Raw genomic sequence first — 115,343 nt, forward strand, 5'->3', positions numbered from 1 at the left:
TCGCCGCAGGGCGACCAGTACGTGGGCTGGCTCGTCAACCGGGGTGACGACCGCAGCCCCGACTTCCACCGCGCGGTGCAGTTCGAACGCCGGCTCTACCGGCCCGACCTCGTGCGCGCGGCGCTGCGGCCGGCCACGCTCTCGGCCATTGCCACGGCCGAGCAGCTTGCCGAGACGCTGCGGCAGATGGCCGCGCCGCGCGTGAGCATCGAGGCCATCACCGCGGGCGCCGAGCCGGGCACGGTGGCGGTGCGGCTGAGTGCCGAGTCCACCGGCCAGCCGATCCAGGAGCTCGGGGTGTATGTCGACGGCGTGCCGGTGCTGCGCCCGGCTGAGCGCCGGGTGGCGAGTGGCGATGCGCAGCGCCTCACGCGCACCGTCACCACGCGGCTGAACGGCGCAAGCTCGGTCATCCGCGTCGAGGCCGAGACCGAGCGTTCGCTGGGCCTGGACGAATCGGCGCCGCTGGCAGCGCCCGCCGCAGCCCGTGCCAGGCCGGGCCGGCTGTGGCTGGTGCTGACCGGCGTGTCGCGCTTCGACAGCGTGCTGGCGTGCGAGGCGCGTGGCGATTGCAAGGTGCGCGTGACCCAGCTGCCCAACACCACGCGCGATGCGCGCGAGCTGGCGGCCGTGCTCACGCGCCACACTGGCAAGCTCTTCAGCAGCGTGAGCACCGTGCTGCTGGCCGAAGACGCGCCCGACCAGCCGACCAAGGCCAACCTCGTCTCGCGCCTCAAGGAGCTGGAGCAGGTGAGCCCCGACGACACCGTGCTCGTCTTCGTGGCCTCGCACGGCTTCACGCCCGACCCGGCCTCCGGCGAGTACTACTTCCTCACCAAGGACTCGTCGCAGCAAGACCTGCTCGCGGTGACGAGCGCCAAACCCGGCCAGCCGCTCGACGTGCGTGCCGCCGCCAGCCTGATGAGCGGTACCGAGCTGCATGCGCTGCTCAAGCGTGTGCCCGGCAAGCGCATCCTGGTGCTCGACACCTGCCACTCGGGCAGCGCCGATGGGCGCAACGACCCGTATGCCTTGTCCAAGCGCAGCGCGGCGGCGCAGATCGCGGTGCTCTCGGCGTCGCAGGGCGACCAGCTTTCCTACGAGGTCCCCCCTGATCCTTCGGGCAACACGCCGCAGCATGGCGCCTTCACCTACGCCTTGATGGAGGCGCTGTCGGGCCGCGCCGCGGCGGCACCCGGTGCGCCGGTGACGCTGCAGGGCGCCTTCCGCTACGTCGGCCCGCGGGTCAACGAGCTGCTCAAGCGGGTGCCGCGTGCACCCTCGCAGCGTGCGCTGCAGACCCCGACCCTGAGCGCGAACCCGGCACTCGCGGGCACGGCACTTGCGGCGCCCTGAGATGCAGTAAGGTCGCGCCCTGATCTCACAACCGGAGCCTTCGCGTGCGTCATCTCTCCGTCATGTTGGTCACCCTGATGGCACTGCTGCTGCAGGCCTGTTCGTCGCAGCAGCTCTACGGCACGGGCCAGGAGATGCAGCGCAACGAGTGCCGCAAGATCGTCGACATGCAGGAGCAGAGGCGCTGCATCGCGAATGCCAACATGTCGCACGATGAGTACAAGCGCCAGGCCGAGGCGGCCAAGGGTGCGAAGTAAGGTGGCGATGCGGCTCGCGCTGCTGCTGTCGATGGCCTTGGCGTGGCTGGCGCCATCGCACGCTGCCGAAGGCACCATCAGCGGCCCGGGCGACCACACGTTCTCCATCGAGCACGGCGGCAAGCCCCGACAGTACCGCGTGCACGTGCCGCCGGGCTTTTCGGCCGACAAGCCGATGCCGGTGGTGTTTGCCCTGCACGGCGGTGGCGGCAACATGGACATCCAGTCCGACGACCGCTTCTACGGCCAGGTCGCCAAGGCCGACGCGGCGGGCTACGTGGTGGTGTTCCCCAACGGCTACAGCCGTTTCCGCGGCGGCAAGCTCGCCACCTGGAACGCCGGCAACTGCTGCGGCCTCGCCCGCGATGAAAACGCCGACGACGTGGGCTTCATCCGCGAGATCGTCAAACGCCTGAGCATGCAGCCGGGCATCGACGCGAAGCGCTTCTATGCGAGCGGCATGTCCAACGGCGCGATGATGAGCTACCGCCTGGCGTGCGAGATGCCGGAGACCTTCCGCGCCATCGCCGCGGTGGCCGGCACCGACAACACCCGCAGCTGCCAGCCCGCCTCGCCGGTGTCGGTGCTGCACATTCACGCGCGCGACGACGAGCTGGAGCTGTTCGAGGGCGGCGCCGGGCGCAAGTCGCGTGCGGTGACCGCCTTCGTGTCGGTGCCCGACTCGATCTCGAAATGGGTGCAGCTCAACGGCTGCCAGCGCACGCCGCAGCGTGTGTTCGAAGTGCCGGGTGCCTACTGCGAGGCCTACACGGGCTGCCGTGGCCAGGGCACCGAGGTCAAGCTCTGCGTCACCGAGACGGGCGGCCACTCCTGGCCCGGTGGCGCCAAGCCGCGTGGGCGCGGCCGGGGCTCGAGTGCGATCTCGGCCACCGACCTGATCTGGGACTTCTTCAGCACCCGATGAACGGCCGCGCCCTCGCTGTTGCGGCCAGTGCCGCACTCACGCTTGGCTTGGCCGGATGCGAGACCGTGCGCCCGTCGGTCGTGCCCTTGCGCACCCTCGAGCAGCCCGCGCCCTGCGGCCCGGTCGACACGCTGATCGTGATGCTGCCCGGCTCGTATTCCTTGCCCGAGGAGTTCCAGCGCGAAGGCTTCGTGCGCACCTTGCGCGCTCGGCAGGTGGCGGCCGATGTGCTGCTCGTCGATGCGCACCTGGGCTACTACCGCGACCGGACCATCATCGAGCGCCTCCATGCCGACGTGGTGCAGCCCGCGCGGGCGCGCGGTGTGCGCCAGATCTGGCTGGTCGGCATCTCGCTCGGGGCGGTGGGCGCGATGCTGTATGCCGACGAGCACCCGCAGGCGCTCGATGGCGTGGTGCTGCTGGCGCCCTTCCTCGGCACGCGGCTCACCGCGCTCGAGATCGAGAACGCCGGCGGGCTCGCGCAATGGCCAGCGCCGGAGCGCCGCGCTGACGAGGAGCTGGACGTGCGGCTGTGGCGCTGGCTGAAAAAACAATCGGCCCCCGGTGCCGCGCCGCTGCGCATCGTGCAGGGGTATGGCGTCGACGACCGCTTCGCCTACAACAACCGGCTCTTCAGCCAGTCGCTGCCGCCAGCCCAGGTGTTCACCGCGCCCGGTGGGCACGACTGGCCGGCGTGGAACGACCTCTGGCACCGCATGGCGCAGACGCTGCCGTTGCCGCGAAGCCCCGCCTGCCAGGTGGCCGGGGCGCCAGATCCCGTCACGCCGGCTGCGCCACCGCCTTGAAGAAGGTGTAGCAGAACACCCCGTCGGCCTGGGCGGTGCGGTGCAGGGCCTGCACCCCGGCGTCGAAGTCCGCGGGGGTCGACAGGCCCGCCGCGATGGCGTCGTCGCGCACGCCTTCGATCATGGCGGTGAAGGTCTTGCGGGTGAAGCCTTCGACCCACGCGGGCCGGCTCGCATCGGCATAGACGAAGCGTGGCGAGACCTGCACGTCTTGCCCGCCAGCCGCTTGAAGCAAGGGATAGAGCTTGCGACCGATGAGCGCGTTGCCACCGGCTCGCGCCTGCAGTTTCACCTGGCAGTCGATCGCATGGCGCGCGGCCGGGTGCTCCGGGTGGAACATCACCGAGCCGTGGTCGCCTTCGATGGCGGTCAGCGTGCCACCGGGTTTGATCAGGCGCAGCAGGGTGCGCAGGGTGTCGGTGGGGTCGGCCAGATGTTCGAGCACGAAGCACACGAACACGTGGTCGAACGAGCCGTCGGCGAAAGGCAGGGTGCGCAGGTCGGCCTGCTGGAACTCGACGTTGCGCAGCCCGGCATCGGCCGCGCGCCGGCTCGCCACGGCCAGAGAGGCGGCCGAGATGTCGATGCAGGTGAAGCGGGCTCCGGGGCTGCGAGTGGCGAGTTCGAGCGTCTGGGCGCCGGTGCCGCATCCGGCTTCAAGCACGGAGCAAGCTTCGGGGTAGTGGGTGTCGTGGTGCAGCAGGTCCGACAGCGTGCGGGCCTGGTCGTGCAGTCGTTCCTGTTCACGGTCGGCGTAGCCGTGGACGTAAGCGTGGTTCATCTGAAGCGGCAAGAGGTGGCGAGGGCCGCAGTCTCGGCCGCTGGACCGCCGCGGTCTTGAACGCTATTGCAGCGAGGCGTGTTGCCAGGCGCCGGGCGTGAAGCCGAACTGCTGCACGAAGCTGCGCGTCATGTGGCTCTGGTCGGCGAAGCCGCAGGCGGCCGCGGCCTCGGCCAGCCCGATGCCCGACGCGATGAGCGCCCGCGCGCGCAGCACCCGCTGCTGGCGCAGCCAGGCATGGGGCGGCATGCCGTAGGCGTCGGCGAAATGCCGTAGCACCTGGAAGCGGCTCAGGCCGGCGAGGGTGGCCAGCTCGGCGAGCGAGGGGGTGTGGGTCAGGTCGTCGGCCAGCTGATCGCGCACCTGGTGCAGGGCCGGCGAGGCCGCTGGGCGGCTGGCTGCGAGGCCCGCATGACGCGCCAGCAGCTGCCCGCAGATGGAGGCCCAGGCTTCGTCGAGGGCCAGCGCTTCCGCGTCCTGCGCCAGGGCGAAAAGGCGGCGCAGGGCGTGACGCAGCCGTGGGTCGTCGAACACCGGCTGCGTGAGGGCGAGGGCGGTGCTGGCGGTGTCGCCCGGCGCCAGCGTGCTGGCCTGCAGCGCGGCGGCGTCCATGTAGACCATGCGCCAGCGACGGGCCGGCGCGCCGTGCGGGCGGCCGTCGTGTACTTCGCCGGGGTTGGTGCTGATGAGGTCGCCTGCGTAGGCCTGCACCGCACCACGGCCGCTGGCCGAATGGTGGGCGCCGTCATCGATCAGGCCGATGCCGTAGGTGTCATGCCAGTGGCGCGGGAAGTGGCGCGCGCTTGCGATGTGGGTGAAGTGCACGCCGGGCCACGGGGCCGCCATCACGTCGCAGCGATGGAGTTCGGCCGCGCCCACGAGCGTTCCCCTTACGGCCGCACCTGGTCGATCACGACCTCGACCTTGTCGGCCCCGGGCTTGACCGTGGCGCTCGCGCCGGTGAGGTCGCCCGATTGCGGCGTGGCGTTGCCGCTGCGCGAGACACGCGCTTCGATGCGCACTTCGCTCGCGCCGGAGATCTTGGCCTCGGGGCTCATGGCCATGCTGTCGTCGAGCTTGAAGCTGAAGGGCAGGGCCGACACCTGGATGCGCTGCACGGCCAGCGGCAGGCGCGAGCCTTGCGGGTTGCGCGCGAAGATGAAGACGGTGTCGCCCGGCTGGACCTTGGCGGCCAATGCGGGCGCGAGGCTCACGCGCCCGCTGACGCTCGCCCCGGCGGCGGCGGTCGTGGGGCTGGGGGCCGGCGGTGTGGTGGCCGACGGGGCCGCGGGTGTCTTGGCCCCGGCACCGCCGACGCCCGCCAGGTGCTCGCGCGTCTTCGCGATGGCATCGGTGAGCCAGCGTGCGTCTTCGGAATCGGGCGGCACCACACGCTGAATCTGCTGCCAGCGGGCGATGGCCTGCGCGTAGTCGCCGCGGTTGTAGGCGGCCGTGGCGGCCAGCGAGAGCGCCATCGGGTTCTCCGGCTCGACCTTGAGCGCCTGGTTGACGAGCGCCATCGGCTTGCCTTCGAGGTTGCCCATCGCGCGCGACGCCAGCACGTCGGCGTATTCGGCCAGCAGCGTGGCGTTTTCCTGCAGGGCCGGGCCGATGCGTTCGAACGCCGCTTCGGCTTCGGGCAGGCGGCCCATGGCGCGGTAGCTGCGGGCGAGCACGACGAAGCCGCGCGGGTCGGGGTTCTTCTCCATGCGGGCGGCCAGGTCGGCCACCATCTTCTCGACGTTCTGCTGCGTGGGGGCGGCGCGTGCGAGCGGGTCGAGCGCGGCGGGCGTGCCGAGCCAGGCGTACAGCCCGGCTGCGGCCAGCGGCAGCGTGACGGCGAGCAGCAGCGCGGTGTGCTTCATACCCCCGGCAGCCGTGGTGGGCGCATCGGTGGCCGACACGTCATCGAGCAGGCGGCGCTGCAGTTCGGCGCGGGCCTGGGCGTGGTCTTCCGTGCTGAGCGTGCCGGCCGCGAGGTCGCGGTCGAGCTCGGCCAGCTGGTCGCGGTAGATGCCCGCGTTGATGTCGCTCGTGCTGCCCGCCGCGGGCTTGGGCTTGCGGTTCCACGGGCGCAGCAGTACCACCAGGGTGACCGCGACCAGAATGGCTGCGGCCAGGACGAATCCGCCCATCAGGAGTCTCCCTTAAGCGAGGCCTGCGCCTCGCGCTTGTCATTCAGCAGAGCTTCCGCTCTTCGTTGTTCTTCGGGTGTGAGGGCTGCCTCGGCGGGCTTGCGGCGGCGCAGGAAGGCGATGAGGGCGATCACCCCACCCACCATCAGCACGAAAGGCCCACCCCACAGCAGCCAGGTGGTCGGCTTGACGGGCGGGCGGTAGAGCACGAAATCGCCGTAGCGGTTGACGAGGAAATCGCGGATCTCCTGGTCGGTCTGCCCCTGCTTGATCATCGTGCGGATCTCGCGCTTGAGGTCGAGCGCCAGGTCGGCGCGCGAGCCGGCGAGCGATTCGTTCTGGCAGACCAGGCAGCGCAGCTCTTCGCTGATGTGCACGAGGCGGGCCTCGACAGCCGGGTCTTCGGCGAGCGGGGCGGCGTCCTTGGCGGGCGCAGCCGCGGCCATGAGCGCCAGCGACAGCGCCAGGAACACGTGCTTGGCGCTCATTTCTGCAGCTCCGCGATGAGCGGCAGGATCTTCTTGTCGAGCACCTCGGGCGTCACCGGGCCGATCTGCTTGAAGCGGATCACGCCGGCCTTGTCGATCACGTAGGTCTCGGGCACGCCATAGACGCCGTAGTCGATGCCCACGCGGCCGTCGGCGTCGACGGCCGAGAGGTCGTAGGGGTCGCCGTGGCGGGCCAGCCAGTTGAGGGCTTCGGGGCGCTGGTCTTTGTAGTCGAGGCCGACGATGGGGGCGACCTTGCGCTTGGCGAGGTCGACCAGCACCGGGTGCTCGACGCGGCACGACACGCACCACGAGGCCCACACGTTGAGCAGCCACACCTTGCCGGCCATGTCTTTCGGGCTGAAGCTGCCTTCCTTCTGAAGCTGGGGCAGGGTGAAGGCCGGTGCGGGCTTGCCGACGAGCGGCGAGGGCACTTCGCGCGGGTCGCGGTTCAGGCCGATGGCGAGAAAGACCGCCAGCACGATGAAGAGCACTAGCGGGATCAGCAGGTAGCGCTTCTTCATGCCGGGGCTCCCTGCACCGCCACCGCACTCTTCTGCTTCAGGCGGTAGCGCCGGTCGGCCGCGGCGATGCCGCCACCGAGCGCCATCAGCAGGCAGCCGCTCCAGATCCACATGACGAAGGGTTTGTAGTAGACGCGCACGCTCCACACGCGGCCTTCGGTGTCGAGCGCCTCACCGAGCGAGACGTAGAGGTCGCGGGTGAAGCCGGTGTCGATGGCGGTCTCGGTCATCGGCATCTGCGACGAGAAGTAGTTGCGCTTCTCGGGGTGCAGGTGGCGCAGCTCGACCTTGTCCTTGATCAGCGCCACGTCGCCACGGGCGGCGGTGTAGTTGGGGCCTTCCACCTGGCGCACGCCATCGAGGCGGAAGGTGTAGCCGCCCATCTCGACGGTGTCACCCACCGCCATGCGCACGTCTTTCTCGACCTCGTAGCCCTTGACCATGGTCACGCCGACCACGAAGACCGCCATGCCGATGTGCGCGATGTGCATGCCCCAGTAAGAGCGCGGCGGCCAGCCGGAGCGCAGGCGTTCGCGGATCTGGAAGGCGCTGCTGGCGAAGATCCACACCGCCAGCAGCAGGCCGAGCGCGACCAGCGGGCTCCAGTGATCGCCCACCAGGAAGGGCAGGCCGACGCCGGCCACCACGGCGATCACCGCGGCCAGGCGCAGGCGCCGTGCCATGTCGCGCGCATCGGCGTGCTTCCAGCGGGCGAGCGGCCCGACGGCCAGCAGGAAGAGCAGCGGCAGCATGATCGGCACGAAGACCGAGTTGAAGTAGGGCGGGCCGACCGAGAGTTTGCCCATGCCGAGCGCGTCGATCAGCAGCGGGTAGAGCGTGCCCAGCAGCACCGAGCCGCAGGCCACGGCCAGCAGCACGTTGTTGACCAGCAGCAGCGTCTCGCGCGAGAAGAGGGCGAAGGCGCCACCCATGCTCACCTTGGCGGCGCGCCAGGCAAAGAGCGTGAGCGAGCCGCCGATCACCACCACCAGGAAGGCGAGGATGAAGATGCCGCGGCGCGGGTCGGTGGCGAAGGCGTGCACCGAGGTCAAGACGCCCGAGCGCACGAGGAAGGTGCCCAGCAGCGAGAGCGAGAAGGCCGCGATGGCGAGCAGCACCGTCCAGTTCTTGAAGCTGCCGCGCTTTTCGGTCACGGCGAGCGAGTGGATCAGCGCGGTGCCGATGAGCCAGGGCATGAAGGAGGCGTTTTCCACCGGGTCCCAGAACCACCAGCCGCCCCAGCCCAGCTCGTAGTAGGCCCAGTACGAGCCGAGCGCGATGCCGAGGGTGAGGAAGACCCAGGCGACGTTGGTCCAGGGGCGCGACCAGCGGGCCCAGGCGGCGTCGAGCCGGCCGGCCAGCAGCGCCGCGATGGCGAACGCGAAGGCGACCGAGAAGCCCACGTAGCCCATGTAGAGCATCGGTGGGTGGACGACGAGGCCCGGGTCCTGCAGCAGCGGGTTGAGGTCGGCGCCGTCTTGTGCGCCGGGGAGCTGGCGGTCGAACGGGTTGGAGGTCAGCAGCATGAAGAGCAGGAAGCCCACCGCCACCAGGCCCAGCACGCCCAGCACCCGCGCCACCATCGCCTGCGGCAGCTGGCGCGACAAGAGGCTCACCGCGCACGACCATCCGGTCAGCATCAGCAGCCACAGCAGCAGCGAGCCTTCGTGGCCGCCCCACACCGCCGCGGCGCGGTAGGCGGTGGGCAGCTTGGAGTTGGAGTGCTGCGCCACGTACTGCACCGAGAAGTCGTTGGCGATGAAGGCGTGCATCAGGCAGCCGAAGGCGAAGGCCACCAGCAGGAACTGCGTCTGTGCGGCCGGCCGGGCGAGGGCCATCCAGCCGACGTGGCCACGCTGCGCGCCGACGATCGGCAGCACGCCTTGCACGAGCGCCACCAGCAGCGCAAGGATGAGGGCCAGGTGGCCGAGTTCTGGGGTCATGGGCGTTGTCTCGCTTCTTGTGTGGCCGGCCGTTATTTCTTGTTGACGGTCTTCGCGGCCTTGTGCGCCTCGTCGACCGCGTGCTGGGCCTCGGGCGGCATGTAGTTCTCGTCGTGCTTGGCCAGCACCTCGGTGGCATGGAACTCGCCGTCGGGGTTGAACTTGCCTTGCACCACGGCGCCTTTGCCTTCCTTGAAGAGGTCAGGAAGGATGCCGGTGTAGGTGACACGCACGTCTTTCGCGGTGTCGGTCACGACGAAGTGCACCGTCATCTGGTCACGCTTGACGCTGCCCTCGCGCACCATGCCGCCCACGCGGAAGGCCCGGTTCTTCGGCGCTTCGCCGGCGGCCACCTGGGTCGGTGTGAAGAAGAAGGCGACGTTGCTCTGGAGGGCGTTGAGCACGAGCGCGGTGGCAATGCCCAGGCCGGCGAGTGCGCCCACGATGATCGCGATGCGCTTGTGTCGAGGTTTCATGTGAGCAGAGGCTCGCGTTGAGGTTGAAGCCGGCCGTTGAAGCCAGTGGCCAGGGGCGGATTATCCGCGCAGCCTGAGTGCCGCTTCCGTTGCGCCAAGTTCCGTTCTTGTAGCAAGTGCGCATACACCAAAGGTCACCCCGTATCTTCTGCGACCGTATGTAAGCCTGCTCACGTTTGCCAACTATTGACGTTATTTTTTCGCTTCTGAGGGTCGATGATCCGGCCGACGACAAAGAGGGCTTCGATTGTGCGTGTCGCAACCAGAAGCCTGAGACAACACCACGGAGAGCGTCTTGATCCTCATCAGCAATCGTTCGGAGCGACTGGAATAGCCATGCTGTTCGGTTTCTCCAAGCCCCGTGTCCAGAGCGACACCCCAGCCGCGGCTCCGAGCCGCGCGTGGGGCCGTTCGCAGGCGCAGGGCGAGTGGATGAGCCGTGAGGAAGCCATCATGGGCACCGCGGTGCGCGTGGAGCTGTGGGCCCCCGAGCGCCAGCAGGGCGAGGCGGCACTCGACGCCGTGATGGCCGAGATGCACCGCATCGACCGCACCATGAGCCCGCACAAGCCGGACTCCGAACTCTCCGTCATCAACCGCGAAGCCGCACGCCACGCCGTGCCGCTGAGTGCCGAGATGGCTCGGCTGGTGTCGCGGGCGATCGACTTCTCGAAGCTGTCCGACGGCGCGTTCGACATCACCTACGCCGGCGTCGGCCAGCTGTATGACTACCGCGCCGGCATCAAGCCGAGCGACGAGGCCGTGGCCGCGGCAAAGCCGACCGTCGGCTGGCGCCACCTCATCCTCGACCGCGAGCAGCGCACCCTGCGCTTTGCCCGCGACGGTGTGCGCATCGACCTCGGCGGCTTCGCCAAGGGCCATGCGGTCGACAACAGCGTGGCCATCCTGCGCCGCATGGGCATCGCCAACGCGTCGGTGGCAGCCGGTGGCGACAGTTATGTGATGGGCGACCGCGGTGGCCGCCCCTGGAGCATCGGCATCCGCGACCCGCAACGCGACAGCGGCGTGGTGGCGGTGCTGCCGCTCGAAGACACGTCGATCTCGACCTCGGGTGACTACGAGCGCTTCTTCATCGAAGACGGCGTGCGCCATCACCACCTGCTCGACCCCCGCACCGGCCGTTCGCCGCGCGCTCTGCGCAGCGTGACGATCCTCGCGGCCGATGGGTTGACCAGCGAGGCACTGTCGAAGTGCCTCTTCGTGATGGGTTTGGAAGCTGGCATGCGGCTCGTCGAGTCGCAGCCGGGTGTGGATGCGGTGGTGGTCGACGCGCAAGGGGCGTTGCACTACTCGTCCGGGTTGCTGGATGGCGCGGCTGCGCCGTCGCAGTGACCGGCAGGTGTTGAAGACGAATCGGACTCAATAGGAGGTGAATATGAAAGAAGTCCTGACACATAAGCATGCGCTGGCATGCGTTGCCGTGTGTGCGAGCCTGGTGCTCGCCGGTTGCGGCAGCGGCAGCAGCAGCACGAGCTCGGACGACACCGTCACGGTCAACGGCGACGTGCCCGTGGCCTACGTGAAGCGCTCGACGACCCTCAGCATGAACCCCACCGACGGTGCCCCCACCGCGGCGGGCGGCGATCTGATCATCCGCGAGAAATCGTCGGCCAGCGCCCAGGAGCACAACGTCACCGCCGGCATCACGCAAGGCAACGGTGACGCCTCCGACCCCGAGGTCTCGTATGACGGCAAGAAGATCGTCTTCGCGCTGCGCTGCCCCACCTCCAACACCTCCACGATCAACGGCGTGGCCGCCTGTACCGGCCGCTGGAACATCTGGGAATACGACATGACCAACGGGCTGGCCAACGGCACGCTGCGTCGCATCACCAGCTCCAACCAGCACGACGACGCCGACCCGTACTACCTGCCGGGCGGCGCGGGCTTCGTGTTCTCGTCCAACCGCCAGGAAAAGGCCCGCTCCAACCAGGCGCTCGGCCAGGCCTACAAGGCGCTCGACGAATACGAGCGCGAGGCGGTGATGAACCTGCACACGATGGACGCCAACGGCGGCAACATCCAGCAGATCTCGTTCAACCAGAGCCACGACCGCAACCCGGTGGTGCGCCCGAACGGCGACATCATGTTCTCGCGCTGGGAGCACGTGGGCGATCGCAACCGCTTCGCCGTCTTCCGCGCCAAGCCCGACGGCACCGACATGTTCGTGCTCTACGGTGCGCAAAGCCCGGGCAACAGCTTCCTGCACCCGCGCGACATGGACCCGAACGGTCCCTACCGCGGCCACATTTCCAGCTCGCTGATGCCGCTGTCGCGCACCCAGGAAGGTGGCGCGCTGATGGTGATCGACGCGTTCAACTACTCGGAGAACAACACCCGCGCCTTCGTGACCGCTTCGGCCACGGGCGGCCAGCGCCAGGTGACGGCGCAGGCGCTGAACGACGGCATGGGCCTGTCGGCCTTCGGCCGCGTGACCACGCCGTACCCGCTGTGGGACGGCACCAACCGCATCCTCGTGGCCTATCGCCCCTGCGAAGTCACGCGCAACGGCCAGGTGGTGCCTTGCGCCACGCTGACCCAGGCCGAGCGCGACCGCCTGAGCGATCGCACCCGCCTCGCCGCCGACATCGCCCTCGACACCGTGCGCGACAACGCCCCGGCCGCCTACGGCATCTACATGTACAACCCGGCCAACCAGACCTGGCTGCCGGTGGCCGCGCCGCCGTCGGGCTTCATGTACACCGACCCGATCGCGATCCAAGCGCGTGCCGAGCCCAATGCCACCCCGCCGGTGGCTGTCGATGCCACGCTCGCCGCGCAGAACATGGCGCTGATCGAAGTGCGCAGCGTCTATGACACCGACGGTCTCGGCCGCATGAGCGAGATGATGCTGACCGACGCCGATCGCCCCACCGGCTGCGCCCGTGGCATCGCGATGACCACGCCGCCGGCCGAAGAGAGCGAGACCCGCAGCTCGGTGGCCGACATCGCCGCCATCAAGGACCCGGCCAACCCGGCCTACCACTGCACCCCGGTGCGCTTCGTGCGTGCCATGCGCGCCGTCGCCCCGCCGCAGGGCATGACCGGCCTGCGCAGCTCGATCGGCGAGACCGAATTCGAGCAGCAGCAGATCCTCGGCTATGCGCCGGTGGAGCCCGACGGTTCGTTCAAGCTGCACGTGCCGGCCGACACGCCGCTCGCGCTGTCGATCATCGACAGCAAGGGCCGCGCGATCCAGACGCACACCAACTGGATTCAAGTGCGCCCCGGCGAGCGCCGCACCTGCGACGGCTGCCACAGCCCGCGCCGTGGTGCCTCGCTGAACTCCGGCGTCGTGGTCAACACCATGCCGGCGGCGCTGGTCGCGGCCCTGGCGTCCGACCACCAGACGGGTGAAACGATGGCCTCGACCCGCACCCGCCAGACCCCGGCGGCGCTGGCCCTGCAGGCCAACCTGGAGTTCACCGACGTGTGGGCCGACACCGCCCAGAGCGGCATCGTCGCCCGTGCGCCGATCCAGATCCGCTACACCGGCAACGCCAACCCGGCCGACGACCTGCAGACCCCGGCCCCGGCCACGACCGGCACGCACCGCGGCATCATCAACTACCCCGAGCACATCGCCCCCCTGTGGACGCGTGCCCGTGGTCCGTCGGGTGCCCACACCTGCACCAACTGCCACGCCGACGCGGCCGTGCTCGACCTGCGCGACACCACCTCCGGCACGGGTCGCATGACCTCGTATGAAGAATTGGTGATGGGCGACCCGATCATCGACCAGGCCACCGGCCTGCCGCAGATCGTGGTGCGCGACGGCGAGCCGATGATCGAGCGTGGCGCGGCCCTGGTGGAAACCAGCTCCAGTGCGGCCAACTCGGCCGGTGGCACCCGCAAGAGCCGCCTCGGCGAGATCCTGTGGGGCGAGAACCTGCTGGCCGGGGCAGCTGCTCGCACGGCGCACCCGAACCCGCCCAACACCGCGCCGAACCACGCCGCGATGCTCAACAAGGCCGAGCTGCGCCTCGTGACCGAGTGGATGGACCTCGGTGGCCAGTACTACAACGATCCGTTCAACCCGAACGGCAGCGTGCGCGCCATCAACGGCCTGTCGGAGGCGAGCTTCGCCGCCACCGTGCAGCCGATCCTGCGCCGCAGCTGTGCCGCCTCGTGCCACCAGGCCGGCAACATCGACCCGGCCGTGCCGGGCGGGCTGACGTTCCGCGGCAACCGCTTCGTGTTGACGGGCAGCACCGAGGGCGATTTCGGTGTGACACTCTCGCTGATCTCCAACACCTGCAATGCGGCGTCGAACTACCTGCTGAGCCGGCCTTCGAGCAACCCGCATCCGATGGGTGGCACTGGGCCCGTGCTGCCGGTCGGTAGCCCCGACTACCAGACGATTGCGAACTGGATCTCTAGCGGATGCTGACCCGGGAAAAGCGTGTACCTTGCAAGCCTGCTGCCAGCCCCCGCCCCCTGCGGGCGGGGCTCGCCGCGGCGCTGATCGCCCTGGTGGCGGGTTGCGGCGGCGGGACGCCGCTGGGCAACCCGCCCGACATCCAGAACAGCGGGGGAGGCACGGGCGGGCGGTCGCTGTCCTTCGCCTACTACCAGCGCTGCATCAACCCGATTTTCCTTGCGTCGCTGCCGATCCTTGGCTCCAATCCCCCGGTCACCAACACCTGTGCGGGAGCGGGTTGCCATGACGATGCCAACGGCGCCGGCGGCGCCTTCCGTGTGCGGCCGGCGGCGGCTGTGGTGAACCTCGCCAGCACCGCCGATGTGATCCGCGCCAGCGACATGTACAAGAACTACTACTCCGCGCAAGGCGAAGTGACCTTCAATTCCGTGCTGCTGAGCCGGCTCATCACCAAGCCGCTGGTGCGCGGCGTGCTGCACGGCGGCGGCCAGATCTTCGCCAATGATCTCGACCCCAACGTGCAGAAGCTCCTGTACTGGATGACCAACCCCATCCCCGTGGGGCAGGACGAACTCACCACCGACTTGCCTGCCGGTCCTGCCTGTCCATGAAGGTGCCGCGTCTCGTCCGAAGCGTGGCCTGCGCGTGGATGCTGGGCGCCGCCGCGGTGGGCGCCGCCCAGGCGGCCGATGCCCCAGCCGAGCGGCTGACGGTCGCCGACCCCTACCTCGAAGTGCACACCGGCCCTGGGCGGGGCTACCCCGTCTTCCACGTGGTCGAGCGGGCCGACTGGGTCGAGATCGAGCTGCGCCGCACCGACTGGTTCAAGATCCGCACCTCCGACGGCAAGGTCGGCTGGGTCGTGCGCCAGCAGCTCGAGCGCACCCTCACCGAAGCCGGCGGGCAGAAGACCTTCCGCGACGTGGCCCTCGACGACTACCTCAAGCGCAAGCTCGAGATGGGCGCCGGCTATGGCCGCTTCAAGAAGGAGCCGATGCTCAAGCTGTGGATGGGCTACCGCGTCTCCGACACGCTCTCGCTCGAAGGCACGATCGGCCAGGTGCAGGGCGTCTTCTCGGGCACCGACCTGTGGCACTTCAACCTCAACGTCGAACCCTGGTCCGACAAGCGCTGGTCGCCGTACTTCGGCATCGGCATGGGCAAGTTCAAGAACATCCCCAACCAGAGCCTGGTGGGCGCACAGCTCACCAACGTGAACCTCGCCAACGGCACGATCGGCCTGCGCTACTACCTCACCGAGCGCTTCGTCGTGCGCACCGACTACACCTTCTACACGGCCTTCCTCGCTGACACCCGCTACGGTGAATACCGGTCGGTGACGGCCGGCCTGTCGTTCTTCTTCTGATTGGTCTCATCGTGCACACGCCCATGCCCAAGACCCCCAAGCTGCTCGTTGCCTCGCTCCTGGCCGCCGCCGCCCTGTGCACTGCACCGGGCGCCCGCGCCGCCGACGAGAAAGACAAGGACAACAAGCCCGCCAACGAGCAGGTGATCGTGCCGCAGGTCGACCGGCGCAACGTCAAGGTGCCGAAGTTCCCGTCGAGAGATTTCGAACTCGGTCTCTTCACCGGCACCTACGGCACCGAGAGCTTCGGCTCCAGCTCAGTGAGCGGCCTGCGCCTGGGCTACCACATCACCGAAGATTTCTTCGTCGAAGGCGTCTACGCGCGCACCAAGGTCAGCGACGAGAACTACCGGCAGATCCTGCCCGGGGGCATCTTCCCGAGCGGCTCCGAGACGCTCAGCTACTACAACGTCTCGGTGGGTTGGAACGCGCTGCCGGGCGAGATCTTCATCTGGCGCAACACCGCCAAGGCCTCGGCGCTGTACCTCATCGGCGGCATCGGCAACACCAAGTTCCTCGAGCAGCGCAAGCAGACCATCAACTATGGCGTGGGCTCGCGCGTGCTCTTCGCCGACTGGTTCGCGCTGCAGATCGACGTGCGCGACCACATGTTCACCTACGACCTGCTGGGCCGCCGCAAGAGCACGCACAACATCGAGTTCACCCTCGGTACGACCTTCTTTTTCTGACAGGTGCTTTTCATGACCTCGACTTTCGTTCGCTTCGCCCCTTCCGCTGTGCTGCGGCCGCTGCTGGGCGCACTGTTGCTGGCCGCTGCCACCTGGTCGAGTGCCGCGGTCCCCGTTGGCGCCAACGCGCCCGACTTCACGCTCAAGACCCTGAACGGCCCCAACATGCGCTTGCAAGAGCAGCGCGGCAAGGTGGTGCTCGTCAACTTCTGGGCCACCTGGTGCGGCCCGTGCCGCAAGGAGATGCCGCACCTGAACCGCATCGCCGACAAGTACAAGTCGTCGGGCCTGGTACTGCTAGGCGTCAACATCGACGAAGACGTGCGCAACGCCGCCGAGGTGGCCGGCAAGCTGAAGGTGAGCTTCCCGGTGCTGCTCGACACCGACAAGGCGGTGAGCAAGATGTACGACCTCAACAGCATGCCCTCGACGATGGTGATCGACCGCAGCGGGAAGGTCCGCTACGTGCACCGCGGCTATCAAGACGGCTACGAAGACACCTACGACCAGCAGATCCGTGAGCTGCTGAAGGAAAGATGATGAGACGCCTGATGTCGGTGGCGGTGCGTTGTGGGCTGATGGCCTCGGCTGCAAGCCTGCTGGGTGCGTGCGGCAGCATCGAGCCCTGGGTCAAGCCCTACGAGCGCGAGCGCCTGGCCTCGCCGCTGATGCAGTTCTCGCGCGACGGCCTGTCGGCCAAGCACTTCGAGCATGTGCGCGAAGTGCGCGAGGGTGGCCGTGGCGCGACCGGCGTGCAAGGAGGCGGCTGTGGCTGCAACTGACGGCGTGCGCATCGTCGCACGTGCCTTGGCCGCAGGCCTGCGACGCGTCGTCGCCGTGCTGCGCCGCCAGCCACGCTCGGCGGTGCAGGCGGCCGGCCTTCTCGGCGGTGCGCTTGCCAGCGGCGTGGCCGGTGCTGCGCCCAACCTCCCCGAAGACCGCGCCGACGCGATGCTCCACGTCTACGAAGGCGGTGGCCTGAAGGCCTACGGCCCGGCGTTCCTGGTGCGCAAGAAAGTCGGCGAGAACCTCTCGCTCTCGGCCAACTATTACGTCGACATCGTGAGCAACGCCTCCATCGACGTGGTGACGACCGCGAGCCCCTACAAGGAAACGCGCAACGAGTACATCTTCGGCGCCGACTACGTGGTGCGCGACGCGACCATCTCGCTCAGCACCTCGCACTCGAAGGAGCCCGACTACATCGCCGACGCCACCAGCGTCGACGTGGCGCAGGAAGTGTTCGGCGGCATGACCACGCTCTCGCTCGGCTTCACCCGCGCCGAAGACAAGGTCGGCCGCAAGGGCGAGGGCACCATCGACTACGCCATGCACTGGCGCTACCGCCTGGGCCTCACGCAGATCCTGAGCCCCACTTGGCTTGCGAGCGTCAACTGGGAAGCCGTGGCCGACGACGGCTATCTCGGCAGCCCTTACCGCGTGGCGCGCGCCTTCGGCGCCGCCGTGCCGGAGCGCAACCCGCGCACGCGCTCCAGCCGCGCCATCAAGTTCCGTGTGCTGGGGGAAGTGAACCCCGGCCATGCGGTGCGCGCCGAGTACCGCTACTTCTGGGACAACTGGGCCATCAAGGCCCACACCTTCGAGCTCGGCTACAGCCGCCAGATCGGCGACCTCTGGCTCGTCGACTGGTACGGCCGCTACTACACCCAGGGCAAGGCGCTTTTCTACAGCGACAACGCCACGGCCGCCACGACCTACCTGTCGCGCAACCGCCAACTGGCCACGTTCAAGAGCATGAGCCTGGGCGCCAAGATGACCTACACGCTGAAGCACGTGCCCGGCAGCTACGACCTCAAGCTCAATGCCGCCGTGGAGCGTGTGAGCTTCAAGTTCTCCGACTTCACCGACATCCGCACCGGCCAGGCCTACAAGCACGATGCCAACGTGGTGCAGCTGTTCCTGTCGGCCAATTTCTGATCGAGAGCCTGCCTTATGAACTTCATCTCCTGCTGCAAACGCCTGGCCGCGGTGCTGCTGCTGGCCGGCTCGGCCTCGTGGGCCCAGACGCCTGCGCCCACCGCCGCTGCCAGCGCTCCTGCCGCGGCCACCGCCGCACCGGCCGCTGCCTCGGCCGCGGCGGCACCTGCCTCAGCTGCATCGGCTGCAAGCCTCGACACCCGCGTGCAGGAAGCCAAGGCCGACGTCATCAAGCTCAACCGCGACCTCCTGGTGCTCGAAGAGGAGCTGCTCTTCCCGGCCAACACGCAGGTGGCGGTGTTCGTGTCGATGGACGTGGGCAAGCTCTTCGAGCTGGAGTCGGTGCAGATCAAGCTCGACGAGAAGGTCGTCGCCAACTACCTCTACACCCCGGCCGAAGTGAAGGCGCTTCACCGCGGCGGCGTGCAGCGCCTGTACCTCGGCAACCTGAAGGCGGGCGCGCACGAGATCGTGGCACTCTTCACCGGCGGCGGCCCGCACTTCCGCGACTACAAGCGCGGCGCCACCGTCAAGTTCGACAAGGGCACCGAGCCCAAGTACATCGAGCTGCAGATCAAGGACTCCCAAGGCAAGCTGCAGCCGGAGTTCCAGGTCAAGGTCTGGCAATAAGGCGCGCTGCTTCCTTGATCCGTCTCTCCGACCTCATGGCCTCTCGACTCACATCGGTGGTGAAGCTGAAGCACCTCGGCATGGCGATCGCCATGGCCATGGCCGCTTCGGGCTCGCTCGCGGCGGGCAAGAAGGTGGAGCACAAGGTGCAAGACCCGCACTACGGCGACACCTTGTTCCACTTCTACCAGGAGCACTACTTCACCTCGATCACCGGCCTGATGGTGTCCCAGCACTTCCAGCGCGTGCAGAAACACGCCGACGAGGCCGAGCTGCTGCGCGGCGGCATGCTGCTCTCCTACGGCATGCACCGCGAGGCCGGCGAGATCTTCACCCAGCTGATCGAGAAGGGCGCCGAGCCGGCCGTGCGCGACCGCGCCTGGTACTTCCTCGCCAAGATCCGCTACCAGCGAGGCTTTCATGCCGAGGCGGCCGACGCCCTCTCGCGTATCGAGAAGAACCTGCCGCCCGAGCTAGAAGAAGACCGCGTGCTGGTGAAGGCCAACGTGCTGATGGCGCTCGGCGACTACGCCGGTGCGAGCACGGCGCTCAATGCCGTGCCCGGCATCGAAAAAGAGATCTCCGAAGGCACCACCAGCGCCCACCTCTACGCCCGCTACAACCTCGGCGTCGCGCTGGTGCGCAACGGCGACAACGTAAAGGGTGCGGCCCTGCTCGACCAGATCGGCAAGGCGCCCACGCCAGCGCGCGCCACCGAAGAATTCCGCAGCCTGCGCGACAAGGCCAACGTGGCGCTTGGCCTCGCTTCTCTGCAGGCCGACAAGCCCGAAGCGGCCGGCCCCTTCCTCGAGCGTGTGCGCCTGAACGGCCCGCAGTCCAACAAGGCGCTGCTCGGCTTCGGCTGGGCCTATGCGTCGGTCAAGGACCACAAGCAGGCACTCGTGCCCTGGACGGAACTCGCCGACCGCGACGCCAGCGACTCCGCCGTGCTCGAGGCGAGCATCGCGCTGCCCTATGCCTACGGCCAGCTCGGCGCCTTCGGCCAGGCGCTCGACCGCTACAACGCCGCCATCGACCTCTTCGAGCGCGAGAACAAGGGCCTCGACGAATCGATCGCCGCCATCCGCTCCGGCAAGTTGGTCGAGGGCCTGCTCGAGCAGAACGCCGGCGACGAGATGGGCTGGTTCTGGACCATCCGCTCGCTGCCCCAGATGCCGCACGCCGGCCACCTGACGCAGGTGTTGTCGCAGCACGACTTCCAGGAAGCCTTCAAGAACTACCGCGACCTGCTGTTCCTCACGCGCAACCTGCAGGGCTGGAAAGACAAGCTCGGTGTCTTCAACGACATGCTCGACAACCGCCGCAAGGCCTATGCCGACCGGCTGCCGGGCATCCTGGAGAAGGCGCGCGACAGCGGCCTCAAAGAGTTGTCGCTGCGCGGCGCCGTGCTGGCCACCGAACTCGCCAACGCCGAGCTGCAGGCCGACGGCGAAGCCTTTGCCGACGAGAAGGAGCGCGAGCTGCGCGAGATCCTCCAGCGTGTGGAAGCCGAGCTCAAGCTGCTCGGCAACGACCCCGAGGCCGCCGCCGCCCGCGAGCGCTACCGCCTCGCGGCGGGTGCGCTGACGTGGCGGTTGGCACAGGCCTACCCGGTGCGGGTATACGAGGCCAAGCGTGCGCTCGAAACGCTCGACGCCGGACTCAGCGAAGCGAAGGCACGCGAGGCCGCGCTGGCCCAGGCGCAGCGTGACGAGCCGGCCAAGTTCGACCGATTCGCCGAGCGCATCACCGAGCTGGGCAAGCGCGTCGACGTGCTGATCCCGCAGGTCACCGCGCTGACCCAGGAGCAACAGGCCGCGCTGCAGGAGCTGGCCGTGGCCGAGCTCGTGCGCCAGAAGGAGCGCCTGGCCGCCTACAGCGTGCAGGCGCGCTTCGCAGTGGCGCAGTTGTACGACCGGGCCAGCAAGGCCAAGGAAGGCAGCGATGCAGCCAAATAAGCTCGCCGCCATCACCCTTGCGTGCCTGCTCGCCGGTTGTGCCGGCAAGCGCAGCAGCCGCGAGCCCGAGCCGCCCACGCTCAAGAGCCTGGCCGGCCGCCAGATCGACGTGCAGGCCGACCCGGTGGCCGCCGTGCCCGAAGAAAAGGCGATCACGGCCTACCGCAAGTTCCTCGAAGTCGCGCCCAACGCGCCGCAGCGCAACGAAGCGATGCGCCGCCTCGGCGACCTGGAAATGGACACCGCCGACAACAAGCTCGCCAGCGGCGACGGCACCGGCAACCCCGACTACAAGGCCGCGATCGCGCGCTACCAGGACTACCTGAAGGCCTTCCCGAACGACCCGGGCAACGACCGCGTCTACTACCAGATCGCCCGTGCCCAGGAGCAGAGCGGCGAGCTGGAGAACGCGCTCAAGACGCTCGACACGCTGGTTGCGCAGTACCCGAAGACGCCGTTCCTCGAAGAAGCGCAGTTCCGCCGCGGCGAGATGCTCTTCAGCCTGCGCGAGTACAACAAGGCCGAGAAGGCCTACGCCACAGTGCTCACCGGCAACCCGCAAGGCAACTTCCACGAGCGTGCGCTGTACATGCAGGGCTGGTCGCTCTTCAAGCAGAGCCAGGTGGAAGAGGCGCTCAAGTCCTTCTTCGGTGTGCTCGACCTCAAGGTGGCCAACCGCGCCGGCGGCGCCGAACTCGATAGCCTCGAAGGCCTGACCCGCGCCGACCGCGAGCTGGTGGAAGACACCTTCCGCGTGACAAGCCTCTCGCTCGCCAGCTTGAACGGCGCCGAGTCGATCCCGAGCTACGTGACGAGCGACGAACGCAAGTCCTACGAGTTCCGCGTCTACCAGCAGCTGGGCGAGCTCTACATCAAGCAGGAGCGCACGAAAGACGCCGCCGATGCCTTCGGCGCGTTTGCCAAGCGCCAGCCGTTGCATGCGCAGGCGCCGCAGCTGCAGGCGCGTGTGATCGACATCTACCAGAACGCCGGCTTTGCCACGCTCGCGATCGATGCGAAGAAAGACTACGTCTCGCGCTACGGCGGCGAGGGCGAGTTCCGCAAGGCCAACCCCGAGGGCTGGGAAGCGGCGCAGCCGCTCGTGAAGACGCACATGGCCGAGCTGGCGCGTCACCACCATGCGCTCGCGCAAAAGAGCAAGGCCTCGGCCGACTACCAGGAGGCGGTGCGCTGGTACCGCGCCTACCTCGGCGCCTTCCCCAACGACCCCGAGGCGGCGCAAAACAACTTCCTGCTGGCCGAGCTGCTGCGCGAAGACAGCCGCTTCCCGGAAGCTGCGGTCGAGTACGAGAAGACGGCCTACCAGTACCCGGAACATGCCCGCAGTGCCGATGCCGGCTACTCCGCGCTGCTGAGCTACGCCGCGCAAGAGAAGCGTGTGCAAGGCGCCGAACTGCAGGCGCTGCAGCGCACGGCGGTCGACAGCGCGCTGCGCTTCGCCAAGTCCTTCCCCGCCGACACCCGCACCCCCACCGTGCTGACCAACACCGCTGAGAAGCTCTTCGCCCTGCGCGACGAGCGCGCCGAGCCGGTGGCCGAGCAGGTGCTGGCGCTGCAGCCGGCGGCGCCGGCCACGCAGCGCCGCGTGGCGTGGACGGTGGTCGCGCACTCGGCCTTCGAGTCGAGCCGCTTCGACCGTGCCGAGAAGGCCTACCTCGAAGTGCTGGCCCTGACGCCCGAGAAGGAAGCCGGCCGCAACGAACTCGTCGAACGCGTGGCCGCCTCCGTCTACAAGCAAGGCGAGCAGGCGAGGGCCGCCGGCAAGCTGCGCGACGCCGTGAGCCACTTCAACCGCGTGGCCGTCGTCGCGCCGCAGTCGGCGGTGCGCGCCAACGCGCAGTACGACGCGGCCGCGGCGCTCATCGCCCTCAAAGACTGGGACCTCGCCGCCAGCACGCTCGAAGACTTCCGCACGCGCTTCCCCAAGCACCCGTTGCAGGCCGAGGTGGGCGGCAAGCTGGCCGTGGCCTACATGGAGAAGGGCCAGTGGAGCCGCGCCGCGGGCGAGTTCGAGCGCCTGGCGGCCAGCAGCACCGATGTGAAGGTCGCCCGCGCCGCGCTGTGGCAGGCCGCCGAGCTGCACGAGAAGGGTGGCGCCCGCTCGCTCGCCGCCAAGACCTACGAGCGTTACCTGAAGCAGTACCCCGACCCGCTGGAAACCAACCTCGAAGCCCGCTGGCGCCTCGCGCAGATGGCCAAGAAAGACGGCGACGCCAAGCGCGAGATGGCATTGATGAACGACATCTACCGCGCCGATGCGGCCGGCGGCAACGCGCGCACCAACCGCACCCGCTACCTGGGGGCGATGGCATCGCTGGCGCTGGTGGAGCCCACCTACGAGGCTTACAAGAAGATCCAGCTGGTGGAGCCGCTGGCGAAGTCGCTCAAGCTCAAGAAGGCCAAGATGGACGAGGTGCTCAAGGCCTACAGCGCTGCCGCCAACTCCGGCGTGGCCGACGCCACCACCGCCGCCACGTATCACATCGCCGCGATCTATGAAGACTTCGGCAAGGCGCTGCTGAGTTCGCAGCGGCCGAAGAAGCTGTCGAAGCTGGAACTGGAGCAGTACAACCTCATGCTCGAAGAGCAGGCCGACCCCTTCAACGAGAAGTCGACCGAGCTGCACGAGATCAACGCGAAGCGCACCGCCGACGGCATCTACGACGAGTGGGTGAAGAAGAGCTTCACTGCGCTGAAGGCGCTGCGCCCGGTGCGTTATGGCAAGACTGAAAAGAGCGAGGCGATCGTCGATGCCATCCGCTGATTACGCCCACCCCCGGAGCGCCTTCGGCGCACCCCCTCAAGGGGGCGACGCTGGTGGCCCGGCAAAGCCGGTTCCACGGCGTCCGCTCGATCGGGTCTGCTTGTCGTTGGTGCTGTGCTGCTTTTCGCTGATGGGTTGCGCGTCCTTGTTCGAATCGCGCGCCGACGAGGCACCTCCCGCGCCACCCAAGCCGGTGGCGCCCGCGCCGGCTCCTGCCACCCAGGCCAGGCTCGCCGCAGCGCCGGCTGCGTCGGCACCGGCTCCCAAGCCAGCCGAGCCGGAGGTCGCCATCACGCCGGCCGCCCAGCGTGCCTTCGACGACGCCCGCCGCGCCATGCGCGCCGGCCGCATGGACGACGCCGAGCGGGGCTTCAAGTCGCTGATCCAGTTCCACCCCGAACTCGGCGGCCCACATGCCAACCTGGGCGTCATCTACCGCCAGGCAGGCAAGCTGGCCGAATCGGCCGCGGCGCTGGAGCAGGCCACGAAGGCCAGCCCGCGCCAGCCGGTCTACTTCAACCAGCTGGGCATCACCTACCGCGCGCAAGGGCAGTTCGCCAAGGCGCGCGAGGCCTACGAGCGCGCCATCGACCTCGACGGCAACTACGCCGCGGCGGTGCTCAACCTCGGCATCCTCTACGACCTCTATCTTTGGGACCCGAAACGCGCCGCCGAGCACTACGATCGCTACCTCGCGCTGACGCCGGGCGGCGATGCCACCGTCACCAAGTGGGTGGCCGAGCTCAAGAACCGCAAGCCCGCCACGGCCGCGGCCACCGCGCCCGCCGCGCCGCGCAAGGAGAAGGAATGACGACCATGCGCATCCTGCTCGCCTCGATCGTTGTGCTGGCCGTGCAGGCCGCGCACGCGCAAGACCGCGCCGACATCGAAGGCACCAAGATCATCGGCAACCGCGAGCTGCCCAAGGTGCTCTACATCGTGCCGTGGAAGAAGCCGGTGCAGGCCGAACTCTCGGGCAAGCCCCCGGCCAGCGTGCTCGACGAGGCGCTCGCGCCGGTCGACCGCGATGTGTTCCGCCGACAAGTCCAGTACGACAACCAAGTCCAGGCAGCGAAAGCAGCTGCTGCTACTTCCAACGGGGCTGCGCCTGCGGCGAAGCCCTGACCCTTTCACCTTCTTGATCCGTTCCCACAGGAGACTTCCATGAGCGTCGTCGATTTTGCTGTCAAGTTCTTTCAGGACAGCGGTGTCGCCATCTACTTCAGCATCGCCATCATGGCGGTCGGCCTAGCGATCTCGATCGAGCGCTACGTGTTCCTGCAGCGCGCGCGCAGCGAGAACCGCAAGCTTTGGGCGAAGGTGCTTCCGATGCTGCAGAACGGCCGGTTCAAGGAGGTGCACAGTGCCGCCTCGGGGTCGGATGCCGCCATCGGCAAGATCGTCGCCAACGGCCTCGAGCGCATGCAGAGCCCGGCCCGCCGCGAAGACATCGACGCCGCGATGGAAGAGGGCATGATGGAGATCGTGCCGCGCCTGGAGAAGCGCACGCACTACATCGCGACGCTCGCCAACGTGATCACCCTCGTGGGCCTGCTCGGCACCATCATCGGCCTGATCAAGGGCTTCACTGCGGTGGCCGCAGTGAACCCGGCCGAGAAGGCGGAGCTGCTGTCGGCCTCGATCTCGATCGCGATGAACAACACCGCGTTTGCGCTGTCGGTCGCGATTCCCTTCCTGCTGGTGCACGCCTTCCTGCAGGCCCGCACCACCGAGATCGTCGACGGCCTGGAAGCCGCCAAGATCAGCTTCCTCAACGTGACGGGCCGCATCAAGGCCGAGCAGCAAGCCAACGCGCGCTGATCGAATCACCGAATCCAGTCTCTACCCAAGAGGCCTGACATGCCCATCCGACGCCCGCGCAAGCCCGTGGCGCACCTGGAGGTCACCGCGTTCATCAACGTGATCGTGGTGCTCGTGCCCTTCCTGCTGTCCACGGCCGTGTTCTCGCGCCTGGCGGTGCTCGAACTGTCGCTGCCCGCGAAGAATTCCGGTGGTCCGGAACAAGTGGAGAAGACTCTCAAGCTTGAGATCGTCATTCGTCCAGATGCCTTGGAGATCGGCGACCGCATCGGCGGTCTCAAGCAGCGCATACCCAACACTCCAGCTGGCTACGACTTGGCTGAGCTGTCCAAGGTCATGCAGGAACTCAAGGCTCAGTTCCCCGACACCAAGGCTGCCAGCGTGCTGGCGCAGCCCAACACCGCCTACGACGTGCTCGTGCAGGTGATGGACGCCGTGCGCGAAGCCAAACCCGCCAATGCCGGCCCGAAGACGCCGAACATCGAACTCTTCCCCGACATCTCCATCGGCGACGCGCCCATCAGCGCGCCCAAGAAGTAGGAAGGGCCGCTCATGAAAATGACCGGGATCGAAAAGCGCGCCGCCCGCATGGCGCGCAACCAGTCGGGCCTCGACATGAACCTGGTGGCCCTGATCGACATCTTCACCATCCTGATCTTCTTCCTGATGTCGAGCACCGGCATCGAGGTGCTGACCAACTCGAAGGCGGTGAAGCTGCCGAGTTCCATCGCCGAGAAGACGCCACGCCAGACCATCGTGGTGGCGGTGAGCGACACCGACATCGTGGTCGATGGCCGCCGGGTGGCGAGCGTGGCCGAGGCGAATGCCTTGCAGGACGACCTGATCCCCGGCCTGAAGGCCGAGCTCGACCTGCTCGCCAGCCGCCAAGTGATCGGCGCCGACAAGGACGCCAACGCCAAGGCCGTGACCATCATGGGCGACAAGAACATCCCCTACAGCCTCTTGCGCAAGGTGATGTACACCAGTGCCCGCGCGAACTTCACCGAGATCGCGTTTGCGGTCAACAGGAAGACCTGACCATGGCTGCGCTTGCAATCACCTTCCGACCGCACGTGCTGGCCTGGGCCGGCGTGCCCGAAGACGACCAGCGCTTCCGCCGCATCCTCAACGTGGTGCTGGCCGTCGCGGTGCTGATCTGCCTCTTCCTGCTGCTGATGCCCAAGCCCAAGGAAGACCGCGCGAAGCCCGCGGAGCTGCCGCCCCGCCTGGCCAAGCTCATGATCGAGCAGCGCGAGACGCCGCCGCCTCCGAAGCCGAAGGCGCCCGACATCGCGAACAAGGAGCAGCCCGAACTCAAGCCCGGCACGCCCGAGCCCGTGCGCCCCGAGCCGCAGAAGAAGGCGGCGCCGGTGCCCGAGGCTCGCAACCCGCAGCCGAACCGGCCGCCAGGCGAGGTCGAAGGCGCACGCCGCAAGGCCGCCGGTGTCGGCCTGCTCGCGATGAAGGACACGCTGAACCAGATGCACAGCGCGCCGACCGCCGTGCAGCTCAACCCCAACATCAAGCAAGGCCCCGGCGTGGGTGCGGGTGTCGGCGTGGGCGTCGGTGCCGGCACCGACCAGGGCACACCCGACCGCAACATGATCACGTCGAACGCGACCGGCGGCAGCGGTGGCATCAACACCGCCGCCTACAGCCGCAACACCGGCGGCGGCGGCCTCGCAGGCCGCGGCACCACGCTGGTGGAAGGTGTGGCAAGCGGCGGCGGTGGCGGTGGTTTCGGTGGCGGCGGCCGGGGTGGCACGGGCGCCGGCTCGGGCCAAGGCGGTGGCGGCGGCACCTTGCAAAAGGGTGGCAGTGGCAAGGCCTCGCGCTCGATCGAAGACGTGCGCCTCGTGCTCGAGCGCAACAAGGGGGCTATCTACGCCATCTACAACCGCGCACTGCGTGAAGACCCGACGCTGCACGGCAAGGTCGTCTTCAAGTTCACCATCTCGCCATCGGGCGAGGTCACCGATCTGAAGATCGAAGCGAGTGAGCTGAAGAACACCGACCTTGAGCGTAAGTTGGTCGCACGCCTGAGGCAGCTGGACTTCGGTGCCAAGCAGGTGGAGACGCTGGTCACGAGTTGGCCGGTGGATTTCCTGCCGTCCTGATTTCTTGCCTGTCGGCTTTCTGGCGCTTCAGCGACGCCAAGGGGATGGGGTGGGTGAATTCCTCCATGTCCCCCGCAGTTGATCGCTCCCGCGATCAACTGCTCCTCCTAATACTTGCGGGATTCACCCACCCCATCCCCTTGGCGTGACACTCCATGCCATGCGAACTGGTGGCATGCCTGTGCGCCTCGCGGCAAGGGCTTGGGGGCAGCGGATTCCGCAGGTATTAGGAGGAATTCCTGAACCCGGGAGGGTTCAGGAAGGGGGACACGGAGGAATCCGCTGCCCCCAAGTCCTTGTCGCTGCTCAAGCCTTCGCAGTAGACCGCGAGATGATCGCCGCGCAATCCACCCCGCTCGGCAACGTTCCGTATTGGGCGGCCCCTTGTTGCCCGAGGCGCGCCGCGCAGTACGCATCGGCCACGAAAGAAGGTGCGTGCTGCACCAGCAACGCCGCCTGCAGCGCGAGTGCCATGCGATCGACCAGCCCACGCGCGCGGTACTCCAGGTCGTCGAGCTTGCCGAGTTCACCTTTCAGCGCATCCACCCACTGATCGAGCAAGACGTTGCCGCCTTTTGCGCGCTGCACCTCGGCGAAGAAGGCTTGCACGACCGCGGGTGTCTTCTGCATCGCACGCAAGACGTCGAGGCATTGCACGTTGCCGCTGCCCTCCCAGATCGCGTTGACCGGCGACTCGCGGAAGAGGCGCGGGAAGGGGCTGTCCTCCATCACGCCGCTGCCACCGATGCATTCCATCGCTTCGTAGGCATGCTGGGGCGTGCGCTTGCAGATCCAGTATTTGCCCACGGCGGTGCACAGGCGCGCGAGCAGGTCTTCGTGGGTGTCATCGCGGTGGTCCATCGCGCGGGCCAGGCGCATGGTGAGGGCGAGCGACGCCTCCGATTCGAGCGCCAGGTCGGCCAGCACGTTTTGCATGAGTGGCTGTTGGTTGAGCAGGGTGCCAAAAGCGGATCGCTTCGAGCAGTGATGCAGCGCCTGCGACACCGCCATGCGTTGCCCGGCCGACGAGCCGATCATGCAGTCGAAGCGGGTCATCGACACCATCTCGATGATGGTGCGCACGCCGCGCCCCGGCTCACCCACCATCCACGCGAGCGCACCGCGCAGCTCGGTCTCGCTCGATGCGTTGGATACGTTGCCCATCTTGCGTTTCAGACGCAGCACCTGCAGCGCGTTCTTCGTGCCATCGGGCCGCCAGCGTGGCATGAGGAAGCAGGAGAGGCCGGCCGGTGTCTGCGCGAGCACGAGGAAGGCATCGCACATCGGCGCCGAGACGAAGTACTTGTGGCCGACGAGCTCATACGCCTTGCCCGGCCCTTCGACGCCGATGGGGTGGGCTTGCGTGGTGTTCGCGCGCACGTCGGAGCCGCCTTGCTTTTCGGTCATCGCCATGCCGATGGTCAGCCCGGCTTTCTCGGTGTGCACGATGTTGCGTGGGTCGTAGCAGCGCGAGGTGATGCGCGGCTCCCACCACTGCGCGAGGGCCGGCGTGGTGCGCAGCGAAGGGATGGAGGCAAACGTCATCGTGATCGGGCACCCGTGCCCCGCTTCCACCTGCGAGTGCAGGTAGAAGCGTGCGGCGCGGGCCACGTGGGCGCCTTCACGCGGGTCGGCCCAGGGCGAGGCATGCAGGCCGTGTTCGATCGAGGTCTTCATCAGCGCGTAGTACGCCGGGTGGAACTTCACCAGGTCGATGCGGTGGCCGAAGCGGTCGTGCGTGTCGAGCTCGGGCGGGTACTTGTTGGCGAGTGCGCCCAGTTCGAGGTGCTCGGCGGTGCCGATCAACTCACCGAAGACCGAGAGGTCTGGATGGGCCCAGGCCGCACCTTCGCGCGCCACGGCTTCGGTGAGCGCGCGGTCCTGCAGGTAGAGGTTGTAGTCGGCAAGTTCGCTCGACACATTGAACACCTCGTGGGTGTGGGCGAGGTGCAGCTCGGCAGGGGAGGGGTGGGGAGCGTTCATCGCGAGTCTCCGCATCGATGACCAGGGTGTTGTAGCACGCTCGTATTTCGGCGTCGAATAGGGGGCGGTGTATCGGAGTACGCTGCATGGGCGCACGCCAACGGCTGCTTCTGCCGTTTCAACTTTCAAAGGATTGACATGACACAGGACGCCTTCATCGTCGCCGCCACCCGCACCGCCGGCGGCCGCCGTGGCGGCCGGCTTTCGGGCTGGCACCCGGCCGACCTCGCCGCCCAGGTGCTGGATGCGCTCGTGGCCCGCACGAATGCCGACCCCGACCTCGTCGACGACGTGATCATGGGTTGCGTGGGCCAGGCGGGCGAGCAGGCCGCCAATGTGGCGCGCAATGCCATCCTCGCGTCGACGTTGCCCGAGTCGGTGCCTGGCACCACGGTCGACCGGCAGTGCGGCTCGTCGCAGCAAGCCTTGCACTTCGCTGCGCAGGCGGTGATGTCGGGCAGCATGGACGTCGTCATCGCCGCCGGCGTGGAGAGCATGACGCGCGTGCCGATGGGCATGCCGATGGTGCTGCCCGCGAAGAACGGCCTGGGCTTCTACGTGAGCCCGGGCATGCAGAAACGCTACCCCGGCGTGGAGTTCAGCCAGTTCACCGGCGCCGAGATGATCGCGAAGAAGTACGGCCTCTCACGAGCGCAGCTCGACGAATATGCGTACCAAAGCCACCAGCGTGCCATCGAGGCCGTGCGCGCCGGGCGCTTCAGCGACGAAGTGACGCCCGTGGCCGCACGCAGCGCCGACGCGGGCGATCTCGGCGAGCAGCACACGGTAGACGAAGGCATCCGCTTCGACGTCTCGCTGCAAGGCATTGCGGGCGTGAAGCTCGTGCAGGAGGGCGGCGTGGTCACCGCTGCTACCTCGTCGCAGATCTGCGATGGCGCGAGCGGCGTGATGGTGGTCAACGAGCGTGGCCTCAAGTCGCTGGGGGTGAAGCCGCTCGCGCGCATCCACCACATGAGCGTGATGGGCCACGACCCGGTGATCATGCTGGAGGCGCCCATTCCGGCCACGCAGCGCGCCTTGAAGAAGGCCGGCTTGTCGATCGACGACATCGACCTCTATGAAGTCAACGAGGCCTTTGCACCTGTGCCGCTGGCCTGGCTGCAGGTGACGGGCGCCGACGCCTCGCGTCTCAATGTGAACGGTGGCGCGATCTCGCTCGGCCACCCGCTCGGCGCTTCGGGCACCAAGCTGATGACGACGCTCGTGCACGCGCTGCACCAGCGCGGCGGCCGCTACGGCTTGCAAACCATGTGCGAAGGTGGCGGTCTTGCCAACGTCACCATCGTGGAGCGGCTCTGACGCTGACGCAGCGCGGAACAGCGCCAATGAAAAGGGCCGCTCCATCGCTGGGGCGGCCCTTGCATTTTCTGGCTCCTCGACCTGGGCTCGAACCAGGGACCTACGGATTAACAGTCCGGCGCTCTACCGACTGAGCTATCGAGGAATAGAGCCGCGCATTATAGCCATACTTTTTGGCCGCTTCACAGGCTCACGTCAAGCGAGGCGCGGAAGGTGCGCGCCGCCAAGGGGTACAGGTAGACGTGGCCGTACTGGTAAGGCGATTCGCGCCACGCGCGGCGATCGAAGACGTTGTCGACGCCGAGGCGCCAGGTGAGGGTGGTTGAGCCTCGCTGGACGTACTTCACCGAAAGGTCGGTCACCGCATAGCCAGGAATCTTGACGCTGTTGTCGGGGAGGGCTGCACGGTCGCCGACGGCCAGCATGTCGACTTGGGTGCTCAGGCCCGCGAGCTGCGGCACGTCGTAGCGCACCTGGATCTTCGCGGTGCGCAGCGGCACGTTGGTCGGCTGCTTGCCGTTGACGGCGGGGTTGGTGCTGCTGTCGTGGCGATGTGCCCGCAAGGCTTGCAGGCTGCCTTGGAAGTTCCAGGCCCCGTTTCGCCACGCGGCGTTGCCTTCCAGGCCTTCGTGATGCGCGAAGCCATCGAGCACCGTGGTGCAGCTGTCATCCGTGCCGTCACAGACGCCGGTGTCGGCCCACACAGGGCGCTTGATGTCGAACAGGGCAAAGCCCCAGGTCGCATTCGCCGTGCTGACCTTCAGCCCTGCTTCGAGTTGGCGGCTGCGTGCGGCTGGCAGGGCTTGGCCGTGGTTGGTGTACTCCAGTCGGCCAGGCGCCGCGTCGCTCTCGGTGCCGCGGCCCCAGCTGGCGTAGACCATCTGGTTGGGCGCGAAGGTGTAGCTCGTGGCCACGAAGGGCGAGTTGAAGGCTTGCTCGAAGTCTGTGGGGTCGTTGCCGTCGGTCGTGATCGACGAACGCTTCAGCCGGGTGTGGCGCAAGCCGAGCCACAGGCCGAGGTGATCGTTGAGCTTGACCATGTCGCGCACGAAGAGCTCGCTGCTGCGCTCGTCGCGGTCGGTGTTGGGGCTGCTGCGCGGATCGTTCGGCGGCGTGCCGAGGGTGCCGTCGACGTTGCCGGTGCCGGCGAAGTCGAAACTCTGTGCGCCGAAGCGGTTCTTCACCCGCGACTGCAACAGACCCACCGACCACTGGTGCTGCATGCCGGCGATCTTGAGTTCACCATGCGCTGCGGCTTCCAGCGAATCGGTGCGGCGACGTTCGTTCTCGCTGCGGTAGTCGTAGAGGTCGTAGGTGCCGTTGTTGCAAAAGCGGTCGCCGAGCGGATAGCAGCCGTAGGGGAAGGCGAGCCGGTCATCGGTGCGCAGGCGTTGTGTGACACCATGCAGGCTCATGCGCCAGCCGTCGAACTTGTGGGTGATGCGCAGTGACGCGGTGTTGGCGTCCATCACCACGGGCTGCGACCACGACTGGTTGTTGAGGTTGATGCGCGGGTCGCTGGGCGGCGGGAGTCGGTCGCCGAGCAGGCTGAAGCCGGGTTGGCTGGGCTGTGAGCGGCGGCTGGTTTCGCCCTCCACTTCGACGAGCGTGTCGGCCGTGATGCGCCAGTCCGTGGCCAGTGCCGCCAGATGGCGCTTGCCCTGCGCTCGGCGCAGTTGCGGGTCAAGATGTTCATAGGCCAGGTTGAGGCGCGCACCGAACGCACCGCCCCCGAAACGCTGGTTCAGGTCGGCAGCAGCCAGGGTCGAGTTGCGCTCGCGCCAGCCCAGGGTGGCGTTGTACGAGGCCTGCGCGAGTGGCCGCTTGACGACGTAGTTGGCGATGCCACCAGGCGCGCTGGTGCCGGCCTGCATGCCGCTCGTGCCCTTCAGGATTTCGATGCGTTCCTTGTTGTCGAGTGGGATCGAGGTCTCGGCGTTGATCGGCAGGCCGTCGCGGCGGTAGTTGAAGCGGTTGTCGAGGGTGAAGCCACGCACCGCGACGAAGTCCCAGTAGCCCTCGGAGTTGTAGGCATCGCTGACGCTGGCGTCTGCCTTCACCACATCGGCGAGGCGTTGCGTGCCGCGGTCTTTCATCTGTGCGCTGGTGAGCACGCTGGCTTGCAGCGGCGCTTCGGACAAGGGGGTGTCACCCCATCCCGAAACTGACACCACCGGGTCGGCGCGGCCGGTGACGGTGACGGGTGCCAGCGTGGGGGCCGGCGCCTGGGCCTGTGCCACGGCACACAGCAGTGAAGCAGCGGCTGCAGCGGGCGTGTGGAGAAATCGGTTGGAAGCCATCGTGTGTCCGGAAAAGCGATGGCAGGTCGGCGGGCACCGTCTTGTTCGGTGCTTGCTTCCCTGCGCGAGGATTACCTCAATCAGGTTCAAAGGGACTCTCTCAGTCGGGCACCACGGTCGTGATGCCCAACACCCCTAGCGAGTGCCGCGCACGAGGGCGCGGCGAGGCGAATTATGTCAGTCGTCCAACGTCGTCGATTCGACGCCGAGCAGCTTGTGCAGCTTCGGGCTGGCCGTCGTGTACTGCAGCTGGATGCGTTTGTCCGGGAAGACGTAGGGCGCTGCGCCAAACGCCGCAAGCGTTGCCTCGTGGAAGCCCGACAGGATGAGCTTCTTCTTGCCGGGGTAGGTGTTGACGTCGCCCACGGCAAAGATGCCGGGCACGCTGGTCTCGAACTTCTCGGTGTCGACGACGACCTGCTTGCGCTCGAGGTCGAGCCCCCAATCGGCGATGGGCCCGAGCTTCGGGCTCAGGCCGAAGAAGACCAGCAGTGCATCGAGCGGCACCACGCGCGTGACGGCATCGCCGCCGGTGACCTTCACGGCGGTGAGGCGGCCTTCGTGCTCTTCGAGGCCGGTGATCTGGCCGACGATGAACTGCATCTGCATCGCATCGCACAGGGCGCGCATCTTCGCGATGCTCGCGGGCGCCGCCTGGAAGCCGTCGCGCCGGTGCAGCAGGATCACGCTCTCGGCCTTGTCGGGCCCGTCTTGCGCGAAGTGCAGGGCCCAGTCGAGCGCCGAGTCTCCACCGCCGACGATCACGAGTTGTTTGCCGGCAAAGTCAGCCGGCGTCTTCACGTGGTGGAAGAGCTGACTACCTTCGTATTGGTCGAGTCCGTCGACCTTGAGCTTGCGCGGCTGGAACGAGCCCACGCCGCCCGCCACGAACACGGTCTTCGCCAGAAACTGCGTGCCCTTGCTCGTCTCGACGAGGAAGCGGCCGTCGGCTTGCTTGCGCACCGCCGTGACCTCCTGCCCGAGGTGGAAGGTCGCGCCGAAGGGCTCGATCTGCTTGAGCAGGCTGTCGACGAGCTCGCGGCCTGTGCTTCGGGGCACCGCCGGGATGTCGTAGATCGGCTTGTCGGGGTAGAGCTCGATGCACTGCCCACCGGGGACGGCGAGCGAGTCCACCACATGGGCCGTGATCTCGAGCAGGCCGAGTTCGAACACCTGGAACAGGCCCACCGGGCCGGCGCCGATGATCAGCGCATCGGTGTCGATCATCGGGAAGGCTTTACTTCTTCAGCTCCGACAGCTTGCCGGTCTTGTCTTTCCACTCGTCGGCATCGGGCAGCGCAGCCTTGCGCTTGGTGATGCTCGGCCAGCCCTTGGAGAGATCAGCGTTGATCTTGATCATGTGCTGCTGGTCGGCCGGCACGTCTTCTTCGGGGAGGATCGCGTTGACCGGGCACTCGGGGATGCACACGGCGCAGTCGATGCACTCGTCGGGGTCGATCGAGAGGAAGTTCGGGCCTTCGCGGAAGCAATCGACGGGACAGACATCCACGCAGTCGGTGTATTTGCAGCGGATGCAGGCTTCGGTGACAACGTGCGTCATGGCTCTTGCGGAAAGTTGGAAGGGGTGCGTGGATCGCCGCCGTGCGGCGAAACGGTGCATTTTACGGGTTTGAGGGTTTCCCCCGAAGCTGCACCGTTGTCGGAAATCAAGGGATTCAGTGGCGCAGCACCGGCTCCTACCGTCACGATGGTGGGGCGGCCGGCGTGCAGGACGCTGCCGCGCGCCAGTTCGCCGACGGGGTGCTCGGTGTGCAGCGCATCGGGCCAGCCGGCGCGGGAGACGACGCTCACCGGCGTGTCGGCCGGCCAGCCTGCGGCCATCAACTGGCGCGACAGCTCGGCGAGCTGCTTGCCCGCCATGTAGAAGACTTCGGTGTCGGCAGTGCGGGTGGCACTGAGGTCGCCGGTGCGCGTCATCGCGGTGGCAAAACTCACGCTGCGCCCCGAGCCACGACGGGTGAGGGGGCGTTGGCTGCTGGCGGCGGCTGCCAATGCAGACGTCACGCCAGGCACGACCTCGGTCTCGATGCCGTGCTCGGCCAGGGCCTGCAATTCTTCTTCCAGGCGCCCGAAGACGCTAGGGTCGCCGCCTTTCAGGCGCACCACTGTCTGCACTTCGTTCGCGTATTTCACGAGCAGGGCGTTGATCGTGGTTTGGCCCGTGCTGTCGGAGAACCCGCGCTTGCCGACGTGCAGCCAGCGGGCGTTCGGCGCGTGTGCGCGCAGGGCCGGGTCGGTGAGGGCGTCGTACAGCACGACCTCGGCCGAGGCGAGCAGGCGTGCGCCGCGCAAGGTGATCAGATCGGCGGCCCCGGGGCCTGCGCCGATGAAGATCACCCGCCCCATGTCAGGCGGCTCCCTTGACGAGCAGCGCGCCGCTCGTGCGGTTGCTGGCCGGGTCGACGATGATCAACGCGCCACCGACACGGTTGGACTCGTAAGACTCCACGGGCAGCGCCTGCTGCGTCTCGACGATCACATGGCCGATCTCGTTGACGGCGAGTTGGTGCGCTTCGGTGGCTTCGAGCGAGTGGATGTCGAGGCGGCTCTCGATGCTGGCGATGCGCGCCTGCACCCAGCGGTTGCCGTGGCGCACCCAGTACTTGCGGCCGACTTGCGCGGGCTCGGTGTCGAGCCAGGCGAGCGTGGCGCTGAAGCGGTTGGTCTCGTGGATGGTCTTGGGCGTGGCGATCCAGTCGCCGCGCGAGACGTCGAGCTGGCGGTCGAGCAGCACGCCGGCGGAGCGGCCGGCTTCGACCATGTCGACGGTTTCGCTGGCGAGGCGCAGCTCCGCCACGATGGCGGTCTGGCCGCTCGGGAAGATCTGCACTTCGTCGCCGGTCTTCACACGGCCGTGGGCCACGCGGCCGAAGAGCGTGCGCGGCTGGTTGCCGGTGCCTTCGCCTTCGCGGCTCACGTACTGCACGGGGATGAGCAGGTCGCCGTCCTTGCGCTCCTGCAGCGCGGGCAGGGACTCCAGCAGCTGCAGCAGCGAGGGGCCGTCGTACCAGTCGGCGTCGAGCGGTTGCGTCACGTTGTCGCCACGCAGGGCCGAGACGGGGATGATGCCGGCGACTTCGATGCCGGCTTGCTTGGCGAAGGCGGTCAAGGATTCGCTGACGGCCTTGAACGCGTGCGCCGGGTCGGCAGAGGCGTCGAGCTTGTTGACGGCGAACACGATGCTGGGCACACGCAGCAGGTGCGCGAGCAGTGCGTGGCGGCGCGTCTGCGGCAGCAGCGGCACGGGCTTTTGCGTCACATCCAGCTTGGTGATGTCGACCAGCACCACGGCGGCATCGCTGCCGGCGGCGGCCGTCACCATGTTGCGGGTGTACTGCTCGTGGCCGGGGGCGTCGGCAATGATGAACTTGCGCTGCTTGGTGGCGAAGTAGCGGTAGGCGACGTCGATCGTGATGCCCTGCTCGCGCTCGGCTTCGAGGCCGTCGGTCAGGAGCGACAGGTCGATCGGCTGGCCGGCGGCCTTCTTCTCCAGCGTGTCGAGCTGGTCGGCCAGGATGGCGCGGCTGTCGTACAGCAGGCGGCCGATGAGGGTGCTCTTGCCGTCGTCGACGCTGCCGGCGGTCAGGAAGCGCAGGGCGCGGTGGTCTTTGATGGCGGGTGCTGCGGTGCTCATGATCAGAAATAGCCTTCCTTCTTGCGGCGCTCCATCGAAGCATCCGAGGTGCGGTCGTCCATGCGGGTGGCGCCACGCTCGCTCACGGTGACCTTGAGCGTCTCGGCCACGATGTCGGTGGCGTTGGCGGCGGGGCTTTCCACCGGGCAGGTGCAGGTCATGTCGCCGACGGTGCGGAAGCGCACCTGCGCGGTCTCGATCTTCTCGTCGCCTTCGGGCGGAGTCACTTCAGTAAGCGGCACCAAGAGGCCCTTGCGACGGATGATCTGGCGGTCGTGCGCGTAGTACAGGCTCGGCAGCGGGATGTTCTCACGGGCGATGTACAGCCACACGTCGAGCTCGGTCCAGTTGCTGATCGGGAAGGCGCGCATGTGCTCGCCCGGCTTGATGCGGGTGTTGAAGAGCGTCCAGAGCTCGGGGCGCTGCTCCTTCGGCTGCCATTGGCCGAAGCTGTCGCGGTGGCTGAAGATGCGCTCTTTCGCGCGGGCCTTTTCTTCGTCGCGGCGGGCGCCGCCCATCAGCACGTCGAAGCGGTGCTCTTCGATGGCTTCGAGCAGGGCCACGGTCTGGTGGCCGTTGCGCGACTCCAGCGGGTGCGAGAGGCGCACCGTGCCGCGCTTGATCGAATCTTCAAGATGGCCGACGACCAGGCGCTCGCCCATCTCGGCCACGCGGCGGTCACGGAACTCGATCACTTCGGGGAAGTTGTGGCCGGTGTCCACGTGCAGCAGCGGGAAAGGCAGGCGGCCCTTGAACTCACCGTCCTTACCGCGTGTCTTGAAGGCCTTCTCGGCCAGACGCAGCACCACGCACGAATCCTTGCCGCCCGAGAACAGCAGGGCGGGGCGCTCGAAGGCGGCCACGGTTTCGCGCAGGATGAAGATGGCTTCTTCTTCGAGCCAGTCGAGGTGGGTGTGGTCCAGCTCGGGGAGCAGCTGCTCCACGGTCAGCGGGGCGTTCATTTACGGTCTCCGATCATCGAAACAGCGGCTTCTTCAGCGCCATGGACATGCAGGCCGCACTCCTTGGCTTTTTCGTCTTCCCACCACCAGCGGCCGGCGCGGAAGTCTTCGCCCACGGCGATGGCGCGCGTGCACGGTGCGCAGCCGATGCTGGGCATGAATTCGTCGTGCAGCGGGTTGTAGGGCACGTCGTTCGCGGCGATGTAGTGCCAGACGTCATTCCACGTCCAGTCGGCCAGCGGGTTGAACTTGATGCGGCCCTTGTCGTCGGGTTCGCTGAAGGGCACGTCGCCGCGGTTGTTGCTCTGCTCGCGGCGCAGGCCAGTGACCCAGGCGCTACGGCTGGCCAGCATGCGCGACAGCGGCTCGAGCTTGCGGATGCCGCAGCAACCCTTGCGCAGGTCGATGCTTTCGTACATCGCCTTCTCGCCGTGGTTCTTCACGAAATGGATCACGGCATCAGCTTCGGGGCGGTAGACCTCGACCTTGAGGCCGTAACGTTCCTCGATGCGCGGGATGAGCGCGACCGTCTCGGCGTGCAGCTTGCCGGTCTCCAGCGTGCCGACGGCGATGCCGATCTGGTGCTTGGCGATCAGATCGGTCAGCACCATGTCTTCGGCGCCGAGGCTCGTGGCCTGCACCACCTTGCCGGGGTGCTCGGCCGCGGCCTGCTTCAGCACGGCCACCGCGTGGGCCACGCGGCGGTCGAAGTCCGGTGTGAGCCGGTCGTAAAGGGCGATGGCGCTCATATCGACGAACCTGCCTGGTTGAACTCTTCGGTGGTGTACGCCTCGTCGGCCGGGCGGGCGAAGAGCGGCCGGCGCTCGTTCACGTCGCCCTGGTAATACCCGGGGAAGAAGCGCAGCGCGCGCTCGGCGGCTTCGATGGACTGGTCGGCGCGCAGGGCGACGGCGTCGAAGCCGGTGCGCTGCATCAGCGAGACCATGTCGACCAGCGCCTCGCCGGTGGCGCGGATCTCGCCGGTGTAGCGGAAGCGCGAACGCAGGATGTGCGCCTGGCTGTAGGCACGGCCATCGGTCCACTTCGGAAACTGCAGCGCCACGAGGCTCAGGCGCGGCAGGTCGGATTCGAGCTCTTCGATATCGGCATCGTTCGGATAGATCACGCCGACCGGCACGTCTTGCGGCCATTGGGCGCGCACGCCGTGCCACTGGCTCAGCGTGAGCAGGCTGTAGGGCGTGTGGGTGACGGTGACGAGCGGGCCGTCTTCGCCGGTGACGGTGTGCCAGCGGTCGTTGTGGGAGGTGATGAACTTCATGGCGATCACTCTTTAGGCCTGCTGTGCCGTGGCGCGGCGTTGCGCGTTGGCAGCGGTCTTGAACGGGTCGAGGCCGATGCGCTTGACGGTGTCGATGAAGCGCTCGGCCGCGCTGCTGCGCTGCTCGCGGTAGGTGTCGAGCACGGCTTCGATCACGTCGGCCACTTCTTCGGCGGCGAACGAGGGGCCGATCACCTTGCCGGGGGTGGAAGCGTGGCCGCCGATGGCCGAACCGTCGAGGCCGCCCAGCGAAACCTGGTACCACTCCTTGCCGTCTTTATCCACGCCGAGGATGCCGATGTGGCCGCTGTGGTGGTGGCCGCAGCTGTTAATGCATCCGCTGATGTGCAGGTCGATGTCGCCGATGTCGTAGAGCTCGTCGATGTCGTCGAAGCGCTCGGTGATGTCGGCGGCGATCGGGATGGAGCGGGCGTTGGCCAGCGCGCAGAAATCGCCGCCGGGGCAGGCGATCATGTCGGTGAGCAGGCCGATGTTGGGCGTGGCGAAGCTTGCAGCCTTGGCTTCCTGCCACAGGGCGAAGAGCTCGCTCTCCTTCACCCAGGGCAGCACCAGGTTCTGGTCGTGAGAGACGCGCAGTTCGCTGTGGCTGAACTTGTCGGCGAGGCCGGCGGCCAGTTCCATCTGCGCGTCGGTCGCGTCACCCGGGGCCTGGCCAGTGCGCTTGAGCGAGAGCGTGACGGCGCGGTAGCCGGGCACCTGGTGTGCGTGCACGTTGCGCTCGGTCCAGCGCTTGAAGGCCTCGGGCGCGTCGGCGGGCACGTGCAGTTTCGAGTTGGCAATCGGGGCCACGCCGGCGGGGCGCACGAAGCAGGCGTTGACGCGGTCGAACTCGGCCTGCGTGAGGATGTGCGAGGCGCCGTCGAGGTCGCGCTCCAAGATGTCTTTGTATTCCTTGGCGACGGCGTCGATGAACTTCTGGCCCTCGGCCTTCACCAGGATCTTGATGCGCGCCTTGTACATGTTGTCGCGGCGGCCGTAGCGGTTGTAGACGCGCACGATCGCCTCGATGAACACGAGGATGTTCTGCCAGGGCGTGAACTCGCTGATGACGGTGCCGATGACCGGCGTGCGGCCCATGCCGCCACCCACCAGCACCTTGAAGCCGACCTCACCCTGGTCGTTCTTCAGCAGTTGCAGGCCGATGTCGTGCCAGGCGATGGCGGCGCGGTCTTCCTTCGCGCCACTCACGGCGATCTTGAACTTGCGCGGCAGGTGCGCGAACTCGGGGTGCAGCGTGCTCCACTGGCGCAGGATTTCGCAGTAGGGGCGCGGGTCGACGATCTCGTCGGCGGCGACACCGGCGAAGCAGTCGCTCGTGATGTTGCGGATGCAGTTGCCGCTGGTCTGGATGCCGTGCATCGACACCGAGGCGAGCAGGTCCATCACGTCGGCCGCCTTGGGCAGCGGGATCCAGTTGTACTGGCAGTTCTGGCGCGTGGTGAAGTGCGCGTAGCCGCGATCGAACTCGCGGGCGATGCGCGCCAGCATGCGCAACTGCGTGCTGCTCAGCTCGCCATACGGCACGGCGATGCGGGCCATCGGCGCGTGGCGCTGGATGTACCAGCCGTTTTGCAGGCGCAGCGCGCGGAAGTCGTCGTCGGCCAGCTTGCCGGCGAGGTTGCGCTCGAGCTGGTCGCGGAACTGCGCGGCGCGTTGCTTGACGAACTGGGTATCGAAGGAGGTGTACTGGTACATCGTGGTGGTTCGAAGATCAGCGGATGACTTTGAGGCCGGCGGTCACGAGCGACACGCACAGGAGGGTCCGCACGAGGCGGTCGGGCATTTTCCGGGTGAGCTGGGCACCGATCCAGATGCCGGGGATGGAGCCCACGAGCAGCGCGGCCAGCAGGCCCCACTCCACATGGCCCAACGCGGCATGGCCGACGCCGGCCACGAGCGTCAGCGGCACCGCGTGGGCGATGTCGGTGCCGACGAGGCGGCGGGCTTCGAGGCGGGGGTAGAGCAGCAGGATGAGCGTGGCGCCGATGGCACCGGCGCCGATCGAGCTGAGCGTGACCAGCACCCCGAGGATGAGACCCGCCAGCACGGTGAGACCGGGCTTGCGCGACTCCGGCAGCCAGCGCTCCAGCTTCAGGCCGAGCGCGTGCCACGCCGACTTGTAGGCCACGGTGACGGCCGTGAGCAGCAGGGCGATGCCGAGCGAGAAGGTCAGCGCGCTGGCCCAGCCCTTGGTGATGCCGGTGAAGTGCATCAGCGACAGCGTGGCGATCGAGGCCGGAATGCTGCCGGCCAGCAGGCGCCAGAGGATCTTGTAGTCCACGTGACCGTGGCGGTGGTGGGCGATCGAGCCTGAGGTCTTGGTGATCGCGGCGAACCAGAGGTCGGTGCCGATGGCCACCGCCGGGTTTAGCTTGAAGACGGTCATGAGCAGCGGCGTCATCAGCGAGCCCCCGCCGACGCCGGTGAGGCCCACGATGGCGCCGACGCCAAAGCCGCTGAGGATTGCCAGAAAGTCCATGTGCTGCCCGGAAAGAGGGAGGCTGGACTGTACAAAGCGTCTATATATATAGAAAGAACAGTTTAGTAAGTTGTTTATGCGTGAGCAGGCATGAAGCCGTGCTGGGGAGAGGGCGGCTTTTAGAATCGCGCTCCATGCGTTTCCTCCGCGATTTCGTTCTCCGTGCCCGGTGGGCCACCCTGGTCCTGGCGATGATGGCCTTGAGCGCCTGCCAGACGGCGCCGACCGCCCCGCCCGTGGTCCTGCCGCCGGACCAGCCGGCCTCTGCCCCCGTGGTGACGCCCCCCCGGCCCTTGCGCGTCGGCCTCGCGCTCGGGGGCGGAGCGGCCCGCGGTTTCGCGCACATCGGTGTGATCCAGGTGCTCGAGGAAAACGGTGTCAAGGTCGACTACGTCGCCGGCACCTCGGCCGGCAGCCTGGTGGCGGCGCTCTACGCCTCGGGTCGCAACGGCGCGGCACTGGCGGCGATGGCCGACCAGATGGACGAATCGGCGTTTGCCGACTGGGCGTTCCCGGGCCGCGGGTTGATCCGCGGGGAGGCGCTGGCCCGCTACGTGCGCGAGAACACGGGCGGCCGGACGATCGAACAGATGGTGGTGCCGCTGGGCATCGTCGCGACCGATCTGGACAGCGGCCAGCCGATCCTCTTCCAGCGAGGCGATGCCGGCACCGCGGTGCGTGCATCGAGTTCGGTGCCGGCGGTGTTCACCCCGGTGAAGATCGGCACGCGTGAGTATGTGGATGGCGGACTGGTGTCGCCGGTGCCGGTGCGCTTTGCGCGGCAGATGGGCGCGGAGCTCGTCATCGCGGTCGACATCTCGGCCATTCCCGATGGCGCGCCGACCGGCGACCCGATGCGCATGCTGCTGCAGACCTTCGCCATCATGGGCAAAAGCATCAACACCTTCGAACTGCGGGAGGCAGACGTGGTGTTGAGGCCGAAGCTGGCGGGTGTGTCCAGCGCCGACTTCTCGAACCGGAAGCGCTCGATCCAGGCCGGGCGTGATGCCATGACGGCCGCGTTGCCCGAGCTGAAAGCCAAGCTCTTCGCCAAGCCTCGCTGAGGTGGGCCAGCGCCCCCAGCGGGCGCGCCGCGATTCGGTCAGGCAAATAAAAAGCCCGGTGTTGCCACCGGGCTGAAAGGTACCTTGAATGGAGAATTCGCGGGTACCGAGGAGACAACCTTTCAGGGAGACCACGAGCATGGCCCGTGGTGCTCATCAGATGGCGGGTGCGCCTGGAAGTTCAATCCCCGTTCGCAAATTTATGTTTCGCAGCCGTGAGGCTCAGGCAGCGCGCTTGGTCTTGGTGGCGGCCTGGGTCGCCTTGACGGCGGTCGAGGTCATCGCCTGGAAGTTGGCTTCGGCCACGTCGGCAGCCTGCTTGGCGGCCTTGTGCACCGACTCGTAGGCGTTGTTGGCAGCGGCCACGGCCGACTTCACCAGCGCCACGGCGTTTTCGGTGCCGGCGGGAGCGTTCTTCAGGTTGGTGTCGACCAGCGACATGAACTTCTTCTGAGCTTCGGTGGCCTGGGCTTCGGCGACCTTGCTGATGTCAGCGCTGGTGGCAGACGCGATGTCGTACACATAGCGGCCATAGGCAGCGGCCTTCTCGGCGGCCGGTTGCAGCAGGCCGGCTTGCAGGGCCAGCAGCTCTTGCGCGTCCTTGACCGACAGCACGGCCTTGGTGTTCTCGGTGGCTTCGCCCAGCGCGGTCTTGGCAACTTGCAGGTTCAACTCCACCAGCTTCTCGATGCCTTCGAACGCCTTGCCGGTCAGGCCGAAGAGGGTTTCAACGTTGGCCTTGTGAGCGGCGATGAGTTGTTCAGCGGTCAGCATGTTCATGATCTCCAATGGTTAGATTGAGGGGTCTGACACAGCAATGTTGCGCTGCACCATGAACAGAAGTATACGAACGCCGGCCGACTTTTCAAGCGCTATTTGTTGCAATGCAACAAATTAGAGGGTCATTCCTAAGTCATTGAACATGCAGGCTTTTTTTGCCGACCACGTGGGGCTTCAGTTGCCGCCGGGGCATCGCTTTCCCTTTCAGAAATACGGGCTTCTGCGCGAGCGGGTGGTGGTCGACCTCCCGAGCCTGGCGCTGCACCCGGCCCAGCCGGCCACCGAGGGCGAGGTGGCCCTGGCGCATGAGCCGCACTACATCGCGGCGGTGTTGCAGGGGCACCTGAGCGCCCAGGCGCAGCGCGAGATCGGTTTTCCGTGGTCGCCTCGCATGGCCGAGCGGGCATGCCGGTCGGTGGGCGCCACGATTGCCGCGGCGCGTGTCGCCCTGCGCGAGGGCATTGCGGCCAATCTCGCCGGGGGCACCCACCACGCGAGTGCCGACAGCGGCGGTGGCTACTGTGTGTTCAACGACGTGGCGGTGGCCGCCCGCCTGATGCAAGCCGAATGGCACCGCGCACATCGCCGCCTGCTGCGCGTGGCGGTGATCGACCTTGACGTGCACCAAGGCAACGGCACCGCCTCGATCTTTCGCGATGACCCGACCGTGTTCACGCTGTCGATGCACGGCGCGAAGAACTTCCCCTTCCGCAAGCAGCCGGGCGATCTCGACGTGGACCTGCCCGACGGCTGCGGCGATGCCGAGTACCTGCAGGCGCTCGACGCAGCACTCGACACGCTCTGGTCCCGCCACGGTGACCACCCGCCCGGCCTCGTCTTCTACCTCGCTGGCGCCGACCCGCACGAGGGTGACCGCCTCGGGCGCCTGAAGCTCACCACTGCAGGCCTCGCCGAGCGCGACCGCCGTGTGTTCGAGGCCTTGGGGCAGCGGCGCATTCCGGTTGCCGTCTCGATGGCCGGGGGTTACGGACGCGATCTCGCCGACACCGTGCAGGTGCAGGTCAACACACTCCGCCTCGCTGAGGGACATTGGCAGCGATGGAACAATCCATGTCCATGAGCACCCCCCGCCCACAGCCCGATGGCCGCGAGGCCTACCGCCACTTTGCGCCCATCGCCACCCGCTGGGAAGACAACGACGCCTACGGCCACCTCAACAACGTCGTCTACTACAGCCTCTTCGACACCGCGGTGAATCGCTACCTCATCGAGGCCGGTGCACTCGACATCCACAAGGGTCGCACCATCGGCCTCGTGGTCGAGACGCACTGCAACTACTTCGCCTCGGTCGAGTTCCCGCAGATGGTGGAGGCCGGGATCCGCGTCGCGCACATGGGCGCCTCCAGCGTGCGCTACGAGATCGGCATCTTCGCGGCGGGTGAAGCACTGTGCGCCGCTCGTGGGCACTTCGTCCACGTGTACGTGGACCGCGATACCCGCCGCCCGGTGCCGCTGCCCGACGCACTCCAGAAAGCGTTGCAGGAGCTCAAGGTTTGAAGCCCACGCCCGAACAGACCGCCGCCGTCGATGCCGCCATCACCTCGCGGCGTTCGCTGCGGGCTTTCCTGCGGACGCCGGTACCGCGCGAAACGCTGGTCGACATCCTCCAGGTCGCGGCACGGGCACCCTCGGGCACCAACACCCAGCCGTGGAAGGTCTACGTGCTGACCGGCGAGTCGCTGCGCTCGCTGTCGCAACAGGTGCGCGCCGCCTACGACGACCCCGCCGTCTCGGCCCAGCACCACGAGGACTACGCCTACTACCCCCGTCAATGGCAGTCGCCCTACATCGACCGCCGCCGCAAGGTGGGCTGGGACCTGTACTCGCTGCTCGGCATTGCGAAGGGCGACAAGGAACGCATGCACGCGCAGCACGGCCGCAACTACGCCTTCTTCGACGCCCCGGTCGGCCTCATGTTCACCATCGACCGCGTGATGGAGCAGGGCAGCTGGCTCGACTACGGCATGTTCCTGCAGAACATCATGGTTGCCGCCCGGGCCCGTGGGCTCGACACCTGCCCGCAAGCCGCGTGGACGCAGTTCCACCGCATCATCCTGCCGGCCATCGGGGCGTCGGCGGACGAAAAGCTCGTGTGCGGCATGTCGCTCGGCTACGCCGACCCCCACGCGATCGAGAACACGCTCCAGACCGAGCGCGAGCCGGTCGCCAACTTCGCGAGGTTCCTGGAATGAGTCGTCCTGCCGTCCTGGTCGCACGCGCCATCCAGCCCGAGGTCGTCGCACGTTTGCGCGAGCACTTCGAGGTGGAGGTCAACAGCGCCGACAACATCTATTCGCGCGACGAGCTGATCGCCCGCCTGCAAGGCAAACAGGGTGCGATGACCACCGGCAGCGAGCGCGTCGACGACGGCGTGCTGGCCGCCGCGCCCACCGTGCGCGCCGTGTGCAACATTGCCGTCGGCTTCAACAACCTCGACGTGCCGGCGGCCACCGCACGGGGTGTGCTCTGCACCAACACGCCCGACGTGCTCACCGAGACCACCGCCGACTTCGGCGTCGCGCTGATGATGGCGGCCGCCCGGCGCGTCACCGAATCCGAGCACTTCCTGCGCCGCGGCGAGTGGAAGAAGTGGTCGGTCGACATGTTCGTGGGCAGCGACATCCACGGCGCCACGCTCGGCATCCTCGGCATGGGCCGCATCGGCCAGGCCATCGCGCGCCGTGGCGCACACGGCTTCGGCATGAAGGTCCTGTACACCAACCGCTCCCGCCTGGCGCCCGAGATCGAAGCCGAGTGCAAGGCCACCTATGTGTCGAAGGAAGAGCTCCTCCGCCAGGCCGACCACCTGGTGATCGTCGTGCCGTACTCGGCTTCGTCGCACCACGCCATCGGCGCGGCCGAGCTGGCGCAGATGAAGCCCACCGCAACGCTCACCAACATCGCCCGCGGTGGCGTGGTCGACGACGCGGCGCTCGCCAAGGCCCTGGCCGCGAACCAGATCGCCGCGGCCGGCCTCGACGTTTTCGAAGGCGAGCCCGCCGTGCACCCGGCGCTGCTGCAGGTGCCCAACGTCGTGCTCACGCCGCACATCGCGAGCGCCACACGCGCCACCCGCCTGGCGATGGCCAACCTCGCGGCTGACAACCTCATCGCGGCGCTCGGCTTCGGCCCGCAAGCGGGCAGTCCGCCGACGCCGCTCAACCCCGAAGTGCTGAAACGCCCCTGAGACAATCGCGGGATGCAAACACCCTGGTGGATCATGGCGGCGCTGCTCGCCGTCAACCTCGCGCTGCTGCTCTGGCTGGCCTTCCGCCGCCCGCCGGCGGATGACAGCCTCAAGACCGACCTGCGCAACAGCACCGAGCGCCTGGAGCGCGAGCTGCGCGACGAACTCGGCCGCAGCGCCCAGGGCACCCGCCAGGAGCTGGGCAGCACGCTCGCCAACTTCCAGCAGACGCTGACCGGCGCGCAGGCCAACGTGGCGCGCCTGCAGAACGAGCAGATCGACAGCTTCCGCGTGCAGCTCGCCGCGATGCAGCAGGCGGTGAGCGACACGCTGCAAGCCGCCGCCAGCTCGCAGGCCGCGCAGGCGATGGCCTCGCGCGAAGCGCAAGACGCAGGCCTCAAGCGTTTCGCCGACACGCTCAACGAGCAGCTGCGCGCGCTCTCCGAGGCCAACGAACGCCGCCTCACCGAAGTGCGCACTGCCGTCGAACAGCGCCTCACCGTGCTGCAGCAAGGCAACGAGCAGAAGCTCGAGCAGATGCGCGCCACCGTTGACGAGAAGCTGCACGCCACGCTCGAGCAGCGCCTGGGCGAGAGCTTCAAGCAGGTGGCCGAACGGCTGGAGCAGGTGCACCGCGGCCTCGGCGAGATGCAGGGCCTCGCGCGCGACGTGGGCTCGCTCAACAAGGTGCTCAACAACGTGAAGACGCGCGGCACCTTCGGCGAGACGCAGCTCGCCGGCCTGCTCGAACAGGTCTTCACGCCCGAGCAGTACGGCACCAACGTCGAGACCGTGCCCAACACCGGCGCGCGCGTCGAGTTCGCGATCCGCCTGCCGGGGCAGCGCGCCGACGGCGTGCCGCTGTGGCTGCCCATCGACTGCAAGTTCCCGCGCGAAGACTACGAGCGGTTGGTGGACGCGCAGAACGACGCCGATGCCGCCGCCGCCGAGGCCGCCGCCAAGGCCATCGAGCTGCGTCTGCGCGCGGAGGCCAAGACCATCCGCGAGAAGTACGTCTCGCCACCGCACACCACCGACTTCGGCATCCTCTTCGTGCCCACCGAAGGCCTGTACGCCGAAGCCCTGCGCCGGCCCGGCCTGGTGGAGGCGCTGCAGCGCGAGCATCGCGTGATGCTCGCCGGCCCGACCACCTTGCTCGCCACCTTGAGCAGCCTGCAGATGGGCTTCCGCACCCTGGCGTTGGAGAAGCGCTCGGTCGAGGTGTGGGAGGTGCTGGGTGCGGTCAAGACGGAGTTCGGCAAGTTCGGCGACGTGCTGGCGAAGACGAAGAAGAAGCTCGACGAGGCCAGCAACAACATCCTGCAGGCCGAGGTGCGCGCGCGGGCCATGTCTCGCGAATTGCGCACGGTCGAAGCGCTGCCGGAAGCCCGCGCCAAGGTCGTGCTGCCACTGCCGGCGGAGGATGCGGGCCTCACGACCGGCGACCTGCTCGAACCCTGATGGCTTCGTTCTCGCGACCGCTCCTGGCCTTGATCATGGGCCAGGTGTGTTTGCATTCCTGCATGGCGGGCGTGCGGGTCGCGGGGCCGCTGCTGGCGCTGCGCAACGGGCAGCCGGCCTGGGCGGTGGGCGTGTTGCTCGGGCTCTTTGCCGCAGCGCCGGTGCTGTCGTCGCTGTACGCCGGGCGACTGGCCGACCGGCATGGTTACCACCGCCCGCTGCGCTTGGCGGTCGGCCTCACGGTGGTGGGCGGCGCGCTGGCGGTGGCCGCCACGTGGTGGGTCGATGCGCAATTTCTGCTGCTGTGCATTGCCGCCTGCCTGTGCGGCGTGGGAACCAACTTCGGCCTCATCGCCAACCAGCGCAGCGCCGGCAAGCTGGCCGATGGCGACCGGGCGGCCTTGACCCGCGTCTTCAGCTGGCTGGGCCTCGCGCCGGCGCTGTCGAACGTGGTCGGGCCGGTGACGGCCGGCGCGCTGATCGATCTGGCCGGCTTCCGTGGCGCGTTCGTGGCCCTGATGCTGCTGCCGTTCGCGGCGCTGTGGTGGTCGCGCCAGGTGCCGAAGGAGACGGTCGCCGCGGCCGCGCCAGTCGTGGGCAAGAAGCGCGCGGCGTGGGACATCTTCGCCATGCCCGGCGTGCGCCGCCTGCTGCTCGTCAACTTCCTGATGTCGTCGAGCTGGGACCTGCACTCCTTCATCGTGCCTGTGATCGGCCATGAGCGCGGCTTCAGCGCGTCGGCGATCGGGCTGATCCTCGGCGTGTTCGCGGCCGCGGTGGCGAGCGTGCGCATCGTGCTGCCGTTCCTGTCGCACCGCCTGCGCGAGCACCAGGTGCTGGCTGCCGCGATGCTGCTCACCGCCGGTGTCTTCTGCATCTACCCGCTGATGCACAACGCCTGGCTGATGGGCCTGTGCGCCGCGGCGCTGGGCCTGGCGCTGGGCGCGGTGAACCCGATGGTGATGACGAGCCTGCACCACCTCACGCCGGGCCACCGCCACGGCGAGGCGATCGCCCTGCGCTCGATGACCGTCAACGCGACGAGTGCCGTGATGCCACTGGTGTTCGGCGCGGCGGGGGCCGCCGTGGGGGCCTCGGCCTTGTTCTGGGCGATGGGGGCGGCGGTGGGCATGGGCAGCTGGCAGGCGCGGCGGATGGGTCAGGTGCTCGCCCTCGGGCCCGACACGAAACCCTGACCTCAGTCGCCGCCGTAGCGATTGGGCGGGTACTCCGCGGCCATGGCGTCCCAGGTGATGCTGTGCGTGAGCGTGTTGAGGTTGGGGTCGGCGAGCGGCAGCAGCGTGGGCTCCGTCGCTTCCAGCGTGCCGGCCGGCACCGAGAAGTCCGGCGCGAGCGTGCGGTTGATGCCGGGGCGCCCCGCCGGAAAGGGCGTGGGTGACAAGGCCAGCGGCAGGCCGATGTTGAAGGCCGACTCCAGGCGGGTGCTGCTGTCGGGCATCGTGATCACCTGGACGGTGGGCATCGCACCGAACGCGCCGCCCGAGATCGCCACGCGGAACTCGCCTTGCTGGCGGTCGACGATGCCGAACACACTGCAGTACTGCTGCAGCGGTGGGTTTGGCGTCTGCGGCAAGGGCAGCTCGAAGCGGTGGGTGCCGCTCCAGGTCACGGTGGTGGTCACCGGGCCCGGCTCGGTGTGCGTGTGCTGGCCAGACGCCGCCCAGGTCCAGGTGGACTCGACGGGCGTGGCCGTCCACGCGTTCAGCGCGTCCTGCAGTGGGCCGTCGGGCTCGTTGCGCCACAAGCCGATGTCGCAGCGGGCACTGAACTGCAGCGTGTGCTGCAGCACCAGCGTGCCTGGGCCTTGCGACCGCACGAGCACCTGCCCATTCCAGCGGGTCAGGGCGCGGGTGTTGCCCCAACGCCGGCCCACCTGCACGGCGATGTAGCCGGCCGAGCCGGGGCCGGTGCGGGGCAACTGGACCGTCACCTCGTCTGCCGTCCACTCGAGCACGGCCAGCTCGGTCACCGTGCCGGCAGGGCGCCACGGCAGGTAGTTGTCGAGGCCGGAGGGATCGGTGGCGAGGGACGTGCCGACGAACACTTTGCCCGGCACGAGCCCGAAGCTGCCATAGAGCGTGAGCCGGCTCTGGTTCTCCTCGACGCCCATGCGCACCATGCTCGGCAGCAGCGTTCCCGGGTTGTCGTTGAGTCGTGTGAAGCGGAACGACACCGGGCCGCCTTCGCTCGGGTCGTCGTAGAGCGTGAAGCCCGCCTCGTCGCCTACGCGTTTGATGGCGGCGTAGTCGTGTGCACGGTTGCGCGGGTTGGGGGTCGGCACGCTCAGGTTGCTGGCCACGAATTTGTCGAGCATCCAGTGCATGGCGTCGGCCGCGGCGTTCACGAAGACCGGGTGCGACCAGCCACCGTAGACCCCCGCGCCCGCGGCGCGGAAGGCCTCGCGAAAACCCACGAAGTCGCTCGCGCAGGCGTGGATGAGCACGATGCTGTTGGCGCTGAAGCGCCAGCGGTAGCGTTCGATGAAGGCCGGCGTGATGGCCAGGAAGTTGTCGACGGCCCACTTGCCTCGGCTGTAGAGGTACTGGCCGGTGTAGTAGACGAGGTTGCCGGCCTGCAGGTCGGTGAGGTGGCCGACGATGGCTTCGAGGTCGGCCACGGTGTCGGTCATCAGGGCATGGGTGATGCCGCCGCCCGTGTCCAGCATGCCGCCGTGTGTGAGCCAGCTGAAGAAGCCCAGCTCGGGTAGCGCCTTGAGGTTCGCGACGGTGGGGGCCCACGAGGGCAGCAGGTCGACCCCGGCGCTGCGCAGCCAGCTTTGATAGCGCTCGATGCTGGAGGCGGAGCCGTCCGGCTCGGCATAGCTCTGGAAAGTGCTGGCCGACACGCCCGCGGGCGATGAAGGCACGCCGGTGAGCGGCACGTCGCCATCGGCGGCGGGGTGGGCGTCGCGTGCGGCCAGGCCCGCGGCGCGCGGCGCGAGGGCCGCGGTCGTCGGGCTGGGCTGCGGTGTGACGCTGGGTCGCGGCGTGCCGGTGCGCTGGTTGTTGCCGATCACGTGGAGCTGGCCATCGCTGAATTCGCCGCAGACGCAGCCGTCGGGCATCACGGTGACGCGGCGGTACTCGGGCCGGGCACGCATGAATGCGGCCACCGTCTCGCTGGGGGCGCTGATGGCCCCGTCGCACAGGCGCTCGTACTCGGCCGCGACGGCGGCGAGGGCCTGCAGGCGCTGCTCGGGCGGAAGCGTGGGCCCCGGTGGTGGAGGAGGATCGCCCGACGACCCCTCGCCACCACCACCGCCCCCGCCGCAGGCGCTCAGCAGGGCACTGCTGCCGCCCCAGCCGAGCAGGGTTCGGCGGCTGATGCGGGAGGGGTCGGGTGGAAGGCGTCGGGTGCTCATGCGTGGAACGGCGGGTCGGCCCGCGGCGGATTCGTCGTGAAGGAATGCGCCAAACTTTAGGGAGCTTCCTGGCTCCACATTCGCGGAAATCTTGTCCAATGGCGCTTCAAAGCAGAGCTAAACGTCGCCATGGACAGAATCGACAACGAAATCCTCAGGCACCTGACGCGCGACGGCCGCCTCACCTTCCGCGAGCTGGGCGAAGCCGTGCACCTGAGCGCCAACGCGGTTGCCGAGCGCTTCCGGCGCTTGCAGGAGAGCGGGACCATCCGGCACATCCGCGCCGTGCTCGACCCTCAGGCGATGGGCCGCAGCCTGGAGGCGCAGATCGAGATCAAGCTGAGTGCGCAGACCTCGGCGCTCGAGTTCGAGAACGCGCTGCGCCACATGCCGCAGGTGATGGAAGCGGCCTTGATGACGGGCTCGTTCGACTACGCGATCCGCGTGGCCTGCGAGAACAGCCACGAGCTGATGCAGGTGACCGAGGCGCTGCGCAAGCACCCTGGCGTGAGCGACACCTACACGCGCCTGGTGCTGCGCGAGATCGAGCTGTCGGGGATGGTCTGAGCCGCCGCGGTGGCGGCCGGGTCAGAAGCGGATGGTGCCGGGGGCGGGGGCCGGGGCCGGTGCTGGTTGCGCAGCCGGTGCCGGCTGAGGCGCGGGGGCCGCAGGCGCCGGGGCGGCTGGGGCCGGGCGCGCTTCGGTCAGCGGCTCGGGCTTGCCCTGCGGGAAGTTGGCCGGCAGCTTCGAGTCTTTCGGGTAGCCGGCGGCGTCGATGTACGACTCCCACTGCTCGCGCTGCCAGCCGCGCACGATCTGCGCGCCCACCGTCATCACCGGCAGGGTGTTGCCGCCCGTGAGGCGCTGCAAGGCCTGCCCGTCTTCCGGGGTGGTGACGAGTTTTTCGGAGGCGGGGATGCCGCGCCCGCGCAGGAACTGGCGCGCTTCGTCGCAGGGCTGGCAGTCCGGTGCGACGTAGAGCACGACGGGGAAGCGCAGGGCGATCTGCCGAAGTTCGAAGGGAAGCGACGCGTCGTTGGCCGCGCCTCCACCGCGTGTGTTCACGCTCTGGACCCTCTTGTCGGTGCCGACGTCGGGCCGGTCGGTGTAGGTGATCTTGCCGTCGGGGCCGACCACCTTGTAGAGCGCGAAGGCCGGGGCTGCCGACAGCATCGAAACAGCGGCAACCGAGGCGGCCAGGGTGTGGATCGCGCGGTGGCGTGCGTTCATGTCGTGGAGTCTCCGTTGCTCGGCGAGGCGCTCAAATTCTAGGCATCAGGCCATGCCCTGGTGGCGCAAAAGTGCGTCAATTCGTGGCTCGCGGCCGCGGAAGGCCTTGAAGCTTTCCATCGCCGGGCGGCTGCCGCCGGCCTCGAGGATGGCCTCGCGGTAGCGGCGGCCGGTGTCGGGGTCGAGTGCGCTGGTTTCCTCGAACGCGCTCCACGCGTCGGCGCTCAGCACCTCGGCCCACTTGTAGCTGTAGTAGCCCGCCGAGTAGCCGCCCGCGAAGATGTGCGAGAAGGAATGCTGGAAGCGGTTGAACGCAGGCGGCGGCATCACCGACACCTCGCGGCGCACCTCGTCGACGAGGCCCTGAATGTCGTTCTCGCGGCCCGGCTCGCCGTGCAGGCGCATGTCGAAGAGCGCGAACTCGATCTGCCGCAGCGTCTGCAGGCCGCTCTGGAAGTTCTTGGCGGCGAGCATCTTGTCGTAGAGCGCGCGGGGCAGCGGCTCGCCGCTGTCGACGTGGGCGGTGAGGTGCTTGAGCACCTCCCACTCCCAGCAGAAGTTCTCCATGAACTGGCTGGGCAGCTCGACCGCGTCCCACTCGACGCCGGAGATGCCAGCCACGCCGATGTCGTTCACCTGCGTGAGCATGTGGTGCAGGCCGTGGCCGAACTCGTGGAAGAGGGTCGTCACCTCATCGTGCGTGAGCAGGGCAGGCTTGCCATCGGCGGGCGGGGTGAAGTTGCACACGAGGTGCGCCACGGGCGTCTGCGTGCTGCCTTCGGGGCGGGCCCAGCGGCCGCGCACGTCGTCCATCCAGGCGCCCGGGCGCTTGCCAGTCCGGGCGTAGGGGTCGAGGTAGAACTGGCCGACAAGTTGCGTGCCGCGCTCGATGCGGAAGAAGCGCACGTTCGGGTTCCACACCTCGGCCGTGTCTGGCCGAATGCTCACTTCGAAGAGCGTCTCGATGATGCGGAAGAGGCCGCTCAACACCTTGGGCTCCGTGAAGTACTGCTTCACCTCCTGGTCGCTGAAGGCGTAGCGCGCTTCCTTGAGCTTCTCGCTGGCGTAGGGCACGTCCCAGGATTGCAGGTTGGCGAGGCCGAGTTCGGTGCGGGCGAAGTCGCGCAGCTCGGCGAGGTCGCGCTCGGCGTAGGGGCGGGCGCGCTTGGCGAGGTCGCGCAGGAAATCGAGCACCTGCTGGGGCGAGTCGGCCATCTTGGGCACGAGCGAGACCTCGGCGAAGTTCTTGTAGCCAAGCAGCCCCGCCTCTTCCTGCCGCAGCTGCAGCAGCTCTTTCATGATGGCGCTGTTGTCGTGCTCGGGCTTGCCGAGCTCGCTGGCGCGGGTAGCGTAGGCGGTGTAGAGCTCTTCGCGCAGCGCGCGGTCGTCGCCGTACTGCATCACCGGGAAGTAGCTCGGGAAGTGCAGCGTGAGCTTGTGGCCCGGCTTGCCTTCCGCTTCGGCGGCGGCGCGTGCGGCCTGCCTCACGTCGTCGGGCACACCGGCGAGGCGGCTTTCGTCGACGTAGAGCGCGTAGCTGTCGGTGGCGTCCATCACGTGCTCGGAATACGCGGTCGTGAGTGCCGCGTGGCGCTCCTGGATCTGCGCGTAGCGCTCGCGGGCGGCGCCTTGCAACTCGGCGCCCGACAGCACGAAGTCGCGCATCGCGTTCGACAGCGCCTTCTTGCGCGCCGCATTCAGCTTCGCCGCGGCAGGGCTCGTGGCGATGGCCTTGTACTTGGCGTAGAGGCGTTCGTCGGCGCCGAGCCGGGTGTGGAACTCGGTGATCTTCGGGATGTTCTCGTTGTAGACGGCACGCAGCTCGGGGTTGTCGGCCACGTGGTTCAGGTGCGAGACCGCGCCCCAGGCGCTGTGCAGGCGCTCGGTGGCCACATCGAGCACGGCCGACATCGCGTCGTAGTCGGCCGGCACCTCGTCACCCGTGGCCTTTTCCAGCGCGGCATCGGCCGCTGCCAGCAGCTCGCTGATGGCGGGCGTGACGTGCTCGGGCCTGATCTGCGCGAAGTGGGGCAGGCCGGTGGTGTCGAGGAGTGGGTTGCTCATAGGCCCCTTGATTCAGTTGGATGCGGCGCGTTCCGCGGCTTCGATGGTATTCACGAGGAGCATCGCGCGGGTCATCGGCCCCACACCGCCCGGCACGGGGGTGATCCAGCCAGCGACCTTCGAGACGCCCTCGAAATCGACGTCGCCACAGAGCTTGCCTTCGTCGTTGCGGTTCATGCCGACGTCGATGATGACGGCACCCGGCTTGACCATGTCGGCGGTGACGGTGTTGCGCCGGCCCACCGCCGCCACGATCACGTCGGCCTGGCGGGTGTGCGCGCCCAGGTCGGCGGTGGCACTGTGGCAGATGGTGACGGTGGCGTTGGCTTGCAAGAGCAGCTGCGCCATCGGCTTGCCGACGGTGTTGCTGCGGCCGATGACGACGGCATGCTTGCCGCGCAGGTTGACGCCCGTGGTCTCGATCAGCTTCATGCAGCCATAGGGCGTGCACGACTTGAAGCCGGGCAGGCCACTCGCGAGCGCACCGGCGCTCTGGATGGAGAAGCCGTCGACGTCCTTGTGCGGGGCGATGGCGGCGATGACCTTTTGCGGGTCGATGTGCTTGGGCACGGGCATCTGCACCAGGATGCCGTGGATCTTCGGGTCGGCATTCAGCTCGGTGATGCGCTGGAGCAGCGCGGCCTCGCTCATGTCGGCCGGGTAGCGGTCGAGCAGGGAGTAGACGCCGCTGCCTTCGCAGTCCTTGACCTTGTGGCTCACGTAGACCTGGCTGGCGGGGTCGTCGCCGACCAGCACCACGGCGAGGCCGGGTTGGTGGCCTTTCTTCGTGAGTGCTGCGGCGCGCTCGGCCACTTCGCCACGGATCTTCTTCGCCAAAGCGTTGCCGTCGATGAGTTGTGCAGTCATGGGGTCCTCGATTCGAAGAGTTGAAACTAAAAAGGGCCGCTGAGACAGCGGCCCTTTGTGATGTGTTGCGCGTTATGCCTTGGTCTGCTGCGCGCCCAGTGCGATCTTCAGCAGATCGGCGACCGTGTTGGCGTTGAGCTTTTCCATGATGTTGGCGCGGTGCGCCTCCACCGTCTTGATGCTGATGCCGAGGTCGTCGGCGATCTGCTTGTTGAGGCGGCCGGCGACGATGCGCTCGAGCACCTGGGACTCACGCGTGGTCAGGCGCGACAGCAGGGCGTCGCGGCTGGCGGCTTCCTGGTGGTGCGAGAAGGCGCTGCGGGCCTGGTCGAGCATGCGCTCCACGAGGTTGAGCAGCTCTTCTTCCTTGAAGGGCTTCTCGATGAAGTCCATCGCGCCCTTCTTCATGGTGCTCACCGCCATCGGCACGTCGCCGTGGCCGGTGATGAAGACGACCGGCAGCGGCGACTTGCGCTCGAGCAGGCGGTCTTGCAGCTCCAGGCCGCTCATGCCGTCCATGCGGATGTCGGCGATCAGGCAGGCGACTTCGCGCGGGTCGAAGCGGGAGAGGAAGGATTCGGAAGAGTCGAAGCACTTGACGCGGTAGTCCTTGCCTTCAAGGAGCCACTGCAGCGAATCACGAACCGCCTCGTCGTCGTCGACCACGTAGACGGTGCCCTTCTTGGGAATCAGACTCATGTGTGCTGTCTCATGTCAGGGCCGCTTCGAGGCCCGTGGATTTGGCGGTTTCGACCGGCAGCGTAAAGGTAAAACGGCAGCCGACAGCGAGGTCGCCATTGTAGAGGTTCTGGGCCCGGATCCGGCCTCGGTGGCTCTCGATGATGGAGCGGCACAACGACAGGCCGATGCCCAGGCCTTCGACCTTGGTGGAGAAGAAGGCTTCGTAGAGCCGGTTGATGACTTCTTCCTTCAGGCCGGGGCCCGAATCGGTGACGCCGAACTCGATCACGCCGCCTTCTTCCGGCGTGTGCTTGGGCACCACGCGCAGCTCGATGTTGCGGCGGGCGGGCGGCAGGCCCGCCATGTCGATCGCCTCGGCCGAGTTCTTGAGCAAGTTCAAGATCACCTGCTCGATCAGGATGGGGTCGACCATCAACGTGGGCAGGCGCTGGGCCACGTAGACGTGCAGCGACACGTTGCGCCTGCGCAGCTCGATGCCGGCGAGGTCGACCGCGTCTTCGACGATGGTGCGGGCTTCGGCGGCCTGGCGTTGCGGCTCGCTGCGCTTCACGAAGGCACGGATGCGGCGAATGATCTGCGCGGCGCGGTCGGCCTGTTTGGCGGTCTTCTCGAGCGCGGCGACGAGGTCGTCCTTGCCGATGGCATCGCTCTTCACGCGCGACACCATGCCGTTGCAGTAGTTGGTGATGGCGGTGAGCGGCTGGTTGAGCTCGTGCGCGACCGATGACGCCATCTCGCCCATGGTCATCAGCCGGCTCGTGACCTGCGCCTTCTCGGCCTGCTGCTTCGACTGCTCTTCGGCGTGGCGGCGGCTCGTGATGTCTGTTGCGATCAGCATCTGCGCGAGGCGGCCGTCGGTCCATTGCAGGTAGCGCGCGCGCACGTCGAACCACTTCTGCAGCGAGTCGACGAAGACTTCGCGTGTCTCGGAGCCGGCTTCAGTGAGCTCCTGCGTAGGCAGGCCGCCGAAGCTGTCGACCGAGTCGCCCATGTCGGCAATCATCGGCAGGCCCGGCTCGCCACCGGCCAGCGTGCCGTGGCCCTGCGCGTCGGCACCGAACCAGAGGCGGTAGGAGCGGTTGGCGAAAAGCAGCTCGCCCTGCTGCACCGACAGCACCGACACGGCAGCGTCGAGCCCTTCCAGCACGGTGGTGAAGCGCTCGTGCGAGGCCGAGAGCTGGTCGCGCACCCGCTTGGCCTCGGTGATGTTGGTCATCGAGGTCATCCAGCCGGTCTGCATGCCCTTGGGGTCGATCAGCGGCGAGACGTACATGCGGGCGTCGAAGAGCGTGCCGTCCTTGCGCATCGCCTTCACCTCGATGCCGCCGGCGGGGCTGCGGCCTTGCAGCTCCTGCTGCAGCAGGCGCATGTTTTCCTCGTAGCGATCGGGCGGCCAGTGCGGGAAGGGCGGCATGCGGCCGATGAGTTCGTGTTCGCTGAAGCCCGTCATCGCGCAGAAGGCGGGGTTCACGTAGGTGATGCGGCCTTCCATGTCCATCGCGCGCATGCCGGTGAGCATGGAGTTTTCCATCGCGCGGCGGAAGTTCGTTTCCGACACCAGCGTGGCCTGCATCTGCACGCGCCGGCGCATGTGGCGCCAGGTGCCGAGCAGCATCCACACGGTCAGCACCGAGAGGGCCGACACCATCCAGAACAGCGTGTTGCTGATGAGGCCGATGGAGGTGCGGTAGCCCTGGCCGCGCAGCACGAGGCCATTGGCGGCGGGCGCGAGCGGCACCTCGTGCACGATGGACGCGGGCTTGGCGGTCTCGCCCGGCGTCATCGGCAGCGTGCTCGCCACCACCTTGCCCTGCGCATCGACGAGCGTCATCGTGTGCCGCTTCGACACCTCGGCCGGAATGAAATAGCGCACCAGCGAGTCGATGGAGTACTCGGCGATCAGCGTGCCCGAGAAGGCGCTGCGGTCGAGCAGCGGCACGTGCGCCTGGAACACCGCGTTGCCATTGGCATCGCCGAAGGGGCGTGAGTACACCGGCAGCCGCAACTCGCGCGTGGCGCGGAAGGCCTGGTCGGGCTCGCTGTTGCGCTGCTCGGGCAGCGAGCGCTGGTTGTCGATGTAGGGCAGGCCGAGTTCGGAAAAGAGCGTGGTCGTCGAGTAGCTGGCCTTGCGCGCGCGCGACTGGTTCACCCAGATGAGGTTGGTGATCTCCGGCCGCTCGCGCGTGAAGCTCGCGGCCTGGCTCTGGAACTCTTCTTCATCGATCTGGCGGGTGACGATCTCGCGCGCGATGCGCACGAGCTGCTCCTGGTTCTCGATCAGGCGCAGCCGCACCTGCTGCTGCGCGATCTCGGTGTCGCGCTTGACCGACTCCTGCTCGCGCTCGAACTCCTCATTGCGCAGGTACCAGAAGGCCGAAATGATCGCGGCGAGGAAGAGCAGCACCGAGACCAGCGGGCCCAGCGTCGCGTAGCGGTCCTGGCGGGCCGGCGACTGCCGCCGCCACCACCGGCCGACCAGGCGGCCGGCCCTCGCGGTGACAGGGCGACGGGGTGGCGAGGCTGGTGCAGGAGTGGACATAGGCGGATTATCGAGGGGCGTTTGCAACGCCTCAGTTGTTCCATTTTTGATCCGTAAAAGTTCGTATAGTGAAACGGCGTAGCGCTATTTGAAAAAATTCAGACTTATGGGACACTCCGCCGCAACCTGAATCCCAACAAGGAGACAAGCATGTCTGCGATGCCAGAAGCCTTCCTGGGCGCGGCGGCCAACGATGCCGACGCACAAGAGACCCGCGAGTGGCTGGACGCCCTGTCCGCCCTGATCGAGGCAGAGGGCCCAGACCGCGCCCACTTCCTCCTTGAAGAGCTCATCAACCATGCGCGCCAGGCTGGCATCGACCTGCCGTTCTCGGCCCGCACGGCCTACGTCAACACCATTCCGCCGGACCAGGAAGAGCGCATGCCCGGCAACATCGAGATCGAAGAGCGCCTGCGCGCCTACATGCGCTGGAACGCGATGGCGATGGTGGTCAAGGCCAACCGCCTGCACCCGGCCGACGGCGGCGACCTCGGCGGCCACATCTCCTCGTTTGCCTCGCTGGCCACCATGTTTGGCGCCGGCTTCAACCACTTCTGGCACGCCGAGCACGAAGGCCACGGCGGCGACCTGCTCTACATCCAAGGCCACAGCTCGCCCGGCATCTACGCCCGCGCCTTCCTTGAAGGCCGTATCACCGAAGAGCAGCTCACCAACTTCCGCCAGGAAGTCGAAGGCAAGGGCCTGTCGAGCTACCCGCACCCGAAGCTCATGCCCGAGTTCTGGCAGTTCCCGACGGTCAGCATGGGCCTCGGCCCGCTGATGGCGATCTACCAGGCGCGGTTCCTCAAGTACCTGCATGCCCGCGGCATCGCCAACACCGAGAACCGCAAGGTCTGGGCCTTCCTGGGCGACGGCGAGATGGACGAGCCCGAGAGCCTGGGCGCCATCGGCCTGGCCGCACGCGAGAAGCTCGACAACCTGATCTTCGTCGTCAACTGCAACCTGCAGCGCCTCGACGGCCCGGTGCGCGGCAACGGCAAGATCATCCAGGAGCTGGAAGGCGAATTCCGCGGCTCCGGCTGGAACGTCATCAAGCTGCTGTGGGGTTCGTACTGGGACCCGCTGCTCGCCCGCGACAAGGACGAGATCCTGCGCAAGGTGATGATGGACACGGTCGACGGTGACTACCAGGCCATGAAGGCCAACGACGGCGCCTTCGTCCGCAAGCATTTCTTCGGGCAGCACCCCAAGCTCCTGGAGATGGTGGCCAAGATGAGCGACGAAGACATCTGGCGCCTCAACCGCGGCGGCCACGATCCGCAGAAGGTGTATGCCGCGTACCACCGCGCCGTGAACACCAAGGGCCAGCCGACCGTGCTGCTCATCAAGACGGTGAAGGGCTTCGGCATGGGCAAGAGCGGGGAGGCTCGCAACACCGCCCACCAGACCAAGAAGCTCACCGACGACGACATCAAGAGCTTCCGCGATCGTTTCAACATTCCGGTGAGCGACGAGCAGATCGAGAAGGGCATCCCCTTCTACAAGCCCGCCGACGACACCGTCGAGATGCGCTACCTGCACGAGCGCCGCAAGGCCCTCGGTGGCTACCTGCCCAAGCGCCGCGTCAAGGCCGACGAGACGCTCAAGGTGCCCGAACTCGACACTTTCAAGGCCGTGCTCGAGCCCACCGCCGAAGGCCGCGAGATCAGCACCACGCAGGCCTACGTGCGCTTCCTCACCCAGCTGCTGCGCGACAAGGAACTCGGCCCGCGCGCCGTGCCCATCCTCGTGGACGAGGCGCGCACCTTCGGCATGGAAGGCCTCTTCCGCCAGATCGGCATCTACAACCCCGAGGGTCAGAAGTACACGCCGGTCGACAAGGACCAGGTCATGTACTACCGCGAAGACCAGGCCGGCCAGATCCTGCAGGAAGGCATCAACGAAGCCGGCGGCATGAGCAGCTGGATCGCCGCGGCCACGTCGTACTCGACGAACAACCGCATCATGGTGCCGTTCTACGTGTACTACTCGATGTTCGGCTTCCAGCGCGTGGGCGACCTCGCCTGGGCGGCGGGCGACATGCAGGCGCGAGGCTTCCTGCTCGGCGGCACCTCGGGCCGCACCACGCTCAACGGCGAAGGCCTGCAGCACGAAGACGGCCACAGCCACATCCTCGCGGGCACCATCCCCAACTGCATCAGCTACGACCCAACCTTCGCGCACGAAGTCGGCGTGATCCTGCACCACGGCCTCAAGCGCATGGTGGAGAAGCAGGAGAACGTGTTCTTCTACCTCACGCTGCTCAACGAGAACTACCCGATGCCGGGCCTCAAGGCCGGCACCGAGGAAGAGATCATCAAGGGCATGTACCTGCTCGAAGAAGGCCCGAAGAAGACCCCACGCGTCAACCTGCTGGGCAGCGGCACCATCCTGCGCGAATCGATCGCTGCGAAGCAGCTCTTGAAAGACGACTGGGGCGTCTCGGCCAACGTGTGGAGCTGCCCGAGCTTCAACGAGCTGGCCCGCGACGGCCAGGACGTGGAGCGCTGGAACCTGCTGCACCCGACACAGACGCCGCGCGTGCCCTTCGTCGCGCAGCAGCTCGACAAGCACACCGGCCCGGTGATCGCGTCGACCGACTACATGAAGGCCTACGCCGACCAGATCCGCGCCTTCATTCCCAAGGGCCGCACCTACAAGGTGCTGGGCACCGACGGGTTCGGCCGCAGCGACTTCCGTTCGCGCCTGCGTGAGCACTTCGAGGTCAACCGCCACTACATCGTGGTCGCGGCCCTGAAGGCACTCTCGGAAGAGGGCACCGTGCCCGCGGCTAAAGTCGCCGAGGCGATCCAGAAATACGGCATCAACGCCGACAAGATCAACCCGCTTTACGCATAAGGCCGGAGACACAACAACATGGCGCTGGTGGAAGTGAAAGTCCCCGACATCGGGGACTTCAAGGACGTCGAGATCATCGAGGTGCTCGTCAAGCCCGGTGACACGATCAAGGCCGAGCAGTCACTCGTGACCGTCGAGAGCGACAAGGCCTCGATGGAGATCCCGGCTTCGCATGCCGGGGTCGTGAAGGAAATGAAGGTCAAGCTCGGCGACAAGATCAGCGAAGGCTCGCTGCTCCTGATGCTGGAGGCGGCCGATGGTGCATCGGCGGCGGCGCCTGCTCCGGCACCTGCCGCGGCTGCGCCCGCACCGGCGCCGGTGGCGGCCGCAGCCCCTCAAGCCGCCGCGGCGTCTGTGCCTGCCGCTCCTGCGGAGCGCACGCTGCCCACCGCGGCATTGCCGGCCCATGAGCCGACCGCACCGCGCGACCGCCTGCCGCACGCCTCGCCCACCATCCGCAAGCTCGCCCGCGAGCTGGGCGTGCCGCTGGACGAGGTGAAGGGCACGGGCCCGAAAGGCCGCATCACGCACGACGACGTGCACGGCTTCGTCAAGGGCGTGATGGCCGGCCAGGTGCAGACCAAGGCCCAGTCCGCCAAGGGCGGCGGCGCGGCAGCCGGTGGTGGCAACTTCCCGGGCCTGCCCGCCTGGCCGCAGGTCGACTTCGCGAAGTTCGGCCCCATCGAGCGCAAGGACCTCAGCCGCATCAAGAAGATCAGCGGCGCGGCCCTGCACCGCAACTGGGTGATGATTCCGCACGTCACCAACCACGACAACGCCGACATCACCGAGCTCGAAGCCTTCCGCGTGCAGACGAACAAGGAAAACGAGAAGAGCGGCGTCAAGGTCACGATGCTCGCCTTCGTGATCAAGGCTGTGGTGGCAGCGCTGAAGAAATTCCCCGAGTTCAACGCCTCGCTCGACGGCGACGCACTGGTGCTCAAGCAGTATTTCCACATCGGCTTCGCGGCCGACACGCCGAATGGCCTCGTGGTGCCCGTGCTGAAGGATGCCGACAAGAAAGGCATCCTGCAGATCAGCAAGGAGATGAGCGAACTTGCCGCCAAGGCGCGCGACGGCAAGCTCGGCCCCGCGGACATGAGCGGCGGCTGCTTCTCGATCAGCTCGCTGGGCGGCATCGGTGGGCGCTACTTCTCGCCGATCATCAATGCGCCCGAGGTGTCGATCCTCGGCTTGTCGCGCAGCGTGATGGAGCCGGTGTGGGACGGCAAGGCCTTCCAGCCCCGTCTCATGCTGCCCTTGAGCCTGAGCTACGACCACCGCGTGATCGACGGCGCCGCTGCTGCGCGCTTCAACGCGTATTTGGGGCAGGTCTTGGCTGACTTCAGGAGAGTCCTGCTGTGACCACCGTCGTGGTGGTCCGCAAGGCCGGGCAGGTGGCGATCGCGGGTGACAGCCTTGTCACCTTCGGCGACACCCGCCTGCCGCATGGCTACGAAAACAACGAGAAGCTCTTCAAGGTGGGCGACTCGTGGGTCGGCATGGCCGGCACCACGGCGCACTTCCCGGTGCTGCGGCGCGCGCTCGCGTGGCTGCCACCCGAGGAGCTCAAGCTGCACTCGCGCGACGAGGTGTTCGACACCTTCCTCAAGATCCACCCGAAGCTGAAGGAAGTCTTCTACCTCAACACCAAGGAAGAAGACGCCGACCCCTACGAAAGCTCGCAGCTCACCGCGCTCATCGCGAACGCGAGCGGCATCTACGGCGTGTACTCGTACCGCGAGGTCTTCGAGTTCGACCGCTTCTGGGCGATCGGCTCGGGCCGCGCGTTCGCGCTCGGCGCGATGTACGCCGCCTTCGACCGCGCCAAGACGGCACGCGAACTCGCCGAGATCGGCGTGAAGGCGGGATGTGAATTCGACAAGAACTCCGACGGCCCCGTGAAGGTGCAGGCGATCAAGCTCAAAGGAAAAGACTGAACATGGCGACCCTCGAGATCAAGGTGCCCGACATTGGCGACTTCAAGGACGTCGCCATCATCGAGGTGCTGGTCAAACCCGGCGACACGGTGACGAAAGACCAGTCGCTGGTGACGGTGGAAAGCGACAAGGCGTCGATGGAGATCCCGTCGTCGCATGCGGGTGTCGTGAAGGAGATGAAGGTCAAGCTGGGCGACAAGATCAGCGAAGGGTCGCTGCTGTTGACGCTGGACGCGTCCGATGCCGTTCGGGCTGAGCCCTCCACCGTTCGGGCTGAGCCTGTCGAAGCCCCCAAGCAGGTCGCCAGCCCTTCGACAAGCTCAGGGCGAACGGAGCCGGCTCCTGCGGCCGCCACCCACACCGGCGGCTCCGACCTCGAATGCGACGTGCTCGTGCTCGGCGCCGGCCCGGGGGGCTACAGCGCCGCCTTCCGCGCCGCCGACCTCGGGTTGAAGACCGTGCTCGTCGAGCGTTTCCCGACGCTCGGCGGCGTCTGCCTCAACGTCGGCTGCATCCCCTCGAAGGCCCTGCTGCACGTGGCTGCGGTGATGGATGAGGTGAAGCACTTCGAATCCCTGGGCGTGAGCTTCGGCAAGCCGAGCGTCGACCTCGCCAAGCTCAAGGCGCACAAGGACAAGGTGGTGGGCAAGCTCACCGGCGGCCTCAACGCGATGGCCAAGATGCGCAAGGTCACGGTGGTCCAGGGTACGGGCGAGTTCCTTGACCCCTACCACCTCGGCGTGACCAAGGCCGATGGCGGCAAGCAGATCGTCAAGTTCAAGAACGCGATCATCGCGGCCGGCTCCGAAGCGGTGAAGCTGCCCTTCCTGCCGAAGGACGACCCGCGTGTCGTCACCTCCACCGGCGCGCTCGAATTGCGCCAGGCCCCGAAGCGCATGCTCGTGATCGGCGGCGGCATCATCGGCCTGGAGATGGGCACGGTGTACAGCAGCACCGTGGGGGCGCGCCTCGATGTGGTGGAAATGCTCGACGGCCTGATGCAGGGCGCCGACCGCGACATGGTGAAGGTGTGGCAGAAGCTCAACGCGCCGCGCTTCGACAACATCATGCTCAAGACCAAGACGGTCGGGGCCGAAGCCACGAAGGACGGCATCCTCGTCAAGTTCGAGGGTGAAAACGCGCCGAAGGAACCGCAGCTCTATGACCTGGTGTTGCAAGCGGTGGGCCGTGTGCCCAACGGCAAGCGCATCGGTGCCGACAAGGCGGGCGTGGCGGTCAACGAGCGTGGCTTCATCCCGGTCGACATCCAGATGCGCACCAACGTGCCCCACATCTTCGCCATCGGCGACATCGTGGGCCAGCCCATGCTCGCGCACAAGGCGGTGCACGAGGGGCACGTCGCGGCCGAGGTCGCATCAGGCGATACGCATGCGGCGTTCGACGCCCGCGTGATCCCGAGCGTGGCCTACACCGACCCCGAAGTGGCCTGGGTGGGTCTCACCGAAGACGATGCCAAGGCGCGAGGCATCAAGCTCAAGAAGGGCTTGTTCCCGTGGACGGCTTCCGGCCGTGCGATTGCGAACACACGCGACGAAGGCTTCACCAAGCTGCTCTTCGACGAGGAGACCGGCCGCATCGTCGGCGGTGCGATCGTCGGCACGCATGCGGGCGACATGATCGGCGAGGTGGCCCTGGCCATCGAGATGGGGGCCGACGCCATCGACATCGGCAAGACCATCCATCCGCACCCGACGCTGGGCGAAAGCCTGGGCATGGCAGCAGAAGCCGCTGAGGGGCACTGCACGGACTTGCCACCCGTGAAGCGCTGATCGGTCAGGTCAGCGGTTGGACTCTTTGACGATCAACCACTGCCCACCGATTTGCTGCCAGATCAGGGACTTCTGCATCACGTCCTTGAAGCCTTCGGAGCGGTAGCTCTGCTTGAACTGCGTCTCGACGCGGTCGGGTGCGAGTTCGCGGGCCAGCACTTCCTCGAGCTTGATGTTGATCTCGCCCTTCCTCGTGACGAGGCGGCGCCGCTGGTTCTTCCAGCTCTCGGCATCGCCGAGTTCGGAGCGGAAGTCGGGCGCATAGAACGCGAGGTAGCGGTCGACGTCTTTCGCTTCCCACGCGGCCGCCCATTCGTTGAGGCGGCGCACTGACAAGGCGGTGGGGCCGTTGACCGACGCCGCGGTGGGCTCCGAGGGGAGCGTGTTCGCAGACGCCTTCAGAGGTGCCGCCGACTCGGTGCGCACGGACGGCGTCGCCACGCTGCCCACGGTCGTGGACGGCAGCACGGTGCCGGGTGTCAACGAAGCGGCGCGACGGTTGAGCTCGTCGAGGTTGAGCGGCTGGATCTCGATGGCCTCGAGCGGGCAGCGGCCGGGGCCTTCGTCGCCGGCCGACCAGTTCTCGCTGCCTTCCGGGGCTTCGCGGTCGCTGCGCAGGCCGAGCTGGGTATTCAGGCGGTTGAGCGCGGCCTGCACGCGGGCGTAGGCGATGCCGAGATCGAACTCGGCGTTGGCATACGAGCGGCGTGCGGTGTAGAGCTCGTTCTCCGAGTTCAAGAGGTCGAGCAGGCTGCGCTGGCCGATGTCGAACTGCTGGCGGTAGGCGTCGCGTGCCTTCTCGATCGCGAGCGTGTTGCGGTCGAGGTAGATCAGCTGGTCGGCGAGCTTCTTCGTGTCGTTGTAGGCGATGGCGAGCACCTGGCGCGCATCGCGGCAGGCCTTGTCGCGCTGGTCGGCGGCCTGGTTCACGAGGTTGGCCTGCTGGCGCACGCGGGCGCGGTCGCTGCCACCGTTGAAGAGGTTCCAGTTCAGCACGATCTCGGCCGAGCTGTCGCTGCGCTGGTCGCGCACGCCGTCGAAATTCTTGCCGGTGCCCGAGCGCAAGCGCGCTTCGAGCTTGGGCTGGTAGGCCGACTCGCGCGCGTTCAGCAGCTCTTTGGTGGCGCGCAGCGTCTCGATCGAGGCGCTCACGGCCGGGCTGCGGCGCGCGGCTTCGACCGAGGCCTCGTTGGCCGAGGCGGGCACGCCATCTTTGAGCGGCACCGGCAGCGGCATCGCCTTGGGCGGCGCCACGCCCACCACACGCTGGTAGCGCGCCGACACGTCGTGGAGGTTCGAAAGCTCCGTGGCGAGGTTCGACTCGGCCAGCGCCAGACGGGCACCCGCCTGTTCGAGGTCGACGCCACGGCCCACGCCGGCCTTGAAGCGCGACTGGATCTGGTTGAACGCGCTCTTGTGCTGCACGTAGCTGTCTTCGGCCAGCTGCACGAGGCGGCGGTAGCGCAGCACGTCGTAGTAGGCACGCGCGGCTTCGAGCGCGGTCTGTTCGGTGGCGTCGAGCAGCTCGAAGTAGCGTGCGAGCTTTTCGTGGCCGAGGCGGCCCACTTCGTTTTGCGTGGCGAGGCCGTCCCACAGCAGCTGGCTCAAGGTGAGCGAGGCGCCGCTGCGGCTGATGGATTGGCTTTGCGGCGTGCGCGAATCGATGCGGTCGCGGTCGCGGCCGGCAGAGGCACTCAGGTCGAGGCGCGGGAAGTAACCGCCACGCGCCCCGTCGACCGCATCGGCGGCCGCGCGGTAGGCGTTGAAGCGCGCGGTGACGTCGGGGTTGGTGTTGATCGCTTGCTGCGCCGCGGCCTTCAGGGCCTCATTGCTCTGTGCGCTGGCACTGGCGGCAAACGCCAGGGTGAGGGCAAGAGTCAAGGCTCGGGTCTTGAAGTGCATCAGGCAGGTCTTTCAGGAGCGTCGTCCAAGTAGTGAGGGGTTCCTTCGACGCGGGGCGAGTTTAGCCGCCGCGTTCCAGGCCTTCGTCCCCCCCGACCGCATGGCCGTGTGGGACTATTTCACGACCCTCGGCTGCACGGGCGGGTTCCGTGAAAAAGGCCCGGGTTGCCCAATAGCACCGATCGGCCGGCCTGCGCAGGCGAGAGACCTCAATTCCGCGGCCGGCGTGACGACAACAGGTCGTTAAACCGTCTTCGCGCCCGTGTCGATTTTTCACACCCCATCGTCGAGCCTGCATGAGCTGCGTGTGCGCTGCACGCCGCTGCGCCTGTGGGTGGTGGCGTGGCTGGTCGTGGCGCTGCTGGTGCCGGGCCTGCCTTCGCAGGCGTGGGACGCGGAACGCATGATGGCCGCGGCCACGCGCATCTCGCCACGTGCGGTGGCCGGGGTGAAGGCGCTGCAGCCGCTGCTGATGCAGTCGGTCGGGCAGGACGAGGCGGCGCAGCTGCAGGCCATCAACCAGTTCTTCAACCGGCGCATCCAGTTCCGCGACGACACCGAGGCCTGGGGCCAGGCCGACTATTGGGCCAGCCCCTTGGAGAGCCTGGACCGCGGCCAGGGCGACTGCGAGGACTACGCCATCGCCAAGTACTTCAGCCTGCTGGCCGTGGGCATGCCGGTTGCCAAGTTGCGGCTCGTCTACGTGCGCGCCCAGATCGGCGGGCCCAATGGCGTGGTGCAGGCCCACATGGTGCTGGCCTACTATGCGTCACCCGGTGCCGAGCCGATGATCCTGGACAACCTCATCACCGACGTGCGGCCCGCTTCGCGACGGCCCGACCTGGTGCCGGTGTTCAGCTTCAACAGCGAGGGGCTGTGGCAAGGTGTGGGGCCGCAGGCGGCGGGCGACCCGGCGGCGCGGCTGTCGCGCTGGCGCGAGGTTCTTGTGAAGGCGAGGGCGGAAGGGTTCCAATGACGAGCGTGATGAGAGCCCCCGGAACCAGAAGTACAACGAAAAGGAAAACGGCATGTCCCTGATCCGGCAGATCTGGCTGTTGATGCTGTCCACCGTGCTGCTGGCCTATGCCGGCAGCGTGACGGTCTCCGTCGAGTCGGCTCGGCACTACCTGCAGACACAGCTCAGGCTCAAGAACGCCGACAACGCCACCTCGCTCGCGCTGGCCCTGTCGCAGCAGAAGGGCGACCGCGAGCTGATGGGCCTCTTGATGTCGGCCCAGTTCGACACCGGCTTCTACCGCCGCATCAAGTTCGTCGCCGCCGACGGCAGCGTGCCCTTCGTGCGCGAAGCGCAGGCCACGGGCCAGGTGGCGCCGGCGTGGTTCGTGAAACTCGTGCCCATCGATTCCGACCCGGGCGTGGCCCAGGTGTCGGACGGCTGGCGTGCGCTCGGCAAGGTCGAGGTGGTGAGCCATTCCTTTTTTGCGCACGACGAACTGTGGGCCGGCACGCTGCGCACCGCCGCGGCGCTCGCGGTCGTGGGCCTGCTGGCCGGCGCGATCGGCGCGGTGCTGATGCGGCGCATCCGCAAGCCGCTCGACTCGACGGTGGAGCAGGCGCATGCGCTGGTGGCGGGCGAGTTCCGCATCGTGCCCGAGCCACGCGCACCGGAGCTGCAGCGCCTCACGCGCGCGATGAACACGATGGTGAGCCGCCTGCGCGTCACCTTCCAGGCGCAGGCCGACCAGCTCGACACGCTGCACAAGCAGGCCAACCTCGACCGGCTCACCGGCCTTTCGAACCGCGCCCACTTCCTCGGCCAGCTCACTGGCGCGCTGCAGCGCGAAGACGGCACGGCCGAAGGCGGCCTCGTGCTGCTGCGCGTGATCGACCTCGCCGGCATCAACCGCAGCCTCGGCCATGCGGGTGCCGACCGTGTGATCACCACCATCTCGCAGGCGCTCAAGCCCTATGCCGAGCGTGCCAAGGGCTGCTTCCTCGGCCGCCTGAACGGCTCGGACTTCGCGCTGTGCCTGCCGGTGCCCGGCGTGGCCCGCGAGACGGCGCAGGCCTTGTCGGACGCACTCTCGGTGCTGCTCACGAGCCTGGGCGGTGGCGCGGGCATCTGCCTGGGCGCCATCGAGCTGCACCGCGGCATGACGCCGGCGCAGGTGATGAGCGCGGCCGATGCTGCACTCGCACGCGCCGAAGCGCGCGGGCGTTTTGCCGTCGAGCTCAGCAACGAGCCCGAGCACAGCGTGGCGATGCTCGGTGAGGCCGCCTGGCGCCAGCGCATCCGCGATGCGCTGGTGCAGGGCCGCGTGCACCTCGTCAACTTCCCGGTGGTCAACCCGCGCGGCGAGCTGCTGCACCTCGAATGCCCGCTGCGCCTGCAGCTGGAAGATCAGGGCGAGTTCGAGCCTGCCGCCCGCTGGCTGCCGCTGGCGATGCGCAGCCGCCTCACCGTCGACGTGGACGAGCGCGCGCTTGCGCTTGCGCTTGCCGAATCGGGCGCCGACGGGCTGGCGCGCTGCGTGAACCTGTCGCCGGCGTCGCTGGCCGACAGCAGCTTCTCCTCACGCCTGCGCGCGCTCCTGTGGGATTCGCCGCGCGTGGCGCGCCTCATCTGGCTCGAAGTCTCGGAGTCGGCCGCGGTCGAGCATTTCGACCTGCTGCAGGAGCTGAGCCGCCAGCTGCGCCCGACCGGCGTGCGCCTCGGCCTTGAACACGCGGGCGAGCGCCTCGGCCTGATCCCCCGCCTCTTCGAAGCGGGGCTCGACTACGTGAAGCTCGACGCCTCGATGATCACCGGCGTGGGCAGTGACGACCACCGTGCCACCTTCGTGCGTGGCACCGTCACGCTGCTGCACGGCCTGTCCTTGCAGGTCTACGCCGAGGGCGTGGCCGATGCGACCGACGCGAAGGCGCTGTGGGAATGTGGCATCGACGGCGCGACCGGGCCGTACATCTCCCAGCAAGCCACGCCCGGCAGCAACTGATCTGAACGAAACCCGCCGCGCTCGCGGCGGGTTTCGCATCAGGTCCCGTCTACTAAGAGCTTCGACTTGTTCAGCAGGTCGTTGATGATCTGCTGGTCGGTCGTCAGCGCGCCGCCGCTCGTCAGGTCGACGTTTTGCAGCACGATCGACTGGTCGACCGCTCCGGCGCTGTAGCCGCTCGAGAACCCGCCGGTGCTGCTGATCGCGATGGTGGTGGTGCCACCGCTCACGGTGAAGTGCAGGTAGTTCGACAGGTTGCCCGCAGCACCGCCGGCCGACGCCTCGCCCTGCAGCAGGTCGCGCAGGTCTAGGACGTCGCCGCCGTTGGCTGGTGTGGCGGTGTTGAAGTCCATGATGATGTCGGACGCTGCGCCCGCACCCGCCGTGCCGCGGTCGGCAAACTCCCAGCGGAAGACGTCGGCCCCGGCGTCGCCGCGCAGCACGTCGTTGCCCGCGCCGCCCACCAGCGTGTCGTCGCCGGCCCCGCCCCGCAGGCCGTCGATGCCGGCGCCGCCGTTCAGGTAGTCGTTGCCGGTGCCGCCGTAGAGGAAGTCGGTGCCGTTCTGGCCGTAGATCACGTCGTTGCCACTGCCGCCGTTGGCCACGTCCGACCAGGTGGTGATCGAGGTGTTGCCCGCGCTGTTGTTGTTGGCGTTGGTGTCGTCGGCTTCGGCGGTGAAGAGGCCGGTGGTCGAACTCGTGAGCGTGGTGTCGTCGGCCAGCGTCATGACACGCGCCGCGGCCACATGGGCCTGCGTCGGCGCGCCACCGCCCACCGGGTGCACCGAGCTGCCGGTGTCGCCGAGGTAGATGGTGTCGTCGCCGGCACCGGCCTGCACGTAGTCGTTGCCGGCGCCGGTGTTGAAGGCCTGGTGGATGGTGCCGGTGGTGTCGGTGCCGCTTTGCGCCGGGATGCTGCCGGTGGCGCCCTGCGTCACGCTGACCGTGAGGCCGGTGCCGACCTGGCTCACCGAGTACACGTCGTTGCCGGCCTGGCCGATGAGGGCGTCGCCGTTGAAGGTGCCGATCTCGGCGAGCGAGGTGGTCGTGCCGGTCGGGTCGACCGTGACCGAGAAGCTGGTCGAGGTGGTGGCCGTGGCGCCGGTGGCGGCCTCGGTCGAGGTAGCCACGGCCGTGAGCGTGGTGCTGCCGGTGTAGCCGCTCGTGAAGGTCATGCTCAGGGTCGAGCGGTTCCAGGTGGTGATGTTCACCGAGGTGGCGGCGCCGCTGGCGGTGAAGGTGTTGGTGCCGTCGGTGAGCACCGCACCCACCGGGATGCCCTGCAGCGTGACCGCCAGCGACTCGGAGCCGTCGGTGTCGACGAGGCTCGCCAGCACCGGCGCGAGGTACACGCGGCTTTGCACGCCCGCGTCGTAGACCACCGGGTAGTAGCCGCCTTCGCCGGTGGTGGCGTTGGGGATGAACGCGCTGCGTTGGCCACCGGCCGCGTCGACCTGGTTGATGCTCTGGAAGAGCAGGAAGTTGGAGGTCGACAGGTCGACCGCGGTGGCCCCATTCACGCTCACGTTCAGGTCGTAGCTGCCGGGGCCGCTCGTGTTGTAGACCATGAACTCGATGCTGTAGTAGCCCGTCACCGTCGGCGTGAAGGTGTTCGAGGTGAAGGTGCCGGCCATCGCCTGACCACTGCCACCCCACTGGCCCGACATCAGCGTGTTCCCACCGACCTCGAGCCGCACCGTGTCGTCGGCGTAGCCGGAGAACACATACGAGGTGCCGGCCTGCATGTAGATGAGGCCCTGCACGCGGTAGGCGTCGTCGGCGGCCACCTGCACGCCGGTGTCGCCGGTGAGGTTTCCGGCCACGCCCACGTTGGTGACGAGTGCGCTGGAGGTCGGCACGGCCGTCTCGATGCCCACTTCGCCCACGTCGGGGTTGGTCGAGCTGGCGCCCGAGGTCAGCGTGGCGATGGCGTTGTAGTAGTCGCGCGAGAGGCCCACCGAGGTGAGCGTCGACAGCGTGCCGGTGACCTGCACCGAGGCGTTGTGCGACACGGTCGGCGCGTCGGCAACCGGCGCGATGTCGATGCGCATCATCGCGGCGGTGCCGTCGAGGGCGCCGTCGTTCGGCGTGAAGGTGAAGCGCGCGTAGTCGGCCTGTTGGTTGCCCACGCTGCTGCCGCCGTAGGCGTCGCTGCCCGACTCGTTGGCATCGGGCACGAAGCGGAACGAGCCCGCGTCGATGGTGGCCTTGGTCACCAGCGTGTTGGCCGCCACGTTGACCCAGGCCGAGCCGTTGTAGACCTGCAGCGTGCCGTCGGCCGGCAGCGTGCTCACGCGGATGCCGAGCGAGCTGCTGGCCGAGTCGATGTCGGTCACGCCGAACTGCGCCCAGTTGAAGACGAGGGCGGTGTCTTCGGTGCCCGAGACAGCCGAGCCGGTGGCCACCGGCGCATCGTTCACCGGGGTCACGTTGATCGTGACCGTGTCGGTGTCGCTCAGCGCGCCGCCCGAGCCGGTGTTGCCGTTGTCGTTGGTCGTCATCGTCAACGAGGCCGCGCCGTTGAAGTTGGCGCTGGGCACGTAGGTGACGTTCGAGGCCAGCGTGGCGTTGATCTGCGCGATCGTGCCGGTGAGGGTGACGCTGCCGGTGCCCGAGTTGGCGATGGTCGCGGTGCCACCGCTCACGGTGAGCGTGCCGTTGGTGACGGCGAGCGTCACGGTCATGCTGCCGCTGCCACCGTCGACGTCGGAAATGGCCAGGCCGGTGATGCTGCGGCTCGTGTCTTCGGCGGTCGTCTGCGTGGCGGGCACGGTGTTGACCGGTGCGTCGTTCACCGCGTTGACGGTGACGTTGACGGTGGCCGTCTCGGTCACGCCGCCCGAGGTGACGGTGTAGCTGAAGCTTGCGGCGCCGTTGTAGTTGGCCGTGGGCGTGTAGATGAGCTGGCCCGAGGCGTTGAGGCTCACCGTGCCGTTGGCCACGGCCACGGCCGGGCCACCGGCCGTGATGGCCGAGCCGTTGATGGCGGTGATGGTGCGCCCGCCGTTCTCGAACGAGTCGTTGGCCAGCACGCTGAGGGTGACGGCGTTGTCTTCGTTGGTGCTCGCGGTGTCGTTGGCGATGTCGACCACCGGGTTGACGGTGATGCCGACCGTGCTCACGACCGGGGGCGCCACGCCGTCGCTGGTGCTGACGGTCAGGGTGGCGGGGCCGTTGTAGTCGGCCGTGTTGGCGTAGGCGGTGCCATTCAGCGCCGCGGTCACCGCGGCCGGGGTGCCGGTGATCTGCACCGAGCCCGTGCCGTTGCCGACCACGATCACGCCCGCGATGGAGCCGAGCGTGAGCGTGCCGTTGTTCACCGAGACGGTGGTGGTCACCGAGCCGCTGTCCACGTCGGCGACGGTGATCGCATTGCCGTTGGCGGCCGAGAAGACGAGCGGTGTGTCTTCCGCGGTGCTCTGGGCCGCGGGCACGGTGTTGACCGGCGCATCGTTGACGGCGGCCACGTGGATGACGGCCGTGGCGGCGGCGCTGCTGCTGGTGCCGTCGTTGACCACCACGCTGATCTGGCGGTCGGTGGTGCTCGGGTTGTCGCTGGTGTTGGCGTAGGTGATCGCGCGGATGGCCGTCTGGTAGGCCGCGAGCGAGGCCGAGCCGGTCAGCGTGACCACGTTGCCCGACACGCTGGCGGTGATGCCCGCGGGCATGCCGCCGGCCGCCAGCACGTCGCCGGCCTGTGCGTTGGTGAGCGTGATGGTGGCGCTGGCCAGTGTGGTCGAGTCGACGTCGGTGATCGCGATATCGATGTCGGCGATGGCGACCGGGCTGCCGTTTTCGGTGAAGGTGGCGCTGTAGTCGTTGCCGCCGGCGGTGGAGTTGTTGCCGTCGAGGTCGATGGCGGGCGGTGCGTCGTTGTCGACGATGCTGCCCACGCCTTGCGTGTCGGAGATGGTCGCGTTGCTCGCGCCAATCAGGTTGACGAAGAACGTTTCGGTGGCTTCGGTCAGCGAGTCGTTCGTGATCGCGACGGTGATGGTCTGCGAGGTCACGCCCGGGGTGAAGGTGAGCGTGCCGGTGGTGGAGGTGTAGTCGCTGCCGGCGGTGGCGGTGCCGTTGCCGGTGTTGTAGCCGACGCTGACCGTCTGGCCCGAGGCGGCCGACAGCGTGACGGTGAAGGTCGCGGTGCCCGCGGCCTCGTTGACCGTCACGTCGTTGATCGAGAGCGTTGGCGTCGCGTCGTCGTCGAGGAGGGTCGCCGTGCCGCTGGCCGCGCCGTTGGTGGTGGTGCCGGCGGTGCGGGTGGCGGTGAGGCTGAAGGTTTCGTCGATCTCGTCGAGCGTGTCGTTGGTGATCGGCGCACGCACCAGCACGCTGGTGGCGCCGGCCGCGATGGTGGCGCTGCTGGCGTTGACCCAGTTGGTGCCGCCGTCGGTCGAGACCTGCAGCGTGGTGCCGTAGTCGGTGCCCGCGGTGGCCGTGCCGGCCGTCGTCGACAGCGACACGGTGGTGGCGGTGGCCGACGGGTTGGACAGGCTCACCGTGAACTGCGCGTAGCCGCTGCCCTCGGCGAACGAAGCGCTCGAGACGGCGAGCGTCGGCGTGTCGTTGTCGGTGCCGCCGGCGCCCGTGCCGTCGTCGCGGATGGTGCCCACGCCGAGGCTGTCGGCGATGGTGGCGTTGCTCGCGTTCGACAGGTTGACGTTGAAGGTCTCGCTGCCTTCGTAAGTGCCGTCGTTGAGGATCGGCACGGTGATGGTCTGTGAGGTCACGCCCGGGGTGAAGACGAGCGTGCCGCTGGCGGCGGTGTAGTCGCTGCCGGCGGTGGCGGTGCCGTCGCCGGTGCCGTAGTTGACGCTGACCGTCTGGCCCGAGGCGGCCGAGAGGGTGACGGTGAAGGTCGCGGTGCCGGCCGCTTCGTTGACGGTCACGTCGTTGACGGTGAGCGACGGGGCGGCATCGTCGTCGTTGATGGTGCCGGTGCCCGAAGTGCCGCCGACGGTCAGCGTGTAAGTCTCGTTCGCTTCGTTCAGGGTGTCGGCCGTGGTGGGCACGCTCACGGTGAACGAGGTGACGCCGGCCGGCACGGTGATGGTGCCGCCCGAGACGGTCACGCCGTTGCTGAAGTTGGCATTGGTGAGCGCGCTCGTGTAGTCGGCGCCCGAGGCGGTGCCGTTGGTGAACGAGAGCGCGTAGGTCGTGGCGACCGACGAGGCGTTGCTCAGCGTGACGGTGTGCAGGATGTTCGAGGCCTCGGTGGCCGCAGCGCTGCTCACCGACGAGATCGTGGGTGCGTTGTCGTCGTCGTTGATGGTGCCGACGCCGGTGACGCCGCCGACCGAGAGGTTGTAGGTCTCGTTGGGTTCGTCGATCGTGTCTTGCGTGGAAGGCACGGTGACGGTGAAGCTCGTGACGCCGGCCGGCACGATGAGGTTGCCGCCCGAGAGGGTGACGCCGTTGCTGAAGGTCGGCGTGCCGTAGTCGGTGCCGCCGCCGGTGGCGGTGCCGCCACCCAGCGTGTAGGCAAAGCTCGTGGCCACGCTCGACGCATTGGTGAGCGTGACGGTGTGGACGAGGCTCGCGCCTTCCGTCGCCGACGCTGCCGACACCGAAGCGATCGTCGGCGCGTTGTCGTCGTCGTTGATCGTGCCCACAGCGGTGACGCCGCCGACGGAGAGGTTGTAGGTCTCGTTGGGTTCGTCGATCGTGTCTTGCGTGGAAGGCACGGTGACGGTGAAGCTCGTCACACCAGCCGGCACGATGAGGTTGCCGCCCGAGAGGGTGACGCCGTTGCTGAAGGTCGGCGTGCCGTAGTCGGTGCCGCCGCCGGTGGCGGTGCCGCCACCCAGGGTGTAGGCAAAGCTCGTGGCCACGCTCGACGCGTTGGTGAGCGTGACGGTGTGGACGAGGCTCGCGCCTTCCGTCGCCGACGCTGCCGAGACGGAAGCGATCGTCGGCGCGTTGTCGTCGTCGTTGATCGTGCCCACAGCGGTGACGCCGCCGACGGAGAGGTTGTAGGTCTCGTTGGGTTCGTCGATCGTGTCTTGCGTGGAAGGCACGGTGACGGTGAAGCTCGTCACACCAGCCGGCACGATGAGGTTGCCGGCCGAGAGGGTGACACCGTTGCTGAAGGTCGGCGTGCCGTAGTCGGCACCGCCGCCGGTGGCGGTGCCGCCACCCAGCGTGTAGGCGAACGAGGTCGCCACCGACGAGGCATTGCTCAGCGTCACCGTGTGCACGAGGGCCGTGCCCTCGATCTGGGTGGCGGCGCTGACGGTGGCCACGGTGGGCGCTGCGTCATCGTCGGTGATCGTGCCCGTGCCGGCGCTCGAGCCGATGTTGAGGGTGTAGGTTTCGTCGGCCTCGTCGATGGTGTCGGCCGTGGTCGGCACGGTGACGGTGAACGAGGTCACGCCGGCCGGCACGGTGATGGTGCCGCCGGAGAAGGTCACGCCGTTGCTGAAGCTGGCGTTGGTGAGGGCACTGGTGTAGTCGGCCGCCGACGCGGTCCCGTTGGTGAACGACAGCGAGTAGGTGGTCGCGACCGACGACGGGTTGCTCAGCGTGACGGTGTGGACGATGCTGGTCGCCTCGACCGCGCTCGCGTCGGAGACCGACGCGATGGTGGGGGCGTTGTCGTCGTCGGTGATGGTGCCGAGGGCGTTGACGCCGCCGACGCTCAGGTTGTAGGTCTCGGAGGCGCCTTCGTCGATCGTGTCCTGGGTGGTCGGCACGGTGACGGTGAACGAGGTCACGCCGGCCGGCACGATCAAGTTGCCGCCGGAGAGCGTGACGCCATTGCTGAAGCTGGGCGGTGCGGTGTAGTCGCTGCCGCTGGTGGCGGTGCCGCCGCCGAGCGTGTAGGCGTAGCTCGTGGCGACCGACGAGGCGTTCGTCAGCGTCACGGTGTGCACGAGTGCCGTGCCTTCGACCTGCGTTGCCGCCGAGACGCTGCTCACGGTGGGTGCCGCGTCGTCGTCGCCGATGGTGCCGAGGGCGGCCACGCCGCCCACCGACAGGTTGTAGGTCTCGTTGGGTTCGTCGACCGTGTCTTGCGTGCTGGGCACGGTGACGGTGAAGCTCGTGACGCCCGCCGGCACGATGAGGTTGCCGCCCGACAGCGTGACGCCGTTGCTGAAGGTGGCGCTGCCGTAGTCGACGCCCGCGGTGGCGGTGCCGCCACCGAGCGTGTAAGCGAAGCTCGTGGACGAGCTGGAGGCGTTGCTCAGGGTGACCGTGTGCACGAGGTTCGTGCCTTCGGCGGCCGCGGCGGCCGACACCGTGGCGATGGTCGGCGCCGCGTCGTCGTCGAGCACGGTGCCGGTGGCGGCCACGCCGCCCACGTTGAGCGTGTAGGTCTCGTCGGCTTCGTCGATGGTGTCGGCGAGGGTCGGCACGCTCACGGTGAACGAGGTGACGCCGGCCGGCACGGTGATCACACCGCCCGAGATCGTCACGCCGTTGCTGAACGACGCATTCGTGAGCGTGGCGGTGTAGTCGGTGCCGCCGGTGGCGGTGCCATCGGCGAGCGAGAGCGAGTAGGTGGTCGGCGTGGCCGACGGGTTCGACAGCGTCACCGTGTGCACGACGCTCACCGTCTCGACGGCGCTGGCCGCCGACACGGTGGCGATGGCCGACACGTCGTTGTCGACGATGCCGGTGGAGACCGAGGCGTTGCTGCCGCTCACCACCAGGTTCTCGAAGTTGCCGCCCGTCGCGTTGTCGATGGTGACGGTGAAGCTTTCGGCGCCTTCGGCGAGGTTGTCGTCGATCGTCGCGACGTTGAAGCTGGCCGCGCTGCTGCCGGCCGGGATGGTGACGGTGGTGACGCCGGAGAAGTCACTGCCATCGGCCGCGGTGCCGCTGTAGCGCAGCGTCACCGTCACGCCCGCGCCCTGGGCCGGGCTCGTGAGCGAGAGGGTGTACGTGGCCGAGGCGCCTTCGCTCACCGATGCGGAGCCGCTCAGGCTGAGCGTGGTGGTGTCGAGGGTGTCGGTGACGCTCGTGACCGCCGGGGCGCTGCTGTGCACCAGCGATTCGAAGCCGCCGCCGCTCGCGCCGGTGATGTTGACCGACACGTTGCCGGCATCGGTGTAGACGTCTTCGCCCGGGGCCGGCACGGAGATGCTGGCGCTCGAGCTGCCGGCCGGGATGACGATCTGCTGGCTGTTCGACAGCTGGACCGTCACGTCCGTCTGCGCCACGCTCGTGAGCTGGGCGGTGTAGACGATGTTGCCGCCCTCGGCGACGGTGTTGGTGGCGCTCAGCGACACGGTGGTCACGTCGGCCGGGGTCTCGTCGTTGATGACGGTGGTGACGCTGCTGGCCGCACCGTTGGCGGCGATGGCCTCGAAGCCGCCACCGCCGATGCTGCCCAGCGAGACGACGATGGTGTCGCCCGAATCGGCGATCACGTCGTCGAGCGTGGCGAGGTTGAAGGTGGCACTGGTGGCGCCGGCGGGAATGGTGACGCTGACCACGCGGTTGTAGTCGCTGCCATCGACGGCGGTGCCGGCGTAGTTGAGGTTGACGGTCACCGGGGTGACGGCGGCTTGGCCGAGCGTCACGGTGTAGTTGCCGGTGGTGGCGCCTTCGGTCACGCTGCCCGGGCCGGCCAGGCTCACGAGCACGGTGTCGGGGGTGGCTTCTTCGACCAGCGTCGTCGTGACGCTGCTGGCCGGGCCGACCGCGAGGTTCTCGAAGTTGCCGCCGGTCGCGCCCGCGATGGTGACGATCACGGTCTCGCCCGAGTCGGCCAAGGCGTCGTCGAGCGCGGCCACGCTGAAGGTGGCCGAGGTGGCACCCGCCGGGATGGTGACGGTGGTCACGCCGCTGCGGTCGGCCGCGCTGGCCGAGCCGCTGTAGGCGAGGGTCACGGTCACGTCGGTTTGTGCCGGGTTCGTGAGCGTGAGGGTGTAGGTGCCGCTCGTGCCTTCGGTCAGGGTGCCGGGGCCGCCGATGTTGACGGTGGTGGTGTCGACCGTGTCGACGATGCTGGTCACCGCCGGGGTCGGGTCGACCGACAGCGCAATGCCGCCGCCCGAGGTGCCGGTGATGGTGGCGCTGACGCTCGTGGGGTCGACGTACACGTCGTCGCTCGTGGCGACGGGCACGGTCACGCTGCCGGTCAGGGCACCGGCATTGATGTGGATGGTCTGGCCGTTCGACAGGGTCACGTCGAGGGCCGTCACCGGCGCTTGCGTGAGCGTGGCCGTGTAGACGATGGTGCCGCCCGCTTCGGTCAGCGTCGGCGTGGCCGAGAGGGTGAGGGTGGAGATGTCGTTGTCGACGATGCCGGTCGTGACCGAGCCGGCGCTGCTGCTGACGGCCAGGTTCTCGAAGTTGCCGCCGGTGGCGGTGGCAATGGTGATGGTGAAGCTCTCGGCGCCCTCGGCCAGCGCGTCGTCGATCGTGGCGACGCTGAAGTTGGCCGAGCTGCTGCCCGCCGGGATGGTGACGGTGGTGGTGCCGGTGAAGTCGCTGCCGTCGGCGGCGGTGCCGCTGTAGCTGAGCGTCACGGTGACCGGGGTGGTCTGCGCCGGGCTCGTGAGCGAGACGGTGTAGCTGCCCGACGCGCCTTCGGCCACCGAGCCCGAGCCCGAGAGGCTCACGGTCGTGGTGTTGATCGTGTCGGTGATGCTCGTGGCGACCGGCGTGTTGTCGGCGACGAGGTTCTCGAAGTTGCCGCCGGTGGCGCCGGTGATGTGCGCCGAGACGGTGCTGGCGTCGAGGTACACGTCATCGGTGGGGGCAAGCACCGAGATGCTGCCCGACGAGGCACCGGCCGCGATGTTGATCTGCGCGCCGTTGCTGAGGGTGATCGTCACCGGCGAGCCGGCCGCGGCGTTGAGGCTCGCGGTGTAGACGATGGAGCCGCCTTCGGCCACGCTCGGCGTGGCGGTGAGGGTGGCGGTCGTGGTGTCGACCGTGTCGGTGACGCTGGTGACGGCCGCCGTCGGGCTGATCGCCAGGTTCTCGAAGTTGCCGCCGGTGGCGGTGGTGATCGTGGCCGACACATTGCCCGCGTCGACGAGCGCGTCGTCGGCCGGCGCAGCGACCGTGACCGTGCCGGTGGAGGCGCCGGCCAGGATGGTGATCTGCGCGTTGTTCGACAGCGTGATCGTGACGTCGGTGCCTGCCGGGTTGTTCAGCGAGGCGGTGTAGACGATGTTGCCGCCCTCGGCCACGCTGCCGGTGGCGGTGAGCGACACGGTCGTGGTGTCGATCGTGTCGGTGATGCTCGTGGTGGCGGGGGCGCTGTTGACCGAGAGGTTCTCGAAGTTGCCGCCGCTGGTGCCGGCGATGCTCGCCGACACGCTGCCCGCGTCGATGAGCGCATCGTCGGTGGGCGCGGCCACGCTGATGCTGGCCGACGAGCTGCCGGCCGGGATGGTGATGGTCTGGCTGTTCGACAGCGTGACCACGAGGTCGGTGCCCGCCGGGCTCGTGAGCGAGGCGGTGTAGACGATGCTGCCGCCTTCGGCCACGGTGCCGGTGGCCGAGAGGGTGAGCGTCGTCGTGCCGATGGTGTCGGTCACCGCGGTGGTGGCCGGCGCCGGGTTGATGGCGAGGGCCTCGAAGTTGCCGCCGGTCGCGCTGGCGATGGAGGCCGAGACCGGGCCGGCGTCGATCACGAAGTCGTCGGCCGGCGCCGGCACGGTGACGGTGCCCGTCGAGTTGCCCGCGAGGATGGTGATGACCGCGCTGTTCGACAGCGTGACGGTCACGTTCGTGCCCGCCGGGTGGTTCAGCGAAGCGGTGTAGACGATGTTGCCGCCCTCGGCCACGGTGGGTGTGGCGGTGAGGCTGACGGTGGTGGTGTCGATCGTGTCGGTGACGGCGGTCGCCGCCGGCGTGGTGTCAACCACCAGCTGCTCGAAGTTGCCGCCGTTCACGGTGGCGATGCTGGCGCTGACGGTGCTGGCATCGAGCAGCACGTCGTCGACCGGCGCGGGCACGCTCACGCTGCCCGACGAGGTGCCGGCCAGGATGGTGATGGTCGCGTTGTTCGACAGCGTGACGGTGAGGTCGCTGCCCGCAGGGCTCGTGAGCGAAGCGGTGTAGACGATGTTGCCGCCCTCGGCCACGGTGGCCGTGGCGCTGAGCGAGACGGTCGTGGTGTCGATCGTGTCGGTGACGGTGGTGGTGGCCGCAGCCGGGTCCACCACCAGGTTTTCGAAGCCGCCGCCCGTGGCGCTGGCGATGGTGAGCGAGACCGGGCCCGCGTCGACCACGGCATCGTCGCCCGGGGCCGGCAGCGTGAGCGTGGCGCTCGACGCATTGGTGGGAATGGTGATCGTCTGGTTGTTCGACAGCGTGACGGTCACGGCCGAGGCCGCCGGGCTCGTGAGCGTGGCGGTGTAGACGATGTTGCCGCCCTCGGCCACGCTCGGCGTGGCAGTGAGGGTGACGGTGGTGGTGTCGACCGTGTCGGTGACGGCGGTCACGGCCGCGGCCGGGTTGGCGACCAGGCTTTCGAAGTTGCCGCCGCTGGTGGCGGTGATCGTGGCCGAGACGTTGCCGGCGTCGGCATACACGTCGTCGGTGGGCGCCGGGACGGACACGCTGTTCGACGAGGTGCCGGCCGCGATGACGATCTGCGCGCCGTTCGACAGCGTCACGGTCACGTCGGTGCCCGCGGCGTTGTTCAGCGTCGCGGTGTAGACGATGTTGCCGCCTTCGGCCACGGTGGGCGAGGCGGTGAGCGTGACGGTGGTGGTGTCGACCGTGTCGGTGACGGTGGTGACGGCCGGGGCCGGGTTGCGCACCAGCGACTCGAAGTTGCCGCCGCTGGCGGAGGTGATGCTGAGCGAGACCGAGCCGGTGTCGACGAGCGCATCGTCGCCTGGGGCGGCGAGCGTGAGCGTGCCGGTGGTGGCACCGGTGGCGATGGTGATCTGCTGGCCGTTCGACAGGTTGACGGTGACCGGCGACTGCGCCGCGCTCGTGAGCGTGGCGGTGTAGACGATGGAGCCGCCTTCGGCGACGGTCGGCGTGGCCGAGAGCGACACGGTGGTGGTGTCGATCGTGTCGTTGACCGCGGTCGTGGCAGGCGTCGGGTCGATGTTGAGCGCGATGCCGCCGCCGCTCGTGCCAGTGATGGTGGCGCTGATGCTCGTCGGGTCGACGTAGACGTCTTCGTTCGCGGCGACGGGCACGGTGACGGTGCCGCTCAGCGAGCCGGCGGTCACGGTGATCGTGGCGCCGTTGGAGAGGGTGACCGTCAGGTCGGACACCGGTGCCTGCGTGAGCGAGGCGGTGTAGACGATGCTGCCACCGGCTTCGGTGATCGCGTTGGTGGCCGAGAGGCTCACCACCGAGACGTCGTTGTCGACGATGCCGGTGGTCACGCTGCCGTTGGTGGCGCTCACCACCAGGTTCTCGAAGTTGCCGCCGGTGGCGCTGCCGATCGCGACGGTGAAGTTCTCGCTGCCTTCGGCGGCGGCGTCGTCGATCGTGGCGACGCTGAAGTTGGCCGAGCTGGCGCCCGCCGGGATGGTGACGGTGGTGACGCCGGTGAAGTCGCTCCCGTCGGCGGCCGTGCCGCTGTAGGTCAGCGTGACGGTGACGGCGGTCTGCGCCACGTTCGTCAGCGAGACGGTGTAGCTGCCAGCCTGGCCTTCGATCACCGAGCCCGAGCCGCTGAGGCTCACGGTGGTGGTGTCGAGCGTGTCGCTGACGGTGGTGGTGGCGGGCGTGGCATCGAACGCGAGGTTCTCGAAGTTGCCACCGGTGGCGCCGGTGATGCGGTTGCTCACCGAGCCGGCGTCGACCACGGCGTCGTCGGCCGGCGCGGGCACGGTGACGGAGCCGCTGGACGCGCCGCTCAGGATGGTGATGGTGGCGCCGCTCTGCAGCGTGACGGTCACGTTGCCTTGCGCGGGCGCGGTGAGCGAGGCGGTGTAGACGATGCTGCCGCCTTCGGCCACGGCCGGCGTGGCGGTGAGCGAGACGGTGGTGGTGTCGAGCGTGTCGCTGACGGTGGTGAGCACCGGTGTGGCGTCGACCGCGAGGTTTTCGAAGTTGCCGCCGCTCGCGGAGTCGATGCGCACCGAGACATTCCCGGCGTCGTTGTAGACGTCGTCGGTCGGCGCGGGCACGGTGATGGAGCCACTGCTGGCGCCGGCTGCGATGGTGATGAGCGCGTTGTTCGACAGGCGCACCGTCACCGCGGTGTCGGCGGGGGCGGTGAGCGAGGCGGTGTAGACGATGCTGCCGCCTTCGGCGACCGACGGTGTGCCGGTGAGCGAGACGGTGGTGGTGTCGACGGTGTCGGTGACGGCAGTGACCGCCGGCGTGGCGTTGACCGCCAGGGCTTCGAAGTTGCCACCGGTCGCGCCGGTGATGTGCAGGCTCACGGAGCCGGCGTCGACGATCACGTCGTCGCCCGGGGCCGGCAGCGAGATCGAGGCCGAGCTGGCGCCGGCCGGGATGGTGATGGTGCTGTTGTCCGACAGCGTGACCGTCACCGCCGTCTGGGCGGGCGAGGTGAGGCTCGCGGTGTAGGTGATGTTGCCGCCCTCGGCGACCGTGCTGCTGGCGGTCAGCGAGACGGTGGTGGTGCCGATCGTGTCGCTGACGGCGGTGACCGCCGGCGTGCTGTTGACCGCCAGGTTTTCGAAGTTGCCGCCGGCGGCCGAGACGATGCGGTCGGACACGTTGGCCGCGTCCACGTACACGTCTTCGCCCGGCGCGGGCACGGTGATGGAGGCGCTGGCCGCGCCGTTCGGGATGGTGATGGTCGCGCCGCTTTGCAGCGTGACAGTCACCGGGCCTTGCGCCAGCGAGGTGAGCGAGGCGGTGTAGACGATGCTGCCGCCTTCGGCCACGGCCGGCGTGGCGGTGAGCGAGACGGTGGTGGTGTCGACCGTGTCGGTGATCGCGGTGATGGCCGCGGCCGGGTTGACGGTCAGGTTCTCGAAGTCGCCGCCGGTGGCGGTGCTGATGGTGGCCGAGACGCTGCCGGCGTCGGTGTAGACGTCGTCGGTGGGCGCGGCGACCGACACCGTGCCGGTGCTGGCCCCGGCGGCGATGGTGATCGTGGCGTTGTTCGACAGCGTGACCGTCACCGCCGACTGGGCCGGCGCGCTGAGCGTCGCGGTGTAGACGATGTTGCCGCCTTCGGCCACGGCCGGCGAGGCGGTGAGGGTGACGGTGCTGTTGTCGACCGTGTCGGTGATGGTCGTCACCGCGGCGGCCGGGTTGCGCACCAGGCTTTCGAAGTTGCCGCCGCTGGCGCCTGCGATGGTGACCGACACCGAACCGGCATCCAGGTACACGTCGTCGGTGGGCGCGGCCACCGGCACCGAGCCGCTGCTCGTGTTGGCGAGGATGGTGATCGTGGCGCCGTTCGAGAGCGTGACCGTCACGTCGCTCTGCGCCGGGGCGCTGAGGGTGGCGGTGTAGACGATGTTGCCGCCTTCGGCGACGCTCGGCGTGGCGGTGAGGGTGACGGTGCTCGTGTCCGTCGTGTCGCTCACGGCCGTCACCGCCGGGGCCGGGTTGATGGCCAGGTTCTCGAAGTTGCCACCGTTGGCGCTGGTGATGGTGACCGAGGTGTTGCCGGCGTCGACGTACACGTCTTCGGCCGGTGCGGGCACGGTCACCGTGCCGGTGCTGGCACCGGCGGCGATGGTGATGGTGGCGTTGTTCGACAGCGTGACCGTCACGTCGGTCTGCGCTGGCGAGGTGAGGCTCGCGGTGTAGACGATCGTGCCGCCTTCAGCGACGGCCGGCGTGGCGGTCAGCGAGACGGTGGTGGTGTCGACCGTGTCGGTGATCGTGGTCACGGCCGGGGCCGGGGCCACTTGCAGCGACTCGAAGTTGCCGCCGCTGGCGTTGGTGATCGTGGCCGAGACGGAGCCTGCGTCGACATGCACGTCATCGGTCGGCGCGGCGACCGACACCGTGGCTTGCGTGGCACCGGCGGCGATGGTGAGGGTGGCGCCGTTCGAGAGCGTCACCGACACCGGCGTTTGCGCGGCGTTGCTCAGCGTGGCGGTGTAGACGATGTTGCCGCCTTCGGCGACCGTGTTGCTGGCGGTGAGCGTCAGCGTGGTGGTGTCGATCGTGTCGGTGACGGTGGTGACCGCGGGCACCGGGTCGATGGCGAGCGGAATGCCGCCGCCCGAGGTGCTGGCGATGGTGGCGCTGATGCTCGTCGGGTCGACGTACACGTCATCGCTCGCGGCGACGGGCACGCTCGCCGTGCCGCTAAGGGCGCCGGCCGCGATGGTGATCACCGCGCCGTTGGAGAGGGTGACGTCGAGCGCCGTGGTCGGCGCCTGCGTGACGCTGGCGGTGTAGACGATGCTGCCGCCTGCCTCGGTGAGCGTGGGCGTGGCGCTGAGGCTCACCGTCGAGATGTCGTTGTCGACGATGCCGGTGGTCACCGAGCCATTGGCCCCGCTCACCACCAGGCTCTCGAAGTTGCCGCCCGTGGCGGCGCCGATGGCGACGGTGAAGCTCTCGGGGCCTTCGGCGAGGGCGTCGTCGATGGCCGCGATGGAGAAGCTGGCCGAGCTGCTGCCGGCCGGGATGGTGACGGTGGTGGTGCCGGTGAAGTCGGCGCCGTTGGCGGCGGTGCCGGTGTAGGTCAGGGTGACCGTGACGTCGGCTTGCGCCACGCTCGTGAGCGAGACGGTGTAGGCGGCGGTGCCGGCTTCGGAGAGCGTCGGGTCGCCGGTGAGGCTCACCGTGGTGGCGTCGAGCGTGTCGGTGACGGTGGTGCTGGCGGCGGCCGGGTTGACCTGCAGCGACTCGAAGTTGCCGCCGGTGGCGCTGGCGATGGTCTGCGAGACGGTGCCGGCGTCGAGATAAACGTCGTCGGTGGGCGCGGCCACGTTGACCGTGCCCGAAGAGGCACCGGCCGCGATGTTGATGATGGAGCCGTTGGCCAGCGTCACGACCACCGCGGTCTGCGCGGCCGACGAGAGCGTGGCGGTGTAGACGATGGTGCCGCCTTCGGCCACGCTCGGCGTGGCGGAGAGGGTGACGGTGGAGACGTCGGCGTCGTCGGTGACGGTCGTGCTGACGGTGCTCGTGGTGGCGAGCGCTTCATACGAGCCGCCGCTCGTGCCGGTGATGCCCACGCTGAAGCTCTGCGCGCCCTGCACGAAGTGGTCGTCGGCACGCACCGCGAAGGGCGCGCTGTCGGCCGTGCTCTGGCCGACGGGGATGGTGATGGTCTGGCCGTTGGTGAGCGAAATGGTCAGCGGGGCGCCCACCACGGGCGCACTCACGCTGGCGGTGTAGACCACGCTGCCGCCTTCGGCCACGCTGGCGGCGGAAGAGGTGAGGGTGACGGTCGACACGTCGGCGTCGTCGCTCACGGTCGTGACGGCCGAGCCGGTGGGCGTCAAGGCTTCGAAGTTGCCGCCGGTGCTGCCCGTCACGGTGACGGTGAGCGTGTCGTCGGGTTGCACGTGCACGTCGTCGGCGCGCACGTTGAACGCGGCAGTGCTGGCGCTGCTCGCGCCGACCGGGAGGGTGACGCTCTGGCCGTTGCTGAGCGTCACGGTGAGCGGCGAGCCGCTCACGGCATTGCTGAGCGAGACGGTGTAGACGATGGAGCCGCCCTCGGTCACGTTGGCCGCCGAGGCGCTCACGGTGACGGTGGTCGGGTCGGCGTCGTCGGTGACGGTGGTGCTCACCGAGCTGCCGGCGGTGATGGCTTCAAAGTTGCCGCCGCTCGTCGTCGTGATGCCGACGTTGAGCGTGTCGGTGCCTTGCGCTTCGGCGTCGTCCGCGCGCACGGCGAACGGGGCCGAGCTGGCGCTGCTCGCGCCGACGGGAATGGTGATGGTCTGGCCGTTGCTGAGCGTCAGCACCACCGGCGAGCCGGTGACCACGTTGTTGAGCGTGGCGGTGTAGACGATGCTGCCGCCTTCGGTGACCGAGGCGGCCGAGGCGGTGAGGGTGGCGGTGGTGGCGTCGGTGTCGTCCGTCACCACGGTGGTGGCGGTGCCGCTCGTGGCGAGCGCTTCATAGGCGCCGCCGGTGGTGCCGGTGACGCTCACGCTGAGCGTCTGGTCGCCCTGGGCGTAGGCATCGTCGGCGCGCACGGCGAACGGGGCCGAGCTGGCGCTGCTCGCGCCCACGGGGATGGTGATGGTCTGGCCGTTGCTGAGCGTCACGACCAGCGGCGAGCCGGTGACCGGCGCGGTGACGCTCGCGGTGTAGGTGACGCTGCCCCCTTCGGTCACGCTGGCTGCAGACGCACTGAGGGTGAGCGTGCTGCCGTCGGCGTTGTCGGTGACGGTGGTGCTGGGCGTGCCGGTGGCGCTGAGCGATTCGTAGCTGCCGCCGGTGGTGCCGGTGATGCTGGCAGTGACGGTCTCGGTGCCTTGCACCTGCGAGTCATCAGGGCGCACGGCGATCGGGGCCGAGCTGGCGCTGCTCGCGCCGACCGGGATCGTGATGGTGGCGCCGTTGGAGAGCGTCACGACCAGCGGGCTGCCGGCAACGGGCGCGCTCGTGGTGGCGGTGTAGGTGATGCTGCCGCCTTCCACCACGCTCGCGGCCGAGGCGGTGAGGGTGACGGTGGAGACGTCGGCGTCGTCGGTGACGGTGGTCGTCGCGGTGCCGCTCGGGGTGACGGCTTCGAAGTTGCCGCCGGTGGTGCCGGTGATGTTGACGGTGAGCGTCTCGGTGCCTTGCACTTGCGCGTCGTCGCCGCGCACCGCGAAGGGCGCGCTCGCGCCGCTGCTCGCGCCGACCGGGATGGTGATGGTCTGCCCGTTCGAGAGCGTGACGACGAGCGGCGAGCTCGTCACCGGGCTCGTGAGCGTGGCGGTGTAGACGATGCTGCCGCCTTCGGTGACCGAGGCGGCGGAGGCGCTGAGCGAGACGGTGGTGCTGTCGGCATCGTCGCTCACGCTGGTGGCCACGGTGCTGGTGGTGACGAGCGAGGAGAAGTTGCCGCCGGTGGTGGCGGTGACGCCGATGGTCTGCGTCTGCGTGCCTTGCACGTAGGCATCGTCGGCGCGCGGCACGACGGGCGTGCTGCTCCCGCTCGTCTGGCCGACGGGAATGGTGATGCTGCTGCCGTTCGACAGCGTGATCACGAGCGCGGCGCCGGCGACCGGGTGGTCGACGGTGGCGGTGTAGACGACGCTGCCGCCTTCGGCCACGGCCGGGGCCGAGCTCGAGAGCGTGACGGTGGTGGGCACCGGCGTCACGTTGACCTGCGCGACGGCGGCAGACGAGCTGGCGCCTTCGTTGTCGGTGACGGTGAAGCCGATGGGCGTGCTGCCGGTGAAGCCGGGGTTGGGCACGAACACCAGGTTCGCGGCCTGGGCCGGGGTGAGGGCGGTGCCGGGCACGACCGGCGTCACGCCGTCGGCGAGGAAGAGGCTGCCACCCGCAGGCGGGCTGGTGACGGTGATGGCGGTGACGGTGCCATCGATATCAGTACCCGCCAGGCTGACCGGGATGCTGCTGTATTCAGGGCCGGCGGTCGCGATGCCGGCGTTGGCGAGCGGCGTGTCGTTGACCGGCAGCACGGTGATCGACACCGTTTCGACGGCCGAGACCGAACCCCGGTCGTCGGTGACGGTGAATTCGACGACCACGCCGCCGTTGAAATCGGGCGCGGGGCGGAACACGAGGCCCGCGGCCTGGGCCGGGGTGAGCACCTGGCCGGCGGTGACGGCGGTCACGCCGTCGGCCAGCAGCAGCGTGCCGTTGGCCGGGAGGTTGACGATGGTGACGGCGGTGACGGTGCCGTCGGTGTCGGTGCCGCCGAGCGAGATGGGCAGGGTCGCGTCTTCGTTGCCCGACACGGTGGCCGGGGTGGCGCTGGGGCGGTCGTTGGGCGTGGCCGGGGTGGCCGCAGCCTGGTTCTCGGGCGCGGTGGCGGTGGTGAACGTGGGCACGGTGCCGGCCGGCTCCACACCCGCGGTCTGTGCGAGCGAGACGGGCGTCACGTCTTCGGCGATGCGGCCCACGCGCAGGCCGGGCTGCAGGCCGCCGCCATCGGCGCCGGTCAGGCCGGCGGCCGGTGCCGTTTGCGCGTCAGGGTCGTTCAGCTCGGCGATCACGCGGTCGATCTCGTCGTCCGTCGGCGCGGCGGGCTTGGCGGCGAGGCCGGGCGCGTCGGGCAGCGGCGTGAGTTGCACCAGGCCGTCTTGCGTCGTGAGGATCACGTCGCCCTTGTGGACTTCATCGCCCATCTTCAAGGGGACGAGTTTTCCGTTGGGCATGCGGCGAAGCGCAGAGCCCCACAGGCCGGTCACTTTGCCATTGACGGTTTGAACGATGGTGGGCATGAAAAAACCTCGGACGCAATACCACTCAGGATGCCGTCGAGGATAGCCCGCGCCTGTTTGCTTATGGTCTTTTCCGCAGGCCGTTTGTGTGAACTGAATCGCATCAAACGCCGGATTCGGCGCGCATAAGCGGGCGCTTCCGGTGGCTGTGATTTATGCACGGATGCCGCCTGCAACCGTTATCGGCCGGGTTTTCTGAAACTTGAGGGGCGGGTTTTCGAGAGGAGTTGGAAACCGCCTGCAACGGACCTTGGGGTCGCGGGTCGATACCCAACGCGGGTAAGTCGTGAACTAGGAGCGCTTGTGCCAGCAAATTCGGCCGCGCGTGCTCCAAATCAGTGGGACCGGGCCGAAATCGCACTATCGTGTCTCGCAAAGACGCGCTCGACGCCGCCACCACAAGCCCATGAGTCTTCATCGTTACCGCTTGCCGCTGCTCCTGCTCGGGGCGGTGTGGGCGTTGCTCATGCCGGTGCTGGCGCAGGCGCTTGAAGTCGTGGTGAAGCCGGGCACGGTCTCGGTGCTGGCGCAGGAGGGCGTGGAGCTGCTCTTCGAGGAGGCCGGCGAGAAGCTCACGGCCGACCAGGTGATGGCGCCGGAGATGGCCGCTCGCTGGAAACCGCACGAGCGCTCGCGCATCAACATGCCCTCGTCGGGCCAGCCGGTCTGGGCTCGCTTCGACGTGCGCCTCGACGGCCCGCTCGACCGCGACTGGCTGCTCGCCATCGAATGGGTGCAGATCGAGACCATCGACCTGCACCAGTACGACCCCGCCACGCGGCAGTGGGTCAACCTGCAGGAAGCCGGCATCACCCGGTCGCACCAGTTGCGCGCGATCAAGGACCCGGCCACCGGCATGCCGATCGCCTTCGACCGCGCCCCCAAGCTCACGCTGCTGGTGCGGGCGCAGGCCCGCGGCCAGCTCATCCTGCCGATGCGGGTGTGGGATGCACAGCACTGGCAGGCGCGCCGCTACGACTTCGCGATGGGCTACGGGCTGCTGCTGGGCATCCTCGGTGTGATGTTCTTCTACAACCTGAGCCTGTACATCTTCACCCGAGAGCCGAGCTTCCGCACCTACTGCGGCTACCTGTTCTCGGTGATCGGCTACCAGCTGTGCGTCACCGGCTACGGCGCCCTCTACCTCTGGGGGCACGACAACTGGCTCAACCGATACGGCTACCCGCTGTTTGCGACGGCGAGCTTCTTCGCCGCCACCGTGTTCTTCCGGCGCTTCCTCGACCTGGCCCACGAGGCGCGGCATCTGAACCGCATGAACCAGGCGTTCATCGTGCTGTGGGCCGTGGTGCTCGCCACCGCCTTCATCAACGTGCCCATCCTCACCGGCGCCCTGCTCGCACTCGGCATGTTTCTGTCGGGCGCTGCCGGGATCTACACCGCGGCCTACCTGATGTGGCGCGGCAACGTGCTCGCGCGCTACATCCTCGTGGCCTGGAGCGCCATCATCGTCGGCACCTACATCACGACCTTCGGGATGATGGGCATCATCCCCAGCAACGATTGGGTGAATGCCGCGCAGCCGATCGGATTCATCATCGAGACGGTGCTGCTGTCGATCGCGCTGGCCGCGCGCATCAAGCGTGACCGCGAGTTGAAGCTGGCCGCCGAGCGCGAGTCGCGCGAGTTGACGCAGAAGGTGCAGCAGGAGCGCGACGAGAAGCTGCGCGCCCAGGAGCACGCGCTGGCCGTGCAGCTCAAGGCCAACGAGGAGCTGGAGCTGCGCGTGATCGACCGCACCGCTGAACTCAAGCGGGCGATGGAAAACATCGAGCTCGCCAACCGCGAGCTTGCCAAGCTCAGCGTGACGGACGCGCTCACCAAGGTGCACAACCGCCGCTATTTCGACGAGACCATGAAGAAGGAGTACGACCGCTCCTCGCGCAGCGGCAGCCCGCTCGCGCTGCTCCTGGTCGACATCGACTACTTCAAGAAGATCAACGACAGCGTGGGCCACCTCGGCGGCGACGAATGCCTGAAGCTCGTGGCCGCCGCGCTCACCATGTGCGTGGGCCGCTCCACCGACCTGGTGGCCCGCTACGGTGGCGAGGAGTTCGCCGTGGTGCTGCCCGGCGTCGACGCGGCCCATGCGATGGACGTGGCCGAGCGCATCCGCAAGGCGGTGGAAGACATCCAGTTCATCTACCGCGGCCGGCGCGTGCCGGTCAGCGTCAGCCTGGGTGTCGTGGCGAGGGTGGCCGACGCGAGCCGGCCGCTGTCGGAGTTCATCCGCGAAGCCGACCAGGCGCTGTATGGCGCCAAGGGCGCCGGGCGCAACCGCGCGATGCTCGCGGAAGCAGCTTGATCAGCGTTCGCGCAGGGCGTATGCCTTGACCTTCAAGACCGGCTTCAGCAAGTAGGCCAGCACGGTCTTCTGGCCGGTGAGGATGTCGACCTCGGCCGTCATGCCCGGGATGATGGGCTGCTTCTCGCTGAAGTTCGCCCGCTCGGTGCGCACGCGCACGAGGTAGTAGGCGTTGCCGCGCTCGTCGACCACGGTGTCGGGGCTGATGTTCTCGACCTTCGCTTCGAGACCGCCGTAGATGGAGAAGTCGTAGGCGGTGAACTTCACCGTGGCGCTCTGCTCGGGGCGGATGAAGGCGATGTCTTTCGGCGCCACGCGGGCTTCGAGCACGAGCTGGTCGTCGAGCGGCACGATCTCCACGATGTCCTTGCCCGGCTGCACCACGCCGCCGACCGTGTTGGCGAGCAGGCGCTGCACCCGCCCGCGCACCGGCGACTTCACCTGCGACTTGGCCACCTTGTCGGAGAGGGCCACCTGGCCCTCGTTGAGCGCATTGAGCTTGCCCACCACCTCGGCCAGCTCCTTGCGGGCCTCGTTGCGGAAGGTGATCTCGGTTTCCTGGATCTTGCGCTGCGCTTCGCCGATGGCGGCCTGCACGCGGGCGATCTGGGCGGTGGCGCCGTCAGCGTCGCCGCGGGCCTTCGCCACTTCGCGCTCCAGCCGAATGATCTCGACCTCGGACACCGCACCCGTTGCCAGCAAGGGCTTGGTCTTCGCCAGCTCCTGCACGCCCAGCTCGAGGGCGCGCTCGGCGGTGCTCTTGCGCGAGCGCATCTCGCTCAGCTCCTGCTGCCGCTGCTGCAGCTGCTGGTTGTTGATCGACAGCAGCGTCGACAGCTCGGTGCGCTTGGCCTCGTAGAGCGCCTGCTCGCCTTGCAGGATACGGATCTCTTCCGGGTCGTTGCTCTTGGGCGGTTTGAACTCCGAGCCGTCGGCCAGCGCCTGCAGCCGGGCCTGCCGGGCCCGCAGCGCGAAGCCGGTGGCGGCGCTCTCGCGCACGCCCGAGGTGGCGCGGGTTTCGTCGACCTTCAGCAGCAGCTGGCCGGCTTCGACCACCTGGCCTTCCTTGACCAGGATCTCCGACACCACGCCGCCGTCGAGCGACTGCAGCACCTGCAGCTGCCGCGACGGGATGACCCGGCCTTCGCCGCGTGTCACCTCATCGACCGGTGCCAGACCCGCCCACAGCAGGAGCAGCAGCATCACCACCACCGAGGCTCGCACGATCTTCTGCGCCCGCTGCGTCTCGCGGCGCGACATCACTTCCACCGCTTCCTGCTCGAAGCTGCGGAACCCCGCCTGCGCAGCCTGCGCGTCGGTGGCGGCCGAGCCGAAGATGCGATCGGTGACGGGCGCGATGAGGATGCGGATGCGCTCCAGCAGTGCGAGCAGCTTGCGGCCCGCATTCATGAGCAGGTGGTTGAGCTTGCCTTCCGGTTGCGTCGTGCTCATGCTGCTCGCGCAATGCGCCCGCTCTGAAGAGCTTCCATGATGCGGTCGCGCGGCCCGTCGGCCACGATCTTGCCGGCATCGATCACGATCACGCGCGTCACCATCGCCAGCAACGAGGTGCGGTGCGTCACCAGCACCACGGTCTTGTTGTGGGCGAAGTGGGTGATGTTCTGGGTGATCTGGGCCTCGGTGGTGAAGTCCATCGCACTGGTGGGCTCGTCGAGCAGCAGCAGCGGGGCGTTGTGCAGCACTGCGCGGGCCAGGCCCACGCTCTGGCGCTGGCCGCCCGAGAGCGACTCGCCGCGCTCGCCCACCGGCATGTCGAAGCCGCGCGGGTGGCGGTTGACGAAGTTGGCCATGCCCGCGAGTTCGGCTGCGGCGAGCACGGCGGAATCGTCGGCATAGGGCAGGCCGAAGGTGATGTTGTCGCGCAGGGTGCCGTAGAAGAGCGTCACGTCTTGCGAGACGTAGCCGAGGTTGCGGCGCACGTCGGCCGGGTCGAGCTGGCGCAGGTCGATGCCGTCGAGCAGCACGGCGCCTTCGGTGGGCTGGTACAGGCCCATGATGAGCCGCTGGATGGTCGACTTGCCCGAGCCCACCTTGCCGATCAGCGCCACGCGCTCGCCGGCGGTGATCTTGAAGCTCAGGCCTTCGAGCGCTGAATCCTGCCGGTTCGGGTAGGCGAACTTGACGTTGCGGAACTCGATGTCGCCGCGCAGCTGCGGGCGCTGGATGAAGTTGCCGCCCTCCGGCCGCTCGACCGGCTTTTCCATGATCTTGTCGAGCGACTCCATCGCGGTGCGAGCGCCCTGGTACTGCATCAAGAGGCCCACGATCTGGCTGGCGGGCCCAAGCGCGCGGCCGGCGAGCATGCTGGCGGCGATCAGCGCGCCCATCGTCAGCTCGCGCTGGCCGATGAGGTAGACGCCGATGATCACGATGGCCACCGTGACCGCCTGCGACAGCCAGCCCACCAGATATTGAGCCGACGACGACAGCGCCCGCATGCGCACGTTGATGCGCGAGAGGAACTGGTTGGCGCGCTCCCAGCGCGCCTGGATCACGCCTTCGGCGCCGAGCGACTTGATGGTCTCGATGCCGGTCAGGCTCTCGATCAGCGTGGCGTTGCGCTGGGCCGAGGCCTGGTAGGTGGTCTGCGACAGTTCGTGCAGCCGGAACTGCAGCACGTAGCCGAGGATGAGGATGATCGAGAAGGCCACCACCACCGGCACCGCCAGCCACGGCGAGATCCACGCGGTGACGACGATGAAGATCAGCGCGAAGGGCAGGTCGATCAGCGTGGTGACGGTGGAGGAGGCGATGAAGTCGCGCACCTGCTCGAAGCCGCGCAGGTTGGAGGCAAACGACCCCACCGACTCGGGCCGGTTTTCCAGCCGCATGCCGAGCACCTTTTCCATCAGCGTGGCCGAGATCTTCACGTCGACCCGGGCGCTGGCCTCGTCGACGAAGTGGCTGCGCAAGAGGCGCATGAACACGTCGCCGCACATGATGAGCACCACGCCGATGGAGAGCGCCCACAGCGTCTCGGTCGCGTTGTTGGGCACCACGCGGTCGTAGACGTTCATGCTGAACATCGGGAAGACGATCGCAAAGAGGTTGACCAGCAGCGCGGCCCAGAGCACGTCGCGGTAGACGAAGCGCTGCTCCAGCAGCGCTGTCCAGAACCAGTGCTTGACCTTCACGCGCCGCATCTCGGGCGTGCGTGCGTCGAAGCGGAAATGCGGCCGCACGAAGAGCACCACGCCGGTGTAGCGCGCCTGCAGTTCGGTGCGGTTGAGGGTGACCGAACCCTGGCCCGTCTCGGGCAGCAGCACGCGGGCGGTGGCGCCGTCGGCGTCCCAGCCCATCAGCACGCAGGCCTGGTTGTCTTTGAGGATGAGGATGACGGGCAGGGCGGCAGAGTCGATGCGGTCGAGCGCCAGGCGCTGCAGCTTGGCCGACATGCCGGCGCGCGAGGCGGCGCGCTCGGCGAGTTCCAGCGTCAGCACGCCCTTGCCGTTGGGCCCGAGCGGCAGGCCGGCCGAGAGCGAGGCCCGGGACGCCGCCTGGCCGTGCAGCCGGCACAGCTCGACCAGGCAGTCGAGCAGCGGGTCGGGGTTGATCAGGTCTTCACGCAGATGAGTCGTCGCGCCGTGCGCCGCGGCGGAGGGCACGGCGGGTTTGGGTGGGGCTTGACCTGGCGTTTGCGTCATTGCGTGTTGAACGGGCCCTTAACCGATATCGGCGCAATGTAGTCCGAATTGACCCGTGCGGCGGTCTTCGAAGTAGTGGCGCAGGGTTTCCCTTACCGTGCGGAAGGCGAGTTCTTCCCAGGGCACCTCGTCTTCGCTGAAGAGCCGGGCCTCGATGGTCTCGGGGCCGGGGGCGAAGTCGGTGTCGAGCAGGCGGGCGCGGTAGAAGAAATGCACCTGGCCGACCCGGGCCACGTTGAGCAGGGTGAAGAGCCCTTGCAGCTCGACCCGGGCGCCGGCTTCTTCCTCCGTCTCGCGCAGGGCGCCTTGCTCGGTGGTCTCGGCCAGCTCCATGAAGCCGGCCGGGAGCGTCCAGTAGCCGTGGCGCGGCTCGATGTTGCGGCGGCACAGCAGCACCTGGTCGCCCCACACGGGCAAGGTGCCCACCACGTTGAGCGGGTTCTCGTAGTGGACGATGTGGCAGGCGGTGCAGGTCGCACGCTCGCGGTTGTCGTCGGCCGGCGTGCGGTATTCGACCTTCGATCCGCAGGCCTTGCAGAATTTGTAGCTGCGGGGTTGGAACATGAGAGTCAGTTTAGGGGATGTGGGAAAGACGCATATCTCGCGGCCATGCTGCGTGGCATCATGGTTCGCATCCCCTTGGCTGCCTGGAGTTCGCGCGCAATGAGCTTTGTGATCACCGCCCCGAAGTTGCCGTCCGTACCTGTGGTGGGGGCTGGTCCGGCGGCCGAGTTTCCGGTGCACCGCATCTACTGCGTCGGCCGCAATTACGTGGACCACGCCATCGAGATGGGCCACAGCGGGCGCGAGCCGCCGTTCTTCTTCTTGAAGCCCGCCGACGCGGTGCTGCCGGTGGCCGAAGGCCAGACCGGCGAGATGCCGTACCCGAGCCTCACGCGCGACCTGCACCACGAGGTGGAGCTGGTGGTGGCCATCGGCAAGGGCGGGCGCGACATCCCGGCCGCTAGTGCGCTCGACCATGTGTACGGCTACGCCGTCGGCCTCGACATGACCCGCCGCGACCTGCAGGGGGAGGCCAAGAAGCAGGGCCGGCCGTGGTGCAGCGGCAAGGGCTTCGACCGCTCGGCGCCCATCGGCCACATCCGCCCGGCGGCGCAGTGTTATCTCAACGCGGCCACGCGCATCGCACTCGACGTGAACGGCGCCACGCGCCAGCAGAGCGTGATCGGCAAGCTGATCTGGAGCGTGCCCGAGGTGATCGAGCAGCTGTCGAAAGGCTGGGAGCTGGCCCCGGGCGACCTCATCTACACCGGCACGCCCGAAGGCGTGGCGGCGGTGCTGGAAGGCGACCTGCTGCAGGCGAGCATCGACGGTGTCGGCTCGCTGTCGCTCAAGATCGTGAGCGATTGATGCAGCTCTACAGCTACTTCAGGAGTTCGGCCTCGTTCCGGGTGCGCATCGCCCTCGAGCTGAAGGGCCTGCCCTACGACTACGTGCCGGTGCACCTGGTCAAGAACGAGCAGCTGAAGGCGCCTTTCACCGGCGTGTCGCCGTCGCGGCTGGTGCCCATCCTGAAAGACGACGAAGCGCTGGTGACGCAGTCGATCGCCATCATCGAATACCTCGACGAGACCCACCCCGAGCCCCCGCTGATGCCGGCTGACCCGCTGGGCCGGGCGCGGGTGCGGGCGCTCTCGCTCGACATCGCCTGCGAGATCCACCCGCTCAACAACCTGCGCGTGCTGCGCCACCTCGTGAACGAGCTCAAGGTCAGCGAAGACGACAAGAACCGCTGGTACCGCCATTGGGTCGAGACCGGGCTTGAAACCGTCGAGCGCCAGCTCGCCGGCCACCCGTCGACTGGCCGCTTCTGCCACGGCGACACACCCACGATGGCCGATGCGCTGCTCGTGCCGCAGATCTTCAACGCACGGCGCTTCGAGTGCCGGCTCGACCACCTGCCCACGGTGCAGAAGGTGTTCGACGCCTGCATGCAGCACCCGGCCTTCGTCAGAGCCCAACCCTCGGCCTGCCCCGATGCCGATGCACCCTGACTGGCTGCAGCCGGCCTTCGGCATGCCTGGCGTGCAGGCGGTGATGACCACCCGGGCCGGTGGCGGAAGCAGGGCCCCGTGGGACAGCATGAACGTCGGCCTCGCGGTCGACGACGACCCGGTGCAGGTCGCGCGCAACCGCGCGCTGCTGCAGGAGGCGACGGGCGCCGACCTCGTCTTCCTGAAGCAGGTGCACGGCACGCGCGTGCTGCGGCTCACCCGCGAGCACCTCACCGCGCCGGTGGTGGAGGCCGATGCCTGCGTCAGCACCGAGCCGGGCCTGGCCTGCGTGGTCCAGGTTGCCGATTGCCTGCCGGTGCTGATGGCGGCGCCGGGCGGCGTGGCCGCGGCGCATGCGGGCTGGCGCGGCCTGGCCGGCGGGGTGATCGAAGCGGCGCTCTGCGATTTGTGCAAGGCCACCGGCTGCCAGCCCGCCGAGGTCGTATGCTGGCTCGGGGCTTGCATAGGCCCCGATGCATTCGAAGTGGGAGCCGATGTCCTCGAAGGTTTTGGAGTTCAGAGCACGGGCGCAGACCCGGCACGTTTCAAGCCCTTGCCCGACCGGCCGCGTGGGGGCAAGTGGCTCGCCAACCTGCCGCAACTGGCGCGCGACCGGCTGGCCGCGGCCGGGGTCACGCAGGTGTCGGGCGGCACGTGGTGCACGGTCCTCGATCAAGTGGACGGCCGTTCACGTTTCTTCTCGTTTCGGCGCGACCGCGTCACCGGCCGCATGGCCGCTGGCATCTGGCGCCGCTGACGCCCGCTCCGCCGCCTCGGCCGCGAGCCGCGCCCGCCGCCGCGAGGGTGCGCCCATCACGTACAGCACGATGGACAGCGGCAAGAGCCCATACAGCAGCAGCGTGACCAGCGCACCCAGCACGCTGCCCACCGGGCTCATGGCCTCCGCAGCCGACATACACAAAACCACGAACATCCAACCGATGGCGACGAGATACATTTCGCTCCCGCTTACGAGTCAACTCATGCGTCAGGTCATGACAAAGACCCCATGACCGGCGCACACTTTACGTTCGCAATGCGTTGGCAACCCGAGCCGCAAGGAGAGACATGAAGACCACGACCCGAGCCGCCTCCAAAGCCGCGGCATCCCCTGCCGAGACCACGACCGAAGCCGCACAGGCCTTCGGCGCCACCGTCGGGGAGATGGTCAAGTCGATGTCGTCCTTGAGCGTGCCGATCCCGGTGCTGAGCCAGTTGCAGAGCGACTACGTGCAGTCGGCCACCGAACTCTGGAACAAATGGGTCGAAGCGCCCAACGGGGCCAAGCTCGCGCCGCAAGGCGACAAGCGCTTCGCCGACCCGTCGTGGGCCGAGAACCCGATGGCCGCCTTCACCGCGCAGATGTACCTGCTGAACGCGCAGACCCTGGCCCGGCTCGCCGACAACGTGCAGGGCGACAGCAAGACCCGCCAGCGCCTGCGCTTTGCCGTGCAGCAGTGGATCGCGGCGTCGTCGCCGAGCAACTACCTCGCGCTCAACCCCGAGGCGATGTCGCGCGCGCTCAAGACCAAGGGCGAGAGCATCGCCCAGGGCATTCAGCAGCTGTGGGGCGACGTGCAGCAGGGGCACCTGTCGCAGACCGACGAGCGGGTGTTCGAGGTGGGCCGCAACGTGGCGGTGACGCCCGGCGACGTGGTGTTCGAGAACGAGCTCTTCCAGCTCATCGAATACAAGCCCACCACCAAGACGGTCTACGAGCGGCCGCTGCTGATGGTGCCGCCGTGCATCAACAAGTACTACATCCTCGACCTGCAGCCCGAGAACTCGCTGATCCGCCACGCGGTCGCGCAGGGCCACCGGGTGTTCGTGATGAGCTGGCGCAACCCCGACGACAGCCTGGCCAAGAAGACCTGGGACGACTACGTCGAAGAAGGGCCGCTCACCGCCATCAAGGTCGTGCAGGAGATCTCGGGCGCCAAGACGATCAACACGCTTGGCTTCTGCGTGGGCGGCACGCTGCTGGGCACGGCGCTGGCCGTGCTGGCGGCCCGTGGCCAGAAGCCGGCGCAGAGCGTCACGCTGCTCACCACCTTCCTCGATTTCTCGGACACCGGCGTGCTCGACCTCTTCGTCGACGAAGCCATGGTGCAGGTGCGCGAGATGACGCTCGGCCCCGACAGCCCTGGTGGCGGCACACTGCTCAAGGGCCAGGAGCTGGCGTCGACCTTCAGCGCGCTGCGCCCGAACGACCTCGTGTGGAACTATGTGGTCGGCAACTACCTCAAGGGCGAGACGCCGCCGCCCTTCGACCTGCTGTACTGGAACAGCGACAGCACCAACCTGCCGGGCCCGATGTACTGCTGGTACCTGCGCAACACCTACCTCGAGAACAACCTTGCCAAGCCCGGCAAGGTGACGACCTGCGGCACGCCGGTCGACTTGACCAAGATCGACGCGCCGGTCTACGTCTACGGCTCGAAGGAAGACCACATCGTCCCGTGGGACGGCGCCTACCGCAACACCCAGGTGCTCAAGGGCGCGAAGTGCCGCTTCGTGCTCGGGGCCTCGGGCCACATCGCCGGCGTCATCAACCCGCCCGAGAAGAAGAAGCGCAGCTACTGGGTCGGCTCGACCGCCGCGCTGCCGCCCACCGAGACGGCCTGGTTCGAAAAGGCCAAGGAACACCCCGGCAGCTGGTGGCCCGACTGGGACGCCTGGCTCAAGGGCCACGCCGGCAAGCAGGTGGCTGCGCCCAAGTCGCCCGGCAACCGCACCTACAAACCCATCGAACCGGCCCCGGGCCGGTACGTGAAGCAGAAGGCTTGAGCCGCATCAAACGCGAGCCGGCCCCCCGTGATATCAACGCAGCGATCAACACAGCACCGTCGCCAACCAGGAGCACACCATGTCTGACATCGTCATCGTCGCAGCCGCCCGTACCGCCGTGGGCAAATTCGGTGGGAGCCTGGCCAAGGTGCCGGCGCCCGAACTTGGCGCCGCCGTGATCGCCGACCTGCTCAAGCGCGCCAAGCTCACCGGCGACCAGATCAGCGAGGTCGTGCTCGGCCAGGTGCTGACCGCCGGCTCGGGCCAGAACGCCGCCCGCCAGGCCGTGATCAAGAGCGGCCTGCCACAGGCCGTGCCGGCGCTGACCATCAACGCCGTCTGCGGCTCGGGCCTGAAGGCCGTGATGCTGGCCGCGCAGTCGATCCGCGACGGCGACACCGAGATCGTGATCGCGGGTGGTCAGGAGAACATGAGCATGGCGCCCCACGTGCTGCCCAACTCGCGCGACGGCCAGCGCATGGGTGACTGGAAGCTCGTCGACACCATGATCGTCGACGGCCTCTTCGACGTGTACAACCAGTACCACATGGGCATCACCGCCGAAAACGTGGCCAAGAAGTACGGCATCAGCCGTGAAGCGCAAGACGCGCTGGCCCTGGCCTCGCAGCAGAAGGCCGCCGCCGCTCAAGACGCCGGCAAGTTCAAGGACGAGATCGTGCCCTTCAGCATTCCGCAGAAGAAGGGTGACCCGATCGTCTTCGCGGCCGACGAGTTCATCAACCGCAAGACCAACGCCGAAGCGCTGGCCGGCTTGCGGCCGGCCTTCGACAAGGCCGGTGGCGTGACGGCCGGCAATGCCTCGGGCATCAACGACGGCGCCGCCGGCGTGGTCGTGATGAGCGCCAAGAAGGCCGACCAGCTCGGCCTCACGCCGCTCGCGCGCATCAAGAGCTTCGCCACCACAGCCCTCGACCCGGCACTGATGGGCATGGGCCCGGTCACTGCCTCGCAGAAGGCGCTGCAACGCGCGGGCTGGAAGCCGGCCGACCTCGACCTGCTCGAGATCAACGAGGCCTTCGCCGCACAGGCGTGCGCCGTCAACAACGAGATGGGCTGGGACACCAGCAAGGTGAACGTGAACGGTGGTGCGATCGCCATCGGGCACCCCATCGGTGCATCGGGCTGCCGCATCCTGGTGACGCTGCTGCACGAGATGCAGAAGCGCAACGCCAAGAAGGGCATCGCGAGCCTGTGCATCGGGGGTGGCATGGGCGTTGCACTGACCGTGGAACGCTGAAGCGCATTCGACGCGCGCTGCACGCACTGGATTGGTGGGAACCCGATTGACCCGTGCCCGGTGCAGCGCGACTCTAGAGATTCATACACAGCAGCAGGAGAAGAACAATGGCGAAGAAGATTGCATACGTCACCGGGGGCATGGGTGGCATCGGAACCACCATGTGCCAGCGTCTGTACAAGGATGGTTTCACCGTGGTGGCCGGGTGCGGCCCGAGCCGTGACTTCAAGAAGTGGCTCGATGAGCAGAAGGCGCTCGGCTTCGAGTTCCACGCCTCGGTGGGCAACGTGGGCGACTGGGACTCCACCGTCGCGGCCTTCCAGAAGACCAAGGCCGAAGTCGGCCCGATCGACGTGCTGGTCAACAACGCCGGCATCACGCGCGACGGCATGTTCCGCAAGATGAGCCGCGCCGACTGGGATGCGGTGATCGAGACCAACCTCACCAGCCTCTTCAACGTGACCAAGCAGGTCATCGACGACATGCTGGAAAAGGGCTGGGGCCGCATCATCAACATCTCGTCCGTCAACGGCGAGAAGGGTCAGTTCGGCCAGACCAACTACTCGGCGGCCAAGGCCGGCATGCACGGCTTCACGATGGCGCTGGCGCAGGAAGTGGCCAACAAGGGTGTGACGGTCAACACCGTGAGCCCGGGCTACATCGCCACCGACATGGTCAAGGCCATCCGCCAAGACGTGCTCGACAAGATCGTGGCCGGCATCCCAGTGAAGCGCCTGGGCACGCCGGAAGACATCGCGTCGATCGTGTCGTGGGTGGCGTCCGATGAATCCGGCTTCGCCACGGGGGCTGACTTCTCCGTCAACGGCGGCTTGCACATGGGCTGATGCCCATCGTCCATTCCTCGTTCTACAAGTTCGTTGCGCTCGACGACCCGGCTGCAGTCGCAGCCGGGTTGCGTGCGCTGGCGGGGCCCTTGCTGGGCAGTGTGCTCGTGGCGCACGAAGGCCTCAACGGCGTGCTCGCCGGGCCTGAGGAAGCGCTCGATGCTTTCGAGCGTGAACTGACCCGTGACCCCCGATTCGCTGGCATGGCCTTCAAGCGAAGCGCCTGCCGCACGCCACCGTTTGCGCGGCTGGCCGTGCATGTGAAACCCGAAGTGGTGTCAGTCGGCGTGCCCTATGCGCCGGCCGTGGGCACGCAGCGCACGCCGCAAGAGTGGCGCGAGCTGATCGCACGCGACGACGTGGTGGTGCTCGACAACCGCAACAGCTTTGAATATCGCCTCGGCCATTTCGCGGGCGCGGTCGACCCCGGCGTGACGAACTTTCGCGACTTCCCGCGCTACGTGGCCGAGCATGCGCCGCAGTGGAAGGCGGAAGGCAAGCAGGTCGCGATGTACTGCACGGGCGGCATCCGCTGCGAGAAAACGGCCGCGTGGATGCAGGACCTCGGCCTCACCGTGCACGAGCTGCAAGGCGGCATCCTCCACTACTTCCAGGCCATGCCCGACGCCGGGCGCGACTGGCAGGGCGAGTGCTTCGTCTTCGACAACCGCATCGCGCTCGACACCCATCTGCAGCAGACCGACACCACCGCCCAGCAGGTCTACGCCGACGAGCCCGACGGCGAATGGCGGCTCGCGCGGGCGAAGCGGCTGCATGAAGCCGTCTGAGCTGCCATTGCCGGTGCGCGATGGGGTGGGCCCGAGCTGTGTCGCTCTGCCGTCGGGTGGCTGGCCCACGATCGCAGCCTTCCTGATCGAGCGCTTTGACCGCATCGACGCGGCCACCTGGCGATCGCGCATCGACGCAGGCGAAGTGGTCGATGCTCGCGGCCAACGGGTACGTCACGACACACCCTACGAGCCGAACCTCAAGGTCTATTACTACCGCAGCCCGCCGGCCGAGCGGCCGTTCCCGCAACAGGAATCGGTGCTGTATCAAGACGACTGGATCGTCGTCGCCGACAAACCGCACTTCATGCCGGTGACACCTTCGGGCCGGCACCTGCACGAGACGCTGCTGGTACGTCTGAAGCGCAGGCTCGGCATCGACACGCTCGCACCCGTGCACCGCATCGACCGCGACACCGCCGGACTCGTGCTCTTCAGCGTGCAGCCGCAGACGCGAGGCGCTTACCAATCAGTGTTTCGCGAGCGCAGCGCCCGCAAGGTCTACGAGGCGATTGCGCCGCTGCGGCCCGATCTCGAATGGCCGATGACGCTGCGCAACCGGCTGGTCGACGGCGACAACTTCATGACCATGCGCGAGGAGCCTGGCGAGCCGAACAGCGAAACGCTGATCGAGCTGGTGGAGGCAAAGGGCGGCTTCGGCCGCTATCGCCTGCAACCGCTGAGCGGCAAGCGGCACCAGCTGCGGGTTCACATGGCGGGGCTGGGGCTCCCCTTGGTGAACGACGGGATCTACCCCGTGTTGCTGCCCGAGTGCGAGGTGCCGGACTTTGACAAGCCGCTGCAGCTCGTCGCGCGTGAACTGCAGTTCACCGACCCGGTGACGGGCGCGTCACGTTCGTTCGAGAGCGCTTACCGCTTGGCGCTGTAGTTCGCCATGACCTCGCCGAGGCGAATGGCACCACCGGGCTGCCACGCGCTGTTGAACGCGAGGTCGCCCTTGGGGAAGAGCATCACGACCGTCGAGCCGAGCAGGAAGCGGCCCATCTCCTCGCCTTGCTTGAGGAACACCGGCTTGTCGCCCGGGTTGGCGGGGTAGCGCCATTCGCGCACCTTCGTCACACGCGGCGGGTTCACCACCCCGTGCCACACGGTCGCCATGCTGCCGACGATGGTCGCGCCCACCAGCACCAGCACGAAGGGGCCGCGTGGGCCTTCGAACACGCACACCACGCGCTCGTTGCGCGCGAAAAGCCCGGGCACACCGCGCGCCGTGGTCGGGTTGACCGAAAACAGGTCGCCCGGCACGTGGATCATCCGTGTGAGCGTGCCGTCGCAGGGCATGTGGATGCGGTGGTAGTCGCGTGGGCTCAGGTAGAGCGTCGCGAAATGGCCGTCGTCGAACTGCGTGGCGAGGCCCGCGTCGCCACCGACGAGTGCGGTGGTGGTGTAGCGGTGGCCCTTGGCCTGGAAGATCAGGTCGCGTTCGATGGGGCCGAACTGGCTGATGGCGCCGTCGACCGGGCAGATCAGGTCGGCCTGCGCGATCGGCCGCGCGCCGGGCTTGAGCGCACGGGTGAAGAACTCGTTGAAGCTCGGGTAGCTCGCGATGTCGGGGTTGGCCGCCTCGCTCATGTCGACCTTGTAACGCTTCACGAACCACGCCACGAAATTCGTCGTCAACCGGCCCGCGCGGGCCGAGGCCCCTTTGCCGGCCAACGACGTTAGCGGGCCTTTGGGCAGCAGGTACTGGGGCAGAACGGCGAATCGGTCGGACACGGCAAACCTCGGCGGCGGTCGTCAAAGCGGGAGGCGGATTCTAGGCAGGCAGCGGGCGTGCCCGGGCGTTCGGCTTGCCGCGTGTTGCGGGCGAGGGTGCAGGGTGAATAGCTGTTTGCAATTGAGTGGCTTGATTTAATCAATTGGCTCAATGATGCGCTGCACCGTAACATCGACCCCGGTTCGACGCCTGGAGGCCGCTGCCGACAGGTCGTTCTGAAGCCTTTTCCACCCATCTCTCATCAGGAGGCGAACAATGTCCATCATCAACACGCAAGTCCCCGAGTTCAAGACCCAGGCTTTCCTCAACGGCAAGTTCATCGACGTCAGCAACGAAACGCTGAAGGGCAAGTGGTCCGTGCTGATCTTCATGCCGGCGGCCTTCACCTTCAACTGCCCGACGGAAGTGGAAGATGCTGCCGACAACTACGCCGAATTCCAGAAGCTCGGCGCCGAGGTCTACATCGTCACGACCGACACGCACTTCTCGCACAAGGTGTGGCACGAGACCTCGCCGGCCGTCGGCAAGGCGAAGTTCCCGCTGGTGGGCGACCCCACCCACACGCTGACCAACGCTTTCGGCGTGCACATCCCCGAAGAAGGCCTGGCCCTGCGCGGCACCTTCGTGATCAACCCCGAGGGCGTGATCAAGACGGCCGAAGTGCACTCGAACGAGATCGCCCGTGACGTGAAGGAAACGCTGCGCAAGCTGAAGGCAGCCCAGTACACCGCCGCCCACCCCGGCCAGGTCTGCCCGGCCAAGTGGAACGAAGGCGCCAAGACGATCACCCCGTCGCTCGACCTCGTTGGCAAGATCTAAGCGGTACCTGTTGTCCCTGTAGTACCGAGCCCGCCCGCGTGGCGGGCTCACCCCGAATTCAGTCGTTCAGGAGTACCACCATGTTGGATGCCACCCTCACAGCCCAGTTGAAGGCCTACCTCGAGCGGGTCCGCGAGCCGTTCGAGATGGTGGCCTCGCTGGACGATTCGCAGAACGCGCGCGACATGCGCGAGCTGCTCGAAGAGATCACCGCGCTCTCGCCGCAGATCACGCTGCGCACCGACGGGCAGGACGCGCGCCGCCCGTCCTTCGCGCTCAATCGCCTCGGCGCGAACATGAGCCTGCGCTTCGCCGCCATCCCCCTCGGCCACGAGTTCACCTCGCTCGTGTTGGCCCTGTTGTGGGTGGGCGGCCATCCGCCCAAGGCCGAGCAAGGCGTGATCGACCAGATCAAGGCCCTCGACGGTGACTACACCTTCGAGGTCTACATGTCGCTGACCTGCCACAACTGCCCCGACGTCGTGCAGGCGCTGAGCCTGATGGCCGTGCTCAACCCGAAGGTGAAGGTCACCATCGTCGACGGCGGCCTGTTCCAGAAGGAAGTGGAAGACCGCCAGGTGATGGCCGTGCCGGCCGTCTTCCTCAACGGTCAGATGTTCGCCTCGGGCCGCATGACGGTCGAAGAGATCGTGGCCAAGCTCGACACCAAGGCCGGTGAACGCGAAGCCGCCAAGCTCGACGCCCGCGCACCGTATGACGTGCTGGTGGTCGGCGGTGGCCCTGCCGGCGCCGCGGCGGCGGTGTATGCGGCGCGCAAGGGCATCCGCACGGGTGTCGCGGCTGAGCGTTTCGGTGGCCAGGTGAACGACACGCTGGCGATCGAGAACTACATCTCGGTGCTCGAGACCGACGGGCCGAAATTCGCCATGTCACTGGAGCAGCACGTGAAGGCCTACGACGTCGACGTGATCAACCTGCAGCGCGCCGAGAAGCTCATTCCGGCGGCGCAGCCGGGTGGCCTGATCGAAGTGCAGTTCGCAAGCGGCGGCTCGCTCAAGAGCAAGACGGTGATCATTTCCACCGGCGCGCGCTGGCGCAACGTCAACGTGCCCGGCGAGCAGGAGTACAAGAACAAGGGCGTGGCCTATTGCCCGCACTGCGACGGTCCGCTCTTCAAGGGCAAGCGCGTCTCGGTGATCGGCGGCGGCAACTCCGGCGTCGAGGCGGCCATCGACCTGGCCGGTGTGGTCGAGCACGTGACGCTCTTCGAATTTGCCGACAAGCTGCGTGCCGATGCCGTGCTCGTGAAGAAGCTCGAAAGCCTGCCCAACGTGGTGATCCACACCAACGCGCAGACGACCGATATCACTGGAGATGGCCAGAAGGTCAACGGCCTGACCTACACCGACCGTGCGACCGGCGAGTCGAAGCACGTTGAGCTCGAGGGTGTGTTTGTGCAGATCGGCCTCGTGCCCAACACCGAGTGGCTGAAGGGCACGGTGGAGCTGTCTCGCTTCGGCGAGATCGTGGTCGATGCGAAGGGTGCGACCTCGGTGCCGGGCGTGTTTGCAGCGGGCGACGTGACGACCGTGCCGTTCAAGCAGATCATCATCGCGGCCGGTGATGGTGCGAAGGCGGCGCTGGGTGCGTTCGATCACCTCATGCGCAGCTGATCGGTCGATCCCCATCCGTTCGGGCTGAGCCAGTCGAAGGGCCCTTCGACAAGCTCAGGGCGAACGGAGCGCGGTCAAGGTGTGATCGCGTCCAGCAACTCGCTCTCGACCTGCAACTGCAGCCGGTTCTGCTGCAGGGCTGAACCGTCGATCAGGAAGGTGTCTTCCACCCGCTCGCCAAGCGTCGTGATCTTGGCGAGCTGCAGGTTGATGTGGTGCTGCGCCAGCACCCGCGCGATGGAGTACAGCAGGCCCGACCGGTCGCTGGTCGACACACCGAGCAGCCAGCGCTGGCCGCGCTCGTCGGGGCGCAACGTCACGCGCGGCGTGATCGGGAACGACTTCACCCGGCGCGACAGCCGCCCGCGTGACGGCTCTGGCAGCGGCCCTTCGGCCTTCAACGCCTCCGTGGCCTGCGTCTCCACCAGCGAGATCAGGTCGCGGTAGTGGTGATCGAGCGTCGGGCTGATGACCTGGAAGGTGTCGAGCGCATAGCCCGCTTTCGTCGTGTGAATCTTGGCGTCGAGGATGTTGAAGCCGGCGCTGTCGAAGTAGCCGCAGATGCGGGCGAAGAGGTCGGGCCGGTCGGGCGCGTAGACCAGCACCTGCAGGCCTTCCCCGAGCGACGAGAGCCGCGCCCGCACCACCGGCTCTTTCGAGTCGACGTGGCGGAACAGCGAGCGTGCATGCCAGGCGATGTCGCCCGCATCGTGGCGCACGAAGTAGCTGAGCTCCAGCGTGTTCCACAGCGGCCCCTCGGTGCCGGGCAGCAGCGAATAGAGGTTGAGCGTGTGCCGCGCTTCCTGCTTGCGCGACTCGATCTCCGCGTCGACGTTGGGCCGTGCCCCACCGAGCGCGCGCAGCGTGAGCCGGTACAGGTCTTCCAGCAGCTTGCCTTTCCAGGCGTTCCACACTTTGGGGCTGGTGCCGCGGATGTCGGCGACCGTGAGCAGGTACAACGCGGTGAGGCGCCGCTCTGTGCCCACGAGCTTGGCGAAGCCTTCGATCACCTCGGGGTCGCTCAGGTCTTCCTTCTGGGCGATGCGCGACATGGTCAGGTGCCCCTTGACCAGGAACTCGCACAGCTGCGTGTCGTCGCGCGTCAACCCGTGGTCGCGGCAGAAGCGGCGCACTTCGGTGGCGCCGAGGTCGGAGTGGTCGCCGCCGCGGCCCTTGGCCACGTCGTGGAAGAGGGCGGCGATGTAGAGCACCCACGGCCGGTCGAAGGTCGACGCGAGCTGCGAGCAGAACGGGTACTCGTGCGCGTGGTCGGCGATGAAGAATCGGCGCACGTTGCGCAGCACCATCAGGATGTGCTGGTCCACGGTGTAGACGTGGAAGAGGTCGTGCTGCATCTGGCCGACGATGCGGCGGAAGACCCACAGATAGCGCCCCAGCACCGAGGTCTGGTTCATCAGCCGGAAGGCGTGCGTCTGGCCTTCGGGCTGCTGCAGGATCTCCATGAAGGTGTGGCGGTTCACCGGGTCGCGGCGGAACTCGCCGTCCATCACCTCGCGGGCGTTGTAGAGCGCGCGCAGCGTGCGGGCCGAGAGGCCTTCGATGCCGTGCGTCTGCTGGAAGACGAGGAAGGTCTCGAGGATGGCGTGCGGGTTGCGCTCGTAGAGGTCGTCGCTCGCCACCTCCAACATGCCGCCGCGGTCGAGGAAGCGCTCGTTGATCGGCTGCATCGGTGCATCGGCCACGCCGTGGATGCGCTCCTCGATGTTGAGGATCAGGATGTGGTTGAGCTGCGCCACGGCCTTCGCCGCCCAGTAGTAGCGGCGCATCAGCACTTCGCTCACCCGCTGGCCCTTGGGCGCGGTGTAGCCGAAGCTCTCGGCCACGGCGGTCTGCAGGTCGAACACGAGGCGGTCTTCGCGCCGGCCGGCCACCATGTGCAGCCGCGCGCGGATGAGGCGCAGCACGCCTTCGTTGCGCTGCAACTGCTTCACCTCGAAGGGCGTGATCAGGCCCTTGGCGGCCAGCTCCGTCCAGCTGCGGCCGAGGCCTGCGGCGCGCGCCACCCAGATCAGCACCTGCAGGTCGCGCAAGCCACCGGGGCTTTCCTTGCAGTTGGGCTCCAGCGAGTAGGGCGTGTCTTCGTACTTCTGGTGGCGCTGGCGCATCTCGAGCGTCTTGGCGCGGAAGAAGGCCTTCGGGTCCATCGCCGCGTCATAGGCGCGGCGGAAGTGGGTGTAGAGCTTTTTCGAGCCACACAGCGGGCGCGATTCGAGCAGCGCCGTCTGCACAGTGACGTCGTTTTCACTCTCGGCGATGCACTCGGCCACGGTGCGCACGCTGGAGCCGATCTCCAGGCCGATGTCCCAGCAGGCGGTGATGAAGCCTTCGATCGAGGACTTGAGTGCGTCGTTGGCGCCGATCGTCGAATGCTCGGGCGGCAGCAGCACCAGCACGTCCACATCCGAGTGCGGGTACAGCTCGCCGCGGCCGTAGCCACCCACGGCCACCAGTGCCGCGCCGGGCGGCATGAGTGCGTGTTCCCACAGCTCGGCGAGGGTCTGGTCGACGTGGCGGGCCAGGGCGCGCACGAGGCGACTGGCGGCAGTGGCCGAAGGCCGCGATTCGCGGAAGTGATTGAGCAGTGCCGCCTTGCCCTCGCGGAAGCGCGCGCGCTGCTCGCTGATGCTGCGCCCGGCTGGGGCGCTCTGGATCTCGGCCACGACCGCCACGGGCCGCTCGCTCAGACGCTGGCGGCGACAGGCGGCGCGACGAACGCCGGCGGCGGCGGGCTGCCGGCCGAGAGCGTCAGCACCTCGTAGCCCGTCTCGGTGACGAGCACCGTGTGCTCCCACTGTGCGGAGAGCGAGCGGTCGCGGGTGACGATGGTCCAGCCGTCGCCGGTTTCGCGGATCTCGCGCTTGCCCGCGTTGATCATCGGCTCGATGGTGAACACCATACCGGGGACCAGCTCTTCGAGCGTGCCGGGGCGGCCGTAGTGCAGCACCTGTGGCTCTTCGTGGAACTTCTGGCCGATGCCGTGGCCGCAGAACTCGCGCACGATCGAGAAGCCGGCGTTTTCGGCGAAGGTCTGGATGGCGTGGCCGATGTCGCCGAGGCGTGCACCGGGCTTGACCTTCACGATGCCTTTCCACATGGCGTCATACGTGAAGCTGCACAGGCGCTTGGCGGCGATGGATCCGTCACCCACCACGAACATGCGGCTCGTGTCGCCATGCCAACCGTCCTTGATGACGGTGACGTCGATGTTGACGATGTCGCCGTTCTTCAGCGGCCGGTCGTTCGGGATGCCGTGGCAGACCTGGTGGTTGACCGAGGTGCAGATCGACTTCGGGTAGGGCGTGTAGCCGGGCGGCTGGTAGTGCAGCGGGGCGGGGATCGCGCCTTGCACGTTGACGATGTGGTCGTGCGCCAGCTTGTCGAGCTGCTCGGTGGTCACGCCCGGCTTGACGTGGGGCGTGAGCATGTCCAGCACCTCGGATGCGAGGCGGCCTGCAATGCGCATTTGGGCCGCGTCGTCGGCGGTCTTGATGGTGATCGTCATAGGGCCGAGATTGTGCCACCCGGCCCCGTAAAATGCCGGGTTTCCACCGGCGCCCCCACTCCCGGACGGGCGACTGCCGCACCTGAGCCACCAGCGTGACCTCCACACCCCAGCATCTGTTGCACTTCGAGGGCGGCAACGCCCTGTCCGCCTTCCGCGCCCAGGCGCTGTTGCCCCGTCTGCAGGCCGTCAACGCCCGCATCACCGGCGTGCATGCCCGGCATGTGCACTGGGTCTGGTGCGACCAGGCGCTCGACGCCGCCGGCCACGACAAGCTGAAGGCGCTGCTCGTCTACGGCGACCCGTACACCGGGCCGAACGAGGGCACCGTGATCGTGGTGGCGCCGCGCCTGGGCACGGTCTCGCCCTGGGCTTCGAAGGCGACCGACATCGCCCACAACTGCGGCCTGGCGATCCATCGTGTGGAGCGTGTCACGGAATACCGCTTGACGCTCAAGAGCGGCCTGCTGGGCGGCACCAAGACGCTGACGGCTGAGGAACTTCAAGCCGCCGCCGCGTTGCTGCATGACCGGATGACCGAAAGCGTGCTGCTGGCACGCGACGACGCCCGCCACCTCTTCGACGAGCAGCCCGGCAAGCCGATGGAGCACGTCGACGTGCTCGGCCAGGGCCGCAGCGCCCTGGAGAAGGCCAACAACGATTTCGGCCTTGCGCTGAGCGATGACGAGATCGAGTACCTGGTCAACGCGTTCACGGGCCTGAAGCGCAACCCGACCGACGTCGAGCTGATGATGTTTGCGCAGGCCAACAGCGAGCACTGCCGGCACAAGATCTTCAACGCGCAGTTCACCATCGACGGCGTGGCGCAAGAGAAGTCGATGTTCGGGATGATCCGCAACACGCACCAGCTGGCGCCGCAGCACACCGTCATCGCCTACAGCGACAACGCGTCGGTGATGGAAGGCCATGCCGTCGAGCGCTGGCTGCCGCAGGGCTACACCAATGCGCCGCAGTACGGCTCGCGTGCCGACACGGCGCATGTGCTGATGAAGGTGGAGACGCACAACCACCCGACGGCGATCTCGCCGTTCCCCGGTGCGTCGACCGGCGCGGGCGGTGAGATCCGCGACGAAGGTGCGACGGGCCGCGGCTCCAAGCCGAAGGCGGGGTTGACCGGCTTCAGCGTGAGCAACCTGCACCTGCCCGGCACCAGCGAGCCGTGGGAGCAGCAGCCCTACGGCAAGCCCGAGCACATCGCGAGCCCGCTGCAGATCATGGTCGACGGGCCACTGGGCGGTGCGGCCTTCAACAACGAATTCGGTCGGCCGAATCTGCTCGGCTACTTCCGCGTGTATGAGCAGACGGTCGGCGAGCAGCGCCGCGGCTATCACAAGCCCATCATGATCGCGGGCGGCTTGGGCACGATCTCGGCGTCGCAGACCTCGAAGATCCAGTTCCCCGCCGGCACGCTGCTCATCCAGCTCGGCGGCCCCGGCATGCGCATCGGCATGGGCGGTGGTGCAGCGTCGTCGATGGCGGCGGGCGCGAACGCCGCCGAACTCGATTTCGACTCGGTGCAGCGCGGCAACCCCGAGATCCAGCGCCGTGCGCAGGAGGTCATCAACCACTGCTGGGCGCTCGGTGAGGTGAACCCCATCCTCGCGATCCACGACGTGGGCGCGGGCGGCATCTCCAACGCCTTCCCCGAGCTGGTCGACGGCGCCGCCAAAGGCGCCCGCTTCGACCTGTCGAAAGTGCCGCTCGAAGAAAGCGGCCTGGCGCCGAAGGAGATCTGGTGCAACGAAAGCCAGGAGCGCTACGTGATCGCGCTCAAGGCCGAAGCGCTGCCGCTGTTCGAAGCGATGTGCGAACGCGAGCGTTGCCCGTTTGCCATCGTCGGCACCGCAACCGACGAGAAGCAGCTGGTCCTGGCCGACCCGGGCAGCGACGACACCCCGATCGACATGCCGATGGAGGTGCTGCTCGGCAAGCCCCCGCGCATGCACCGCGATGTGAAGCGCGTGCACCGTGAGCTGCCCGCGCTAGCCCTCACTGACGTGGCGCTGGAGAAGGTCGCCTTCGACGTGCTGCGTCACCCGACCGTCGCCAGCAAGCGGTTCCTCATCACCATCGGCGACCGCACCGTGGGCGGCCTCGACCACCGCGACCAGATGGTCGGCCCGTGGCAGGTGCCGGTGGCCGACTGCGCGGTGACGCTCGCCGACTACGCCGGCTTCAAAGGCGAGGCCATGAGCATGGGCGAGCGCACGCCGCTTGCGTCGCTGAACGCACCGGCCTCCGGCCGCATGGCGGTGGGCGAGGCGCTGACCAACCTGCTCGCCGCGCCCTTCGACCTGCCGCGCGTAAAGCTCAGCTGCAACTGGATGGCCGCGTGCGGTGAAGCGGGTGAAGACGCCGCGCTCTACGACACCGTGAAGGCGGTCGGCATGGACCTGTGCCCGGCGCTCGGCATCAGCGTGCCCGTCGGCAAGGACAGCCTGTCCATGCGCACCCGCTGGAGCGAAGACGGCAAGGCCAAACAGGTCACCGCCCCGGTGAGCCTGATCGTCAGCGCCTTCGCCTCGCTCGACGACGTGCGCCCCACGCTTACGCCGCAGCTGCAAGCCGGTGACACCACGCTGATCCTCATCGACCTCGGCCAGGGCCAGGCCCGCATGGGCGGCTCGATGCTGGCCCAGGTGCTGAACCAGTTCGGCGACCAGGTGCCCGATGTCGACGACCCGCAGCAGCTCAAGTCGCTGGTCCTCGCGATCAATCAGCTTCGCAGCGAAGGCAAGCTGCTCGCCTACCACGACCGCAGTGACGGCGGCCTCTGGGCGGCCGTGTGCGAAATGGCCTTCGCCGGCCACCTCGGCGTGAGCCTCAACGTCGACATGCTCGTCACCGAAGGCGACGGCATCACCGACAGCCGTGCCGAATACGGTGACTCGAAGAACTGGGCGACCCAGGTCAGCACCCGCCGCGCCGAACTCACGCTGCGCGCGCTCTTCAACGAAGAGCTGGGCGTGGTCATCCAGGTGCCCACCGCCGTGCGCAACGAGGTGATGCAGACCCTGCGCGAGCACGGCCTGAGCAAGCACAGCCACTTCATCGGCAAGCCCAACGACAAGGGCGTGGTCGAGGTGTGGCGCGACGCCAAGCCCGTGTTCAGCGCACCGCTGCGCAACCTGCACCAGGCCTGGGACGACGTGAGCTGGCGCATCGCCCAGCTGCGCGACAACCCGGTCTGCGCCGACCAGGAGCACGAGGCTGCCGGCCGCCCCGACGACCCGGGCCTGCACGTGCACCTCACGTTCGAGCCGCAGGCGCCCGCGATCCAAAGCAAGCGCCCCAAGGTCGCCATCCTGCGCGAGCAGGGCGTCAACAGCCACGTCGAGATGAGCTACGCCATGCACCAGGCGGGCTTCGACACCTTCGACGTGCACATGACCGACCTGCAGACCGGCCGTGCGCGGCTCGACATGTTCCAGGGCTTCGTCGCCTGCGGTGGCTTCTCTTACGGCGACACGCTCGGCGCTGGCGAAGGCTGGGCGCGCTCGATCATGTTCAACGGCGTGCTGGCCGAGCAGTTCGCGGCCTTCTTCCAGCGGCAGGAGACCTTCGCGCTCGGCGTGTGCAACGGCTGCCAGATGATGGCCGCGCTCGCGCCCATCATCCCCGGCGCGCAAGACTGGCCCAAGTTCACCCGCAACAAGAGCGAGCAGTTCGAGGCCCGCTTGTCGCTGGTGGAAGTGCTGCAGAGCCCGTCGATCTTCTTCGCGGGCATGGAAGGCAGCCGCATCCCCATCGCCGTGGCGCACGGCGAGGGCTATGCCGACTTCTCGCAGCGCGGCGACGCGGCGAAGGTGCACCGTGCGATGCGCTTCGTCGACAACACCGGCGCGCCCACCGAGGCGTATCCGTACAACCCCAACGGCAGCCCCGGCGGCCTGACCTCGGTGACCACCTCCGACGGCCGCTTCACCGTGCTGATGCCGCACCCCGAGCGGGTGTTCCGCAACATCCAGAAGAGCTGGACGAGCGGCGACAAGAGCGCGCACAGCCCGTGGATGCAGATGTTCCACAACGCACGCCGCTGGGCGAAGTGACCCACACAAGGGAGTGACATGCACAAGACCCCCGTCAAGTACCTCGTCATCATCGAATCCGATGGCGCGATGGTCGCCAAGCTCTACGACGCGAACTACAAGCACGAGAACGACATCGACGCCGGCTCGGAAGAGGTGGCGGTGATGACCAAGGGCCTCTCGCCCAAGAAGAACGGCAACGACGCCACCTGGGCCAAGGTGCTGGTGGGCCACGGCGAGGCCGAGCGCCGCGCTGCAGAGATCTACACCCTCGACGTCTGAGCGACGACCCCAAGATGAACATCGCAATTGCCGGCGGCGGCATCGGCGGCCTGACCCTGGCCTTGGCGCTGCACCAGCGCGGGATCACGTGCACCGTCTATGAGGCGGTGCCGCAGCTGCGCCCGCTGGGCGTGGGCATCAACCTGTTGCCGCACTCGGTGAAGGAGTTGGCCGAACTCGGCCTGCAGGAAGCGCTGGCCGCCACCGCCATCGAGACCGCCTCGCTCACCTACTACAACAAGTTCGGCCA

At 68.0% G+C, this 115,343-nt stretch carries 84 protein-coding genes, 1 tRNA gene and 1 riboswitch (2 of these 86 running past the window's edge); of the genes, 50 read left to right on the top strand and 35 right to left on the bottom strand.

Annotated features, from left to right (window positions below):
• From KF892_01050 to KF892_01065, 4 genes are all read left to right on the top strand, one after another.
• Nucleotides 1-1,356, top strand: partial view of a caspase family protein gene (locus KF892_01050; GenBank protein MBX3623571.1) — the final stretch only. It extends 1,713 nt beyond the left edge of the window; the window shows 1,356 of its 3,069 coding nt (coding positions 1,714-3,069); the start codon falls outside the window, past its left edge; the stop codon is at nt 1,354-1,356.
• 62 nt (nt 1,357-1,418) lie between these two features.
• Nucleotides 1,419-1,613, top strand: a complete 195-nt coding sequence (locus tag KF892_01055; protein ID MBX3623572.1) for a hypothetical protein — start codon at nt 1,419-1,421, stop codon at nt 1,611-1,613.
• Between the two features lie 7 nt (nt 1,614-1,620).
• The gene (locus KF892_01060) at nt 1,621-2,538 is read left to right on the top strand and encodes a hypothetical protein (protein MBX3623573.1); all 918 of its coding nucleotides are present in this window, start codon (nt 1,621-1,623) and stop codon (nt 2,536-2,538) included.
• On the top strand, nt 2,535-3,344 hold the full coding sequence (locus tag KF892_01065) for an alpha/beta hydrolase (protein MBX3623574.1): 810 nt from the start codon (nt 2,535-2,537) through the stop codon (nt 3,342-3,344). Before KF892_01060 ends, KF892_01065 begins: the two co-directional genes overlap by 4 nt.
• Here KF892_01065 and KF892_01070 read toward each other — a convergent pair.
• The 7 genes from KF892_01070 to ccmE form a co-directional block, all read right to left on the bottom strand.
• On the bottom strand, nt 3,319-4,125 hold the full coding sequence (locus KF892_01070) for a methyltransferase domain-containing protein (GenBank protein MBX3623575.1): 807 nt from the start codon (nt 4,123-4,125) through the stop codon (nt 3,319-3,321). The two genes, KF892_01065 and KF892_01070, sit on opposite strands and share 26 nt — an antisense overlap.
• Before the next feature lie 63 nt (nt 4,126-4,188).
• Complete coding sequence (locus KF892_01075; protein MBX3623576.1) at nt 4,189-4,971, bottom strand: AraC family transcriptional regulator; 783 nt, start codon at nt 4,969-4,971, stop codon at nt 4,189-4,191.
• 44 nt (nt 4,972-5,015) lie between these two features.
• Complete coding sequence (ccmI, locus tag KF892_01080) at nt 5,016-6,260, bottom strand: c-type cytochrome biogenesis protein CcmI (GenBank protein ID MBX3623577.1); 1,245 nt, start codon at nt 6,258-6,260, stop codon at nt 5,016-5,018.
• Nucleotides 6,260-6,748, bottom strand: a complete 489-nt coding sequence (locus KF892_01085; protein MBX3623578.1) for a cytochrome c-type biogenesis protein CcmH — start codon at nt 6,746-6,748, stop codon at nt 6,260-6,262. Before KF892_01085 ends, ccmI begins: the two co-directional genes overlap by 1 nt.
• A complete protein-coding gene (locus KF892_01090; GenBank protein MBX3623579.1) occupies nt 6,745-7,272 on the bottom strand; it encodes a DsbE family thiol:disulfide interchange protein in 528 nt (175 codons plus the stop codon). Before KF892_01090 ends, KF892_01085 begins: the two co-directional genes overlap by 4 nt.
• Nucleotides 7,269-9,215 carry a heme lyase CcmF/NrfE family subunit gene (locus KF892_01095; GenBank protein ID MBX3623580.1) on the bottom strand — a complete coding sequence of 649 codons (1,947 nt, stop codon included), beginning with the start codon at nt 9,213-9,215 and terminating at the stop codon, nt 7,269-7,271. Before KF892_01095 ends, KF892_01090 begins: the two co-directional genes overlap by 4 nt.
• 32 nt (nt 9,216-9,247) lie before the next feature.
• Nucleotides 9,248-9,691, bottom strand: coding sequence for a cytochrome c maturation protein CcmE (ccmE, locus tag KF892_01100; protein MBX3623581.1), 444 nt, complete (start codon nt 9,689-9,691; stop codon nt 9,248-9,250).
• A gap of 336 nt (nt 9,692-10,027) precedes the next feature.
• Between ccmE and KF892_01105 the strand changes: the two genes are divergently transcribed.
• From KF892_01105 to KF892_01185, 17 genes are all read left to right on the top strand, one after another.
• Entirely contained in the window at nt 10,028-11,044 is a 1,017-nt protein-coding gene (locus KF892_01105; GenBank protein ID MBX3623582.1) for an FAD:protein FMN transferase, read from the top strand.
• 43 nt (nt 11,045-11,087) lie between these two features.
• On the top strand, nt 11,088-14,102 hold the full coding sequence (locus tag KF892_01110; protein ID MBX3623583.1) for a hypothetical protein: 3,015 nt from the start codon (nt 11,088-11,090) through the stop codon (nt 14,100-14,102).
• A complete protein-coding gene (locus KF892_01115) occupies nt 14,096-14,704 on the top strand; it encodes a hypothetical protein (GenBank protein ID MBX3623584.1) in 609 nt (202 codons plus the stop codon). Before KF892_01110 ends, KF892_01115 begins: the two co-directional genes overlap by 7 nt.
• A gap of 38 nt (nt 14,705-14,742) precedes the next feature.
• Nucleotides 14,743-15,459, top strand: a complete 717-nt coding sequence (locus KF892_01120; GenBank protein ID MBX3623585.1) for a hypothetical protein — start codon at nt 14,743-14,745, stop codon at nt 15,457-15,459.
• 23 nt (nt 15,460-15,482) lie between these two features.
• Nucleotides 15,483-16,148, top strand: a complete 666-nt coding sequence (locus tag KF892_01125) for an outer membrane beta-barrel domain-containing protein (protein ID MBX3623586.1) — start codon at nt 15,483-15,485, stop codon at nt 16,146-16,148.
• Nucleotides 16,149-16,160: 12 nt separating this feature from the next.
• Nucleotides 16,161-16,688: a TlpA family protein disulfide reductase gene (locus KF892_01130; protein ID MBX3623587.1), complete on the top strand. Its 528-nt coding sequence runs from the start codon at nt 16,161-16,163 to the stop codon at nt 16,686-16,688.
• Complete coding sequence (locus tag KF892_01135; GenBank protein MBX3623588.1) at nt 16,688-16,930, top strand: DUF4266 domain-containing protein; 243 nt, start codon at nt 16,688-16,690, stop codon at nt 16,928-16,930. The genes KF892_01130 and KF892_01135 overlap by 1 nt, the downstream gene beginning before the upstream one ends.
• A complete protein-coding gene (locus KF892_01140) occupies nt 16,860-18,086 on the top strand; it encodes a DUF3570 domain-containing protein (protein MBX3623589.1) in 1,227 nt (408 codons plus the stop codon). The genes KF892_01135 and KF892_01140 overlap by 71 nt, the downstream gene beginning before the upstream one ends.
• A gap of 42 nt (nt 18,087-18,128) precedes the next feature.
• Nucleotides 18,129-18,716 carry an AraC family transcriptional regulator gene (locus tag KF892_01145; GenBank protein ID MBX3623590.1) on the top strand — a complete coding sequence of 196 codons (588 nt, stop codon included), beginning with the start codon at nt 18,129-18,131 and terminating at the stop codon, nt 18,714-18,716.
• A gap of 35 nt (nt 18,717-18,751) precedes the next feature.
• Nucleotides 18,752-20,674 carry a hypothetical protein gene (locus KF892_01150; GenBank protein MBX3623591.1) on the top strand — a complete coding sequence of 641 codons (1,923 nt, stop codon included), beginning with the start codon at nt 18,752-18,754 and terminating at the stop codon, nt 20,672-20,674.
• Nucleotides 20,661-23,459: a tetratricopeptide repeat protein gene (locus KF892_01155; GenBank protein ID MBX3623592.1), complete on the top strand. Its 2,799-nt coding sequence runs from the start codon at nt 20,661-20,663 to the stop codon at nt 23,457-23,459. The genes KF892_01150 and KF892_01155 overlap by 14 nt, the downstream gene beginning before the upstream one ends.
• A 145-nt stretch (nt 23,460-23,604) precedes the next feature.
• A complete protein-coding gene (locus KF892_01160) occupies nt 23,605-24,270 on the top strand; it encodes a tetratricopeptide repeat protein (GenBank protein ID MBX3623593.1) in 666 nt (221 codons plus the stop codon).
• Nucleotides 24,267-24,584, top strand: coding sequence for a hypothetical protein (locus KF892_01165; protein ID MBX3623594.1), 318 nt, complete (start codon nt 24,267-24,269; stop codon nt 24,582-24,584). Before KF892_01160 ends, KF892_01165 begins: the two co-directional genes overlap by 4 nt.
• Nucleotides 24,585-24,623: 39 nt before the next feature.
• Nucleotides 24,624-25,280: a MotA/TolQ/ExbB proton channel family protein gene (locus KF892_01170; protein MBX3623595.1), complete on the top strand. Its 657-nt coding sequence runs from the start codon at nt 24,624-24,626 to the stop codon at nt 25,278-25,280.
• Nucleotides 25,281-25,319: 39 nt separating this feature from the next.
• On the top strand, nt 25,320-25,820 hold the full coding sequence (locus KF892_01175) for a biopolymer transporter ExbD (GenBank protein MBX3623596.1): 501 nt from the start codon (nt 25,320-25,322) through the stop codon (nt 25,818-25,820).
• A 12-nt stretch (nt 25,821-25,832) separates the two neighbouring features.
• The gene (locus KF892_01180; GenBank protein MBX3623597.1) at nt 25,833-26,318 is read left to right on the top strand and encodes a biopolymer transporter ExbD; all 486 of its coding nucleotides are present in this window, start codon (nt 25,833-25,835) and stop codon (nt 26,316-26,318) included.
• 2 nt (nt 26,319-26,320) lie between these two features.
• Nucleotides 26,321-27,397, top strand: a complete 1,077-nt coding sequence (locus KF892_01185) for an AgmX/PglI C-terminal domain-containing protein (protein ID MBX3623598.1) — start codon at nt 26,321-26,323, stop codon at nt 27,395-27,397.
• Nucleotides 27,398-27,703: 306 nt separating this feature from the next.
• Here KF892_01185 and KF892_01190 read toward each other — a convergent pair whose 3' ends face one another.
• Entirely contained in the window at nt 27,704-29,380 is a 1,677-nt protein-coding gene (locus KF892_01190) for an isovaleryl-CoA dehydrogenase (GenBank protein ID MBX3623599.1), read from the bottom strand.
• A gap of 138 nt (nt 29,381-29,518) precedes the next feature.
• On the opposite strand from KF892_01190, the gene KF892_01195 reads away from it, so the two are divergent.
• Nucleotides 29,519-30,700 carry an acetyl-CoA C-acetyltransferase gene (locus KF892_01195; protein MBX3623600.1) on the top strand — a complete coding sequence of 394 codons (1,182 nt, stop codon included), beginning with the start codon at nt 29,519-29,521 and terminating at the stop codon, nt 30,698-30,700.
• A 69-nt stretch (nt 30,701-30,769) separates the two neighbouring features.
• Here KF892_01195 and KF892_01200 read toward each other — a convergent pair.
• From KF892_01200 to KF892_01250, 11 genes are all read right to left on the bottom strand, one after another.
• Nucleotides 30,770-30,845: transfer RNA gene (locus KF892_01200), tRNA-Asn, on the bottom strand.
• 37 nt (nt 30,846-30,882) lie between these two features.
• Nucleotides 30,883-33,000: a TonB-dependent siderophore receptor gene (locus KF892_01205; GenBank protein MBX3623601.1), complete on the bottom strand. Its 2,118-nt coding sequence runs from the start codon at nt 32,998-33,000 to the stop codon at nt 30,883-30,885.
• Between the two features lie 40 nt (nt 33,001-33,040).
• Nucleotides 33,041-33,147: riboswitch (TPP riboswitch) on the bottom strand.
• Between the two features lie 30 nt (nt 33,148-33,177).
• On the bottom strand, nt 33,178-34,227 hold the full coding sequence (locus tag KF892_01210) for an NAD(P)/FAD-dependent oxidoreductase (GenBank protein ID MBX3623602.1): 1,050 nt from the start codon (nt 34,225-34,227) through the stop codon (nt 33,178-33,180).
• Nucleotides 34,228-34,237: 10 nt separating this feature from the next.
• Nucleotides 34,238-34,561 carry a ferredoxin family protein gene (locus KF892_01215; GenBank protein MBX3623603.1) on the bottom strand — a complete coding sequence of 108 codons (324 nt, stop codon included), beginning with the start codon at nt 34,559-34,561 and terminating at the stop codon, nt 34,238-34,240.
• Nucleotides 34,558-35,367, bottom strand: coding sequence for a uroporphyrinogen-III C-methyltransferase (cobA, locus tag KF892_01220; GenBank protein MBX3623604.1), 810 nt, complete (start codon nt 35,365-35,367; stop codon nt 34,558-34,560). The genes KF892_01215 and cobA overlap by 4 nt, the downstream gene beginning before the upstream one ends.
• 1 nt (nt 35,368) lies before the next feature.
• A complete protein-coding gene (locus KF892_01225) occupies nt 35,369-36,655 on the bottom strand; it encodes a sulfate adenylyltransferase (protein ID MBX3623605.1) in 1,287 nt (428 codons plus the stop codon).
• Nucleotides 36,656-36,657: 2 nt separating this feature from the next.
• Nucleotides 36,658-37,617, bottom strand: a complete 960-nt coding sequence (cysD, locus tag KF892_01230; protein ID MBX3623606.1) for a sulfate adenylyltransferase subunit CysD — start codon at nt 37,615-37,617, stop codon at nt 36,658-36,660.
• On the bottom strand, nt 37,614-38,366 hold the full coding sequence (locus KF892_01235; protein MBX3623607.1) for a phosphoadenylyl-sulfate reductase: 753 nt from the start codon (nt 38,364-38,366) through the stop codon (nt 37,614-37,616). The genes cysD and KF892_01235 overlap by 4 nt, the downstream gene beginning before the upstream one ends.
• Nucleotides 38,363-38,896, bottom strand: a complete 534-nt coding sequence (locus tag KF892_01240; GenBank protein ID MBX3623608.1) for a DUF934 domain-containing protein — start codon at nt 38,894-38,896, stop codon at nt 38,363-38,365. The genes KF892_01235 and KF892_01240 overlap by 4 nt, the downstream gene beginning before the upstream one ends.
• Nucleotides 38,897-38,908: 12 nt before the next feature.
• On the bottom strand, nt 38,909-40,612 hold the full coding sequence (locus tag KF892_01245; protein ID MBX3623609.1) for a nitrite/sulfite reductase: 1,704 nt from the start codon (nt 40,610-40,612) through the stop codon (nt 38,909-38,911).
• Nucleotides 40,613-40,628: 16 nt separating this feature from the next.
• A complete protein-coding gene (locus KF892_01250; protein ID MBX3623610.1) occupies nt 40,629-41,396 on the bottom strand; it encodes a sulfite exporter TauE/SafE family protein in 768 nt (255 codons plus the stop codon).
• A 134-nt stretch (nt 41,397-41,530) separates the two neighbouring features.
• On the opposite strand from KF892_01250, the gene KF892_01255 reads away from it, so the two are divergent.
• On the top strand, nt 41,531-42,460 hold the full coding sequence (locus KF892_01255; protein MBX3623611.1) for a patatin-like phospholipase family protein: 930 nt from the start codon (nt 41,531-41,533) through the stop codon (nt 42,458-42,460).
• A 222-nt stretch (nt 42,461-42,682) separates the two neighbouring features.
• On the opposite strand, the gene KF892_01260 is transcribed toward KF892_01255, so the two are convergent.
• Nucleotides 42,683-43,234, bottom strand: coding sequence for a phasin family protein (locus tag KF892_01260; protein ID MBX3623612.1), 552 nt, complete (start codon nt 43,232-43,234; stop codon nt 42,683-42,685).
• 148 nt (nt 43,235-43,382) lie between these two features.
• Here KF892_01260 and KF892_01265 point away from each other — a divergent pair, with 148 nt between their 5' ends.
• The 6 genes from KF892_01265 to KF892_01290 are packed head-to-tail and all read left to right on the top strand — an operon-like array spanning nt 43,383 to nt 49,105.
• Nucleotides 43,383-44,321, top strand: coding sequence for a histone deacetylase (locus KF892_01265; GenBank protein MBX3623613.1), 939 nt, complete (start codon nt 43,383-43,385; stop codon nt 44,319-44,321).
• Nucleotides 44,318-44,758, top strand: coding sequence for an acyl-CoA thioesterase (locus tag KF892_01270; GenBank protein ID MBX3623614.1), 441 nt, complete (start codon nt 44,318-44,320; stop codon nt 44,756-44,758). Before KF892_01265 ends, KF892_01270 begins: the two co-directional genes overlap by 4 nt.
• Nucleotides 44,755-45,453: a nitroreductase gene (locus KF892_01275; protein MBX3623615.1), complete on the top strand. Its 699-nt coding sequence runs from the start codon at nt 44,755-44,757 to the stop codon at nt 45,451-45,453. The genes KF892_01270 and KF892_01275 overlap by 4 nt, the downstream gene beginning before the upstream one ends.
• Nucleotides 45,450-46,448, top strand: a complete 999-nt coding sequence (locus KF892_01280) for a D-glycerate dehydrogenase (protein MBX3623616.1) — start codon at nt 45,450-45,452, stop codon at nt 46,446-46,448. Before KF892_01275 ends, KF892_01280 begins: the two co-directional genes overlap by 4 nt.
• A gap of 12 nt (nt 46,449-46,460) precedes the next feature.
• The gene (gene rmuC / locus KF892_01285) at nt 46,461-47,909 is read left to right on the top strand and encodes a DNA recombination protein RmuC (protein MBX3623617.1); all 1,449 of its coding nucleotides are present in this window, start codon (nt 46,461-46,463) and stop codon (nt 47,907-47,909) included.
• The gene (locus tag KF892_01290; GenBank protein ID MBX3623618.1) at nt 47,909-49,105 is read left to right on the top strand and encodes an MFS transporter; all 1,197 of its coding nucleotides are present in this window, start codon (nt 47,909-47,911) and stop codon (nt 49,103-49,105) included. Before rmuC ends, KF892_01290 begins: the two co-directional genes overlap by 1 nt.
• 2 nt (nt 49,106-49,107) lie before the next feature.
• Here KF892_01290 and KF892_01295 read toward each other — a convergent pair whose 3' ends face one another.
• Nucleotides 49,108-51,291: a hypothetical protein gene (locus KF892_01295; protein ID MBX3623619.1), complete on the bottom strand. Its 2,184-nt coding sequence runs from the start codon at nt 51,289-51,291 to the stop codon at nt 49,108-49,110.
• Between the two features lie 129 nt (nt 51,292-51,420).
• On the opposite strand from KF892_01295, the gene KF892_01300 reads away from it, so the two are divergent.
• Complete coding sequence (locus KF892_01300; GenBank protein MBX3623620.1) at nt 51,421-51,858, top strand: Lrp/AsnC family transcriptional regulator; 438 nt, start codon at nt 51,421-51,423, stop codon at nt 51,856-51,858.
• Between the two features lie 21 nt (nt 51,859-51,879).
• Here KF892_01300 and KF892_01305 read toward each other — a convergent pair whose 3' ends face one another.
• The 5 genes from KF892_01305 to KF892_01325 all read right to left on the bottom strand — a co-directional run bounded on the left by KF892_01305 (nt 51,880) and on the right by KF892_01325 (nt 58,693).
• Nucleotides 51,880-52,521 (bottom strand): glutaredoxin family protein, encoded by a 642-nt coding sequence (locus tag KF892_01305; GenBank protein ID MBX3623621.1) that lies wholly within the window; start codon nt 52,519-52,521, stop codon nt 51,880-51,882.
• A 45-nt stretch (nt 52,522-52,566) separates the two neighbouring features.
• Nucleotides 52,567-54,585: a M3 family metallopeptidase gene (locus tag KF892_01310; protein ID MBX3623622.1), complete on the bottom strand. Its 2,019-nt coding sequence runs from the start codon at nt 54,583-54,585 to the stop codon at nt 52,567-52,569.
• 12 nt (nt 54,586-54,597) lie between these two features.
• Entirely contained in the window at nt 54,598-55,452 is an 855-nt protein-coding gene (gene folD, locus KF892_01315; protein ID MBX3623623.1) for a bifunctional methylenetetrahydrofolate dehydrogenase/methenyltetrahydrofolate cyclohydrolase FolD, read from the bottom strand.
• Between the two features lie 72 nt (nt 55,453-55,524).
• On the bottom strand, nt 55,525-56,151 hold the full coding sequence (locus KF892_01320; GenBank protein ID MBX3623624.1) for a response regulator transcription factor: 627 nt from the start codon (nt 56,149-56,151) through the stop codon (nt 55,525-55,527).
• A 10-nt stretch (nt 56,152-56,161) separates the two neighbouring features.
• Nucleotides 56,162-58,693 carry a PAS domain S-box protein gene (locus KF892_01325; GenBank protein ID MBX3623625.1) on the bottom strand — a complete coding sequence of 844 codons (2,532 nt, stop codon included), beginning with the start codon at nt 58,691-58,693 and terminating at the stop codon, nt 56,162-56,164.
• 150 nt (nt 58,694-58,843) lie between these two features.
• Between KF892_01325 and aceE the strand changes: the two genes are divergently transcribed.
• Genes aceE through lpdA form a run of 4 tightly spaced genes read left to right on the top strand, consistent with a single transcriptional unit; the run spans nt 58,844 to nt 65,282 of the window.
• Nucleotides 58,844-61,552 (top strand): pyruvate dehydrogenase (acetyl-transferring), homodimeric type, encoded by a 2,709-nt coding sequence (gene aceE, locus KF892_01330; protein ID MBX3623626.1) that lies wholly within the window; start codon nt 58,844-58,846, stop codon nt 61,550-61,552.
• An 18-nt stretch (nt 61,553-61,570) separates the two neighbouring features.
• On the top strand, nt 61,571-62,917 hold the full coding sequence (aceF, locus tag KF892_01335) for a dihydrolipoyllysine-residue acetyltransferase (GenBank protein MBX3623627.1): 1,347 nt from the start codon (nt 61,571-61,573) through the stop codon (nt 62,915-62,917).
• On the top strand, nt 62,914-63,492 hold the full coding sequence (locus KF892_01340) for an MFS transporter (protein MBX3623628.1): 579 nt from the start codon (nt 62,914-62,916) through the stop codon (nt 63,490-63,492). The genes aceF and KF892_01340 overlap by 4 nt, the downstream gene beginning before the upstream one ends.
• 2 nt (nt 63,493-63,494) lie before the next feature.
• Nucleotides 63,495-65,282, top strand: a complete 1,788-nt coding sequence (gene lpdA, locus KF892_01345; GenBank protein MBX3623629.1) for a dihydrolipoyl dehydrogenase — start codon at nt 63,495-63,497, stop codon at nt 65,280-65,282.
• Between the two features lie 9 nt (nt 65,283-65,291).
• Here the strand turns inward: lpdA and KF892_01350 are convergent, their stop codons facing one another.
• Entirely contained in the window at nt 65,292-67,184 is a 1,893-nt protein-coding gene (locus tag KF892_01350) for a TolC family outer membrane protein (protein MBX3623630.1), read from the bottom strand.
• A 403-nt stretch (nt 67,185-67,587) separates the two neighbouring features.
• On the opposite strand from KF892_01350, the gene KF892_01355 reads away from it, so the two are divergent.
• Together KF892_01355 and KF892_01360 are read left to right on the top strand one after the other, a co-directional pair.
• Nucleotides 67,588-68,160, top strand: a complete 573-nt coding sequence (locus KF892_01355) for a transglutaminase-like cysteine peptidase (GenBank protein ID MBX3623631.1) — start codon at nt 67,588-67,590, stop codon at nt 68,158-68,160.
• 52 nt (nt 68,161-68,212) lie between these two features.
• Nucleotides 68,213-70,141 (top strand): EAL domain-containing protein, encoded by a 1,929-nt coding sequence (locus KF892_01360; protein ID MBX3623632.1) that lies wholly within the window; start codon nt 68,213-68,215, stop codon nt 70,139-70,141.
• A 38-nt stretch (nt 70,142-70,179) separates the two neighbouring features.
• Here the strand turns inward: KF892_01360 and KF892_01365 are convergent, their stop codons facing one another.
• A complete protein-coding gene (locus KF892_01365) occupies nt 70,180-89,367 on the bottom strand; it encodes a tandem-95 repeat protein (GenBank protein ID MBX3623633.1) in 19,188 nt (6,395 codons plus the stop codon).
• A 406-nt stretch (nt 89,368-89,773) separates the two neighbouring features.
• On the opposite strand from KF892_01365, the gene KF892_01370 reads away from it, so the two are divergent.
• Nucleotides 89,774-91,690, top strand: a complete 1,917-nt coding sequence (locus KF892_01370) for a diguanylate cyclase (protein ID MBX3623634.1) — start codon at nt 89,774-89,776, stop codon at nt 91,688-91,690.
• Here KF892_01370 and KF892_01375 read toward each other — a convergent pair whose 3' ends face one another.
• The 3 genes from KF892_01375 to KF892_01385 are packed head-to-tail and all read right to left on the bottom strand — an operon-like array spanning nt 91,691 to nt 95,919.
• Nucleotides 91,691-93,100, bottom strand: coding sequence for an HlyD family type I secretion periplasmic adaptor subunit (locus KF892_01375; GenBank protein ID MBX3623635.1), 1,410 nt, complete (start codon nt 93,098-93,100; stop codon nt 91,691-91,693). It abuts the gene before it with no gap.
• A gap of 38 nt (nt 93,101-93,138) precedes the next feature.
• Nucleotides 93,139-95,355 (bottom strand): type I secretion system permease/ATPase, encoded by a 2,217-nt coding sequence (locus KF892_01380; GenBank protein MBX3623636.1) that lies wholly within the window; start codon nt 95,353-95,355, stop codon nt 93,139-93,141.
• Between the two features lie 18 nt (nt 95,356-95,373).
• On the bottom strand, nt 95,374-95,919 hold the full coding sequence (locus tag KF892_01385) for an NUDIX hydrolase (protein ID MBX3623637.1): 546 nt from the start codon (nt 95,917-95,919) through the stop codon (nt 95,374-95,376).
• A 99-nt stretch (nt 95,920-96,018) separates the two neighbouring features.
• Between KF892_01385 and KF892_01390 the strand changes: the two genes are divergently transcribed.
• Genes KF892_01390 through KF892_01400 form a run of 3 tightly spaced genes read left to right on the top strand, consistent with a single transcriptional unit; the run spans nt 96,019 to nt 98,127 of the window.
• Nucleotides 96,019-96,726: a fumarylacetoacetate hydrolase family protein gene (locus KF892_01390; GenBank protein ID MBX3623638.1), complete on the top strand. Its 708-nt coding sequence runs from the start codon at nt 96,019-96,021 to the stop codon at nt 96,724-96,726.
• Nucleotides 96,726-97,370 carry a maleylacetoacetate isomerase gene (gene maiA, locus KF892_01395; protein MBX3623639.1) on the top strand — a complete coding sequence of 215 codons (645 nt, stop codon included), beginning with the start codon at nt 96,726-96,728 and terminating at the stop codon, nt 97,368-97,370. Before KF892_01390 ends, maiA begins: the two co-directional genes overlap by 1 nt.
• Nucleotides 97,354-98,127 (top strand): laccase domain-containing protein, encoded by a 774-nt coding sequence (locus KF892_01400; GenBank protein MBX3623640.1) that lies wholly within the window; start codon nt 97,354-97,356, stop codon nt 98,125-98,127. The genes maiA and KF892_01400 overlap by 17 nt, the downstream gene beginning before the upstream one ends.
• Here KF892_01400 and KF892_01405 read toward each other — a convergent pair.
• Nucleotides 98,059-98,328: a hypothetical protein gene (locus KF892_01405; GenBank protein MBX3623641.1), complete on the bottom strand. Its 270-nt coding sequence runs from the start codon at nt 98,326-98,328 to the stop codon at nt 98,059-98,061. The two genes, KF892_01400 and KF892_01405, sit on opposite strands and share 69 nt — an antisense overlap.
• Before the next feature lie 110 nt (nt 98,329-98,438).
• Between KF892_01405 and phaC the strand changes: the two genes are divergently transcribed.
• The 5 genes from phaC (at nt 98,439) to KF892_01430 (ending at nt 103,937) form a co-directional block, all read left to right on the top strand.
• Nucleotides 98,439-100,157 (top strand): class I poly(R)-hydroxyalkanoic acid synthase, encoded by a 1,719-nt coding sequence (gene phaC, locus KF892_01410; protein ID MBX3623642.1) that lies wholly within the window; start codon nt 98,439-98,441, stop codon nt 100,155-100,157.
• Nucleotides 100,158-100,236: 79 nt separating this feature from the next.
• Nucleotides 100,237-101,415: an acetyl-CoA C-acetyltransferase gene (locus KF892_01415; protein ID MBX3623643.1), complete on the top strand. Its 1,179-nt coding sequence runs from the start codon at nt 100,237-100,239 to the stop codon at nt 101,413-101,415.
• A gap of 107 nt (nt 101,416-101,522) precedes the next feature.
• Entirely contained in the window at nt 101,523-102,260 is a 738-nt protein-coding gene (gene phbB / locus KF892_01420; protein ID MBX3623644.1) for an acetoacetyl-CoA reductase, read from the top strand.
• Entirely contained in the window at nt 102,260-103,048 is a 789-nt protein-coding gene (locus KF892_01425; protein MBX3623645.1) for a hypothetical protein, read from the top strand. Before phbB ends, KF892_01425 begins: the two co-directional genes overlap by 1 nt.
• Nucleotides 103,035-103,937, top strand: coding sequence for a pseudouridine synthase (locus tag KF892_01430; GenBank protein ID MBX3623646.1), 903 nt, complete (start codon nt 103,035-103,037; stop codon nt 103,935-103,937). Before KF892_01425 ends, KF892_01430 begins: the two co-directional genes overlap by 14 nt.
• On the opposite strand, the gene psd is transcribed toward KF892_01430, so the two are convergent.
• A complete protein-coding gene (gene psd, locus KF892_01435; GenBank protein ID MBX3623647.1) occupies nt 103,919-104,785 on the bottom strand; it encodes a phosphatidylserine decarboxylase in 867 nt (288 codons plus the stop codon). The genes KF892_01430 and psd overlap by 19 nt on opposite strands.
• Before the next feature lie 256 nt (nt 104,786-105,041).
• Between psd and ahpC the strand changes: the two genes are divergently transcribed.
• Entirely contained in the window at nt 105,042-105,605 is a 564-nt protein-coding gene (gene ahpC, locus KF892_01440; GenBank protein ID MBX3623648.1) for a peroxiredoxin, read from the top strand.
• 80 nt (nt 105,606-105,685) lie between these two features.
• Nucleotides 105,686-107,239, top strand: a complete 1,554-nt coding sequence (gene ahpF / locus KF892_01445) for an alkyl hydroperoxide reductase subunit F (protein MBX3623649.1) — start codon at nt 105,686-105,688, stop codon at nt 107,237-107,239.
• Between the two features lie 74 nt (nt 107,240-107,313).
• On the opposite strand, the gene KF892_01450 is transcribed toward ahpF, so the two are convergent.
• Both KF892_01450 and map read right to left on the bottom strand, forming a co-directional pair.
• The gene (locus KF892_01450) at nt 107,314-109,911 is read right to left on the bottom strand and encodes a [protein-PII] uridylyltransferase (protein MBX3623650.1); all 2,598 of its coding nucleotides are present in this window, start codon (nt 109,909-109,911) and stop codon (nt 107,314-107,316) included.
• Nucleotides 109,912-109,940: 29 nt separating this feature from the next.
• Nucleotides 109,941-110,762: a type I methionyl aminopeptidase gene (gene map, locus KF892_01455; GenBank protein ID MBX3623651.1), complete on the bottom strand. Its 822-nt coding sequence runs from the start codon at nt 110,760-110,762 to the stop codon at nt 109,941-109,943.
• A gap of 95 nt (nt 110,763-110,857) precedes the next feature.
• Here map and purL point away from each other — a divergent pair, with 95 nt between their 5' ends.
• The 3 genes in view from purL to KF892_01470 are tightly spaced (at most 18 nt apart) and all read left to right on the top strand, a layout consistent with a single transcriptional unit that may run on beyond the window.
• Nucleotides 110,858-114,832 carry a phosphoribosylformylglycinamidine synthase gene (gene purL, locus KF892_01460; GenBank protein MBX3623652.1) on the top strand — a complete coding sequence of 1,325 codons (3,975 nt, stop codon included), beginning with the start codon at nt 110,858-110,860 and terminating at the stop codon, nt 114,830-114,832.
• An 18-nt stretch (nt 114,833-114,850) separates the two neighbouring features.
• Complete coding sequence (locus tag KF892_01465; GenBank protein ID MBX3623653.1) at nt 114,851-115,093, top strand: hypothetical protein; 243 nt, start codon at nt 114,851-114,853, stop codon at nt 115,091-115,093.
• Nucleotides 115,094-115,107: 14 nt separating this feature from the next.
• Nucleotides 115,108-115,343, top strand: the 5' portion of a protein-coding gene (locus KF892_01470; protein ID MBX3623654.1) for a flavin-dependent oxidoreductase. Its footprint extends 997 nt past the window's final position; only the first 236 of its 1,233 coding nucleotides appear in the window; it begins with the start codon at nt 115,108-115,110; its stop codon lies beyond the right edge, outside the window.

Origin of the sequence: Rhizobacter sp. (assembly GCA_019635355.1) — a bacterium.
GTDB lineage: Bacteria > Pseudomonadota > Gammaproteobacteria > Burkholderiales > Burkholderiaceae_C > Rhizobacter.

Bases quoted from the DNA above. Each gene is read 5' to 3' on its own strand.
- KF892_01055 (MBX3623572.1), top strand. From the start codon at position 1,419: ATGTTGGTCACCCTGATGGCACTGCTGCTGCAGGCCTGTTCGTCGCAG.
- KF892_01060 (MBX3623573.1), top strand. From the start codon at position 1,621: ATGCGGCTCGCGCTGCTGCTGTCGATGGCCTTGGCGTGGCTGGCGCCA.
- KF892_01065 (MBX3623574.1), top strand. From the start codon at position 2,535: ATGAACGGCCGCGCCCTCGCTGTTGCGGCCAGTGCCGCACTCACGCTT.
- KF892_01070 (MBX3623575.1), bottom strand. From the start codon at position 4,125: ATGAACCACGCTTACGTCCACGGCTACGCCGACCGTGAACAGGAACGA.
- KF892_01075 (MBX3623576.1), bottom strand. From the start codon at position 4,971: ATGGCGGCCCCGTGGCCCGGCGTGCACTTCACCCACATCGCAAGCGCG.
- ccmI (MBX3623577.1), bottom strand. From the start codon at position 6,260: ATGGGCGGATTCGTCCTGGCCGCAGCCATTCTGGTCGCGGTCACCCTG.
- KF892_01085 (MBX3623578.1), bottom strand. From the start codon at position 6,748: ATGAGCGCCAAGCACGTGTTCCTGGCGCTGTCGCTGGCGCTCATGGCC.
- KF892_01090 (MBX3623579.1), bottom strand. From the start codon at position 7,272: ATGAAGAAGCGCTACCTGCTGATCCCGCTAGTGCTCTTCATCGTGCTG.
- KF892_01095 (MBX3623580.1), bottom strand. From the start codon at position 9,215: ATGACCCCAGAACTCGGCCACCTGGCCCTCATCCTTGCGCTGCTGGTG.
- ccmE (MBX3623581.1), bottom strand. From the start codon at position 9,691: ATGAAACCTCGACACAAGCGCATCGCGATCATCGTGGGCGCACTCGCC.
- KF892_01105 (MBX3623582.1), top strand. From the start codon at position 10,028: ATGCTGTTCGGTTTCTCCAAGCCCCGTGTCCAGAGCGACACCCCAGCC.
- KF892_01110 (MBX3623583.1), top strand. From the start codon at position 11,088: ATGAAAGAAGTCCTGACACATAAGCATGCGCTGGCATGCGTTGCCGTG.
- KF892_01115 (MBX3623584.1), top strand. From the start codon at position 14,096: ATGCTGACCCGGGAAAAGCGTGTACCTTGCAAGCCTGCTGCCAGCCCC.
- KF892_01120 (MBX3623585.1), top strand. From the start codon at position 14,743: ATGCTGGGCGCCGCCGCGGTGGGCGCCGCCCAGGCGGCCGATGCCCCA.
- KF892_01125 (MBX3623586.1), top strand. From the start codon at position 15,483: ATGCCCAAGACCCCCAAGCTGCTCGTTGCCTCGCTCCTGGCCGCCGCC.
- KF892_01130 (MBX3623587.1), top strand. From the start codon at position 16,161: ATGACCTCGACTTTCGTTCGCTTCGCCCCTTCCGCTGTGCTGCGGCCG.
- KF892_01135 (MBX3623588.1), top strand. From the start codon at position 16,688: ATGAGACGCCTGATGTCGGTGGCGGTGCGTTGTGGGCTGATGGCCTCG.
- KF892_01140 (MBX3623589.1), top strand. From the start codon at position 16,860: ATGTGCGCGAAGTGCGCGAGGGTGGCCGTGGCGCGACCGGCGTGCAAG.
- KF892_01150 (MBX3623591.1), top strand. From the start codon at position 18,752: ATGGCCTCTCGACTCACATCGGTGGTGAAGCTGAAGCACCTCGGCATG.
- KF892_01155 (MBX3623592.1), top strand. From the start codon at position 20,661: ATGCAGCCAAATAAGCTCGCCGCCATCACCCTTGCGTGCCTGCTCGCC.
- KF892_01165 (MBX3623594.1), top strand. From the start codon at position 24,267: ATGACGACCATGCGCATCCTGCTCGCCTCGATCGTTGTGCTGGCCGTG.
- KF892_01170 (MBX3623595.1), top strand. From the start codon at position 24,624: ATGAGCGTCGTCGATTTTGCTGTCAAGTTCTTTCAGGACAGCGGTGTC.
- KF892_01175 (MBX3623596.1), top strand. From the start codon at position 25,320: ATGCCCATCCGACGCCCGCGCAAGCCCGTGGCGCACCTGGAGGTCACC.
- KF892_01180 (MBX3623597.1), top strand. From the start codon at position 25,833: ATGAAAATGACCGGGATCGAAAAGCGCGCCGCCCGCATGGCGCGCAAC.
- KF892_01185 (MBX3623598.1), top strand. From the start codon at position 26,321: ATGGCTGCGCTTGCAATCACCTTCCGACCGCACGTGCTGGCCTGGGCC.
- KF892_01190 (MBX3623599.1), bottom strand. From the start codon at position 29,380: ATGAACGCTCCCCACCCCTCCCCTGCCGAGCTGCACCTCGCCCACACC.
- KF892_01195 (MBX3623600.1), top strand. From the start codon at position 29,519: ATGACACAGGACGCCTTCATCGTCGCCGCCACCCGCACCGCCGGCGGC.
- KF892_01205 (MBX3623601.1), bottom strand. From the start codon at position 33,000: ATGGCTTCCAACCGATTTCTCCACACGCCCGCTGCAGCCGCTGCTTCA.
- KF892_01210 (MBX3623602.1), bottom strand. From the start codon at position 34,227: ATGATCGACACCGATGCGCTGATCATCGGCGCCGGCCCGGTGGGCCTG.
- KF892_01215 (MBX3623603.1), bottom strand. From the start codon at position 34,561: ATGACGCACGTTGTCACCGAAGCCTGCATCCGCTGCAAATACACCGAC.
- cobA (MBX3623604.1), bottom strand. From the start codon at position 35,367: ATGGGGCGGGTGATCTTCATCGGCGCAGGCCCCGGGGCCGCCGATCTG.
- KF892_01225 (MBX3623605.1), bottom strand. From the start codon at position 36,655: ATGAGCACCGCAGCACCCGCCATCAAAGACCACCGCGCCCTGCGCTTC.
- cysD (MBX3623606.1), bottom strand. From the start codon at position 37,617: ATGAACGCCCCGCTGACCGTGGAGCAGCTGCTCCCCGAGCTGGACCAC.
- KF892_01235 (MBX3623607.1), bottom strand. From the start codon at position 38,366: ATGAGCGCCATCGCCCTTTACGACCGGCTCACACCGGACTTCGACCGC.
- KF892_01240 (MBX3623608.1), bottom strand. From the start codon at position 38,896: ATGAAGTTCATCACCTCCCACAACGACCGCTGGCACACCGTCACCGGC.
- KF892_01245 (MBX3623609.1), bottom strand. From the start codon at position 40,612: ATGTACCAGTACACCTCCTTCGATACCCAGTTCGTCAAGCAACGCGCC.
- KF892_01250 (MBX3623610.1), bottom strand. From the start codon at position 41,396: ATGGACTTTCTGGCAATCCTCAGCGGCTTTGGCGTCGGCGCCATCGTG.
- KF892_01255 (MBX3623611.1), top strand. From the start codon at position 41,531: ATGCGTTTCCTCCGCGATTTCGTTCTCCGTGCCCGGTGGGCCACCCTG.
- KF892_01260 (MBX3623612.1), bottom strand. From the start codon at position 43,234: ATGCTGACCGCTGAACAACTCATCGCCGCTCACAAGGCCAACGTTGAA.
- KF892_01265 (MBX3623613.1), top strand. From the start codon at position 43,383: ATGCAGGCTTTTTTTGCCGACCACGTGGGGCTTCAGTTGCCGCCGGGG.
- KF892_01270 (MBX3623614.1), top strand. From the start codon at position 44,318: ATGAGCACCCCCCGCCCACAGCCCGATGGCCGCGAGGCCTACCGCCAC.
- KF892_01280 (MBX3623616.1), top strand. From the start codon at position 45,450: ATGAGTCGTCCTGCCGTCCTGGTCGCACGCGCCATCCAGCCCGAGGTC.
- rmuC (MBX3623617.1), top strand. From the start codon at position 46,461: ATGCAAACACCCTGGTGGATCATGGCGGCGCTGCTCGCCGTCAACCTC.
- KF892_01290 (MBX3623618.1), top strand. From the start codon at position 47,909: ATGGCTTCGTTCTCGCGACCGCTCCTGGCCTTGATCATGGGCCAGGTG.
- KF892_01295 (MBX3623619.1), bottom strand. From the start codon at position 51,291: ATGAGCACCCGACGCCTTCCACCCGACCCCTCCCGCATCAGCCGCCGA.
- KF892_01300 (MBX3623620.1), top strand. From the start codon at position 51,421: ATGGACAGAATCGACAACGAAATCCTCAGGCACCTGACGCGCGACGGC.
- KF892_01305 (MBX3623621.1), bottom strand. From the start codon at position 52,521: ATGAACGCACGCCACCGCGCGATCCACACCCTGGCCGCCTCGGTTGCC.
- KF892_01310 (MBX3623622.1), bottom strand. From the start codon at position 54,585: ATGAGCAACCCACTCCTCGACACCACCGGCCTGCCCCACTTCGCGCAG.
- folD (MBX3623623.1), bottom strand. From the start codon at position 55,452: ATGACTGCACAACTCATCGACGGCAACGCTTTGGCGAAGAAGATCCGT.
- KF892_01320 (MBX3623624.1), bottom strand. From the start codon at position 56,151: ATGAGTCTGATTCCCAAGAAGGGCACCGTCTACGTGGTCGACGACGAC.
- KF892_01325 (MBX3623625.1), bottom strand. From the start codon at position 58,693: ATGTCCACTCCTGCACCAGCCTCGCCACCCCGTCGCCCTGTCACCGCG.
- aceE (MBX3623626.1), top strand. From the start codon at position 58,844: ATGTCTGCGATGCCAGAAGCCTTCCTGGGCGCGGCGGCCAACGATGCC.
- aceF (MBX3623627.1), top strand. From the start codon at position 61,571: ATGGCGCTGGTGGAAGTGAAAGTCCCCGACATCGGGGACTTCAAGGAC.
- lpdA (MBX3623629.1), top strand. From the start codon at position 63,495: ATGGCGACCCTCGAGATCAAGGTGCCCGACATTGGCGACTTCAAGGAC.
- KF892_01350 (MBX3623630.1), bottom strand. From the start codon at position 67,184: ATGCACTTCAAGACCCGAGCCTTGACTCTTGCCCTCACCCTGGCGTTT.
- KF892_01355 (MBX3623631.1), top strand. From the start codon at position 67,588: ATGATGGCCGCGGCCACGCGCATCTCGCCACGTGCGGTGGCCGGGGTG.
- KF892_01360 (MBX3623632.1), top strand. From the start codon at position 68,213: ATGTCCCTGATCCGGCAGATCTGGCTGTTGATGCTGTCCACCGTGCTG.
- KF892_01365 (MBX3623633.1), bottom strand. From the start codon at position 89,367: ATGCCCACCATCGTTCAAACCGTCAATGGCAAAGTGACCGGCCTGTGG.
- KF892_01370 (MBX3623634.1), top strand. From the start codon at position 89,774: ATGAGTCTTCATCGTTACCGCTTGCCGCTGCTCCTGCTCGGGGCGGTG.
- KF892_01375 (MBX3623635.1), bottom strand. From the start codon at position 93,100: ATGAATGCGGGCCGCAAGCTGCTCGCACTGCTGGAGCGCATCCGCATC.
- KF892_01380 (MBX3623636.1), bottom strand. From the start codon at position 95,355: ATGACGCAAACGCCAGGTCAAGCCCCACCCAAACCCGCCGTGCCCTCC.
- KF892_01385 (MBX3623637.1), bottom strand. From the start codon at position 95,919: ATGTTCCAACCCCGCAGCTACAAATTCTGCAAGGCCTGCGGATCGAAG.
- KF892_01390 (MBX3623638.1), top strand. From the start codon at position 96,019: ATGAGCTTTGTGATCACCGCCCCGAAGTTGCCGTCCGTACCTGTGGTG.
- maiA (MBX3623639.1), top strand. From the start codon at position 96,726: ATGCAGCTCTACAGCTACTTCAGGAGTTCGGCCTCGTTCCGGGTGCGC.
- KF892_01400 (MBX3623640.1), top strand. From the start codon at position 97,354: ATGCCGATGCACCCTGACTGGCTGCAGCCGGCCTTCGGCATGCCTGGC.
- KF892_01405 (MBX3623641.1), bottom strand. From the start codon at position 98,328: ATGTATCTCGTCGCCATCGGTTGGATGTTCGTGGTTTTGTGTATGTCG.
- phaC (MBX3623642.1), top strand. From the start codon at position 98,439: ATGAAGACCACGACCCGAGCCGCCTCCAAAGCCGCGGCATCCCCTGCC.
- KF892_01415 (MBX3623643.1), top strand. From the start codon at position 100,237: ATGTCTGACATCGTCATCGTCGCAGCCGCCCGTACCGCCGTGGGCAAA.
- phbB (MBX3623644.1), top strand. From the start codon at position 101,523: ATGGCGAAGAAGATTGCATACGTCACCGGGGGCATGGGTGGCATCGGA.
- KF892_01425 (MBX3623645.1), top strand. From the start codon at position 102,260: ATGCCCATCGTCCATTCCTCGTTCTACAAGTTCGTTGCGCTCGACGAC.
- KF892_01430 (MBX3623646.1), top strand. From the start codon at position 103,035: ATGAAGCCGTCTGAGCTGCCATTGCCGGTGCGCGATGGGGTGGGCCCG.
- ahpC (MBX3623648.1), top strand. From the start codon at position 105,042: ATGTCCATCATCAACACGCAAGTCCCCGAGTTCAAGACCCAGGCTTTC.
- ahpF (MBX3623649.1), top strand. From the start codon at position 105,686: ATGTTGGATGCCACCCTCACAGCCCAGTTGAAGGCCTACCTCGAGCGG.
- map (MBX3623651.1), bottom strand. From the start codon at position 110,762: ATGACGATCACCATCAAGACCGCCGACGACGCGGCCCAAATGCGCATT.
- KF892_01465 (MBX3623653.1), top strand. From the start codon at position 114,851: ATGCACAAGACCCCCGTCAAGTACCTCGTCATCATCGAATCCGATGGC.